Origin of the sequence: Streptomyces dioscori (assembly GCF_003024195.1) — a bacterium.
In the GTDB taxonomy this organism is placed as follows: Bacteria; Actinomycetota; Actinomycetes; order Streptomycetales; family Streptomycetaceae; genus Streptomyces; species Streptomyces dioscori.
Genome location: NZ_KZ679048.1, coordinates 173,015 through 286,876 on the forward strand (window position 1 = coordinate 173,015; position 113,862 = coordinate 286,876).

Below are 113,862 nucleotides of genomic sequence, written 5' to 3' on the forward strand. Positions count from 1 at the left end.
TGCACGATGGCCCCGCCCGCGTAGGCGACGGCGGAGACGAGGGAGAGGACCACAGACAGCACTAGTGCGCTCATGTGTCTCTCCTCTGCGTGTGGCGGACGCGCTCCGGCGGGTGCAGAGTCCGGTGCGGCGAACGGTCGGCTTCCATGGTGATGACGATCCCTTGCGAAAGGTCCCGTGTCGTCGTACCTGAGCAGTCATTGGGTCCTACTGCCGATGGAGTACGTCTTGGACCGAGTCCTCCCCAGGTCGGGTGACACGAAGTACAACCCGCACTCGGGCGCCGTTATGCCCCCTTGGTGTACTTGTTCTTCGTGAATCTCGATCCGGACCTCAAGCGGCTCGCCGCTCTCGAAGGTTTCTTCGCCCTGCGCACGGGACGGTCCCGCCCGCGCACGGGCCGGCCGCCGCTGCCGACGCTCGCCGAGGTCTACGCGACGCCGGGCGTCACCGAGGGGCGTCGAGGGGACGAGGCGGCGGATCCGCTCGGTTTCCGCGTCCGCAAGGTCGTCCGGCTGCTGGCCGCGCCCGAGGTGCGCGTCGGGGTGTCCGTGGCGCAGCAGGGGCTCGCCGCCCGGCTGTGGTCCGTGGCTCTCGGCGCGGCCGTGCTCTACGGGCGGGTGCCCGACCTCGACCCGCGCCTGCTGCACTGGGACGCCGACGGCAGCGCCCCCGACGACCTGTGGCTGTCGCGGGTGCGCGCCCTGCCCGGCGACGCGGCGACCATCCGACGCCTCGTGCACCACGGTCACCTGGAACCCCTCGCGGCGGCGCTGCGCGCCCGCCACCCGGTGGCCGAGGGGCTGCTGTGGGGCAACGCGGCCTCCGCCCTCGCGAGCACCGCCCGCCTGCTCGACGGCTGGGCCGCCGCCCACGGCCGTACGGACGTACGCGACCGCGTACGGGCCCTCGCCGCCGAGCTCCTCGGCCACCCCGACCTGCGGGACACCGGAACCCTGGACGGAATCGCCTTCCGCCGACGCAGTTGCTGCCTCTATTACCGGGTACCCGGTGGCGGGGTGTGCGGCGACTGCTGCTTCAGGCGGACGCCGCGCTCTTCCCTGACCGACCCATCTGGGTGACCATGTGGGAACCAGCCGCAGAGACAGGGGGTTCCGGGTGCGAGTGGGACTGCTGACCCGGGAATATCCGCCGGACGTGTACGGCGGGGCGGGAGTCCATGTCGAGTTCCTCGCCCGGGAGCTGAGGCCGCTCACCGACCTGGGCGTGCACTGCTGGGGGGAGGGCGCCGGCGGCGGGGTGGTCCGGCACCGGCCCTGGCCCGTGCTCGACGGTGCCAACGACGCGTTGCGCACCTTCTCCGTGGACCTGTCGATGGCCGCCGCGCTGGAGGACCGCGACCTCGTCCACTCGCACACCTGGTACGCGAACCTCGCCGGCCACCTCGCGAAGCTGCAGTACGGCATCCCGCACGTCATGACCGCCCACTCGCTGGAGCCGCTGCGCCCCTGGAAGGCCGAGCAACTGGGCGGCGGCTACGCCCTCTCCAGCTGGGCCGAGCGCACCGCGATCGAGTCGGCCGACGGCGTGATCGCCGTCTCCGGGGCCATGCGCGAGGACATCCTCGGCTGCTATCCGTCCCTGGACCCGGCCAGGGTGCACATCGTGCACAACGGCATCGACACGAGTCTCTACCGCCCGGACCACGGCACGGACGTCCTGGAACGGCTCGGCATCGACACCGCGCGGCCGTACGTGCTGTTCGTGGGCCGCATCACCCGGCAGAAGGGCGTGCCGCACCTCCTGCGCGCGGTGCGCGACATCGACCCCGCCGCACAGGTCGTGCTCTGCGCGGGCGCGCCGGACACCCCCGAGATCGACCAGGAGTTCCGTGTCCTCTTCGAGGAGCTGAGCCGGGTCCGCGAGGGAGTGCACTGGATCCCGCAGATGCTGCCCCGCCCCGAGGTCATCCAACTCCTCACCCACGCCGCGGTGTTCGTCTGCCCCTCGGTCTACGAGCCCCTCGGCATCGTCAACCTGGAGGCGATGGCCTGCGGAACCCCGGTGGTCGCCTCCCGGGTCGGCGGTATCCCGGAGGTCGTTGAGGACGGCGAAACCGGGGTACTGGTGTCCGTGGACGAGGACTTCGAGACAGGACTCGCGCAGGCGCTGGACTCGGTCCTCGGGGATGCCGGGGCCGCCCGGCGGATGGGCGAGGCCGGACGGCAGCGCGCGGTGGGGGAGTTCGGCTGGGACGCCGTCGCCCGGCGGACGGTCCGGCTCTACGAGGAGATCCTCAAACAGGCGTAGTCCGGTCTGCCGGAAGGCAGGCCCGGATCAATGAGGGTTAGGGGAGCGGCCATGCGTCGTGGTGGACCTTCGGTGCTCGGAATCGTGCTGGCGGGCGGGGAAGGCAAACGCCTGATGCCCCTCACCGCGGACCGTGCCAAACCAGCGGTCACGTTCGGAGGCACGTACCGCCTCGTCGACTTCGTACTGTCGAATCTCGTCAACGCGGACATTCTGCGCATCTGCGTGCTGACGCAGTACAAGTCGCACTCGCTCGACCGGCACGTCACCACGACCTGGCGGATGTCCAGCCTGCTGGGCAACTACGTGACGCCGGTCCCGGCCCAGCAACGCCTCGGCCCGCGCTGGTACCTGGGCAGCGCCGACGCGATCCTGCAGTCCCTGAACCTCGTGTACGACGAGCAGCCCGAGTACGTGGCGGTGTTCGGCGCCGACCACGTCTACCGCATGGATCCGCGCCAGATGCTCGCCCAGCACATCGACAGCGGGGCGGGGGTGACCGTGGCCGGTATCCGGGTCCCGCGGACGGAGTCGTCGTCCTTCGGCGTCATCACCCCGGGCACGGACGGGCAGACGGTGGAACGTTTCCTGGAGAAGCCCGCGAACCCGCCCGGACTGCACGACGACCCCGAGTGCGTCTTCGCCTCCATGGGCAACTACATCTTCACCACGAAGGCCCTGATAGAGGCGCTGCAGCGGGACGCCGAGGACGCGAACTCCGTGCACGACATGGGCGGTTCGATCCTCCCCCAGCTCACCGACCGCGGCGAGGCCGGGCTCTACGACTTCAGCGACAACCACGTGCCCGGCGAGACCACCCGCGACCAGGGCTACTGGCGTGACGTGGGCACCCTCGACGCGTACTACGACGCCCATATGGACCTGATCGCCGAGCGGCCCGCCTTCAACCTCTTCAACCGGAGCTGGCCCATCTACACCAGCTCGGGCCAGCTCTCCCCGGCCCGGTTCAACGCGGGCGGCATCGCGAGCGAGTCGATCATCAGCGCGGGCTGCCTCATCCGGGGGCAGGTCACGCGCTCGGTACTCTCCCCGGGTGTCCTCGTCGACCCGGGAGCGGTCGTCCAGGGGTCGATCCTCCACGACAACGTGCACATCGGACGGGGCGCGGTCGTGCGCGGCGCGGTCCTCGACAAGAACGTGCAGGTACCGCCGGGCGCGACCATAGGCGTCAATCCGGAACGGGACCGGGAGCTCTACACGGTCTCCAAGGACGGCGTGATAGCCCTCGGCAAGGGCCAGCAGGTGCCGTAGGGAGCCTTCGCCCGAGCCCGCCGAGAGGTGAGGTCGGCCACTCGGGAATGCCTCCTGGGTCACACAGGTCCCGCTCGTGTCGCTGGTAGCGGCGGGAGCGGGACTTAATCTGCTGTTAACTGAGCGTAGCTTGATCGTACTTGACCGTAATCGTCCGGCCGGGATTGACTGCTGGCTCACCCGTCGCCGACGAGAGAGTCAAGCCATTGCATACGAGGCCCTCTGACTCCGACCTTCTCGCACCACTCGACCTGGCGTTCTGGAACATCGAATCCCGCGAGCACCCCATGCACCTCGGAGCACTGGGGATCTTCGCGGCCACGTCGCCCGCCGCGGGCCGGCACGCGGCCGACCTGCTCGCGGCCCGCGCGGCCGGCGTACCCGGGCTGCGCATGCGGATCCGCGACATCTGGCAGCCGCTCGACATCCGGCAGGCGTCGGGGTTCGATCTGCGCCGGCCGCTCGCCTTCGGCGGCGCCGCCCGTGAGGCCGCCCCCGACTTCGAGCCGCTCGACCACGTCCGGCTGCACGCCCCCGCCGCCGACTTCCACGCCGTCGCCGGCGCGCTCATGCAGCGGCCCCTGGAGCGCGGCAGACCTCCGTGGGAGGCCCACGTCGTGCCCGGCGTGGACGGTACCTCCTTCGCCGTGCTGTTCAAGTTCCACCACGCGCTGGCCGACGGGCTGCGGGCCCTGGCACTCGCGGCAGCCGTCCTCGACCCCATGGACATGCCGGCGCCCCGCCCGCGCCCCGCGGAACCGGCGCGCGGCACCCTCGCCGGCCTTGTCCCCGATGTGACGAAGCTGCCCGGACTGGTCCGCGGCGCCCTCTCCGACGTGGGCCGGGCCCTCGACATCGGCGCCTCCGTCGCCCGCGCCACCTGGGACGTACGGTCCTCGCCCGCCCTGGTCTCGAAGCCCACCGGCACCCGCCGGGTCGCGGGCGTCGCGGTGGAACTCGACGAGATCCACACGATCCGCAAGAGCGTGGGCGGCACCGTCAACGACGTCCTCATCGCCGTCGTCGCGGGCGCCCTGCGCCGCTGGCTCGACGAGCGCGGTGACGGCAGCGAAGGGGTGTCGCCCCGGGCGCTGATCCCGGTCTCCCGACGGCGCCCGCGCACCGCGCACCCGCAGGGGAACCGGCTCTCCGGGTACCTGATACGGCTTCCCGTCGACGACCCCGACCCGCTCGCGCGGCTCGCCACCGTGCGGACGGCCATGAACCACAACAAGGACGCGGGGCCCCACCGGGGCGCGGGCGCCGTCGCCCTGCTCGCCGACCACGTCCCGGCCATCGGCCACCGGCTCGGCATGCCCGTCGTCGGCCAGGCGGCCCGGCTCCTCTTCGACATCCTGGTCACCAGCGTGCCGCTGCCCAGCCTCGGCATGACGCTCGGCGGCTGCCCGCTGACCGAGGTCTACCCGCTCGCCCCGCTGGCCCGCGGCCAGGCCCTCGCGGTCGCGGTGTCGACGTTCCGCGGACGCGTCCACTACGGGCTCGTCGCCGACGCGGAGGCCGTCCCGGACCTCGACCTGCTGGCCAAGTCGCTCACGGTGGAGGTGGCGGAACTGAACGCCGCCTGCGTGTCCTGAGACACATCGCGCGGGTCTGCGCGGGTCCGCTCGGCTCCGGTGGATATCCGGAGGGCCGTGTACGGGCTGTGTCCGGACTGCGTTCCACGGGCCCGCGAGAGGCCGGGCGCCGGTCCGCGAGAGGCCGGTGATCATCACGGGTTTGGTGCCTTTGCCCTGTGCTCCGTAAAATTCCGCCTTCGGAGGCGAGCGCGGTTCGAGCGCCGCGCGAGAAACCCTAGGAACGGCAACGGCGATGACGGTGACAGAGGACAGCCCGGCGGCACCCGCCGTGGACACGGCACAGGCCCCGGACGGTTCGTACGGACCCGGTATCGACCCGGAGCGGCTGGCCGTCTGCCTCGCCGTGCTCGACGAGCTGGAGAAGATCGACGTCGACCACCCCGACGCGATCCGCGTGCGCCGCGCCACCGCGGGGATCTACCGCTCGGTCAAGCAGCGCCGCCGCCAGGACCGCAGGGCCGCCAAGACCGCCCACGACAAGGCCGTCACCGAGGCCACCGCCACCGGCTCCGCCCAGCGCATCGACGACGAGACCGAGGGCGTCCTGCCGTCGTCCGTCACCGAGGCCGGCGCCATCGCGGGGATACTCCAGCGCCCGCGCTCCTGCTACACCTGCAAGGTCCGCTACACCGAGGTCGACTACTTCTACCACCAGCTCTGCCAGAAGTGCGCCGCGGAGAACCGTGCCCGCCGTGACGCCCGCACCGACCTCACCGGCAAGCGCGCGCTGCTCACCGGCGGACGCGCCAAGATCGGCATGTACATCGCGCTGCGGCTGCTGCGGGACGGCGCGCACACCACGATCACCACGCGCTTCCCGAACGACGCGATCCGCCGGTTCAAGGCCATGCCCGACAGCGACGAGTGGATCGGCCGACTGAAGATCGTCGGCATCGACCTGCGCGACCCCGCCCAGGTCGTCGCGCTCGCCGACTCGGTCGCCGCCGCCGGGCCGCTCGACATCCTGATCAACAACGCCGCGCAGACCGTACGGCGCTCGCCGGGCGCCTACAGCGAGCTGCTCGCCGCCGAGGCCGGGCCGCTGCCCGCCGGTGAACTGCCGCCCGCCGAGGTCATCGGCACGTTCGGCTCCGGGGCCGTGTCCGCGCTCCCCGTGGCCGGGGGCGGCGCCCTGACCGCCCAGGACGTGACCGACCTCGCGCTCATCTCCGGCTCCGCCTCGCTGGAGCGGATCGCCGCCGGTACGGCCATCGACGCGGGCGGGCTCGTGCCCGACCTGCACGACACCAACAGCTGGATCCAGGCGGTCGAGGAGGTCACGCCGATCGAGCTGCTGGAGGTCCAGCTCTGCAACTCCACCGCGCCGTTCATCCTCATCAGCCGGTTGCGGGGGGCGATGGCGGCGGCCGAGGCCGGGCGGACGTACATCGTGAACGTGTCCGCCATGGAAGGTGTCTTCAACCGCGGTTACAAGGGCGCCGGGCATCCGCACACCAATATGGCCAAGGCCGCGCTCAACATGCTCACGCGCACCAGTGCGCAGGAGATGTTCGAGAAGGACGGCATTCTGATGACCGCCGTCGACACGGGGTGGATCACGGACGAGCGGCCGCATCCGGACAAGATGCGGCTGGCCGACGCGGGGTTCCATGCGCCGCTCGATCTCATCGACGGGGCGGCGCGGGTGTACGACCCGATCGTGCGGGGGGAGCAGGGGGAGGACCTGTTCGGGGTCTTCTTGAAGGACTACGCGCCTGGTAAGTGGTAGGTCACTGCGCTCGCTTCGGCTGGGTCGGCGGGCCGTGCGGGGCCGGGTTGTGCTGGGAGCGGGGTTTGAGGTGGGGCTCGGGTGGCTCGGGCCGCTGTCGGGTGCGGGTCGGTGGGGGCTTGTCGCGCAGTTCCCCGCGCCCCTGAGGGGTGACGGTTGGATGTCGGCTGGCCGTCGGTGGGGGCTGATCGCGCAGTTCCCCGCGCCCCTGACGGGTGAAGGGCGCCTCTCAGGGGCGTGCCTAGAGGGTGCGGGCTCGGCGGACTCTTGTGCCGCCGTCCACCAGTAGGTCCGTGCCTGTGATCCAGTTTGCTGCGGTCGAGGTCAGCCACAGGACGGCCCGGGCTATGTCCTGGGGGTCGCCCATACGGCCCAGGGGGAGGTCGGTGGCCGGGTCCTGGTTCGGGCGGTCCCAGACGAAGCGGGCCATCTCGGTGCGGACGAGGCCGGGGGAGACCGAGTTGACGCGCACCCCCGGAGCCAGTTCGCCCGCCAGTTGCTGGGTCAGGCGGAGCAGGGCCGCCTTGCTGGTGCTGTAGGCGCCCAGGCCGGGGCCGACGTGGGTCGCTCCCTCCGTGCAGATGTTGACGACCGAGCCGCCGTGCGCGCGCATCCAGGCCCGCCACGCGTGCTGCGTCAGCCGCAGCGGGGCCTCGACGTTGACCGTGAACGCCTCGCGCCATCGGTCCGGGTCGGCGTCCATGAGCGGGCCGTAGGGCTGGTTGGTCGCCGCGTTGTTCACCACCACGTCGATACGGCCGTACTCGTCCATCGCCAGCTCGGTCAGCCGGTGCAGATGGGCCGGGTCGGCCACGGTGCCCGCCAGGCCCACGGCGTCGCCGAGCCGTGCGGTGGCCCGGGCCAGCCCGGGTGCGTCCCGTGCCGTGACGCACACCCGCGCGCCCGCCGCCACGAACGCCTCGGCGACGGCCAGCCCGATCCCGCGCGAGGCCCCGGTGACGATGGCGACCCTGCCCTCGAATCCGTGCGGCGACGGCGACATCATCCGCGTACCGTCTCATGACGGTCCGTCAGGTGACAGGGGGCGTCGCCGGTGAGCGTCGAGCAGGGCCTCGTGGCCTCGTGGTGGAAGGGCCGGTGGAGGGGTCAGTCGACCGCGCCCAGGCGGGTGTGCCGGGCCGAGACGAGTTCCAGGACGGTGCGCCAGTCCTCCAGCACTCCGGCGTCCAGGCCGGCCGTACGGGCGGACTCGTCGGCCTGGCGCAGGATCAGTACGTCCTCACTGATCCGGTTGTCCGGACTCTCCCGGTGGAGGCGTACCAGACCGGCGACCCGTTCGCCCAGCAGTGGCCGGACCGCGTCCGCCGTGAGGTCGGCGTGGCCCGTGGGGTCGCCCGGCCTCAGCAGGTGGCCGATGGGGTGGACCAGTCCCGCCACCTGGAGTTCCTTGTCGGCCGGGCGGCTCCGGCGCAGCAGCGCGGCGGTCTGCAGGGCGTGATCGTGCAGATCGACCGGGGCGCCGCCGAGGCAGGCGGTGCCCCGGGCTCCCCGGCAGGCGTGCAGCAGATCCATCAGCTCTTCGACTCTGCGCAGCTCCATGCGCCAGTCCTCCCTGCGGGCGAGAAAGGCCGTCGTCTCGCGCCAGCAGATCATGGCCAGATTTCAATCGGGCCAACGGGAACTGAACTGCACGCCTGTCCGAAAGCTAGCCGGCTCGCTCAGTGGCCCCTGTCGATCCACTCCTGGAGGTTCGGGGCCTCGGCGCCGACCGTCGTCGTGTCGCCGTGGCCAGTGCGGACCACTGTGTCGGCGGGCAGGTCGAGCAGGCGGGTCCTGATCGACTCGACGATGGTCGGGAAGTGGGAGAACGATCGGCCCGTCGCGCCGGGGCCGCCCTGGAAGAGCGTGTCGCCCGTGAAGACGGTGTCCAGCTCCGGGGCGTACAGGCACACGGCCCCCGGCGCGTGACCCGGCGTGTGCAGGACGGTCAGCTCCACGCCTGCCACGGTCAGCTTCTCGCCGTCGGACAGCTCGCCGTCCGGGAGGCGGTCCGGGTGCGTCTGCTTCCAGAGCGGGAGGTCGTCCGGGTGGAGCAGGATCGGGGCGCCGGTGCGGGCCGCCAGGGCCGGGGCCGCGTCGATGTGGTCGTTGTGCGCGTGGGTGCAGATGATCGCGCGCAGGGTGCGGGTGCCGAGCGCCTCCGCGATGGCGTCCGCGTCGTGCGCCGCGTCGATGACGACCGCCTCGGTGTCGTCGCCCACGATCCATACGTTGTTGTCGACGTCCCAGGTGCCGCCGTCCAGGCTGAACGTGCCCGAGGTGACCAGGTGCTCGATGCGTGCGGTCGTCACAGCTCCACCACCGATCGCAGGACGTCGCCCTCGTGCATGCGGTCGAAGGCCTGCTCGACGTCGTCGAGCGTGATGGTCTCCGTCACGAACGCGGCCAGGTCGAGCCGGCCCTGCTGATGGAGGTCGATCAGCATCGGGAAGTCCCGCGAGGGCAGGCAGTCTCCGTACCACGAGGACTTCAGGCTGCCGCCGCGGCCGAAGACGTCCAGCAGGGGCAGTTCGAGCTTCATCTCCGGGGTGGGGACGCCGACCAGGACCACCGTGCCCGCGAGGTCGCGGGCGTAGAACGCCTGCTTGTACGTCTCCGGGCGGCCGACCGCCTCGATGACGACGTCCGCTCCGAAGCCGCCGGTCAGCTCGCGGATCGCCTCGACCGCGTCCGTCTCCTTGGAGTTGACCGTGTGTGTGGCGCCCATCGTGCGGGCCTTCTCCAGCTTCCGGTCGTCGATGTCGACGGCGATGATCTTCGCGGCGCCCGCGAGGTTCGCCCCCGCGATCGCCGCGTCGCCGACGCCGCCGCAGCCGATGACGGCGACCGAGTCGCCGCGGCCCACGTTGCCGGTGTTGATGGCCGCTCCGATGCCGGCCATCACGCCGCAGCCGAGCAGGCCCGCGACCGCGGGGGACACGGACGGGTCGACCTTGGTGCACTGGCCGGCCGCGACGAGGGTCTTCTCGGCGAAGGCGCCGATGCCCAGGGCGGGGGAGAGCTCGGTGCCGTCCTCCAGGGTCATCTTCTGCTTGGCGTTGTGGGTGTCGAAGCAGTACCAGGGGCGGCCGCGGAGACAGGCGCGGCACTGGCCGCAGACCGCTCGCCAGTTGAGGACCACGAAGTCGCCGGGGGCCACGTCGGTGACGCCCTCGCCCACGGACTCGACGACGCCTGCCGCCTCGTGGCCGAGGAGGAAGGGGTACTCGTCGCTGATGCCGCCCTGCTTGTAGTGCAGGTCGGTGTGGCAGACCCCGCAGGCCTGGATCTTCACGACGGCCTCGCCGGGACCCGGGTCGGGGATGAGGATCGTCCGGATCTGCACCGGCTCGTTCTTTCCGGGGGCGATGACACCGCGTACCTGCTGGGCGGCCATGTCGGGCTCCTTCACATGGACAGTGGGGCGCTGATCATGTTGGCACAGGGCCGGACAAGTGCGTCATCGCCTGTGGATAACTGAGGACGACCAGGGATGACTCCAGATGGTTACACCTTGTTTTCAGCCCCATCGAGCGGCGGGCCGCTCATTTGGTTACTCTGTGCGGGACGGACAGCTCATTTGGGTCCCACCCACACCCACGGTCCGTCCCGGGACAAGCCAGTCACCACGGCCTGCTCTCTTGCGAGTTGACCGGCGCCACCGCGTCCGAAGTGCCCTTGTTCAGACCCGAGCGGACGCAGGCGACCGACAGCGGAGTGGTCCTGTGCGCCCCGAGGGTGACCCGACACATAAGGAGTGCGCGGTGACACCGGAGACGACGAATCCCGATCAAGGCCTCAAGGAATGGACAGAGGTCACGGACCGGGCGGAGAAGCTCGGCAGCCTGGACGTGTGGGCCAGGTCCGCGCCCATCCGGCTGGCGGGCTACGAGGACGATCTGGCCGAGCCTCACATCCTGCCCAGCGTGGACTGACCGCCGGGCGGCACCGTCAGATGTCCTTCCGGGGCGCCTGGCGGCGGTGGGGGGTCGGGGCCGTGCCGGTACGTCGAGCCCGTCGCCTTCCGGGTGTACTGCCCCAAGAATCGAAGAGCTCGGTCGATTGCAGGAGCCCTATGCGACGGGCTGCGACGTACCGGCACGGCCCGCTCCCGTGGTCTCGCGGGTGCCGGGTCGTGCCAGACTCGTATCCATGCTGATCAGAGACGCCGTGGCCGACGACTGGCCGCGGATCTGGCCTTTCTGGCACCGCATCGTGGCCGCCGGTGAGACCTACGCGTGGGACCCGGACACCTCCGAGGAGGATGCCCGCGCCCTGTGGATGGCGCCGGGGAAGCGGGTGTTCGTCGCCGAGGAGGAGACCTCGGGGGCCGTGCTGGGTTCCGCCTATGTCACCCCGAACTACGGCGGGCCCGCGGCCGATGTGGCCAACGCCGGGTTCATGGTCGACCCGGACCGGACGGGGCGGGGCGTCGGCCGGGCCCTGGCGGAGCACGTCCTGCGAACGGCCGAGTCCGACGGCTACCGGGCGATGGTCTTCAACGCCGTGGTGGAGACCAACCCGGCCGTGAAACTGTGGACATCGCTGGGCTTCGAGATCGTAGGCACGATCCCGGCAGCCTTCACCCACCCAGCCCACGGCAGAGTCGCCCTGCACGTCATGCACCGAGCACTCTGACCGACCCAGAAACCGACCCAGAAAAACCCCTCGACGGCTATCCACCGGGCCGCCCACCTGCTTTTAGGGGCGCGGGGAACTGCGCGGCCAGCCCCCACCGACCCGCACCCGGCGGGCAACCGGCGAGGCTCCCGCTTCGGCGGCGCAGCAACTGGGCTGCCAGTCTGCTTTTAGGGGCGCGGGGAACTGCGCGACCAGCCCCCGCCGGCCCGCACCCGGCATGCACCCGGCGGGCACCCGGCGAGGCTCCCGCTTCGGCGGCGCAGCAACTGGACTGCCAGTCTGCCTTTAGGGGCGCGGGGAACTGCGCGCTCAACCCCCACCGGCCCGCACCCGACCTGCAACCCCTACCCCCCCTACCCTCCTACCCCAAGCGGAGCAACCCGCGTCCAGGGCCGCAGCCCTTCCAACTCCCCGGCGACCCGCAGAAGAACCCCCTCACTCCCCGGCCGCCCCACCAACTGCACAGCCCCGGGCGCACCCGACGGCAACACCCCGAACGGCACCACCATCGCCGGCCACCCCGTCAGATTCCACGGCGGAGTCAAGGGGGAGTACGCGGTGTTGACCAGGACATTCCGCAACCACCCCCGCTTGTGCCATGCGGCCGCAGCCGGCCCCCGCCGCGCCAGCGCAGGCGTGAGCAGCACATCGTGCTCCGCGAAGAACGGCGCGAGCCGCTCCCGCAGCTGCTGCCGGCGCACACCGGTGCGTACCGAGTCCACGAACCGCCGCCCCACCCCCGCGTGCACCCGCGTCCGCGGCGCCAGCCGCCGCGGGTCGAGCCCCTCCGCGTCCACCGCCGTCCCGGCCGTCCAGTGCGCCAGCGAGGTCGTACCCAGCCACACCGGATACGGCGGGTCCGCGCGCCGCACCCGATGCCCCGCCCCGGCGAGCAACCGGGCCGCCGAACGCGCCGAGGCCGCGTAGGGCCGCGTGACGGCGACCCCGGCGAGCGGGCTGCGCACGGAGACGGCGACCGAGAGAGCGGCGTCCTCCTCGGTGCGTACGGCGTCCGTGGCGGCCAGCACCGAGAACATCAGCCGGGCGTCCCCGACCGTCGTCGCCAGCGGCCCGTTCTCGGACATGCCGAACCAGTCGCCGTGCCCGATGCCCGCCGGAATCACCCCGTGGCCCGGCTTCAGGCCGACCAGGCCGCAGTTGGCGGCCGGTATCCGCAGCGAGCCCATGCCGTCGTTGCCGAGGGCCAGGGGGACCATCCCCGCGGCCACCGCCGCCGCGCTGCCGCCGGAGGAGCCGCCCGCGGTGCGTGTGGTGTCCCACGGGTTGCGGGCCGTGCCGTACACGCCCTCCGTGGTGCCGAAGACACACAGTTCGGGGACGTTCGTCACACCCACCACGACGGCTCCCGCCGCCCGCAGCCTGGCCACCGTGACGTGGTCCTGTGCCGCCGGGGTGTCCGGGCTGGCCGCGCTGCCGTTGCGGGTGGACTCGCCGCGTACGGCCAGGTTGTCCTTGACCGCCACGGGTACGCCCGCCAGGGGGAGGTCGGCCAGGTCCGCCCGGGACCCCACCTCGTCCGCCTCGGCGAGCGAGGCCGCCGCGCGTACGTGGCGGAAGGCGCCCACGCGCGCGTCGAGCAGCTCGATCCGCGCGAGGTGCTCGGCCACCACCTCGCGAGGAGTGACCCGCTTCTCGCGGACGGCGGCGGCGATCTCGACGGCGGTCCGGCCGGCCCAGCTGGTCACGGTGGCTCCTCGGGGCAAGGTCATGGTTCCACTGGCAAGTACGGGAAGCACTGTGCCCCGGTGCGGGCCGTCCCGTCGAGGGTCGGCCGGTGCCGACTGCGCTTGGACATTCGGTCCGGTCCTCTTGGACTTTTGACGCCGTGTGTTCCCGGCCGTACGAGTGGAATGGCAGGTCATCCGACGACTGGTCGAACTCGGGCCGCTCGGCACCCCATTGACATGCTCTGTGGGCGGCTTAATCATCACACCTCCGATGAATGGGAGGTGCCCGTGAGTACGGACGTCAAAAGTGGTTGCCCGGGCGGGAACGCGCGTCCACGGCGGTCCCGGCTGGGCGGTCTCGTGACGGCGCTCCTGCTGCTCGGGGCACCGGTCTCGTCCGCGGGTGCGGCCGAGCAGGGCGGAGCGGCCGGTTCGCCACCTCCTGTCACCGTTCCCGCCCTGAGCGACTGGACGCCGGAGACTGGCCAATACGTGTACGAGCGCGGCGCACGCCTTGTCGCGGACGGCCGGGCGGAGCGCCATGTGGCCGACACCCTCGCCGACGACCTGCGCGCGGCGGGCCACGGCACCGTCCCGGTCGTGAGCGGGGGAGCGCGCAAGGGTGACATCGTTGTCGATGTCTCGCCCGGCAGGGCCGCGCTGGGCAAGGAGGGGTACGAACTCCGCGCGGGCGCACGCCTGTCGGTGACCGCCGCCACCGAGGCAGGTGCCTTCTACGGCACGCGGACCGTTCTGCAACTGCTGGCGCAGGGGCACCGGTTGCCCGCCGGACGTACCGTCGACGTGCCCCAGTACGAGGAGCGGGGCGTCGGTGTCTGTGCCTGTTACGTCCACATCACCACCGAGTGGCTGGAGAACCTCGTACGCGACATGGCGTACCACAAGCTCAACCAGCTGCTGCTCGAACTGAAGGTCAAGAGCGACGCGCACCCCGAGGCCAACACCTGGGGCTACTACACCAAGGACGAGATACGCCGGCTCGTCGCCCTCGGCGAGAAGTACCACGTCAGTATCGTTCCGGAGATCAACTCCCCGGGGCACATGGACCCCTGGATCGAGAACCGGCCCGACCTCCAGCTCACCGACTCCGACGGCAACAAGCAGCCTTCCCGGCTCGACATCACGCGCCCCGAGGCCTTCGCCTACTACACGAGCCTGATGGACGAGTACGCGCAGGTGTTCACCGCCGGGTCCTGGCACATGGGGGCCGACGAGTACATGCTCGGTTCCGACTTCGCCAAGTATCCGCAGGTCCTGGAGTACGCCCGGGCCAAGTACGGCGCGGACGCCACCCCGCAGGACGCCTTCATCGACTTCGTCAACCGGGTCCACTCCTACGCGGCGGACAAGGGGAAGAAGCTGCGCATCTGGAACGACGGTCTCACCGGCGCCAACACCGTGCCCGTCACGGCCGGTACGACGGTCGAGCACTGGCTGGACGTGGCGACGAAGCCCAGTCAACTGCGGGCGGATGGACACCCGTTGATGAACGCGGCCTACGCCCTGTATCTCGTGCGTGGTGGCTTCCACTCGGACACCAAGGGTCTGTACGACCAGAGTTGGGATCCGCGCAGCTTCGAGGGGGAGAAGCTCGCCTCCCGGGAGGGAATCACGGGGGCGAAGATCAGCCTCTGGCCCGACAACGGCCGTGGCGAGACCGAGAACGAGGTCGCTGAGGACACCGATCCGGCTCTGCGCCACCTCGCCCAGGCCACCTGGGGCCCACCCCACCCGGATGCCACGTACGCGCAGTTCACCGCTCGCGCGGCTGCCGTGGGCCACGCGCCCGGTTGGCGCGACCTCACGCGCGTACCGGTCGCCAACGGCACGTACACCTTCCGCTCGGGGGCCAGGAGCGTCACCGCCGAGGTCGAGCGCACCCCGGACGGGTACGTGACCTTGCGCGCTGCGAACGGCTGCCTGGAGGTGCGGGGCGGCAAGCTCACGCTCAACGTGCCGCTTCAGCCGGGAGTCGAGGTGTCCGAGCAGGCCTGTGATGACGCGAACACTTTGCAGCGCTGGCAGTTGGCGCCGGTGAAGGGTGGCTATCGGCTCGTCAACGCGATCACGCAGATGGCTGTGCATGTGAGTGACGGCGGACGGCTGGTGCAGTATCCGCCGGACCAGCGGGGTGCCGCCGTGTGGAAGGTGACGGCCGCGTGACCCGGAACCTCACTGTCCCCCACCTCTCCCCCTGACCTGAGGAGTGCGACCCCATGGCAGTCTCCAGACGTCTCTTCCTCACGGCCGCCACGGCACTCGTGGCGTCCAGCGGTACGTCGCCGGCCCTCGCGCCCGCCGCCTCCGCGGCCCCTCTTCCGCCGGACGAGCCCTGGTACCGGATCCCCGTCAGCCCCGACGACTCCCCGGACGAGCTGGTTCGCAAGGCGTCCCAAGTCCGGCCCACGGAGCGGCAGATCGCCTGGCAGGCCCTCGAACGCACCGCCTTCCTGCACTTCGGGGTGAACACCTTCACCGGCCTCGAATGGGGTACCGGGGACGAGGACCCCGACGTCTTCCAGCCGGTCGGCCTCGACACCGACCAGTGGGCCCGAGCCCTGCGTGACGGCGGATTCAAGCTGGCCATCCTCACCGTCAAGCACCACGACGGGTTCGTGCTCTACCCGTCCCGCTACACCAACCACTCGGTGGCAGCGAGCAGTTGGCAGGGCGGGCAGGGAGATGTCCTGCGGTCGTTCGCGGACTCCATGCGGCGGCACGGGCTCAAGGTCGGCGTCTACATCTCACCGGCCGACGAGAACCAGTACCTGCACGGCGTGTACGCCAACGGCAGCGCCCGCTCCGAGCGCGTCATCCCCACTCCGGTCCCCGGGGACGACCGCCCCGACGGCCCGACCTTCACCCTCCCGGCCACCGACTACGGCGCCCACATGCTCGACCAGCTCCACGAGGTCCTCACCGAGTACGGGCCGGTCGACGAGGTCTGGTTCGACGGCGCCCAGGGCCGTATCCCGCCGGACAAGGTCGAGACGTACGACTGGGACAGCTGGTACACGCTCATCCGGACCCTCGCGCCGGACGCCACGGTCGCCGTGTCCGGACCCGACGTGCGCTGGGTCGGCAACGAGGGCGGGCTGGCCCGCGAGAACGAGTGGAGCGTCGTACCCGTCCAGGAGAAGGCCAACGGGCGCATGGACTTCGCGCTCTCGTACGACGCGCCCGACATGGGCGGCCGGGACGCCCTGGTCGCCGCCCGGCCCGTGGCCGACTTCCTGCAGTGGTGGCCCGCGGAGGCCGACGTGTCGATCCGGGACGGCTGGTTCCACCACGCCGACCAACAGCCCAAGTCCGTCCAGCAGTTGACGGACATCTACTTCGGCTCGGTGGGCCGCAACGCGGTCCTGCTGCTCAACATCCCACCGGACGACCGGGGCCTCCTCCCGACCACGGACGTGACCCGCCTGCGGGAGTTCCGCGAGCGCATCGAACGCGAACTCCCGGGAGACCTGGCCCACGGGGCGCGCGTCACCCGGACCCCGGGCACGATCACGGTGGACCTGGGCCGCTCCCGCGAGGTGGACCGCATCCGCCTGGCGGAGGACACCCGGCACGGCCAGCAGGCGGAGTCGTTCGTGATCGAGACCCACACCGACGGAGCATGGAAACAGGTGACAGAGGCAGGCACGATCGGCGCCAGCCGCATCCTGCTCCTACCGACCCCGGTACGAGCACGCCACTGGCGAGCACGGGTGACGGCCTCCCGCCACACCCCCCACCTGGCCAGGTTCGAACTGCACCGCTCCCACCTCTGAGAACAAGGGCCCCGCCGCTTTTAGGGGCGCGGGGAACTGCGCGACCAGCCACGACGGACCCGCAGCCGACGACGAGCCCCGCCCCGAAGGGGCAAGGCCCCGCAGGGGCCGGTGGGGCTGGCCGCCGCACCGCGACAACCACCCCCGCTCACCCCCGCTCAAGCCCCGCAGGGCCCGCAGGGCCCCGTACTGGCCCGTTCGATCAGCCCCGGCACAGGCACCCCCACAGCCCGCGCAGGCCCCCCGTCCAGCAACGACGTCAATTCCGCGGCAGCGACCCGCCCGAACGCCACCGTGTCCCGCGACAGCGCCGACAACCACGGCTTCACCATGCGGCACAGCGCGGAGTCCTCCCAGGCCACGACCGACACGTCACCCGGTACCGAGAAGCCCAGCTCCGTCGCGGCGGCGACCCCGGCGACGGCCATCACGTCGTTGTCGTAGACCAGCGCGGTCGGCGGCGCCCCGCCCCCCAGCACGCCACCCTCCAGGACGCGGCGCGTCACAGCCGCCCCCTCCGCGTCGGAGTAGTCCGTGGTCACCGAACACACCTCGGCGAGCCCACGCCGCTCCGCCTCGGCCCGCAGCGTACGGATCCGCCGCTCCGTGTGCGCGAGACCGGGCAGCCCCGCGATGTGCACGATCCGCCGGTGGCCGAGTTCGTACAGCCGTCCCACCACGGACGCCATCGCCCCCGCGTCGTCCGCCCAGACCGTGGACAGACCCGGATGCCGCGCGTCCGGCGCCCCGCCGATGACCACCGCCGGCAGTCCCAGCTCGTCGAGCAGGTCGGGCCGCGCGTCGTCGGTACGCGGGTCGACGACCAGTACACCGTCCACGCGGTGCTCGGCCCACCAGCGCCGGTACACCGCGCACTCGTCGTCGACGTCCTCGACCACCTGGAAGAGCAGCCCGAGATGACGCTCGGCCAGCACCTCCTGTATGCCCGAGATGAGCTGCAGGAAGAACGAGTCCACGCCGAGCGTGTCCGCGGGCCTAGCCAGGACGAGCCCGACCGTCGCCGTGCCCTCGCCGGACAGCTGGCGCGCCGCCGTGCTGGGCCGCCAGCCCAGTTGTTCGGCGACCCTGCGCACCCGGTCCCGGGTGATCTCGGAGACCCCGGGCCGGTCGTTGAGCGCGAACGAGACCGCACTCTCGGAGACCCCGGCGCGCTGCGCGATGTCCTTCATCGTCGGCCGGCGCGCGGGAGACCGCTTGGCTGGCAACCTTGCTCCCCACTTCGTTGAAGCCCTGCTCAATGACGCTATGCACTAAAGCGCTTGAGTCGGATCACTCTAAAGCGCATTAGTGATCCGCTGCAAGAGGTGTCTTCTGGTGCCTCTGACCTGGTGTTATGTCGAACTAATGAATTTAGCGGGGCGGAATCCATTGACTTCCCCGCCGCGCAGGATGCAAGGTCTGCCCGTCACCCCTGACCCACACCGTCGCAAAGGAGCCCGGTCACCGTGCGCATGCCTCGCAGAGCACTCGCCGCCGCTGTCGTCGCCCTGGTACTGCCGCTCAGCGCCTGCGGTTCCGGGGGTGACGACAGCGGTTCCACGGACGCCTCCGGCAAGGTCGAGGGCGACATCACCTTCCAGACCTGGAACCTGCGGGCCAACTTCAAGCCGTACTTCGAGGGTCTGGTCGCCGACTTCGAGAAGAAGTACCCCGGTACGAACGTGAAGTGGGTCGACCAGCCCGCCGAGGGCTACGCCGACAAGATCAGCGCCGACGCGGCCGGCGGCACCCTGCCCGACGTCGTGAACGTCTCGCCCGACCTCGTCGCCCCGCTCGCCAAGGCGGGCCTCGCGCTCGACCTCGACAAGGCCGCCGCGAAGTACAAGGAGGAGTACCTGCCGGGCGCGTGGGCCAGCCACGAGATACCGGGCACGGAGGGCACGTACGCCTTCCCGTGGTACCTGAACACCGGCCCGCTCTTCTACAACAAGTCGCTGTTCAAGGAGGCCGGCCTGGACGCCTCGAAGCCTCCGAAGACGTACGACGAACTCTTCGACAACGCGCTGGAGCTGGCCGACAAGAGTGACGGCAAGGTCGCGACGCTGGCGAACGTGCCCACCATCGAGGACTTCGGCCGCTACGGCGTCGAGCTGATGAACAAGGAGGGCACGGCCTTCGCCTTCAACGACGCCAAGGGCGTGCAACTGCTGAGCAAGTACAAGGAGTTGTACGACGCCAAGGCGCTCGACTCGCAGGCGCTGACCGCCACCCCCGAGTCGTCCGGGAAGAAGTTCCTCACCGGGGCCGTCGCCATGAACCCGGGCAGCGCCCTGGACCTCGGCAACTTCAAGAAGCAGGCGCCGAACCTCTACAAGAACATCGGCATCACCGACCAGATCACCAGCACCGGCAAGGTGAACATGTATGTGATGGGCGTGATGGTGAACGCGCAGACGAAGCAGAAGCCCGCCGCCGTCGCCTTCGCGCACTTCGTCACCGACGCGCAGAACCAGATGTCGTTCGCCAAGAAGGTCGCGATCTTCCCGAGTACGGCCGGTTCGCTCGACGATCCGTACTTCACCGAGGAGGACGGCACCGATGAGACCCGGGTGCGGATCGCCGCCGCCAAGTCCCTGAAGAACGCCGTCAATTACACGCCGGTCCTGTTCAGCGAGCAGATGAAGACCGAGCTGCGCAACTCCGTCGCCAAGGCGCTCCAGGGCAAGGTGAGCCCGAAGGAAGCCCTCGACAACGCTGTCAAGGCGTGTGACCGCCTGCTCCAGCAGCAGGGCTGACCGACATGGCGAGTCCTTCCAGTACCACTGCCGCCCGCGTCCGGCGACAACTGCCGACCAGCCCTTGGCTGTTCGCCGCCCCGGGACTGCTCGTCGTGGGCATCTTCATCCTCTATCCGTTCGTCTCGACCGTGGTCAACGCCTTCACCGACCGCCGGACCCTGATCCCCGGCGAGTTCGTCGGCCTGGCCAACTTCCGGGAGCTGCTGCACGACGAGATGTTCTGGATCGGCCTGCGCAACAGCACGCTGTACGTCCTCGGGGTCGTCCCCGCGCTCGTCCTGCTGCCCCTGCTGCTCGCGCTCCTGGTCCAGAGGAACATCCCCGGCATCGCCTTCTTCCGGTCGGCCTTCTACACCCCGGTCGTCGCCTCCATCGTCGTGGTGGGCCTCATCTGGGTGTGGCTGCTCGACGAACGCGGCCTGGTGAACTCGCTGCTGGAGACGGTCGGGGTCGGCAGGATCGGCTTCCTGAGCGACCAGTGGCTGCTCCTGCTGAGCGCCATGACGGTCACGGTCTGGAAGGGCCTCGGCTACTACATGATCATTTACCTGGCCGCGCTCGCCAACGTGCCGCGCGAGCTGCACGAGGCCGCGGCCGTGGACGGCGCCGGCGCGGTCCGCCGCTTCCTCACGGTCACCGTGCCCGCCGTCCGTTCCACGATGGTGCTCGTCGGCGCGCTCTCCTCGGTCGCCGCCTTCAAGGTGTTCTCCGAGGTGTACCTGATGGCGGGGCCCGGCGGCGGCCCCGCGGGCGAGGACACCACGCTCGTGATGCTCGTCCAGCGCACCGGCACCGGCCTGACCGGCCGGGTCGGCTACGCCTCCGCCATCTCCGTCGTCGTCTTCGTCGTCACCGTCGCGCTGATGCTGCTCGTGCTGCGCGCCGACCGGAAGGAGGACACGTGAGTGTCACCGAGAAGGTGCGTGAGGTGCCGGCCGGTGCGGAGGCGCCCCGTCGTGCCGGCCGCCGGCGTACGCGCGTCACCGATGAGCACGGGAAGCGCGTACGGGTGTGGGAACTCGCCCTGCGGTACGTGCTGTTGCTCGCCGTGCTGGCGCTGACCGTCGGGCCGTTCCTGTGGCAGCTGTCCACCTCGCTGAAGGGACCGACCGAGGACATCTTCAGTTCGCCGCCCAAGTTCCTGCCCGGCGAACCGACCCTGCACAACTACGACCGGGTCGCCCAGACCATCCCCGTGTGGGACTACGCCTTCAACTCGCTGAAGGTCGCCACCGCCAACGTCGTCCTGAACTGCGTCGGCGCGGCGCTCGCGGGCTACGCGCTGGCCCGGCTGCGCTACCGCGGCCGCAAGGTGGCCACGCTCGTGTTCATCCTCGCGATGCTCGTGCCCGTGGAGGGGATCATCATCGCCCAGTTCACGACCATGCGTGAGCTGGGCCTGAACAACACGCTCATCGGCGTCGTCCTGCCCGGGTGCATCGGCGCGATGAACGTCCTGCTGATGCGCAACGCGTTCCTCAACCTCCCGTACGAGATCGAGGAGGCGGCCTTCGTCGACGGCGCGAACACGTGGCAGCGGTTTTTGCGGATCGCGTTGCCCTCGGTGAAGGGGACGCTCGCGGTGGTGGCGATCTTCGCGTTCATGGGGGCGTGGGACGACTTCCTGTGGCCGTTGATCGTGCTCAGCGACCCGGACAAGTTCACCTTGACCATCGGGCTCAACTATCTGCACGGCACCTTCGCCAACGACGAGCGGCTGGTCGCGGCGGGCACGATCATCGCGGTGGCGCCGTTGATCGCCCTCTTCGCCTGCCTTCAGCGGTACTTCTTCCGTGGGGTGGGGGAGGGGGCGGTGAAGGGGTGAGCTCTGCGGTGACCTCGCTTTTCTGGGGTGCCGACCCATCGTTGTCAGGTGCGGCCCAGTGGGGGCTTGTCGCGCAGTTCCCCGCGCCCCTGAAAAGCGACGGCCGGTTGTCGGGTGCCGGTGTCACAGCCCCGCGCTCCTGAAGGCACGAAAGCTGGGGCGCAGCCCCGCTTTCAGGGGCGCGGGGAACTGCGCGGCCAGCCCCCACGCACCCGCACCGTGTGCCCCTGAGGTGCGGCGCCGCCCTGCTCGCAAGGGGCGCCCCAGCCCGTGCAATCCCCCCAGGCACCCCCACATACGCACCACAGAAACAGGACTAGGAACCCCGGATGTCTTCTGCCGTGCGCTTCGGCGTCAACTACACACCGAGTGAAGGGTGGTTCCACAGCTGGCTCGACTTCGATCTCGACTCCGTGCGGGCCGATCTCGACTCGATCGCCGCACTCGGTCTCGACCACATACGGGTCTTCCCGATCTGGCCCTATTTCCAGCCGAACCGCTCACTGATCCGCCCGCGTGCCGTGGAACAGCTCGTGGCGCTCGCGGACGCGGCGGCCGAGCGGGGTATGGACGTCAACGTGGACGGACTGCAAGGTCACTTGTCGAGTTTCGACTTCCTGCCCGCCTGGACCCAGACCTGGCACCGGCGCAGTCTGTTCACCGACCCGGAGGTCGTCGAGGGGCAGGCCGAGTATCTGCGGACCCTCGCCGCCGCCCTCGCCGACCGGCCCAACTTCATCGGCATGACCGTGGGCAACGAGGTCAACCAGTTCTCGGCGGGGCCCCACCCGGACCCCGACCGGACGTCGGCCGACCTGGTCGACGCCTGGCTGGAGCGGATGCTCGCGGCGTGCGAGAAGGGCGCCCCCGGGAAGCTGCATCTGCACGCGGAGTACGACGCCGCCTGGTACCAGGACGACATGCCGTTCACCCCGGCGCAGGCCGCGCGGCGCGGAGCCGTCACCGCCGTGCACTCGTGGGTCTTCAACGGCACGGCCCAGCGGCACGGGCGTACCGGCGTCGCGACCGAGCACCACGCCGCCTACCTGATCGAGCTGAGCAAGGCCTGGGCCGACGATCCTGCGCGCCCGGTCTGGCTCCAGGAGGTGGGTGCCCCGGCGCCGTTGGTCCCCGCCGAGCACGCCGCCGCCTTCACCGAGGCGACCGTCGCGAACGCCCTGGACTGCCCGGACCTCTGGGGCATCACCTGGTGGTGCTCCCACGACGTGTCCCGCGAGCTGGTCGACTTCCCCGAACTGGAGTACGGGCTGGGGTTGTTGAGCAATGACCGCCGGCCCAAGGACAGCGCGCGGGTGCTGGCCCGCGCCGCCCGTTCGGCCCGCGAACACCCGGCCCCGCCCAAGGCCCGTACCACCGCACTCGTCGTCCCCGACGACCCCGCCGGCCGTTCCGTCTGCGCGCCGGGCGGCCCGGTGTTCGAGGCGTTCTTCCGGCTCACCGCCGACGGCGCCCGACCGACCACCGTCCTCGCGTCCCGCGCGAACGACGGGGAGCACCTCACGGCACGAGGCATCACCGAAGTCGTCACCCCGGATCAGACGCACTAGTCCCTCAGGTTCCGTGACCCCCACAGGAAACAAGAACTCCTCCAAGGAGGCACTTGCTCGTGAACCCCACCAGACGCACCGTCCTGCTCGTCGCCGGCACCGGGACGGCCGCCGCCCTGCTCCCGGCAGGACCGGCCGCCGCCGGTCAGGACGCCGCGGCCCGCCCCGCCGCCGAGGCCGCCGCCTCGGCGCTCCAGCCGTACGCGTCCTACTGGTACCCGGACTCGTTCCCCTCCGGCTCACCGGGCGCGGGCATCACCTGGCGCAGTCTGAAGGCGTGGAGCGCCGCCACCGACGCCGACCTGGCCTTCAACACGGCGTCCGTGCCGCTCGCCGAGCGCTTCACCCCGACGCCGGTGAACTCGACGGCCCGCGCCGGACAGGCCCGTATCCAGTCGCTGGTCTCCTTCGGCCCCACCGCGAGCAACCCCTCGCAAGGGGCGGCCACCGCCGACTACTACGCGCTCACCCACTGGAGCTACGTCGACGAGCTGGTCTTCTGGGGCGGTTCGTCCGGCGAAGGGCTGATCCTCGCGCCGAACGCGCCGATCGTGGACGCCGCCCACCGGCACGGCGTATCCGTCCTCGGCAATGTGTTCCTGCCGCCCGCCGCGTACGGCGGCCAGCTGCAGTGGACCCGCGACCTGGTGCAGAAGGACGCGGCGGGGCACTACCCGCTGGCGTCCCAGCTCGTCGCGGTCGCCGAGGCGTACGGCTTCGACGGCTGGTTCGTCAACGCCGAGACGAGCGGCGGGAACGCGGCGCTCGCCACCGACATGCTCGGCTTCCTCACCGAGCTGAAGGCGCTCAGCACGGCGAAGAGGCAGCGCGTCACCTGGTACGACTCGATGACCGTCAGCGGCTCGGTGAGCTGGCAGGGCGCCCTCAACAACCAGAACAGGGTGTTCTACCAGGCCGCCGACACGATGTTCATCGACTTCCGCTGGTCGGCGAGCAGCCTCGCCTCCTCCGGTACGAACGCCCAGCAGATCGGCCGTGACCGCTACGAGCTGTGGGCAGGCGTCGACGTCGAGGCCAACGGCTGGAACCGGTCCGTGAACTGGGACGCCATGGTCCCCAGCGGTTCGGCGCACGTCGTCTCGGTGGGCTTCTACCGGCCCGAGTGGACCCGCAACCACCTGCCCGCCACCCGCACGCCCGGCGACTTCCACGCCGCCGACGACCGCTTCTGGAGCGGCCGTGCACTCGATCCGGCCCGCCCCGACAGCACGGACACCTGGCGGGCGCCCGCCGTCGCCGTCGCCGACCGGTCGACGGTCTCCGGGCTGCCCTTCGCGACCACCTTCAACACCGGGCACGGACTGCGCTGGTACGAGGACGGCGAGGTGACGTCGACGGCTCAGTGGAACCATCTCGGTCTCCAGGACCGGCTGCCGTCCCGGCGCTGGGTCACGCGTACGACAGGGCAGCACCCGGCCGTCACCCTCGACTTCGCCGACGCCTGGCGGGGCGGCAGCAGCGTCCTGGTCGACGGCACCCTGGACGCGCCCACCACCCTCGATCTCTACGGGACCCGCCTGCCGCTCGGCCCGGACACGGTCGTCGAGCTGACCCACCGGGCCGACTCGGGGGACGTGAGCGTGGAACTGGCCGTCGCCACCGCTGAACCGTCCGGTCCGGGGCAGCCGTACTCGTACACGTACTTCCCGGTCGCCGCCGGTGACGGCTGGGAGACCTCGACCGTACGGCTGACCGGGCTGCCCGCGGGCGGCACGGTGCACGCGCTCGGGGTCCGGCTCACCGGGGCAGAGGGCGGTGGTGCCGTGAAGTGGCGGCTCGGCGGGCTCGCCGTACGGGACGGGGATGCCCAGGCGCCCGGCACGCCCGCCGACGCGAGCATCACCGGCGCCTCGGGAGGCGATCTGCGCCTCGCCTGGCGCGCGCCCACCGGCGCCGGCGTACGCCAGTACACGCTCCACCGGGTACTGCCCGACGGCACCCGGCGCTTCCTCGGCGGAACCGCTCAGCAGGCCTTCTTCGTTGGAGGACTGACGGCGGAAGGAGGCGAGAGCGCGGCGAGGTTCGAATTGCGGGCCGTTGGGGAGCTTTACACCGCGTCGGCCCCCGCGACCCTGACCCACACCTGGTGACCGCCGACCACCGGTACCACCGGTAACAGCAACAACCCGCACAACGGAGTTACGGAGCACCCCACATGCATGACGACCGCGGCCTGGTCGAAGCCCGCCTCAAGCGCGTGCTCGACGAGCGCATACGACCCGCCGTGTACCCCGAGTCCCTGCCGCTGGAAGTGGCGGTGTGGAACGCGCCCGGCGAGCCGGTGCCCGTCGAGGAGGGGCTGGCGGCCACGCCGTCCCCGGTGGCGGTCGGCGACAGGTGGGGTGCTCCCTGGGGCACCAGCTGGTTCCGGGTGACCGGGACCGTGCCCGAGGAGTGGGCGGGGAAGACCGTCGAGGCGATCCTCGACCTCGGCTTCGACGAGAACATGCCCGGCTTCCAGTGCGAAGGCCTCGTCTACCGGCCCGACGGGACCCCCGTGAAGGGCCTCAACCCGCGCAACCAGTGGGTACGGATCGGGGCGCCCGTCGCCGGTGGTGAGGAGGTCCGGCTGCACATCGAGGCGGCCTCCAACCCCGTCATCCTCGACTACCACCCCTTCCTGCCGACGCAGCTCGGCGACAAGGAGACAGCCGGCAGCGAACCGCAGTACAAACTGGCGCGGATGGACCTCGCCGTCCTCGACGAGACGGTGTGGCAGCTCGTCATCGACCTGGAGGTCCTCGGCGAACTGATGGCCGAACTGCCGGTCGAGTCCGCGCGCCGCTGGGACATCCTGCGCGCGGTCGAGAAGGCCCTCGACGCCGTCGACCTGCAGAACGTCGGCGCCACCGCCGCCGCGGCCCGCTCCCAGCTGGAAGCGGTGCTGGCGGCTCCGGCCGTGCCCTCCGCCCACCGCATCAGCGCGGTCGGCCACGCGCACATCGACTCGGCGTGGCTGTGGCCGCTGCGCGAGACCGTCCGCAAGGTCGCCAGGACCACGTCGAACATGACCGCCCTCCTGGAGGACGAGCCGGACTTCGTCTTCGCCATGTCGCAGGCCCAGCAGTGGGCCTGGGTGAAGGAGCACCGGCCCGAGGTGTGGACCCGGGTGAAGAAGGCCGTCGCCGACGGGCGGTTCGTGCCCACCGGCGGCATGTGGGTCGAGTCGGACACCAACATGCCCGGCTCGGAGGCCATGGCCCGCCAGTTCGTGCACGGCAAACGGTTCTTCATCGACGAGTTCGGCGTCGACAACGACGAGGCGTGGCTGCCCGACACGTTCGGCTTCGCCGCCGGACTGCCGCAGATCATCAAGGCGGCCGGCTCCAAGTGGCTGCTCACACAGAAGATCTCCTGGTCGCAGACCAACAAGTTCCCGCACCACACCTTCCAGTGGGAGGGCATCGACGGCACACGGATCTTCACGCACTTCCCGCCCGTCGACACGTACAACTGCTCGATGAAGGGCAGCGAGATCGCCCACGCGGCGAACAACTTCAAGGACAAGGGTGTCGCCCGGCACTCCCTCGCCCCGACCGGCTGGGGTGACGGAGGCGGCGGCACGACCCGCGAGATGGTCGCCAAGGCGGCCCGACTTCGCGACCTCGAAGGCTCGGCGACCGTGGTCTGGGAGGCCCCGGAGAAGTTCTTCGAGAAGGCGGAGGCCGAGTACCCGAACGCGCCGGTGTGGGTCGGTGAGCTGTACCTGGAACTGCACCGCGCGACCCTCACCAGCCAGGCCAAGACCAAGCAGGGCAACCGCCGCAGCGAGCACCTGCTGCGCGAGGCCGAGCTGTGGGCGGCGACCGCGGCCGTCCGGACGAAGTTCGCCTACCCGTACGAGGACCTGGACCGGCTCTGGAAGACGGTGCTGCTCCACCAGTTCCACGACATCCTGCCCGGCTCGTCCATCGCCTGGGTGCACCGCGAGGCCCGTAAGACCTACGAGGCGGTGGCCGAGGAACTGAACGGCATCATCGGCGCGGCCCAGCGTGCGCTGGTGGGCGAGGGGACGACCACCCTCGCCTTCAACTCCGCGCCGCACACCCGCGACGGAGTGCCCGCAGGTGGGGCACGGACCCCCGCCGTCGGCGGCGAATGCACGCTCGTGCCGCGCACGGACGGCGGCTTCGTCCTCGACAACGGATGTCTGCGCATCGAGATCGACGAGCGCGGACTGGTGGTCAGTGCCTTCGACCTCGCCGCGGACCGCGAGACCCTCGCGCCCGGCGAGACGGCCAACCTGCTGCAGATCCACCCCGACTTCCCCAACATGTGGGACGCCTGGGACGTCGACGAGTTCTACCGCAACACGGTCACCGACCTGGTCGAGGCCGACGAGGTCGTCCCCGGTGACGACGGGGTCTCGGTCCGGATCGTCCGCACCTTCGGGACGTCCAAGGTCACGCAGGTGCTGTCGCTGGCGCCGGGGGAGTGGCGGCTCGACATCGACACCGAGGTCGACTGGCACGAGACGGAGAAGTTCCTGAAGATGGCCTTCCCGCTCGACGTGCACGCCGAGCGGTACGCGTCCGAGACGCAGTTCGGGCACTTCTTCCGGCCGACGCACACCAACACGTCGTGGGAGGCCGCCAAGTTCGAGGCCTGCAACCACCGGTTCGTCCACATGGAGGAGCCCGGCTGGGGCGTCGCCGTCGTCAACGACTCGACGTACGGGCACGACGTGACGCGTACGGTCCGTGAGGACGGCGGTACGACCACCACGGTCCGGGTGTCGCTGCTGCGCGCCCCGCGCTTCCCCGACCCCGAGACCGACCAGGGCGTGCACCGCTTCCGGCACGCGCTGGTGCCCGGGGCGGCGATCGGTGACGCGGTGCGGGAGGGGTGGCGGATCAACCTGCCCTCGCGGAAGGTCGCCGGCGGGGCCTCCGAGGTCGCGCCGCTGGTGACCGTCGCGCAGGACGCGGTCGTGGTCACGGCGGTGAAGCTGGCGGACGACGGCAGTGGTGACGTGGTCGTCCGCTTCCACGAGTCGAGGGGTGGGCGCAGCCAGGCGACGCTCACGGCGGGCTTCGACGTCTCGTCGGTGACGGTGACGGACCTCTTGGAGCGCCCGCTCCCGGACGCGACGGCCCCCGACCAGGACGGAAGCCGCCTCACCCTGAAACTCCGCCCGTTCGAACTGGTGACGTTGCGCCTCACGCGGGCGTAAGTCTTTCCGGGCCCACGTGAACCTGCGGCCCGGTGGGGGTTGCCCGCGCAGTTCCCCGCGCCCCTGAAGGGCGCGGGCCTGCGGCCCGGTGCGTACCTGCGGCCCGGTGGGGGCTGATCGCGCAGTTCCCCGCGCCCCTGAGGGGCGTGGGCCTGGGGCTGGGTGTGTGCCTGCGGGGCGGTGGGGGTTGCCCGCGCAGTTCCCCGCGCCCCTAAAAGCATGAAAGCTGGAGCGCAGCCCCGCTTTCAGGGGCGCGGGGAACGGCGCGGCAAGCCCCCACCGGGCCCGCAGTGTGCCCACCGGCCCCGGGCTTGCGCCCTTCAGGGGCGCGGGGAACTGTGCGGGCAACCCCCACCGGCCCGCGGGCGAACCGCCACCCCGGCTCGGGCGCAGCTCCAGCCTCCTAAGGCTGGAGCTGGGCCCGGAGCCATTCCTCCACCTCGCCCACGTGCGCCGCCGCAGCCGCCCGAGCCGCCTCCGGATCATGGGCGACCAGCGCCCGGTGGATCGCGGCATGCTCCCGCCGCGTCCGCTCGAACGCCCCCTCCTCCTGATACCCCCGCCACACCCGCGCCCGGAAGGTCCGCGACGACAACCCGTCCAGGATCGCCGCCATCGTCTCGTTGCCCGCGGCTCCCGCGATGACCCGGTGGAACGCCAGGTCGTGGGAGAGGATCTCCTCCGGATCGTCCGTGGCGTTCATGGCCGTCAGATGCTTCTCCACCTCGGCCAGCTGGTCCGCCGTGATCCGCGCGGCGGCCAGCGCCGTCGCCGTCGACTCCAGGATCCGGCGGACTTCGAGCAGTTCGACCAGGCGCGGGCCGCGGGAGAGGTCCGCGACCACCCCGAAGGTCTCCAGCAGATCCCCGGCCTCCAGCTGCGTGACGTAGATCCCGGACCCGTGCCGGGCTTCCAGGACGCCCAGCACGGTGAGCGCCCGGATCGCCTCGCGCATGGAACTGCGCGAGATGCCGAGCTGCGAGGCCAGATCGCGCTCGGTCGGCAGCCGTGCGCCCGGTTCCAGTCGGCCCTCGCCGATCATCGCCTTGATCTGGTCGATGGCGCGCTGTGTCACGGTCCCCTTCGGGGGGGCCGGAGAGGGGGCCGCAGCCGGGGCCGCCGTCGCCGCCTCGGGCAGGCTCTCGTCCACGCCATGTCCTCCTGTCGCCGGATGCGCCGCAGTCTAACCATTCAGGTGGTCCGACCACTACGCGCAGAAACGGCAAAAATCACGGCCCAGGGGTGTTGTGGGAGCGAAGTGGTCTGATAAATATTCCTGGCACCTGCTCGATCGCACTCGATCACGTTCGATCACGCTCAATGAGGAGCCGATAGATGGCCGGCAGAACTGTGCGGTACAGGAACGGGCGAAACGCCTCGCGAGCGATCTGTGTGACGGCCGCGGCCGTCTGCGCCGCCCTCGCGCTCACGGCATGCGGCAGCACCAAGGACACCGTCGACTCCGGCGGCGGCAAGGGCGACGGCAAGGGCAAGGTCGGGGTGATCCTGCCCCTGCTGACCTCGCCGTTCTGGCAGTCGTACAACGACTACGTGCCCAAGATGGCGAAGTCCGAGGACGTCGACGCCCTCAAGACCGTCAACTCCAACAGCGACCCCTCGCAGCAGATCACGGACATCAACAACCAGCTCAACCAGGGCGTGAAGGGCCTCGTCGTGGCCCCCCTGGACAGTGCCGCGATCTCTGCGGGCCTCGACCAGGCCGAACGCAAGGGCGTGCCCGTGGTCGCCGTCGACGTGGCGCCCGAGAAGGGCAAGGTCGCGATGGTCGTCCGTGCCAACAACGTGGCGTACGGGGAGAAGGCCTGCGAGTACCTCGGCAAGCAGATCCCCTCGGGCAAGGTCGTGCAGATCATGGGCGACCTGGCCTCGGTCAATGGCCGCGACCGCTCGGAGGCATTCCGCACCTGCGTCAAGGAGAAGTTCCCGAAGCTGAAGGTTCTGGAGATCCCCGCCAAGTGGGAGTCCGACACGGCCGCCTCGAAGCTGGACACCCTCCTCAACGCCAACCCCGACCTCAAGGGCATCTACATGCAGGCGGGCGGCGTCTACCTCGCGCCCACGCTGCAGACCCTCAAGTCCAAGGGGCTGCTGAAGAAGGCCGGCGAGAAGGGCCACATCTCGATCGTCTCGAACGACGGCATCCCGCAGGAGTTCGACGCGATCCGCAAGGGCCAGATCGACGCCACCGTCTCGCAGCCGGCCGACCTCTACGCCAAGTACGGCATGTACTACATCAAGGCGGCGATGGCGGGGAAGACCTTCGAGCCGGGTCCCACCGACCACGACTCGGAGATCGTCAAGCTGCCCAGCGGCATCCTTGAGGACCAGCTGCCCGCGCCGCTGGTGACCAAGGACAACGTCGACGACCCCGAGCTGTGGGGCAACACGGTCGAATGAGCACACCACTCGTTGAGGCGCGGGGCATCGCCAAGCGGTACGGCCCCACGGTCGCCCTCGCCGACGGACAACTGACCGTGTACGCGGGCGAGTCCCACGCACTCGTCGGCCGCAACGGCGCGGGCAAGTCCACCCTCGTCACCGTCCTCACCGGCCTCCAGGCACCGGACGAGGGCACGGTCCGCTTCGACGGCGAACCCGCGCCCGCGCTCACCGACCGGGACGCCTGGCGGCGCAAGGTGGCCTGCGTCTACCAGAAGCCCACCGTCGTACCGGAGTTGACGGTCGCCGAGAACCTCTTCATCAACCGGCAGCCCCGGAGCCGCGGCGGCTTCATCAGCTGGCGCCGGCTGCGGAGCGAGGCCGCCGAGGTGCTCGACACCTGGGACGTACGTGTCGACCCCGAGGCGCGGACCGCGGACCTCAAGGTCGAGGACCGCCAAATGGTGGAGATCGCACGGGCGTTGAGCTTCGGCGCGCGGTTCATCGTCCTCGACGAACCGACCGCCCAGCTCGACAACCGCGAGATCGAACGCCTCTTCACCCGGATGCGCGCCCTTCAGGAGTCCGGCGTCACCTTCCTGTTCATCTCGCACCACCTCCAGGAGGTGTACGAGGTCTGCCAGACCGTGACGGTCCTGCGGGACGCCCGCTGGATCACCACCGCGCCGGTCGCGGACCTGCCGAGGGCCGCCCTGGTCGAGGCCATGGCCGGGGAGTCCATCGCCGCCGTGGAGGAGAAGGCCGCCCGCGGGGACGTGAACGCCCACGCACCCGTCGTCCTCGAAGCGCACGGGCTGACGTCGGACGCGTACGAGAGTGTCGATCTGAGCGTGCGCGGCGGTGAGGTCGTCGGTCTCGCCGGGTCCAGCGGCAGCGGCAAGATCGAGCTGGCCGAGTCCTTCACGGGGCTGCACACGCCGACCGCGGGCACCGCCCGACTGGACGGACAACGGCTGCCGTTCGGCGATGTGACGGCCGCCCTGCGGGCCGGTGTCGGCTGCGTGCCGCGCGACCGGCACGGCCAGGGACTCGTCTTCGGCATGACCGTCGGCGACAACGCCACCCTGACCGTCCTGGACCGGCTCGGGCGGTACGGATTCGTCGGCACCGAGCGCCGGCGCGGCTTCGCCGGAGAGCTGATCGAACGCCTCGACATCCACACCGAGGGCCCCGACCAGCCCGTGTCCGACCTCTCCGGCGGCAACGCCCAGAAGGTCGTCATGGCCCGCGCCCTCGCCTCCGACCCCCGGCTGCTGGTCCTCATCAACCCCACCGCGGGTGTCGACGTGAAGTCCAAGGAGTCCCTGCTCTCCCGCATGGACTCGGCGCGTGACGACGGCACCGCCGTCCTCGTCGTCTCCGACGAACTCGACGACCTGCGCCGCTGCGACCGCGTCCTCGTCCTCTTCCACGGCCGTGTCGTCGCCGAGCACCCGGCGGGCTGGCGCGACCACGAGCTGATCGCCTCCATCGAAGGAGTGGACCACCATGGCTGACACGAAGGCCCCGTCGGCCTCGGCCCCCACCTCCCTGCGGCCCCTGCGGAGCAAGGCCGACGCCAAGGCCGTACTGCTGCGCAGGGCCCGTGAACTCGCCCTCGTACCAGCCCTGTTGCTGCTGCTGGTGCTCGGCGCGTTCGTCAACGACGCCTTCCTCACCGAGCAGAACATCATCTCCATCCTGGGCGCCTCGGCGGCCCTCGCGATGGTGGTCCTCGCCGAGTCGCTCGTCCTCATCACCGGCAAGTTCGACCTGTCCCTGGAGTCGGTCGTCGGCATCGCGCCCGCCGTCGGCGCGCTGTTGCTGCTGCCCGCCTCGCAGTCCGGCTGGGGCACGGAGCTGCCCGCGGGCATCGCCCTGCTCGCGATCCTCGTCGTGGGCGCGGTCATCGGCGGGTTCAACGGCTTCCTCGTCGTGAAGCTCAAGCTCAACGCGTTCATCGTGACCCTCGCGATGCTGATCATCCTGCGCGGTCTGCTCGTCGGCGCGACCGAGGGCAAGACGCTCTTCGGGATGCCCGACGCGTTCTACACCCTGGCCACCACCACCTTCCTGACCGTGCCGATCTCGGTGTGGCTGGCGGCGGCGGCGTTCGGAGTGGCCGGATTCGTCCTCAAGTACCACCGCTGGGGACGGGCCCTGTACGCGATCGGCGGCAACCCGGACGCGGCGCGCGCCGCCGGTATCCGGGTCGAGCGGGTCATGCTCGGCGTGTTCGTCGTCGCGGGGACGCTGGCCGCGGTCGGTGGTCTGATGCAGACCGGCTATGTCGGCGCGATCAACGCCAATCAGGGGCAGAACATGATCTTCACGGTGTTCGCCGCGGCGGTGATCGGGGGGATCAGCCTCGATGGGGGCAAGGGCACGATGTTCGGCGCCCTTACGGGCGTCCTCCTCCTTGGGGTGGTGCAGAACCTGTTGACCCTTGCGCAGGTGCCGTCCTTCTGGATCCAGGCCATTTACGGGGGGATCATCCTGGTCGCCCTCATGATCGCCCGAGTGACGACCGGCCGGGCGCAGGACTGAGCGTGGTGGGCACCTGCGGGTGCGTTGTGGCCGGCCGCGCAGTTCCCCGCGCCCCTCACGGGGCTCGACCGAAAGGTTTTCCTGTGTCCTCATCCGCCGCTCGCGTCACCGCGGTCGACACCTATGACATCCGTTTCCCCACCTCGCGTGAGCTCGACGGGTCCGACGCGATGAACCCGGATCCCGACTACTCGGCCGCGTACGTCGTCCTGCGGACCGGTGGTGACGACACCGCCGACGGGCCGGAGGGGCACGGGTTCACCTTCACCATCGGGCGGGGCAACGATGTCCAGGTCGCCGCGATCGAGGCGCTGCGTCCGCACGTCGTCGGGCGGTCGGTCGACGAGTTGTGCGCGGACCCGGGATCACTCGCACGCGACCTCACGGGCGACAGCCAACTGCGCTGGCTCGGGCCCGAGAAGGGCGTGATGCACATGGCGATCGGCGCCGTCGTCAACGCCGTCTGGGACCTCGCAGCCAAGCGCGCCCACAAGCCCCTGTGGCAGCTCCTCGCCGACGCCACCCCCGAATGGCTCGTCGCCCAGGTGGACTTCCGGTACATCGCGGACGTCCTCACCCCCGAGGACGCGATCGGCCTGCTGCGCCGGGGCAGGGAGGGCTCGGCGGAACGTACCGCGCTGCTGAAGGAGCGCGGCTTCCCCGGTTACACCACCTCACCCGGCTGGCTCGGCTACTCCGACGAGAAGCTCACCCGGCTGGCCCGCCAGGCCGTCGCCGACGGCTTCACCCAGATCAAGCTGAAGGTCGGCGCGGACCTCGCGGACGACGTACGCCGCTGCCGGGTGGCCCGTGCCGTCGTCGGGCCCGACATCCGGATCGCCATCGACGCCAACCAGCGGTGGAACGTCGACGACGCCATCGAGTGGACCAGGGCACTGGCCGAGTTCGACCCGTACTGGATCGAGGAGCCCACCAGCCCCGACGACATCCTCGGCCATGCCGCCGTCCGCAAGGCCGTCGCACCGGTCAAGGTCGCCACCGGCGAGCACGTACAGAACCGGATCGTCTTCAAGCAACTGCTCCAGGCGGGCGCGATCGACGTCCTGCAGATCGACGCGGCCCGGGTCGGCGGTGTCAACGAGAACCTCGCGATCCTGCTCCTCGCGGCCAAGTTCGGTGTCCCCGTCTGCCCGCACGCCGGCGGTGTCGGACTGTGCGAACTCGTCCAGCACCTCTCGATGTTCGACTACGTGGCGCTCGCGGGGACGACCGAGAACCGGGTGATCGAGTACGTCGACCATCTGCACGACCACTTCCTCGACCCGGTGGTGATCGGGGAGGGTCGCTACATGGCACCCACCCTGCCGGGCTTCTCGGCGACCATGCGGCCGGAGTCCATCGCCGAGTTCACCTTTCCCGGCGGCACATTCTGGGCCGCCGACCTCGAACGGCAGCGGACCGAGCAGCAGGAACAGCAGACGCAGAAGCTGCAGAAGCAGCAGAAGGAGCAGGCGGCATGAGTGACTTCGAGGGACTCAAGGCGCTGGTGACGGGCGGCGCCTCCGGTATCGGCCGGGCCACCGCGGAACTCCTCGCCGCCCGCGGCGCCCAGGTCGCCGTGCTCGACCTGGATCCGGAGGGAGTGGAGAAACCGCTACTCGGGTACCGGGCCGACGTCACCGACGACGAGTCCGTACGCCGGGCCGTCGCCGCCGCGGTCGCCGACCTCGGCGGACTGGACGTGCTGATCAACAACGCGGGCATCGGCGCCCAGGGCACCGTCGAGGACAACGACGACGAGGCCTGGCACCGGGTCATGGACGTCAACGTCGTCGGTATGGTCCGCACGGCCCGCGCCGCCCTGCCGCACCTGCGGAAGTCGTCGCACGCGGCGATCGTCAACACCTGCTCCATCGCCGCCACCGCGGGTCTCCCGCAGCGCGCCCTGTACTCCGCGTCCAAGGGCGCCGTCCTGTCGCTGACCCTCGCCATGGCCGCCGACCACGTCCGCGAGGGCATCCGCGTGAACTGCGTGAACCCCGGCACGGTCGACACCCCCTGGGTCGGCCGCCTCCTGGACGCCGCGCCCGACCCCGCCGCCGAGCGGACCGCGCTGGAGGCCCGCCAGCCCACCGGACGCCTCGTCTCGGCCGGCGAAGTGGCGGGCGCCATCGCCTACTTGGCGAGCCCGCTGTCGGGCGCCACCACCGGCACGGCCCTCGCGGTCGACGGCGGCATGCAGGGGCTGCGGCTGCGCCCGGCGGGCCGGTGACCGGCATGGGGACGCGGATACGTACCGGCACGCTCGGCCGTGGCTCTGTAGAGGTCACCATGCTGGGTCTGGGTGCCGCCGGTATCGCCGGCCTCTACAGCGAGGTCCCCGAGGAGCAGGCGCACGCGACCGTGGACGCCGCCTGGGAGGCGGGCATCCGCTACTTCGACACCGCGCCCCACTACGGCATCGGCCACTCCGAACGACGCCTCGGCGCGGCCCTGCGCGGGCGCCCCCGGGCGGCGTACACCCTCTCGACCAAGGTGGGCCGCCGTCTGGAGCCCACCGACGCGGGCGGCGACGACCTGGCCAACGGGTTCGCGGTGCCCGCCACGCACCGCCGGGTGTGGGACTTCAGCGCGGACGGCGTACGCCGTACCCTCGACGCCAGTCTGGAGCGGCTGGGCCTCGACCGGGTGGACGTCGTCTACCTCCACGACCCGGACGACCACGGCGAGGAGGCCTTCCGCGAGGGGTATCCGGCGCTGGAGCAGCTGCGTTCGGAGGGGGTGGTGGGCGCGATAGGCGCGGGCATGAACCAGGCCGAGATGCTCACCCGCTTCGTCCGCGACACGGATGTCGACGTGGTGCTCTGCGCGGGCCGCTACACGCTGCTCGACCAGGGTGCGCTCACCGACCTGCTGCCCGCCGCCCAGGAACGCGGCACGTCCGTCGTCATCGGCGGCGCCTTCAACTCCGGCCTGCTGGCCGACCCGAAACCGGGGGCGAGGTACAACTACCGTGCTGCGCCACCGGAGTTGCTGGACCGGGCACTGGCCCTCAAAGCGGCGGCGGACCGGCACGGCACGACGCTGCGGGCCGCCGCCCTCGCCTTCTGCGCCGCCCACCCGGCGGTCGCGGCCGTCCTCGTCGGCGCCCGCTCGCCCCGCGAAGTACGCGACTGCGCGCAGCAGTTCACAGCCGATGTACCCGCGAGCCTCTGGCAGGAGCTGCGGGAGACGGGCCTCCTGCCCGCCGAAGCGCCCGTCCCGTCCGAGGAGCCCGCATGAGAGTCGCCCTGCACACCAAGGTCCGCACCGACCGCATCGACGCGTACGAGGCCGCGCACCGCGAGGTGCCCACGCACCTCACGGACGCGATCCGGGCCGCGGGCGCCACCTCCTGGACCATCTGGCGCAGTGGCCCCGACCTCTTCCACCTCCTGGAGTGCGAGGACTACGCGCGGCTGCTCGCCGAACTGGAGAAGCTGCCGATCAACATCGCCTGGCAGGCCCGGATGGCGCAGCTGCTCGACGTGGTGCACGACTACTCGGCCGAGGGCTCGGAGGCCGGCCTGCCGGTCGTCTGGGAGCTGCCGTGACGGGCCGCACGGGCATCGTCGACGCCCACCATCACGTGTGGGACCTGTCCGTACGGGACCAGGACTGGATCGTGGGCCCCGAACTCGCCCCGCTGAGGCGGAACTTCACGGCCGAGGAGCTGGCTCCGGAAGCCCGCGCCGCAGGAGTTGCCCGAGCCGTTCTCGTGCAGACGGTCACGGTGGCGGAGGAGACCCCCGAGTTCCTGGTCCTCGCGGAGAGCAGCGAACTGATCGGTGCGGTCGTCGGCTGGACCGACCTCACCCGTCCCGACGTCGCGGACGAACTGGCCCGTCTGCGGGAGTCGCCGGGCGGTCGTCATCTCAAGGGCATCCGCCACCAGGTGCAGGGCGAACCGGACCCGGAATGGCTGCTGCGCGAGGACGTACGCCGGGGCCTGACGGCGGTCGCCGAAGCGGGCCTCGCCTACGACCTCGTCGTCCTGCCGCATCAACTGCCCGCCTGCGCGCGGGCGGCGGAGCGGCATCCCGGCCTCACGTTCGTGCTCGACCACCTGGGCAAGCCGCCCATCGACACGGGTGAACCGGAGCCCTGGGCCACCGATGTCCGGGCCCTCGCCGCCTTGCCGAACACCGTCTGCAAGCTCTCCGGAATGGTCACCGAGGCGGATCGGCGAAGCTGGTCGGTGAGCGACCTGGCTCCCTACGCGGACACGGTTCTCGAAGCCTTCGGCCCCGGCCGGCTCATGTTCGGCTCCGACTGGCCGGTGTGCACGCTCGTGGCCTCGTACGCCGAAGTGCTGGACATCGCGGATCAGTTGACCGGGAAGCTCGACGAGAGCGAGCGGGAAGAGTTCTTCTCGGGCACAGCCACCCGCGTCTACCGCCTCTGAGCCCGGAAGGGCTACGCGTCCAGCCGCGTCGGTGGAAAGAACTCCCGCACATACGTCCGCTCCCAGCACGCGCCCGTCCGCCGGAGCTCCTCCCAGGTCGTGTAGCGGTAGCGGTAGAGGCGGGCCCGGACGTACCGGGGCGGGGCATCCGGGGGGAACGGGGAGCGGCGCAGGAGGCGGAGCGTGTCGCGGTCGTTCGCCAGGAGGCGTTCCACGAAGCCGCCGAACCAGGGCTCGGCGTAGGCGGGGGAGAGCGCGGCGAACCACATCAGCCAGTCGAGCCGCAGATGGTGGGGCGCGAACTGGCGTGGCCAGCGCCGCGGATCACCCGGCTTGCCCCGGAACTCGTACTCCAGCCAGCCCGCGTCCTCCCTGGGTACGGAGTCGGCCGTGCCCTCGACCACCACCTCGTACCGGATGCGGCTGACGCTGCCGAACGCCCCGTAGGTGTTCACCAGGTGGAGCGGGTCGAAGGAGCGGTTCATGGTCTGGCGGCGGGAGATCATGTTGCGGACCGGGCCATGGCTGAGGAACACGATCAGCGCCGCGGCGGACAGGATCACGATCACGTACCAGAGCGGGGTGTCGGGGACCTCTGGGGCCTTGCCGGGCAAGGTTAGGGCCGGCAAGGCGAGGACGATCGTGATCCAGTTCAGCCAGGAGAAGTTGCCGGACAGGACCAGCCACAGCTGGGTGACGATCATCAGGGCGGCCGCCGCCGTGGCGACCGGCTGTGGGGCGAACAGCAGGAACGGCACGACGAGTTGGGTGACGTGGTTGGCGGCCACCTCGGCCCGGTGCAGCGGTTTGGGGAGGTGGTGGAAGAACCAGCTCAGCGGGCCCGGCATCGGCTGGGTCTCATGGTGGAAGTCGAGGCAGGTCAGCTTCCGCCAGCACGCGTCGCCGCGCATCTTGATCAGTCCGGCCCCGAACTCCACCCGGAACAGGATCCAGCGCAGCAGGAAGAGCACCACCACGGGCGGCGCGATCTCGTCGTTGCCGAGGAACACCGCGACGAAGCCGGTCTCCAGGAGCAGGGACTCCCAGCCGAAGCCGTACCAGGTCTGGCCGACGTTCACGATCGACAGGTACAGCACCCAGGGGACGAGCCACAGCAGCATGGCGCCCCACAGCGGGAGGAGACCGTCGAGCCCCGCGACGAGTGCCAGCGACACCGCGCAGCCCGTCCAGGCCCAGGCCGCGAAGAAGCGGTCCGAGAAGTGGAGGTGGAACACGCTCGGTGCCCGCCGGAACGGCACCCGGGCCACGAACCGGGACACCGGCAACATGCCGCGCTCGCCGATCAGCGCACGGAACTGGAGAGCCGCGCCCAGGAACGCGACGAGATACACCACCGCCAGCGCCCGCTGGAAGACCAGCCGGCCGGTCCAGTACTCGGGGGCGGTGAACCACTCCACGCCGACCGCTCCCTTCCCTCTCAGGTGGCGCTGCTCGCGGAGCGCCCAGATTACGTCCTGCGCCGAGTCGAGAATTCGGGTAAACCCTGACAAGGTGAACTCATGGTTGATCGGGGTGAGAGCGCTCTGTCACTCCCGGACGACTGGCCCGCCCAACCGGATCCGATCCTGGCGCTCAACCGCATGGGCAGCTTCGACTGGGACCTGGACACCGGTCTCATGCGGATGGACCCCCTGGCCCACGAGATCTTCGACGTGCTTCCCGAGGAGTACGCCGGCCGTCCGGAGAACCTGGCGCCGCGCGTGCCGCCGGACGAGGCCCACCGCCTGGACACACACGTCTCCCAGTCCCTCAAGGACGGCAGCGAGAACTACGGGGCGTACTTCCGCATCCGCCGCCGGGACGGCACCCTGTGCTGGACCCACACCCAGGGCTACATCCAGCGCGACGCGACCGGCCGGCCGCGCCGCATCATCGGCATCATCCGCGACGCCACCCGGGAACTGAGCGAGGCCCAGGACCGCCGGGAGAAGGCCGCCCTGGACATCGAGGCCCGCCGCAGGCAGACGAACGTCGTGCAGATCACCACGGCGGCACTCGCCCACGCCCGCACGGTCCAGGACGTCATCGACGTCCTGAAGAACAACCAGGGCGTCACCCACCTGGGCGCGACCAGCCTGGTCATGGGCCTCGTCGAGGCAGGCCGCATCCGGCTGGTCGCGGAGGGCCCCAAGGGCAGCTTCGTGCCCGGCACCCTGGTCACCGGCATCGACGAGCAGTACCCGATGAGCGAGGCCGTGCGCACCCTCACCCCGCGTTTCATCGAGTCGCCCGAGGAGTTCGCCCGGCACTATCCGCTGCTGTGGCCGCACATCACCGAACTCGACATCACCTCGGCGGCCTATCTGCCCCTCATCGCGCAGGCGAGACCCATCGGCGCCATGGGACTGCTCTACAACGACCGGCGCGGCTTCTCCGCCCAGGACCGCAACGTCCTCGTCGCCCTCGGCAGCAGCATCGCGCAGAGCCTCCAGCGCGCCATGTTCTACGAGCAGGAGAAGGACCTCGCCCAGGGCCTCCAGCAGGCCATGCTGCCGCGCACGATCCCACGCGTCCCCGGCGCCGACGTCGCCGTGCGCTACCGCTCGGGCTCCCTCGGCCGCGAGATCGGCGGCGACTGGTACGACGTGATCCCGCTTCCCGGCGGCCGGGTCGGCGCCGTCATCGGCGACGTCCAGGGACACGACACGCACGCGGCGGCCGTCATGGGCCAGCTGCGGATCGTCCTGCGCGCCTACGCGGCCGAGGGCCACACCCCCGCGACCGTCATGGCCCGCGCCTCCGTCTTCCTGCACGAACTCGACACCGAACGCTTCGCGACCTGCCTGTACGCGGAGGCCGACCTGGACACCGGAGTGGTCCAGGTCGTCCGGGCGGGACACATCGACCCGCTGGTCCGCGACACGGACGGCGGCTGCCACCGGCTCGCCGTGGCGGGAGGCCTGCCGCTCGGGCTGTCCGCCGAGTTCGGACGCCTCGAATACCCGGTCGACACCCTGGAACTCGACCCCGGCCAGACACTGCTCCTGTGCACCGACGGCCTGGTCGAACAGCCGGGCATCGACCTCGACGACGGCATGCGGACCCTGCGCGCACTCGTCGCCAGGGGACCCGACGACGTCCGCGACCTCGCCGACCGGCTCATCGACGTCGCGGAGGAACGCGGCGGCGAGGACGACGTGGCGCTGCTCCTGCTCCGCCGGGTGGAAAAGGACGCGCAGCGTTCCGGCGGGCGGGTCCAGCAGCACGTGGGGCCCGGGGACCCGGAGGCGCTCACCGAGGCCCGGCACATGGTCCGCGCGGCCGTACGGGCCTGGGGCGCCGGTGAGCGCGCCGACGAGATCGAGCTGATCGCGGACGAGCTGATCACCAACGCCCTCATGCACACCGAGGGCGCCGCCGTCGTGACCTTGCGCGCCCTCACCGGTCCGGACCGCCGGATCCGCGTCGAGGTCGAGGACGCGTCCAGCGCGCTTCCCCGGCGCCGGGAGGCGGGCGAGTCCGGTGTCTCCGGCCGGGGCCTCCTGCTGGTGGACCGGCTGGCGGACGTGTGGGGCGTGGAGGCGCGGGGTGGCGGCAAGTGCGTCTGGTGCGAGTTCCTTGTGCCGGAAGGGGAGTGAACGGGACGGGTTCGCGTGGATGTGACGTGCGGCTCTGTGGGGGTTGAGCGCGCAGTTCCCCGCGCCCCTGTCGGGGCGCGAGTGGCACCCTGGGACTTATGCCGGAGCTGCCCGAGGTCGAAGCGTTGAAGGACTTTCTGGTCGAGCATCTGGTCGGCCGCGAGATCGTCCGCGTGTTGCCCGTCGCGATCAGTGTGCTCAAGACGTACGATCCGCCGCCCGGCGCGCTGGAGGGCCGCGAGGTCACGGCCGTGCACCGGCACGGCAAGTTCCTGGACCTGGAGACCGCGGGCGGCCCGCACCTCGTCACGCATCTGGCCCGCGCGGGCTGGCTCCACTGGAAGGACCGGCTGCCCGACGGGCCGCCCCGCCCCGGCAAGGGCCCCCTGGCCCTGCGCGTCGCCCTGGAGACCGGCGAGGGCTTCGACCTCACCGAGGCCGGCACCCAGAAACGGCTGGCGGTGTACGTCGTAAAGGACCCCGGGGAGGTACCCGGTGTGGCCCGCCTCGGCCCGGACCCGCTGGCCGACGACTTCGACGAACCCCGATTCGCCGCGCTCCTGGAGGGCGAGCGCAGACAGCTGAAGGGCGCCCTGCGCGACCAGAGCCTGATCGCGGGGGTGGGCAACGCCTACAGCGACGAGATCCTGCACGCCGCGAAGATGTCGCCCTTCAAGCTGGCTTCCGCGCTGACCCCGCAGGAGACCGGACGGCTGTACGAGGCGCTGCGGGCCACCCTCATGGAGGCCGCCGAGCGGTCCCGCGGAGTCGCCGCGGGCCGTCTCAAGGCCGAGAAGAAGAGCGGCCTGCGCGTCCACGGGCGGACGGGTGAGCCCTGTCCGGTCTGCGGGGACACCGTCCGCGAGGTCTCCTTCAGCGACTCGTCGCTCCAGTACTGCCCGACCTGCCAGACGGGCGGCAAGCCCCTCGCGGACCGCAGGACGAGCAAGTTCCTCAAATGACGATGACCGGCCGGCGCGCGCTCAGGGCACTTCGATCGTCACCAGACGTTCGCCGTCCGCCGTGCGCACGACGTACTCGGCGATGTCCGAGGGATGCATCGCGGCAGCCCCCTGCATGCCGTCGGAGGGCGCCGAAGCTCCCTTGGGCACGGTCCAGCTCAGGATGACCTGTTCCGAGTGGTCGCGGCCGATGGCGACGAGTTCGCAGGACTGCTCGGCGGGCGCGTTCTTGACCTTGGCGTCCACCTCGGTGCCGTAGGCCCGGTCGTGGGTGGTCACCTCGGCCCACACACCGGTTCCCTGATCGGTCGCGGCGACCGTGTCGGCGTCCGTGCTCCCGTCGCCGGAGAAGACCGCGACCGCGGGCCCGCCGACGGCGAAGACCACGGCGGCGGCGACCGCGAACAGCCAGCGCCTGCGCCCGCTCCTGCGGGCCGTGACGACATCGTCCAGGAGCCGGTCCAGCAGGCCCGGTCCTGCCTGGGTCATGGGGTTCACCGAGCGTGGCGTCGCTTCCGCGTACGCCCGCAACGACCGTGTCGTCGCGGACAGTTCATGTATCTGAACCGCACACTGGGGACACTCCATGAGGTGGTCCTCGAAGCGGAAGGCATCCGCCTCGTCCAGCACGCCTAGCGCGTATGCGCCGACGTCGCGGTGGCGTTCCAGCGACCTCATACCAAATCCTCATGCCGTGCCGATGGGTGGGGGTGTGCGGGGAGTAGCTACTTGCCCACCGGTACGCAGGGGACCGCCGAATCACTCAAGCCTCGTCCGGAATGCAACCTGGAGATTCGGAGCGGTCGGGCCCGCGGATTGGTCGAGGTTGGAAAAAAACTGGTCAGGGGAGCCGGCCGGGGGCTCCGTCGGGGGATCGGTCGGGGGAGGGGTCGGAAAAATCAGAAAAGATGGATCGCCAGATGCCCGAGCGGCAGCCCCAGCTGCCAGGCCGGGGTCCACACCTTGGGGCCGTCGTCCTCGCCGATGACGGGGCCGCCGCCCGGGACCGCGTCGAGGTCGGGCGCGAGCAGTTCGGTCTCCTCCAGCCAGCGCCAGGCCGCCGTCGCCAGATCCAGATCGGGGGACGGACCGCCCGCATCGGCGGCCTCGGCCGCGAGCCCCGCCATACGCTCGCCCACCCAGTCCTGCCACGGCTGGTCGTACGCCGTCAGCGACAGCCAGGTCTCCAACTGCGTGACCACCCGGATGCCGGAAAGCTCGCCGCTGGTGTCGGACAGGAAGATGGTGAGAGCCAGCGCGTCGCGCCCGGCTCTGAACTCGAAGGACGTGGGCGGCATCAGGTCGCCGGTCCGCAGCAGTTCGTCCGCGATGTACTCCGCGTACAACCACGCCATGGGGACGGTGAGTTCACCGCCGCCGGTGCCGTCCGTGCTCTCTTGACCTCTGTGCAGCATCCCTTCCTGCCTTCCTCCGGTGCGTGCGCGTCGCCCGAACCCGGGCCCCATCGGGGAACACGGATGAGGACAGCTGATTGCTCAACCATGATCCTCAGCAAGGCGCTTTACGGAGGCTTGACCTAACCCGCGGTTTCACCGCAGGTCGGCCGCATATCCCGGAAGAACCCGGCGCAGGGCGCGCAGCGCGTAGTACGCGCGGGACTTCACCGTACCGGCCGGAATACCCAGGGCGGCGGCGGCCTCCGCCACGCTGGCCCCGCGGAAATACACCTGCACCAGGACTTCACGGTGTTCGGGAGTGAGAGTCTTCACAGCCTCCCGCACATCGAGGGTCGCGACCGAGCGTTCCGCGTGATCCGCCGCGACCCGCGCGCTCTCCAGCACGGCGTCCCCGACCTCCGCGGGCCGTGCCTGCCGGGCCCGCCGCGCGTCGATGGCCAGGCGCCGCCCCACGGTCAGCAGCCAGGGCCGTACGGAATCGAAGTCGTCGGCGCGCAGTGCCTCGGGATGCTGCCAGGCACGTACGAATGTCTCCTGCACCAGATCCTCGGCGCGCTGGCGGTCCCCGTCGGAGAGCCTCAGCATCAGGGCGAAGAGCAGTGCTCCGTGCTCCCGCTGCAATTCGGCCAGCTCGTGCTCGGCGGTCGTCCTGCTGGTCATGGTGATGGCGGCCGTCATGGCCGTATGCCAGCGCAGGGCGTCCCGCCGGGACAGGGCCAGGACACGGCTCGTCGGCAGACGGTCGAACCCGTCGACGAACGGTACGACGAACGGTCAACCGGGACGGAAGGCTCCGCCTCCGCATGTGTCCCGTCCTCGCCGGTCCCGCCCCCGGGACCTCGCCTCGCCGCCGGGCTACGGCACCACCGTCACCGGCCAGCGGCCCGCCTTCACCAGCCGGATCGCGACGGAACCGACGATCCGGTGTCCCGCCTGCTCCGACGCGCCCACCACGACGGCGTCCGCCTTCAGCTGCTCGGCCGCCTGGACGAGCCCGTTGTACGGGTCGCCGCGGAACGTGTGGAACTCCCAGCGCACATCGAATATGCCCTTGACCTGCTCGGCCGCCTCCTGGATGTCCCGGACCAGCTCCTCGGCGATCTGGTCGGTCGTGTCGGCGACCGGTACCCCGAGCGCCGCACCCGCCGCCATCACCGGCTGTACGTACACCAGCGTGAGCAGCGCCCGCTGCCGCCGGGCCAGCCCCGCGGCATAGGAGGCCGCCCGCAGCGAGGACTCGGAGCCGTCCACGCCGGCCAGGATGACCTTGGGCCCGTCGGTGCCACGTTCGAACTGGTGGGAGTGCTGTTCCGTCACGGCCCGAGGCTATCGGAACAGGCGGAGCCGACCGCGGTCCGGGACCCCGCCGACCGCCGTTCGAGACCCCGTCGGCCGTCCGCCGGTAGTCCGCGGGCCGGCGCCGGACCGCCCGGCAGATGCTCCCAACGGGTGTTTTCATACGACCGCACCGGTGGCGAGGTGCTGGAGCGCGCCACCGCCGGGCGACTGATTAGTCATGAATAAGGATCAGTTCCTCTCGCGGCGCCGGGCCTTGCTCGCCGGTGCCGCCGCCCTGGGAGCGGCGGGTGCGGCCGGCGCGGTACAGCTGCTCGGCGCAGACCCGGACCCTCCTGCCCGGTCCGCCGCCGCGCCCGCCGCGGGCGCCCAGGCGAACCGAGCGGTCCGCAGGCCGTCCGCCTACCGGCTGCAGCCCATCGCCGGATACGGTCCGGCCCGCGGCACGCCCGCCCGCACCCTCGTACGGCACGAGCCGTTCCTGCGGATGTCGGACCGGGAGCACAGCATGGTGCTGAGCTTCGACGACGGCCCCGACCCCCGCTACACCCCCGCCATCCTGCGGACCCTCAAGGCCCACGACGTGCGCGCCATGTTCTTCGTGTGCGGCGAGATGGCCGCCGACCACAAGGACATGCTGCGCCGGATGTCCGACGAGGGGCACGTCGTCGGCAACCACACCTGGTCCCACCCGCTCCTGACCAAGCTGAGCAGGTCAGCGATCCGCTCCCAGATGGAACGCACCTGCGAGATCATCGAGGAGACGTACGGCGAGCCGCCCGGCTGGTTCCGTGCGCCGTACGGGGCCTGGAACCGGGCCGTCTTCGAGATCGGCGCCGACCTCGGCATGGAGCCGCTCGCCTGGACCGTCGACACCCTGGACTGGACCACACCGGGTACCCGGACCATCGAGCGCCGGGTCATGAAGGGGGCCGGGCCCGGCGTCGTGGTCCTCTCGCACGACGCGGGCGGCAACCGCTCACAGAGCGTGCGGGCCCTGCGCGACTATCTCCCGCGGCTGCTGGACTCGGGCTACCACCTCACCGTGCCCCGGCGGCAGCTCACCTAGGACCGGGACGGACTCCGGCCGGGCGGGCTTCTCGCCCACCCGGCCGGGCAGTGCTCAGCGGACCTCGACCAGGCGGGCGAACGCGACGACATTACCGTCGTAGCCGTTCTGCTTGGAGAAACCGCCTCCGCAGGTGATGACACGCAATTCCGGATTACCGGTGTTCCCGTAGACGCGGTCGCCGGGAAAATTGTTCTTCTCGAAGACCTCGATGCCGTAGATCTCGAACACGGCGGTCTTTCCGTCCCGGCGCCTGACTTCCACGCGGTTTCCCTTTTTGAGGGCACCGAGACCATAGAAGACGGCGGGCCCCTGCCGGTTGTCGACATGGCCCACGACGACGGCCGTGCCCTTCTCGCCGGGGGACACCGCGCCCGAGAACCACCCCGCGAGATTGGGGTCCTCCGGCGGCGGCGCGTCCACCCAGCCCTCCATGTCGAGACCCACCGGCACAGCGGGCGCGTCGACCTGGATCGCCGGGATCTTGACGCGATCCACCACGGAGAACGACAGGGGAGCCGGAGCGCCCGGCCGCGACCCGTCCGAGCCTGCACTGTCCGCGGCGGCGGCCGTCGCGGGCTGCGGAGGCCCCACGTCGAACTCGCCCGAGCCATTGCGAATCAGAGCGAGTCCGGTCAGCAGAACAAGCGCTATGACACCCCAGGGAGCGCGCTTCTTCGGGCGCTCCTCCTCTTCGGCCAGCTCGGACACGGACATTCGCAAACCCCTCTCGACGCGGCCGTCGCCAACGTCCGTCGCGCATACGAGAACGCTAAGCGCAGCCCGCGAGCGGGGCGACGGGAGAAAGGCGAACGGGTGGTGACGAGGGCCGCCGTGCGCCATCCGAGTCGCGGCCCCGAGGAAATTTCTGACGGTCCGTGACCTGCGGCAATATCCGATTGTGTTCCTTTTCGTCGGCGTGTCCTCTCACCAGGACGGACCATTCTCGAAATGCGGCCCTGTGCACGACAACTGAGTGTCTGTCTGGGAGGCGTTCTCTCGCCGATCGACCCGGGGACGTTCCCCGGGGCGCCTTCCGCGGAGGAACACATGCGTAGCACTCGTGCCCTGGCGGTCTCTGCGACAGCGATCGCCGCCCTCGGACTCACCGCCTCCCAGGCCGTCGCCTGGGACACCTCCAGCAACATCGTCGCCATGCCCAGCGCCATCGCCCGCGGCGGACAGCTCACCGTGACCGTCGACGGGTGCCCGAAGGGCGGCACCATGACGTCCCGGGCGTTCTCGCGGACGGATCTCTCGCCGATCAACAACCACAGCGAGACGTCGAAGGGCATGGCCACCATCGACCGCTCGGCCACTCCGGGTGCGTACGACATCAGGGTGCACTGCCGGGACAAGCCCGCACTGACGAAGTCCGCCGCCTTCACCGTCATCGGCGGTGTCCGCGGCGGTCTCGGCGGCAGCAGCTCCGACGGCGCCACACCGACCGACATGGCGATCGGCGGCTCCCTGGTCGGCCTCGCCCTCGTCGGCGGCGGGGTGTTCTGGATGCGCCGCCGCGCCGAGAGCAGGATCTGAGCCCCACCCCCTCGTGGGACGGACTCCTCCCCTCGGAGACCGGCACGCACGTGAACGGCCCTTCGCCCCGGACCTTCAAGGGTCCCGGGGCGAAGGGCCGTCCGGTGCGTCAGCGGTCCGTCCGGTCCGTCAGCCGCCCTGTTCGCCGGAGCGCCTGCGCGACCAGTGGTACGCCGCGCCGACCGAGCCGGCGATGAGCGCCGCCCCGAGGCCGATCTGACCGAGGTCGAAGCCGCCCGCGGTACCGCCGACACCCGCCTTGACGCCCCGGTGGACAGGGGGATGCGTCGGGTCGTCGGGGCGGCCGCCCGCGATGGTGAGGTCCGTGTGGCCGGATTCGTGCCCGCACTGGAACGTCACCTCGTACACGGCGCCCGGTTTGGCGTCCCAGTCGACGGTGGCCGAGGCGTTCGACTGGCCCTTGTGGATCGTCACCGTGTCGAAGACGCCGGAACTGACCTTCGTCTCCTTCTTGCAGCCGTTGACGGACAGCGAGACGCGGCCGCCCGCGGCGATCGTCGTCGGCGAGACGTTGAAGCCGAACGAGGTGATGTCGCGGTCCGGCTCGTGCTCCCCGTCGCCCTCGGCGACGGCGACGGGCATGGCGAGGGTCAGTGCGGTCATGCTGCCCAGCAGTGCGGCCGAGGCGACGCGTATCGCACGCATGGTGAGTCCTCCGGGTCCCCGAGGAGCAGCCCGCGGACCGTTTCCGCTGCGCCGTACATGCACCTCGATGACCGAAACGCTAGGAAGGTGCGGGCGCGGGCGCGATCGCAGTCGCGCGAATGGGGCAATCGTGTGGGCCGAACCGGCTAACCCGTACCCGCGCCCGGGGGACGGACCCGGCGTGGCGCCCGCCCCCGGGCGAGGTCATTTGCCGGCGTCGGGGAAGTGCGTCAGGAACGGGTCGGCGGTCGCCGTGATCCCTCGGCTGTAGGGCGCGTCGAAGTCCCAGATCAGGAAGAGCAGGAAGGCGATCAGCGCGGCGAACAGGCCCGCCAGGATCACCTCGCGTGCGGTACGGCGGATCTGCAGGGCGAAGATCAGCCCGACGGTCACCACGGCCCCGGTGATCAGACCGAACCACACGACGCCCGGCATGGTCGGCGCCGTCGAGTCGGCGCGGGCGGTGCGCGCGGTGTCCGCCGCGGTCACCTGGTCGAGGAGCGGCTGGTAGGCCTGCGCCTCGTAGTCCGTCCTCGGCTCGTAGTCGGTGACGTCCTGGCGGACCCGGTTCAGCAGTTCCGTCCCCCGCCCGGTGACGTGGCCGTGGTCGGCCATGGTCTTCCACTCGGTGGTGACGACGTGATCGACATAGGCGGCGACGTCGTTACGGATCCGGTCGCGGACGTCCGGCGGATAGACGCGTACCCGCTCGTTGATCTCGTGCAGCGCCTGCGCCTCCGTCCGGACGTGGTCCTCGGCGACGCCCCGCGCCTCCCAGACGCCGGCGATGGCGAGGCCGAGCACGATCGCGTACACCACACCGATCATCATCGTCATGTACTCGATGACGTCCGGGGTGTCGGACGGATCGTCGTCCTCGGAGACGGTGCGGTGCCTTACGAAGGTGACGACGAGGACGACGACGGCCGCGGCGGCCATCGCGAGGGCGAGAACAAGCCATTCCGACAAGGATTCCTCCAGGGGTCAGTGCGGGCGCCGGGTCAGCGCGGGCGCAGCGCGGCGGCGGCGAGCACGGCGGGCGCGGTGATGAGCAGGGTGAGCGACACGAGGGAGGGGCCGCCGCGGGGCGGGGCCTTGCGTGCCCTGATGCGGTACGGCGGATAGCTCACCGGGGTCGGCGACGGACCGGGCCGCGCGCTGGGGGGCGGTGCCGGGCGTGGCGAGGGAGGCGTCGGGCGTGGCGTGGCGGGGGCCGTCCGCGGCGGCAGGGGAGCGGGCGGTACGACGACCGGAGCGGCGGGCGCGGGTCGCTGCGGGGGCGACGGCTTCGGCGGAGGCGTCGGGGTCGGGGTGGGAGCCGGCTTCGGTGGTGGTTTCGGCGGAGGAGGGGGCTTCGGCGGTGGGCTGGGCGGCGGGGTCGTCGGACACGGAGTCGAGGGCGGTGGCGGGGGCGGAGTGGGTGTCGGGGTGGGGCAGGTGCCCGCGACCGACACCGCCGAGACTCCGCCGGGGCCCGAGGAGGCGTAGGCACACGCGTCGGCGGTCGCGGGGGCCGGTGCGCCGCCCGCGATCCAGGTCAGGGTGAGCAGCGCCAGCAGCCGTATGCCGAGAGCGAGTCGGAGCGGCCGCTTAATTCTTTTTGATCCAGGCACGATCGCGATCATCGGTCCCCGTGCGCCCACATATGGGGGAGTGGCGGTGTAATTGCCCCGAAGGAGGGACAAGGGGGCCTCAGGCCGTTGCCGAACGGCGCCGCGAGCGTTCCGGGGCGGGAACCGCGCCGGGAACCGCGCGGGGCGCCGGGGTTCCCGGGCGATCCATCCCCGGCCCTCTCCGCCGCTTCGCCGCGCCTTCCCCGAGCCCTGCCCGGTCGCTCTCCGGCTCCTCTCCGGCTCCTCTCCGACCCCTCCCTGAGCAGGCCTCCCGGGCGTTACCAGAAAGAAATGTGTGCTCACTTTGAACACTCACCGCACCCCCGCCCGTACCTAGGGCCATACGCGGTGCTGAGCAGTGCCGCAACACCTATGCAAACAGCGGGAGTTACCAATGAAGACCTCCTGGCGGAGCGCCTCACTCGTAGCGTCAGCTGCGGCAGTGCTGGTGCTGACGACGGCGTGCGGTCAGGAAAAGGCGGACACTTCGACCGGTAGCCAGAACGTGGGCGCGGCGCCCGCGGCGGGTGGCTACGGTTCGGCGGGAGCGACGACCGAGACGGGCGCCGCCGCCGCGGACGGCCAGGGCGCGGTCGCCCAGAGCGCCGGTCAGCTTGCCGTTTCGGACACCGACAAGCTCGGTGAGGTGGTCACGGACAGCGCGGGCATGACGCTGTACCGCTTCGACAAGGACACGGCGGAGCCCCCGAAGTCGACCTGTGACGGCGACTGCGCCACCGCCTGGCCCCCGGTCCCGTCCTCGGGTGCCGCGGCCCCGGTCGGCATCGACAAGGCCCTGCTGGGCGAGGTCACCCGTACCGACGGTACGAAGCAGCTGACCATCGACGGCTGGCCGCAGTACCGGTTCGCCAAGGACACCAAGGCCGGTGACGTCAAGGGCCAGGGTGTGGGCGGCACTTGGTACGCCTCGGCCCCCACGGGCAAGAAGGCGTCCGCCGGTGGCGGGGGCGGCACGGCGGAAGCCGCCGACCTGCCCGGCCTGTCGACCCGCAACGACCCGGAGCTCGGCGAGGTCGTCGTCGACAAGAACGGCATGACGGTCTACCGGTTCGAGAAGGACGTCCCGTGGCCGATGAAGTCGAACTGCATCGGCGCGTGCCTGGAGAAGTGGCCGGTCGTCGAGCCGGTGGACGCCGCCGACACCAAGGGCATCGACAACAAGAACGACGGCAAGCGCGGCTACGTCGTCAACAACCGCCCGGACGGCCTCAAGCAGCAGAGCATCGACTGCTGGCCGCTCTACACCTTCGCGGGTGACAAGAAGCCCGGCGACACCAACGGGCAGGGCGTCGGCGGTACCTGGTACGCCATCTCCCCCGAGGGCAAGCCCCTCGGCAAGCCGAAGTAGCCGTATCGGAACAAGTGCGCACAATCACCGCTTCGCCCCTTCCGCACCGCACGGAGGGGGCGAAGCGGCTTTTTCACATCCGGACGCGCCCCGGCAGGGTTCTTTGTGACTCTGCGCAGTTTCCCCCGGATCTCTTTGGAATGCTTCGGGGCGATTTCGCTGGGCCTTCCATTCGGCACGTGCCCGAGGCAGTGGCGTTGAACGGACGGTCAATTTCCGTTTCCACTCGCTCCATTGGCGGGCGATCAGTAGCCTCAGCTCGAACACCGGATCGTCTACGCCTTGGAGACATAGATGGAGCGTCCCGCCTGGGCCCCACGCGGCATCGACATCTCGGTGCCCAGTGTGAGCCGCATCTACGACTACTACCTGGGCGGATCGCACAACTTCGAGGTCGACAGGGAAGCCGCGCGCAGGGCCATGGAGTTCATGCCGGGGCTCCCCAAGGTCATGCAGGCGAACCGGGCGTTCCTGCGGCGCGCGGTGCGCTTCGCGGCCGCCGAGGGCATCGACCAGTTCCTCGACATCGGCTCGGGCATCCCCACCTTCGGCAACGTCCACGAAGTGGCCCAGAGCGCCCGTCCCGGCGCCCGTGTCGTCTACGTGGACCACGACCCGGTGGCCGTCGCCCACAGCGAGTCCGTCCTGGCCGGCAACGAGAACGCGGACGTCGTCACCGCCGACCTCCGCAAGCCCCGGGAGATCCTGGCGAGTCCGCGTCTGCAGCGCCTGATAGACCTGAATCGGCCAGTCGCTCTTCTTCTCGTTGCCATACTGCACTTCGTGGAGGACCAGGACGACCCGTACGATGCCGTGGCCGAGCTGAGGGACGCCCTCGCGCCCGGCAGTCTGCTCGTCCTCACGCACGCCTCGTACGAGGGGATCCCGCTCCCCCCGGAGCGGGCCGGGGGCGCCGTGGACGTCTACAAAGACATCCGAAACCCGCTGATCATGCGCTCGCGCGAGGACATCGCGCGGTTCTTCGAGGGGTACGACATGGTGGAACCCGGACTGGTGCCGATGCCGAACTGGCGGCCCGACCCGGCGTCCGAGGACGAGGATCCTTATTCCTACTCGGGTTTCGCGGGCGTGGGGCGCACGGCGTGACCGCGGAGCCGGACGGGCCGGAGGACAGACTGCGCAGGTTCGCGACGATCTGGAGCCGGGCCGTCTTTCCGGTGACCGCCACGTCGCTGACCCGCCCGGAGTTCGAGCAGCGCCTCGTGCCGCTCGCCAGGCGGCTCAGCGAGGCGCTGCGGGCCAGGACGTTCGAGGCGGCCGAGGGGCAGGCCGTCGGGGCCGCGCTCATCGGGGCGCACTGCACGGAGCCCGAAGCACTCAGCGCCACACTCGACTGCGTCGACGCCTACCTGGTGCTCTACTGCGGCGGCGACGGCGCGCAGGACGCCCTGCGCGCCCGCTCCGCGCGGCTGCAGCACGCCATGGCCGCCGGGTTCGCGCGGGCCCTGCGGGAGCGGACGCTGGCCGAGCAGGAGACCATCGCGCGCGCAGCCCTCCAGGCCCAGGGCATCGTCGCGGACGCGCTCCACGCGACCGAGGCACGCTTCCGCGCGGTCTTCGAGGGCGCGGCCATAGGCATCGGCGTCGCGGACCTCGACGGCAACATCCTCCAGGTGAACAACGCCCTGCTGCGGATGTTCGGCGGCACCGAACAGCTGATGCGCGGGCGGAACGTCACCGAGTGGACCCACCCCGAGGACGGCGCGCAGGTCTGGCGGCTCTACGAGGAGCTGGTGCGCGGCGACCGCGAGCACTACCACGTCGAGAAGGCCTTCTACCGGCCCGACGGAACGGTTCTGTGGACCAACCTCACCGTCTCGCTGCTCCGTGACGCGGACGGCCGGCCGCAGTACCAGCTCGCCCTCATGGAGGACACCACCGAGCGCAGGCTGCTCAACCTCCGGCTCCGGTACGAGGCCACGCACGACGCGCTCACCGGGCTGCCCAACCGCACGCTGTTCTTCGAGCGGCTCGACAAGGCGCTCGCGGCGGGCGACGGCCAGCGCTTCGGACTCTGCTACCTCGACCTCGACGGCTTCAAGACCATCAACGACAGCCTCGGGCACGCGGCGGGCGACCGGCTGCTCGTCGAGGTCGCCGACCGGCTGCAGTCCTGCGCGACCGCGCCCGGCGAGATGGTGGCCCGGCTCGGCGGCGACGAGTTCGTGGCCCTGACCACCGGGCCCGACACCGAGAGCGAGGTCGACGCGCTCGCCGACCGCATCATGAACGCCCTGGTCACGCCGGTGCGCATCGACGGCCGCGAACTCACCGTCCGCGGCAGCATCGGCATCGTCGAGGGTCCCGCGGGCGAGCGCGGTCCGGCGGAGGTGCTGCGCAGCGCCGACATCACGATGTACCGGGCCAAGTCGGCGGGCGGCAACCGGTACGAGCTGGCCGACGCCGAGGCCGATGCCCGCGCGATCACCCGGCACGGGCTCACCACGGCGTTGCCCGCGGCGCTGGACCGGGGCGAGTTCTTCATCGAGTACCAGCCGCTCGTGCATCTCGGCGACGGCAGTGTGCACGGGGCCGAGGCCCTGGTGCGGTGGCTGCATCCGCAGCACGGCGTGCTCGGCCCGGACCGGTTCATTCCGCTCGCCGAGCACACGGGTCTCATCGTGCCGCTGGGCCGCTGGGTCCTGGAGCAGTCGGTCCGGCAGGCGCGCGAGTGGCAGGAACGTCACTCCGACGCGGGCCCGCTGCGGATCAACGTAAATCTCTCCCCCTGCCAGCTGACCCACCCCGGGCTCGTCTCCGACACGGTGGACATCCTGGAGCGGATCGGTCTCGAACCCAACTCGCTCTGCCTGGAGGTCACCGAGTCGGCGCTGATCGGCGCGGACGACGATCTGTTGAAGCCGTTGCGTCGACTCGCCGAGATGGGGGTGGACATCGCGCTGGACGACTTCGGTACGGGGTACTCGAACCTGGCCAATCTGCGGCGGCTGCCGGTGAGCATCCTGAAGCTCGACCGGTCCTTCACGCAGGGCATGCAGCAGTTTCCCGCCGATCCCGTGGACCTGAAGATCGTCGAGGGGATCGTCTCGCTGGCCCACAGCCTGGACCTCGCGGTCACGGTGGAGGGGGTGGAGACGGGGGCGCAGGCTGAGCAGCTCCGTCTCCTGGGCTGCGACACGGCGCAGGGCTGGTACTACGCCCGCCCCGGCCCGCCGGACCGCCTGCACGACCTGGCACTGGTGGACGCGACGGGCTGAACTTGTCGCGCAGTTCCCCGCGCCCCTGAGGGGGGAGGGGGTGACGCGTTGTTTGGACGTGCGGGCGCATCGTGGCTGGCCGCGCAGTTCCCCGCGCCCCTAGGGGGAGGGGGTGGGGGCTGTTTGGACGTGCGGGTGCGTTGTGGTCGGCCGCGCCGTTCCCCGCGCCCCTTCGGGGCGCTGGGGCCCCTTTAGGGGCGCGGGGAACTGCGCGAGCAACCACGACGCACCCGCACGTCAGAGACGCACCGCAGCCCCGGAAGGGGCGCGGGGAACTGCGCGCTCAGCCACGACGCATCCGCACGTCAGACGCGCACCCCAGCCCCCCAGGGGCGCGGGGAACGGCGCAACAAGTGCGGGTCAGCTAAGCACCGCTCAACGCTCCAGCAGCATGCGCTGCAGCTCGCGCGCCGCCCGTGACGGTGCCACATCACTGCGGTGGGCCAGCGCGATGGCCCGGCTCAACCCGGGACGGGCCAGCGGCGTCACCCGCAACCCCGCCCCCGCCCGCACCGCCACCATCCGCGGCACCACAGCCACCCCCAACCCCGCCCGCACAAACCCCAGCACCGCATCCATCTCCCCGCCCTCCACCGCGAAATCCGGCTCGAACCCCGCGGAGCGGCACGCGGCGACGGTCAGTTCCCGCAGGTCGTACCCGTGCCGGAACATCACCAGCCGTTCCCCCTCCAGGTCGGGGACCCCGACGGTCCGCCGCCCACCTCCCGGTGCCGGCGCCTCCGGTGAGGACACCACCACCAGGTCCTCCCGCAGCACCTCCACCGTCGTCAGCGCGGGCGACGGCGTCGGCAGAGGGAGTACGACCAACGCGAGATCCAGCGCCCCCCGCGCCAGCTCCCGTACCAGGTCGTGCGAGCCGCCCTCCTCGATCAGCAGCCTGATTCCGGGGTAGCGGTCGTGGAAGGCGCGCAGCACATCCGGCAGCAGCCCCGTGCACAGGCTCGGCGTCGCCCCCAGCCGCACCCGTCCGCTGCGCAGCTGAGCCAGCTCCTGCACCTCCTGCCGGGCCGTCTCCGCGTCCGCCAGGATGCGCCGCGCGAGCGGCAGCAGCGCCTCCCCGGCATCCGTGAGCGTGATGTTCCCCCGCGCCCGGAGGAAGAGGTCGGCCCCCAACTCCCGTTCCAGCGCCTTGATCTGCTGGGAGAGCGACGGCTGCGCCACATGGACCACGTCGGCGGCCCGGGTGAAATGCCGGGTCTCGGCGACCGCCACGAAGTATTGGAGCTGCTGGAACTGCATGACCCCATCGTACGTCCATGATAGGTATCGCCTATGGAAACGAGCCGGACCATGTCTTGGACCGATCAACCCTGTCGGCCGTAGCGTCGATCACATGGCTCTGGCAACGCGGACGGAACGAAAACCGTCCATGACGCGCACCATGTGGGACTCGCCCCTCGGCAAGAAGACCGTGATGGCCGTCAGCGGCCTGATCATGCTGGGGTACCTGGCCGTCCACATGCTGGGCAACCTGAAGATCTTCTTCGGTGAGGGCGAGTTCGACCACTACGCCCACTGGCTACGCACCCTCGGCGAGCCCTTCCTGCACTACGAGTGGGCCCTGTGGATCGTCCGCGTGGTCCTGGTCGTCGCCGTCGTCGCGCACGCCGTCTCCGCGTACCAGCTCAGCCGCCGTGACATCAGGGCGCGACCCACCAAGTACGTGCACAAGAAGCCGCGCGCCAGCTACGCCACGCGGACCATGCGCTGGGGCGGGATCATCCTCGGCCTGTTCATCGTCTGGCACATCCTGGACCTCACCACCGGCACCGTCCACGCGAACGGCTTCCAGCACGGACACCCGTACCAGAACGTGATCGACACCTTCTCCACCTGGTACGGCAACGTCATCTACATCGTCGCGATGCTCGCGCTCGGCCTGCACGTCCAGCACGGCTTCTGGAGCGCCGCACAGACCCTCGGCGTGGGCAGCCGCACCCGCGACCGGGCCTTCAAGACCGTCGCCAACGTGCTCGCCGTGGTGCTCACGGCGGGCTTCGTCGCCGTACCCGTGGGCGTGATGACCGGAGTGGTGAGCTGACATGACTGCTGAATTCGCCGGAACCACCGGAACCAACGCATTCACCGGAACCAACGCATTCCTCGGAACCAACGCATTCGCCGAACACGGCACCTTCGCCGAGTACGTGACCGGGGAGCCCGTCGTCGACGCCAAGGCCCCAAAAGGGCCGGTGAACGAGCGCTGGGACACCCGCCGCTTCGAGGCCAAACTGGTGAACCCCGCCAACCGCCGCAAGCACACCGTGATCGTCGTCGGTACGGGGCTCGCGGGCGGCGCGGCCGGCGCCACGCTCGCCGAACAGGGCTACCACGTCGTGCAGTTCTGCTACCAGGACTCCCCGCGCCGGGCCCACTCCATCGCCGCACAGGGCGGGATCAACGCCGCCAAGAACTACCGCAACGACGGCGACTCGGTGCACCGGCTGTTCTACGACACCGTCAAGGGCGGCGACTTCCGCGCCCGGGAGTCGAACGTGCACCGCCTCGCACAGATCTCCGTGGAGATCATCGACCAGTGCGTCGCGCAGGGCGTGCCGTTCGCGCGGGAGTACGGCGGTCTGCTGGACACCCGGTCGTTCGGCGGGGTGCAGGTGTCCCGGACGTTCTACGCCCGCGGGCAGACCGGGCAGCAGCTCCTGCTCGGCGCCTACCAGGCACTCAGCAGGCAGATCGCGGCCGGCACGGTGGAGATGCATCCCCGGACCGAGATGCTCGACCTCATCGTGGTCGACGGGCGGGCGCGGGGGATCGTCGCCCGCGACCTGATCACCGGGAAGATCGACACCTACTTCGCGGACGCCGTGGTCCTGGCGAGCGGCGGGTACGGGAACGTCTTCTACCTGTCGACCAACGCCATGAACTCCAACGCCACCGCGATCTGGCGGGCGCACCGGCGGGGCGCGTACTTCGCCAACCCGTGTTTCACGCAGATCCATCCCACCTGCATCCCGCGCACCGGTGAACACCAGTCGAAGCTGACGCTGATGAGCGAGTCGCTGCGCAACGACGGGCGGATCTGGGTGCCCAAGGCCAAGGGCGACGACCGTCCGGCCGACCGGATCCCGGAGGACGAGCGGGACTACTACCTGGAGCGCATCTACCCGGCGTTCGGCAACCTCGTACCGCGGGACATCGCCTCGCGGGCCGCGAAGAACGTGTGCGACGAGGGGCGCGGGGTCGGGCCCGGCGGGCAGGGCGTCTACCTCGACTTCGCCGACGCCATCGCGCGGATGGGCCGCGAGGCCGTGGAGGCCAAGTACGGCAACCTCTTCGACATGTACGCGCGGATCACCGCCGAGGACCCGTACAGCGTGCCGATGCGGATCTATCCGGCCGTGCACTACACGATGGGCGGCCTGTGGGTGGACTACGACCTGCAGACCACCGTGCCGGGGCTGTTCGCCATCGGCGAGGCCAACTTCTCCGACCACGGGGCGAACCGGCTGGGCGCGTCCGCGCTCATGCAGGGCCTCGCCGACGGCTACTTCGTCCTGCCGTCGACCATCAACGACTACCTCGCCCGCAACCCCCACTACGAGACGGTCGACGACGAACACCCCGTCGTGCAGGAGGTGCTGGCCGACACCGAGGACCGGCTGCGGCTGCTGCTCGCCGTCGACGGCGACCGCACCCCCGACTCCTTCCACCGCGAACTCGGCGAGCTGATGTGGGAGTTCTGCGGCATGGCCCGTACGGAATCGGGGCTGCGCAAGGCGTTGGAGCGCATCCCGCAGATCCGGGAGGAGTTCTGGCGGCGGATCAAGGTGCCCGGCACCGGCGAGGAGTTCAACCAGTCGCTGGAGAAGGCCAACCGGATCGTCGACTACCTGGAGCTCGCCGAGCTGATGTGCCTGGACGCGCTGCACCGCGAGGAGTCCTGCGGCGGGCACTTCCGCGAGGAGTCCCAGACCCCCGACGGCGAGGCGGCCCGCCGTGACGAGGAGTTCTCCTACGCCGCCGCCTGGGAGTTCACCGACACCGGTGACGCACCCGTCCTGCACAAGGAAGAACTCGTCTTCGAGTACGTCCACCCCACCCAGCGGAGCTACGCATGAAGCTCACCCTGCGCGTCTGGCGGCAGCAGAACGCCGACGCCGACGGAGCGATGTCCACCTACGAAGTGGACGGCATCTCGGCCGACATGTCCTTCCTGGAGATGCTCGACACCCTCAACGAGGAACTCATCCTCGCCGGTGACGATCCCGTCGCCTTCGACCACGACTGCCGCGAGGGCATCTGCGGCGCGTGCTCGCTCGTCATCAACGGTGGTGCGCACGGGCCCGAGCGCACCACCACCTGCCAGCTGCACATGCGGTCCTTCCACGACGGGGACACGATCGACATCGAGCCGTGGCGGGCCTCCGCGTTCCCCGTCGTCAAGGACCTCGTGGTCGACCGGTCCGCGTTCGACCGGATCATCCAGGCCGGCGGGTACGTCAGCGTGCCGACCGGGGCGGCGCCGGAGGCGCATGCCACGCCGGTGCCGAAGGCTGACGCGGACTTCGCGTTCGAGCACGCGGAGTGCATCGGGTGCGGGGCGTGTGTGGCCGCCTGTCCCAATGGGGCCGCGATGCTGTTCACCTCGGCGAAGGTGAATCATCTGAATGTGCTGCCTCAGGGGGCTCCTGAGCGGGAGACGCGGGTGCTGGACATGGTCGCGCAGATGGATGAGGAGGGGTTCGGGGGGTGCACGCTGGTGGGGGAGTGTGCGACTGCCTGTCCCAAGGGGATTCCCTTGTTCTCCATCACCGGGATGAACAAGGAATGGCTTCGGGCCGGTCGGAAGGCTGCCAAGCGGTAGGGCTGGCCGCCCTTTTGCGAACTGGCTTCGGTTGTGGGGCGGGTGCGGGTGCGGGTGCGTGGGGGCTGGTCGCGCAGTTCCCCGCGCCCCTGAAGGGCGAAAGACTGCGCCGTTCCTCGCGCCCCCAAAGACCCCGCGTCCCTGAGGGGTGAAAGATTGCGCCGTTCCCCGCGCCCCCAAAAAAACCCGCGCCCCCGGCGCGGGGCGTCACCCCTGGGATTCAGCAAGCTCACACCCGCGCTCTCTCCGTGGGTTACTCGGCGGTCAGCCGGGGTCGGAAGAACAGGAGCGCACGGACCGGTACACCACGGTCCGCCGCGCCGCTCCGCCGCATCCGGCCTGTGACCAGGAGAGAGCCATGACCGGCGTTTCCACGCTCGACAGCCCCCCACTGTCGACGGCACCCACCCGCTACACCGTCACCCTCGCCCGCGACGAGTCCGACGTCCGGGACGCACAGCGACTGCGCCACGACGTCTTCGCCGGGGAGATGGGCGCCCTGCTGGCCACTTCGCAGCCGGGCCTGGACGTCGACGCCTTCGACGCGTACTGCGACCACCTGCTCGTGCGCGACACCACGACCGGCCAGGTCGTCGGCACCTACCGGCTGCTGCCGCCCGAGCGCGCCGCGGTAGCCGGACAGCTCTACTCGGAGAGCGAGTTCGACCTCGGACCCCTCGCCGCGATCCGCCCCGGCCTCGTCGAGGTCGGCCGCTCCTGCGTCCACCCCGACCACCGCGACGGCGCCGTCATCGGCCTGATCTGGGCCGGTATCGCCCGCTACATGATCGACGGCGGACACGAGTGGCTGGCGGGCTGCTGCTCCATCCCGCTCGCCGACGGCGGCACCCTCGCCGCGGGCACCTGGGACCGGGTGCGGGACAAGCACCTCGCCCCCGAGGAGTACCGCGTACGGCCGCTGCTGCCCTGGAACCCCGAGGGCGTCACCCGGGCCGGCCGCGCCGAACTTCCCCCGCTCCTGCGCGGCTATCTGCGGCTCGGTGCCTGGGTCTGTGCCGAACCGGCCCACGACCCGGACTTCGGCGTCGCCGACCTGTACGTGCTGCTGTCGATGCGCCGGGTCAACCCGCGCTATCTGCGGCACTTCCTCTCCCTCGTGCCCGCGTGATGAGCGCGTCCCGCATGGGGGTGCTCCTGCGTCCCCGCCGGGGCCCGGCGACCTGCGCCGGACCGGACGGGCCGCCTTTCCCGGGCCCGCCGCGCCCGGGTACCGGAAAGGTGCCCGGCCCGCGCCGCGGCGGCTCAGGCCCACCGGTCGCCACCCGTCCCGCCGGGACACGCCCGTCCGGGGCGCGTCCGGTCACCCCCGCGGCGGCGAGTGCCTGGCTGCCCGGCGCCCCCTGCACCCCGGGGGCCTGCGTGGAGTCCGTACGGGCGGTCGCCGCCGTGCCGCGTGCCGTGCTGCGGCTGGTCTCGCTGCTCGTCGTGGTCGCCACCGGGATCGCGCTGATCCCGGCCGTCGCGCGGATTCCCGCGGGCCTGCGCGACCGGCTCATCAGACTGTGGTGCCGGACGATCGTGCGCGCCGCGGGCGTGGAACTGCGGACCACCGGCGCGGCCCCGCCCACCGGCGGTCTGCTGCTGGTGGCCAACCACATCTCCTGGCTGGACATCCCGCTGCTCGCGGCCGTCCGGCCCGCCCGGATGCTCGCCAAGGCGGAGATCCGGCAGTGGCCCGTGGCCGGGGCGCTCACCGCGAGCAGCGGCGCGCTGTTCATCGAGCGCGACCGGCTGCGCGCGCTGCCCGAGACGGTCGGGCGGATCGCGGAGTCCCTGCGTGACGGCGGGGCGGTCGTGGTCTTTCCCGAGGGGAGCACCTGGTGCGGCCGGGCCCAGGGCCGGTTCCGCCGGGCCGCGTTCCAGGCCGCCCTCGACGCGGACGCGGCCGTCCAGCCGGTGCGCCTGCAGTACCGGCACGACGGGGGCGCGATGAGCACCGCACCCGCGTTCGTGGGCAGCGACTCCCTGCTCACCTCCGTGTGGCGGGTCGTGTCGGCCCGCGACCTCGTCGCCGAGGTGCGGGTCGGGCCGGTGCTCCCGCCGGGCTCCGCCCCCGACCGGCGGACCCTCGCGCGGGCTGCCGAAACGGTCGCCGTGCACCCCGCCTGTGACGTCCACCCCGTCTGTGACGTCCACCCCGGCTGTGACGTACATCCGGTCTCCCGCGCTCGCGTGCACACGGAAGCGCCCGCACACCTCTGACGGTCCGTCACCTGACCGGGGTACCGTCCCCGCATGTATCCCGGAGCGTACGACCCCGCCAGGACGGCCGTCGTCACCGCAGACGGCGGCCGTGCCCTCACCTACGGCCAGTTGGAGGACCGCTCCCTGCGGCTCGCCGACCATCTGCGGTCCGCCGGACTGCGCGTGGGCGACCATCTGGCGCTCCTCGCCGACAACGACCCGCGCGTCCTGGAGGTCTACTGGGCGGCACTGCGCTCCGGCTTCTACCTGACCGTGGTCAACCACCACCTGACCGCCGACGAGGCCGCCTACATCGTCCGCGACTGCGGGGCGAGAGCCCTCATCGTCTCGGCGCCCCTCGCCGAACTCGGCCGCGCCGTGGGCCGGTCGGCCCCGGCGGCCGAACTGCGCCTCAACTTCGACGACGGCTCGTACGAGCGCGCCCTCGCCGGTGCCTCACCCGAACCCCCGGCCCACCAGCCCCGCGGCGTCGACATGCTCTATTCCTCCGGCACCACGGGCCTGCCCAAAGGCATCGCGCCGACGCTCCCCGAGGGGGACGTCCGCGAGGAGATGAGCATGTACCAACTGCTCTTCCAGCCCATGTACGGCTTCGGTGAGGACACCGTCTACCTCTGCCCGGCCCCGCTGTACCACGCGGCGCCCCTGCGCTTCAGTTTCGTGGTGACCGCGACCGGCGGCACGGTCGTCCTCATGAACTCCCTCAACTCCTTCGACCCGCGCGGCGCGCTGGCGGCGATCGAACAGCACCGGGTCACGCACAGCCAGTGGGTGCCCACCATGTTCGTACGGATGCTGAAGCTGCCGGACGAGGTGCGCGACGCGTACGACGTGTCGTCGATGAGGGTCGCCGTGCACGCCGCCGCACCCTGCCCCGTCGAGGTCAAACGCCGGATGATGGACTGGTGGGGACCCGTCCTGTACGAGTACTACTCGGCGACCGAGGCCAACGGGATCACCTTCGTCGGCCCCGAGGAGTGGCTGCGCAAGCCAGGGACGGTGGGGCGCGGCGGATTCCTCGGCGAGCTGCGGATCTGCGACGACGACGGCAAGGTACTGCCCGTCGGCGAGACCGGGACCGTGTACTTCGAGCGCGACGAACTCCCGTTCCGCTACCACAACGACGAGGCCCGCACCCGGCAGGCCCAGCACCCCGAACACCCCACCTGGACGACCACCGGGGACATCGGGCACGTCGACGAGGACGGTTATCTCTTCCTCACCGACCGCCGGGCGTTCACCATCATCTCCGGCGGCGTGAACATCTACCCGCAGGAGATCGAGGACTGTCTCACCCTGCACCCCCAGGTCGCCGACGTGGCGGTCGTCGGCGTACCGGACCCGGAGATGGGCGAGGCGGTCAAGGCTGTCGTCCAGCCGGCCCCCGACGCGACCCCAGGCCCGCGACTCGCCCGCGAACTCCTCGACTTCGTCCGCGACCGCATCGCCCACTACAAGGCGCCCCGCAGCGTGGACTTCACGGACGCGCTGCCGCGTACACCCACGGGCAAGCTGGCCAAGTCCAAGCTGCGGCAGGCCTATTGGGACTGAGAGCTGTCCGGCTCCAGCGGGCCGCTCCGGGACAGCGCACGCGCGAGGTACGGGGCCGTCGCGCTCCCCGCCGCCCGTGCGACCTCCGCCGGAGGTCCCGCCGCCACGATGCGTCCGCCCGCGTCGCCGCCGCCCGGCCCCAGGTCGATCACCCAGTCGGCCCCCGCCACCACCGCCATGTCGTGCTCCACGACCACGACGCTGTGACCGCCGTCGACCAGACCGTGCAACTGCCGCATCAGCACCTCGACATCGGCCGGATGCAGACCGGTCGTCGGCTCGTCGAGGAGATAGAGGGTGTGGCCCCGGCGTACGCGCTGGAGTTCGCTCGCCAGCTTGATGCGCTGCGCCTCGCCGCCGGACAGCTCGGTCGCGGGCTGGCCGAGCCGCAGATAGTCGAGGCCGACGTCGAGGAGCGTGGCGAGGCTGCGGGCCACGGCCGGGGTGTCCGCGAAGAAGTCCGCGGCGGCCTCGACCGTCAGGTCCAGCACCTGCGCGATGTTCTTCGCCCGGTACGTCACTTCGAGGGTCTCAGGGTTGTAGCGCGCCCCGCCGCAGGCCGGGCACGGGGCGTAGGTGCTCGGCAGGAAGAGCAGCTCGACGCTGACGAACCCCTCGCCCTGGCAGGTCTCGCAGCGCCCGCCCGGAACGTTGAACGAGAACCGGCCGACCCCGTACCCGCGACCGGCCGCCTCCGCCGTCCCGGCGAAGACCTTGCGCACGACGTCGAAGAGGCCCGTGTACGTGGCCAGATTCGAGCGGGGCGTACGGCCGATGGGCTTCTGGTCGACGCTCACCAGCCGCCCGACGCCCGGCAGTTGCTCCGTGATCTCCCCGATGAGCGTGGACTTACCCGAACCGGAGACCCCGGTGACCGCGGTGAGGACACCGGTCGGGAACTCGGCGGTCACACCGCGCAGATTGTGGCGAGTGATCGGCCCGACCTTCAACCAGCCCCGCGCCGGACGGACTTCACGCACCGGAGCGGTGGAGCGGTCGAAGAGGAACCGGCCCGTCGCGGACCCGGCGACGTGCTCCAGTTCCGCCACCGGACCGCTGTGCAGCACCCGCCCGCCGTGCTCGCCCGCCTTCGGGCCCACCTCCACCAGCCAGTCGGCGCCGCGCACGACGTCGAGGCTGTGCTCCACGACGAACACCGAGTTGCCGGCCGACTTCAGCCGCTCCAGGACCGTGAGCAGGGCCTTGGTGTCCGCCGGGTGCAGTCCGGCGGAGGGTTCGTCCAGGACGTACACGACTCCGAAGAGGCCGGAGCGCAACTGCGTTGCCAGGCGCAGCCGTTGCAGCTCGCCCGCCGACAGGGTCGGGGTCGACCGGGCGAGACTGAGATAGCCGAGACCCAGTTCGGTGACGGGGGAGATGCGGGCGAGCAGATCCTCGGTGAGGACCCGGGCCGTCTCCGAACCACCGTGATTCGCCAGGGAGTCGGCCAGTTCGACGAGCGGCATCGCGGCCAGTTCCGCGATGGTCCGGCCCGTGAAGGTCACCGCGAGGGCCTCGGGCCGCAGCCGGCCGCCGCCGCACACCGGACAGGGTGTCGCGGCGAGGAACCGCTCCGCCTTCGCCCGCAGGGTCTGACTCCTGGAGTCCGAGAACGTCTTCAGGACATAGCGGCGCGCGCTCATGTACGTGCCCTGGTACGGGCGTTGGATGCGCCCCGCGTCCCGTACCGGATGGACCGTCACGACCGGCTGCTCGTCCGTGAAGAGGATCCACTCGCGCTGCCCGGCGGGCAGCTCGCGCCACGGCCGGTCGACGTCGTACCCCAGCGCGTCGAGGACGTCGCGCAGGTTCTTGCCCTGCCAGGCGCCCGGCCACGCGGCGATCGCGCCCTCCCGGATCGACAGCGCCGGATCGGGGACCAGCAGTTCCTCGGTCGTGCGGTGCACCTGGCCGAGCCCGTGGCACTCGGGGCAGGCCCCGGCGGCCGTGTTCGGCGAGAAGGAGTCCGAGTCGAGCCGTTCGGCGCCCGGCGGGTACCGGCCCGCGCGGGAGAACAGCATCCGCAGGGAGTTCAAGAGGTTGGTGACCGTACCCACCGAGGAGCGTGAGGTGGGCGTCGACCGCCGCTGCTGGAGCGACACCGCGGGCGGCAGCCCGCTGATGTCCCCGACCTTCGGCGCCCCCACCTGATGGATCAGCCGCCGCGCGTACGGGGCCACCGACTCGAAGTACCGCCGCTGGGCCTCCGCGTAGATCGTCCCGAAGGCCAGCGACGACTTCCCGGACCCGGACACCCCCGTGAACACCACCAGCACATCCCGCGGGATGTCGACATCGACCCCCCGCAGATTGTGCTCACGGGCACCCCGCACACGGACGTACGGGTCATGGGGGCTGTGCATGGGGTGACTCCAGAGGTACGGCGAGCGGGGCAGAAGCGATGATGCACCGTGAGGCCCGGTACGCCCCCTAGGGGCGCGGGGAACTGCGCGACCAGCCACGGACTGCCCGCAGACACCCCACAACCCCGGCCGCCCCGATACAACACTCACACGGGCTGCAGCCCCACAACCCGCGCCAACCGCCGGAACGAGTCCACCAGCCCCGCCCGGTCATACGTACTGGTCGTGACCAGCACCTCATCCGCCGAGGTCTCCTTGATCACCGTCGACAGCTCGTGCGCGACCTGATCCTCCGTCCCGGCGATCTGCCCCGAGAGCCCGGCCTCGTAGAAGCCCCGTTCCTTCTCCGTCATCGCCGGCGTCAGCGACTCGACCCGCTCGGCGGACGGCAACGGCGGAAACGTACCGTGCGTGCGTGAGTACGCCATCGACCACGCCTCCGGCAGCAGCAGCCGCCGCGCCTCCTCCGGCGTCCCCGCGACCGCGACCGTGCCCGAGATGACGACGTACGGCTCCGAGGCCCACACGGAGGGCCGGAACGTCTCGCGGTAGTGGTCGATGCCGCGGCGCATCTTCTCGCGGTTCCTGAGGTCGCCGATCACCATGGGCAGCCCGGCGCGGGCGGCGATCGTCGCGCCCTCGCCCATGGCCAGCACGAACGGCGGCACGGTCAGGCCCTCTGCGGGGCGTGCGCGCACCCCGGTGGGGGACGTGCCGCGGAACCAGCCCAGCAGCTCGTCGAGCTGCGCCGCGAAGTCGTCGGCCACGTCCTTGTCCCGGCCCAGTGCCCTGCGTACGCCGTCCGTGAACCCCACGGACCGGCCGAGACCCATGTCGATACGGCCGGGGAAGAGGGATTCCAGGACGCCGAACTGTTCCGCCACCACCAGGGGCTGGTGATTGGGGAGCATCACCCCGCCCGTGCCCACCCGGATCGAGCGGGTCGCGGCGGCGACCGCGGCGGCCAGGACGGTCGGCGCGGAACCGGCGACACCCGGCACTCCGTGATGCTCCGAGACCCAGATCCGGTGGTAGCCGAGCCCTTCCAGCTCCCGCGCCAGCCCGACGGTGTCGCGCAGCGCCTCGGGGGCGCCGTGGCCCTCCCGGGTGCGCGAGCGGTCGAGGACGGAGAAGCGGGTCCGGTGCTCCTGCTGGTGCGACATGGCTTCTCCGTCGGCCTCTCCGCTGGAAGGAATGGGGTGGAAGGACTGTGCTCCCTCGTCTGTCTCAACAGTCGTCGCGCCGATTTCTTCCGGGTGGGTTTCGGCAGGGCGGTGAATGACGGGAAAAAGATGGACACGATGAGGCCCCGCTGAGGGATCGACCCCTTCATTTTTGGGCCGGGATGCACTTAACGTTGCGCCATGGACACTCGATCACCGCGGATCGCCGGTGCGCCCATCTCGTGGGGCGTATGCGAAGTACCCGACTGGGGTTACCAGTTGACGCCCGAGCGTGTGCTGAAGGAGATGCGCGAGGTCGGCCTCGCCGCCACCGAGTTCGGGCCCGAGGGCTTTCTGCCCGGCGAGCCGGCGGCCATGGCGCAGGTCCTCGCCCACCACGACCTGCAGGCGGTCGGCGGCTTCACCCCGCTGCTGCTGCACGTACCCGGGCACGATCCGCTGCCCGAGGTCGACACGCTCCTGGAGAGCTACGCCGCGTCCGGCGCCGACGTCCTCGTCCTGTCGGCCGTCACAGGTCAGGAAGGGTACGACTCCCGGCCCGAGCTGGACGCCGACGGCTGGAAGCTGCTGCTGTCCAACCTGGACCGCCTGACCGCGCTGGCCGCCGAACGGGGCGTACAGGCGGTACTGCACCCGCACGTCGGCACGATGGTCGAGAACGGCGAGGAGGTCCAGCGGGTGCTGGAGCACTCCGCGATCTCGCTCTGCCTCGACACGGGCCACCTGCTCATCGGCGGTACCGACCCCGCGGAGCTGACCCGGCAGGCGCCCGAGCGGATCGCCCACACCCATATGAAGGACGTGGACGCCGCCCTCGCCGCCAAGGTCCAGTCGGGCCGCCTCAGCTACACGGACGCCGTCCGGGACGGCATGTACCGACCGCTCGGCGCCGGTGACGTGGACGTCCGGGCCATCGTGAGCCACCTCGGGGCACGCGGCTACGACGGCTGGTACGTCCTTGAGCAGGACACCATCCTCACCGACGAGCCCGCCGGAAAGGGGCCCGTCGACGACGTGTGGAGCAGCGCGGAGTTCCTGCGCTCGGTACTCCGCGACACACACCGCTGATGCGCTGAACCAGCCAGGGAGTGGAGAGCCCGCTCAGGGCGTGGACGGAAGAGCCGTCCGCGGCCTGGGCGGGAAGCCCGCGGCCCGGTAGCAGTCGTCGATGAGGCGCATCGTGGCGAGCGCGTCCTCGGCGTCCAAGGGCAGCGGCGCGCCCCGGCGCAGATGCGCCGCGAACGCTTCGAGCTGATAGGTGTACGAGGATCGGCGGCCGAGCATCTCGACGCGCTCGCCCGACGCCGTACGCACCCGGACCCGGTCGTCCAGATGCGGCTGGACGAAGTTCACCGCCGTGGCCTCCCCGAGCGAGCCCACGATCCGGCAGCTCATCTCCCACCCGTCGTGCGCCATGTGGCAGCGGGCACTGCCGGTGGCGCCGCCCGGGAACTCCAGCTCCGCGTCCAGCCATTCGTCGACCCCGGGCGCGCCAGCCCTCCCCCGGACTCCGTCCGGGGTCACCCCCAACTCGCTTCGCTCGCCGCCGCTCGCCGCGACGAGCCGAGGGACGCCGCCCGCCCAGGGCGCGAGCACCCGCTGGGCGTGCAGGCTGTAGCAGCCCAGGTCCATCAGCGCGCCGCCCGCGAGCGGGAAGGACCAGCGCGGGTCGGTGTCCGGCGGGGCCGGCATGACCATCGTGGTCTCCACATGCCGCAGTTCGCCCAGCTCCCCGCTCTCCAGCAGCTCGTGCAGACGCCGGGTGACCGGGTGGAACAGATAGTGGAAGCCCTCCATGAAGACCGTGCCTGCCTTCGCGACGGCGTCGCGGACCTCGGCGGCCTCCTCGGTGTTGCTCGCGGAGGGCTTCTCGGTGAGCACGTGCTTGCCCGCGGCGAGCGCGGCGAGGTTCCAGGGCGCGTGCAGGCCGTTGGCGAGGGGGTTGTAGACGACCTCGACAGCCGGGTCGTCGACGACGTCGGCGTACGAGTCCAGGACCCGTTCGACGTCGTGCTCGGCGGCGAAGGCCTCGGCGCGGGACCGGTCGCGGGCGGCCACCGCCACCAGGCGGTGGCCGGTCACCCGGGCAGGTCCCGCGATCGACAGCTCGGCGATACGGGCCGCGCCCAGCACGCCGATCCGCAGGGGTTCCTCCGTCATACCGTCCGCACCTCTTCCAGTCGTACGGGCCGGTGCTCGCGCAGCGACAGCGTGCAGGCCTCGGCGATCCAGCTCGCTTCGAGGGCGTCGGCCACCGTGCAAGGGGACGGCCGGGAGCCCGCCACGACCTCGGTGAACGCGGTGAGTTCGGCGCGGTAGGCGGCGGCGAAGCGGTCCATGAAGAAGTGGTGCGGGGGACCGGCGGGGAAGGTGGCACCCGGCTCGACGGACCGCAGCGGCAGCTTGTCCTCCAGGCCGGCCGCGATGCTGTCCAGCATGCCGTGCACCTCCAGGCGGACATCGTAACCGCGGGCGTTGTGCCGGGAGTTGGAGATGACGCCGATCGTGCCGTCGTCGAAGGTGAGCAGCGCCGAGGCGGTGTCGACGTCGCCCGCCGCCGCGATGAAGTCCGCGCCCCGGTTGCCGCCGGTCGCGTACACCTCGACGACCTCGCGGCCGGTGACCCAGCGCACGATGTCGAAGTCGTGCACGCTGCAGTCGCGGAAGATGCCGCCGGAGACGGCCACGTACGCGGCGGGCGGCGGCGCGGGGTCCAGGGTGGTGGACCGCACGGTGTGCAGCAGGCCGAGTTCACCGCTCACCACGGCCTGGCGGGCGGCGACACAGCCCGCGTCGAAGCGCCGGTTGTAGCCGATGTGCACCTCGACCCCGCCGGCCTCCACCGCGCGCAGCACTTCGAGGCTCTCCTCGACGCCGCGGGCCACGGGCTTCTCGCAGAAGACCGGGATGCCCGCCTTGACGGCGGCGAGGAGGAGTTCGGGGTGGGCGTCGGTCGCGGCGGCGATCACGACTCCGTCGACCCCGGCGGCGAACACCGCGTCGGGGGAGTCCACGGCCGTGGCCCCGAACCGCTCGGCGGCCGACGAGGCCGCCGCGGCGACCGGGTCGGTGACCACGAGCGAGTCGACCGCTTCCAGCCCGGCCAGGGTCTCCGCGTGGAACGCGCCGATCCGGCCCAGCCCCATGATGCCAATACGCATGCGAATCTTGCTCCTTCAACCCAGGGGTTCAACCCGGAGGGTGGTTCAGTCGAGCCCGCCGAAGACGGTCTGGTCCCAGTCGATGACCGAGCCGGTCACCACACCGCTGCGATCGGAGAGCAGCAGGACGACGAAGTCGGCGATCTCGTCGACCTGCCCGAGCCTGCCCATCGGCAGGGCCGCCGCGGCCTTCTCCCGCCAGTCGTCGCCCGCGTCGTGGAAGGCGCGCTGGGTGGCGTCCTCGCCCTCGGTGTCCGTCCAGCCGATGTTCAGGCCGTTGATCCGGACACGGTCCCAGCGGTGCGCGTGTGCCGCGTTGCGGGTGAGCCCCGCGAGACCGGCCTTCGCCGTGGAGTACGGCGCCAGATGGGGCGGCCCGCCGTGCGCGCAGTTCGAGATGATGTTCACGACCGTGCCCGGCGCCTCGCGGTTCGTCATGTCGGCGACCGCGGCCTGCATCGCGAAGAACGGCGCGCGCAGATTGATCGCCATGTGCGCGTCGAACAGTTCCGGCGTGGTGTCCAGGAGCGAACCGCGTGACGTGAGCCCCGCCGCGTTGACCAGGCAGTCGATACGCCCGTACGCCTCCACGGTCCGCACCACGCTGCCGCGCGCCTGCGCCGCGTCCGCCAGGTCCGCCCGGACGAAACGGGCGCCGGTGTCCGCGGCGAGCTTCTCGCCGACCTCCGCCCGGCGTCCGGTGAAGACGACGGTCGCGCCCTCGCGCAGGGCCGCGCGGACGATGCCCGCGCCCACCCCCTGGCTGCCGCCGTTGACGAGGACGACCTTGTCCTCAAGAAGTCCCATGAGTGCGTAGTTCTCCTTCGGCTCAGGCTTCGGCTCCGGCGGCGCTGCTGTCAGTCTTGTGAACGAAAGGCCGTCATACAATCCGCAGAGACCCATCAAAAGTCCGTCATTCGCAAGTCCGTCATTCGCAGCGGGGGCCGCCGTGCGCCATCCATATCCGATCAGGGAGATCGCCCGTCAGGCCGGTCTGAGCGAGGCCACGGTCGACCGCGTCCTCAACGACCGCGGCGGCGTTCGGGAAAGCACCGTCATGGAAGTGCGCCAAGCCATCAAGGACCTTGACCGCCAGCGGACCCAGGTACGCATCGGCGGCCGTACGTTCATGATCGATATCGTGATGCAGACGCCGGAGCGGTTCTCCACCGCCGTCCGGGACGCCCTGGAGGCCGAACTGCCCTCCCTGCACCCCGCCGTGGTGCGCTCGCGCTTCCACTTCCGGGAGACCTGCCCCGCCTCCGAGCTGGTCGCGACCCTGGACAAGATCGCCAAGCGCGGCTCGCAGGGCGTGATCCTCAAGGCGCCGGACCTGCCGGAGATCGTCGCCGCCGTCAGCCGGCTGGTCGCGGCGGGCATCCCCGTCGTCACGCTGGTCAGCGACCTGCCCAGCAGCGCGCGCATGGCGTACGTGGGGATCGACAACCGGGCGGCGGGCGCCACCGCCGCCTATCTCATCGGCCAGTGGCTCGGCGACCGGCCCGGCAACGTGCTCGCCACGATCAGCCGGGGCTCCTTCCGCGGCGAGGAGGAGCGGGAGATGGGTTTCCGCAGCGCGATGCGGAGCGCCCAGCCGGGACGTTCCCTGGTGGAGGTCACCGACAGCGACGGGCTGGACGCCACCCAGCGGGACCTCGTGCTGGACGCCCTCAAGCGGGACGAGGACGTCATCGCCGTCTACTCGGCCGGGGGTGGCAACGCGGCGACCCTCGACGCGTTCGGGCTCCTCGGGCGGGAGTGCGCGGTGTTCATCGCCCACGACCTGGATCACGACAACACCGGCTTCCTGAGCGAGGGCCGGCTGTCCGCCGTGCTCCACCACGACCTGCGCCAGGACATGCGGCGCGCCTGCCAGACCATCATGCGCGCGCACAAGGCCCTGCCGGACGAGGGCCCCTTCCTGCCCTCGGCGATCCAGGTGGTCACGCCGTACAACATGCCGCCGGGAGCCCCGCTCACGCCGTCCGCACCCGTCGGTCCGTCCGGGGGCGCCGCTCAGCGGTAGAAGACCCGGACGACCCCGCCGTCTGCATATGTAGACGCTGTCTCTAATATGGAACATCGACGTGTGGCGGGCACAGGACACCACCGCACCCGTGGAGACAAGAGGGTCACGTGCAAGCGCTCATCGCCGGGGTCGACTCCGGTCGCGTCCTGCTGCTCCTGGCCGCCGGTGTCGCCTCCGGGCTCGCCGGTTCCATCGCCGGTCTGGCCTCGCTGTTCAGCTACCCCGCACTCCTCGCCGCGGGCCTGCCGCCCGTGGCGGCCAATGTCACCAACACCGTGGCGCTCTTCTCCAACACCGTGGGAAGCGCGGTGGGAGCCCGGGTGGAACTGCGCGGACAGCGCGCCCGGCTGATCCGGCTGGCCCTCGCGGCGGCACTGGGCGGGGCGATCGGCGCGGCCCTGCTCCTCGGCACACCGTCCTCGACGTTCGAACTGGTCGTGCCGTGGCTCGTGGCCCTGGGCTCGGTACTGATCCTGATCCGTGAGCCCCTGCGACGGGTCACCGCGCGATTCAGCACCGGGCCGGACTCTTCCGTACCCAGGCTCCCGCTGGCCTGTGCCGTGCTGCTGGTCGGTCTGTACGGCGGCTACTTCGGCGCGGCGGCGGGCGTCCTGATGCTCGCCGTGCTCTCCCTGTCCGCGACGGAACCACTGCCCGTGACCAACGCGGTCAAGAACATCGCCACCGGCGCGGCCAACGTCACCGCGGCCGTCGCCTACGCCTTCCTCGCCCCGGTCGACTGGGGCGCGGCCCTCACGCTCGGCGTGGGCTGCTTCGTGGGCGCCTGGATGGGACCCGCGGTCGTACGACGGCTGCCCGAGGCGCCGCTGCGCATCGCGATCGCGCTGGCCGGCTTCGGACTCGCGTGGACGCTGTGGCGGGACGCGACGGCGTCCTGACCGCAGGGGAGCGGCGTCCCGGGGTGGCCGAAGTGGGGCCCGAGTAGACCGGAGCGTCGTTCTAGGGTGGCCGCTGTGACGAACAACAGCACCCCCCTCGCCGTCTTCGACCTCGACGGGACGCTCGCCGACACCGCGCACCGGCAGCGTTTCCTGGAGCAGAAGCCCCGGAACTGGGACGCCTTCTTCGCCGCGGCGCCGCACGACCCACCGCTCGCCGAGGGCGTGGCGCTGGCCCTGGAGCACGCCGAGGAGTGCGAGGTCCTCTATCTGACGGGCCGGCCCGAGCGCTGCCGCAAGGACACGGTGGCCTGGATCGCCGCGCAGGGCCTGCCCGAGGGCCGCGTCCGGATGCGGCGCAACGACGACCGCAGGCCCGCCCGGCGCACCAAGCTGCAGATCCTGCGCGAGCTGGCCCGCGACCGCGAGATCAGGGTGTTCGTGGACGACGACGAGCTGGTGTGCGAGGACGCGGCACGGGCCGGGTTCACCGTCGTACGCGCCCGCTGGGCCGCTGCCTCGGCGGCGCTGAAGGAGGCGCAGGAGCGGGAGGGGCGGACGTGACGGGGCGGACGTGACGTGCGCCGGCCCCTCTCCTTCCGAACGTGTCGGCAGGAGAGGGGCCGGGCGGTGTCACACGCCTGTGCTCGTGCTCGGGCTCGTGCTTGTCGGGTACGGGCAGCCGTCAGGCCGAGTCCTCCAGGCGGAAGCCGACCTTCAGGCCTACCTGGTAATGCTTGACCTGGCCGTTCTCGATCTGCCCGCGCACCTGCGTGACCTCGAACCAGTCGAGGTTGCGCAGGGTCTGCGAGGCCCGGGAGACGCCGTTGCGGATCGCCTGGTCGATGCCCTCGTGCGAGGTTCCGACGATCTCGGTGACCCGGTAGGTGTGGTCGGACATACGGGTGCTCCTCTCCGCCGTGGCCCGTGTGCCACGTGTCGTTCCACGGTGCCCCAGGAGGCGGGGGACCGCGAGATGGGGGCCCGGGGGACGCGGGTTCCGGCGGGCTCAGGTCCGGTGCGGTTCACCGGGCCGTGCTCAGCGAGAGCGCGAACCTCCCCTCGGTGTCCGTCCACCAGTGGGTGAGTTCGAGTCCGGTCGCGGCCAGTTCCGCGCGTACGCCCGCCTCGCGGAACTTCGCCGACACCTCGGTGCGCATCTCCTCGCCCTCGGCGAACTCCACGGCGATGTCGAGCGCCGGGATCTTCACGGTCACGGCCGACAGGGCCCGCAGCCGCATCTCGATCCACTCCTCCTCGGCGTTCCAGCGGGCGACATGACTGAACCCGTCGGGGTCGAAGTCCGCGCCGAGTTCGCGGTTGACGACGCTCAGCACGTTCTTGTTGAACGCGGCCGTCACTCCGGCCGCGTCGTCGTAGGCGGCGACGAGCACCGACTCGTCCTTCACCAGGTCGGTGCCGAGGAGCAGGGCGTCGCCGGGCGACAGCAGGGAACGTACCGACGCCAGGAACGCGGCACGTTCGGCGGGCAGCAGATTGCCGAGCGTGCCGCCCAGGAACGCGACGAGCCGCGGGCCGGGCGTGCCGGGCAGCGTGAGACCCGCGGTGAAGTCGGCGATCAGCGCGTGCACATCGAGCGAGGGCCGCTCGACGGCCAGCGCCTCACCGGCCTGCCTGAGCGCGCTCTCGCTCACGTCCACCGGCACATAGGTGTGCAGGGCAGGCAGTGCGTCGAGCAGGTGCTTCGTCTTCTCGGACGAGCCCGAGCCCAGCTCGACGAGCGTGCGCGCGCCGGTCGCCGCGGCGATCTCCGGCGCCCGCGCGACGAGGATCTCGCGCTCGGCACGGGTCGGGTAGTACTCGGGCAGTGCGGTGATCTTCTCGAAGAGCTCGCTGCCGAGCGCGTCGTAGAACCACTTGGGCGGGAGCGTCTTCGGAGCGCGGGTCAGGCCGTGCAGGACGTCGGCCCGCAGGGCGGCGTCCGTGGCGTCCTCGGGCAGCGTGCGGGTGACCAGGAACGGACTCACGTACGGGGCTCCTTGCTCGGAACGGATGCGCTCGGTACGGACGTGCTCGATGCGGGAGTGCCCGGGACGGAAGCGCCCGGGGCGGAGGCGTTCGCCATGGATGCCATGGACGCCACGGGTGCGTCGATGTCCTTCAGCGGGGTGAGCAGGACGTCCGTGCGGCTCGCGGCGAGCAGCGTGCGGTCCGGCACCTCCTGCCAGTGCGGATCGTCGTCGTACGGCTCGGACGCCACGACGGTGCGCCGGCCGGGCTCGGTCAGGTACCAGAGCGTGTCGCCCCAGGCGGTGGCGGCGATCACCTCGCCGTTGGTGAGCAGCAGGTTGAGGCGTGAGCCGGGAGCCGCCGCCGCCACGTCGAGAACCGTGTCGGCGAGGGCCTGCCCCTCCTCGTCACCGCCCCGCAGCCGGTTCAGGACCAGCGCCCAGACGAGCGCCGAGTCGCAGCGCGCCTCCATCGACAGCAGCTCCGCGGCGGGCAGCGTCCCGGCCAGCGGCGCCAGTGAGCGCGGCCAGCCCGCGATCGCGCCGTTGTGGCTGAACAGCCAGGTGCCCGCGGTGAACGGCGCCGCCGCGGCCTCCCCGTCCGCCCCCGCCAGGGTCGCGTCCCGCACCGCGGCGAGCAGCGCGCCCGAGCGCACCACCCGCGCGAGGTCGGCGAAGGACTGGTCGCCCCAGATCGGCCCGGTACGCCGGTAGCGTCCGGGCACCGGGTCGCCCTGCGCGTACCAGCCGACGCCGAAACCGTCGGCGTTGACGGTCCCGTGCCGCTGGCGCCGGGGTGCCCACGACTGGCGGTACAGGCTGTGGGCCGGGTCCACGAGGAGCCGCCCCAGCGGCTCCTCGGGCCCCAGGTATGCCAGATGACGGCACATCAGACACTGTCCGGACGGGCGTCCCGGGCGGTACGGAACCCGGAGAAGATCTGCCGCCGGACCGGGTAGTCCCAGTTGCGGAACGTCCCCCGGCACGCCACCGCGTCCACGGCGAACGAGCCGCCGCGCAGCACCTTGTGCTCGGACCCGAAGAACACCTCCGAGTACTCCTTGTACGGGAAGGCGTGGAAGCCCGGATAGGGGAGCAGCTCGCTGGACGTCCACTCCCACACGTCACCGATCAACTGCCTTACGCCGAGCGGCGACTGGCCCGCCGGATAGCTGCCGGCCGGGGCGGGGCGCAGATGGCGCTGGCCGAGGTTGGCGTGCTCGGGCGTGGGGTCGGCGTCGCCCCACGGATAGCGGGTCGAGCGGCCCGTCTCCGGGTCGTGCCGCGCGGCCTTCTCCCACTCGGCCTCGCTGGGCAGGCGCCGCCCCGCCCAGCGCGCGTACGCGTCGGCCTCGTACCAGCTGACGTGCAGGACGGGCTCGTCAGCTGGTACGACCTCGGTGGCGCCGAAGCGCCGCCGCAGCCACTGCCCGCCGTCGCGGCGCCAGAACAGCGGCGCATCGATGGAGTGTTCCCGGATGTGGGCCCAGCCCTCCGGCGCCCACCAGCGCCGGTCGGTGTAGCCGCCGTCGGCGATGAACGCCTGGTACGCCTCGTTCGTCACCGGAGTGGTGTCGATGAAGAACGGCGGCACCAGCCGTGCGTGCGCCGGCCGTTCGTTGTCCAGCGCCCACGGCTCGGTGGACGTGCCCATGGTGAACGGGCCGCCCGGGACGAGCACTTCGGCCGGTCCGGTGAACGCGGGTACGGGCATCGGGTCCGGAGCCGTCAGGGCCACCGGGCCCCGGCGGAGCTGATGGGTGATCAGCATGGTCTCGTCGTGCTGCTGTTCGTGCTGGGCGATCATGCCGAAGGCGAACCCGGCCTCGGTGAGCCGGGCGCCGGTTCCTTCGAACGCGGTGCTCTCCAGGATGTCGAGCGCCCGCCCGCGTACCTCGGCCGCGTAGTTACGGGCCTCCGCGGGCGGCAGCAGCGGAAGCGAGGGCCGCTCGGCGCGCGGGTGCTCGAACGCGTCGTACAGGCCGTCGATGTCGGGCCGCAGCGCGTCACGGCCGGCGACCGTCCGCAGCAGCCACAGCTCTTCCTGGTTGCCGATGTGCGCGAGATCCCACACCAGCGGGGACATCAACGGCGAGTGCTGCGCGGTCAGTTCGGGGTCCTCGACGCAGGAGGTCAGCAGTGCCGTGCGCTCGCGGGCCGTGAGCAGCGCCGCCAGCGCACGTTTCCTGAGCGCCTCCGGGTCGTCGAACGTGGTGCCGGTACCGGGGTCGGTCATGGGCGGAAGTCCTTCCCGCTGAGCAGGTGTTCTGTGCCGTGATCTGTGTCGGGTTCCATGCCTTGTTCCGTGCCGTCTTCCGGGCCGCGGCCGGTGATGCGTCCTGCGACCTGTTCGGCGCCCCGTCCTGCGCCCTGTCCTGCGCCGAGGAGCGTGCCGTGGTCCGGATGACCGGAGTCGGCGGCACGGTCGAGCAGGTCGTCGGCGGGGCACCGGCCCCGGGCGACATAGCGGTCGGTGAACTCCGCGACCGCCCGCTGCACCTCTGTGCTCGCGCCGATCCTGGGCAGTGCGTCGGCGGCTGCCGCGAAGCAGGCCAGCGCCGCCTCCCGCAATTCGGGATCGGCCAGGCCCGAGCGGGCGGCGGTCGTCCACAGCGCGTTGAGCGGTGCGGGCAGCGAGCCGGCCCGTTCGGCGAGCGGTTTCACCGTCCGGTAGGCGGTCTCGGCGGCCTCCGGATCGTCGAACAGCGCCGTCGTCACGGCAAGCGGCACGATCCAGCCGTCGTCGCCCGGCTGCGCGTCGATCATGCGCAGCTCCAGATGCCCGCGCGGCCGCACCGGCGGGAACAGGGTCGTCTGGTGGTAGTCGAGATCCTCCCGGCCGGGCGGTGCGTCCGATCGGGTCCACTCCCGGAAACTCAGCCCCTCCGGTACGTCCCAGGGGCCGCTGGGCGCGCGCACGCACATCACCGGCGCGTCCAGGACGTGCTGTGCCCAGGCGGCCCGCGGGTCGCCGTCGAGGGGCGGGGCGCTGGTGCGGCCCGGATCCATCGCGGCCCACAGGGACTGCCGGGTGGAGCGCCAGCCCGTGGGCCGGCCCCGGGCCATCGGGGAATTGGCGAAGGCGCCCACCAGCAGCGCGCCCAGCTGATGGGCCAGCCACCAGCGCCGCCCGAGACCGAGCGGCCCCGGCTCCTCGTACCCGGCGTCCAGGCAGACCTGGACGGAGGCGGAGGAGCACATCATGGCGCGGCCCTCGGGGCCCGCACGGTCGAGACAGGTCTCCATGGCGTCGTAACGCGGCTCATGGAGGAAGCGGGTGGGTTCGTTCCAGGGGTCCTGGCCCAGTCCGTACAGGGCGAGACCCGCCTCACGCAGTACACCGCGTACGGCGTCGAGGTCGGCGGAGACAGAGGCGATGCACTCCATCAGGGAGGCGGCGGGTGCGGAGCTGAGCTCCAGCTGTCCGCCCGGTTCGACGGTGACCGCCGAACTCAGGGGCAGGGCCCGCACTGCGGCGTAGGCCGCTTCGCGACGTTCAGGTGGTACGGGGAGCCGCGGGGAGCGCGGCTCGTGGACGAGCCATTCGAGTTCCACACCGAGGAAGCGAGGCGGTCCGGTCTTGAAGCATATGCCTCGGACCAGTGCCTCCACTTCGGCCTCGGTGACGGCGGAGCGGCGTGGCTCCGTACAGTCACTCACCGAATCGGACATGTCGGGATCCTCCTGAGATTCCATCCATGCCGTCGGGTCCGGCTTCGGATGGGCCGGCCCGACAGACGCTCGTCCCACCCAAGACCCTTGAGTCGGTTCGCACAAGGGTGCGTATCGCCGCTTATGGGTGCGCGAAACTCTGTTGCGACTCCAGACCAGGATCGCTCACCATGCGTTCATGAGCACGACGGGGGATGCGACAGGGGTACCGGGGGAGATCGCGCGGGGCGCGAGCACGGCGCCTACAGGGGTGGCGCCATGAGCGCACGGCTGCGTGCGATCGCACGGCGGACGGAGGAGATCGTCGCGGCGGGTTCGTACCGCGCGTCCGACGGGCGCGAGGTGTCGATCGCCGCGGCGGTGGCCGCCGCCCGGGAAGGCACCCGGATGTACGGCCCGGAGCCGCTGGGGACACCGCGCTCCCTCGGTTCCGTCGGCTCCACGCCCACGTTCTTCGAGGTCACGGGCGAGAGCAGCCTGGAAGCGGCCCGTCGGCTGACCGGTCGGGTCGCGGTGCTGAACTTCTCCTCGGCACGCAATCCCGGCGGGGGCTATCTGAACGGCGCGCAGGCCCAGGAGGAGGCTCTGTGCCGGGCCTCGGCGCTCTACACGTGTGTGGTGGGGGTCCGTGCGTTCTACGACCACCACCGGACGCACCGGGACACCTTCTACACCGATCGGGTGATCCACTCACCGGCGGTCCCGGTCTTCCGTGACGACCGGGGAGCGCTCCTCGACGAGCCGTACACCGCCGGCTTCCTCACGGCCGCCGCACCCAACGCCGGTGTGATCAAGCGCACCATGCCGGAGCGTGTGTCCGAGCTGCCGCGCGCCCTCGCCTCCCGCGCCGAGCGCGTCCTGGAGACGGCCGAGGCGCACGGCTACCGCAGGCTGGTGCTGGGCGCCTGGGGCTGCGGAGTGTTCCAGAACGACCCGGCGCAGGTGGCGAACACCTTCGCCACGCTCCTCGGGGACGGCGGACGCTTCTCCGGCACCTTCGAGCAGGTCGTCTTCGGGGTCCTGGACCGGACGAGGGGAGCGATGGTCAGGACGGCCTTCGAGCAGGCCTTCAGGCCCGTTCAGCGCCAGCCGTAGCGCTCCCGCAGCCGGTGCACCACCAGGTTGAACCGCATCCGGTCCAGCGCGCACGCCTCCCGGCGCATCCCCTTCTCGTGCAGTCGCAGGACCCGGTCCACGTCGACCCACGAGTCGCGTCCGGACCGGTCCCAGGGCCCGCTGCCGATCGGCACCCAGTCCCGGTCGCCGCTGTGCCCCTTGCTGGACAACTGCACGGCGAGGAACGTGTCGGCACCCTCACGGGCGACCACCAGGACCGGCCGGTCCTTGCCCCGCCCGTCGTTCTCCTCGTAGGGCACCCAAGTCCACACGATCTCGCCCGGGTCCGGGTCGCCGTCGTGCGCGGGGGAGTACTCGGTCCGCACGACCCCGACGCGCCGTGGATCGGCCTCGACGGTGGCGGAGGGCCCGAACCGCCCAGGAACATCTTGCTCGGCAGAAGCAGTCACACCACACGTTAACCCGCGCCTCCTCTGACCAGGGACACGGGCAACGGCCTGCCTTCTGCTTCTGCCTGTTGCTTTCAAGGGGCGCGGGGAACTGCGCGCCCAGCCACGACGGACCCGCACCCGTCAACGATGACTCCCCCAACGCCGCCGCTACGACTCCCCGTCCACCACCACCTTCTGCGAACCCGGCGAAGCGCCCGGAGAAGTGAACCCGTTCACAGGAGAACCCTCCGACCCCACCCGCCCGTTCGCGTTCATGGACGCAAGCAACTGCCGGGCAAGCCCGAGCCCCGTCCCACCCATGGTCAGCGCCTTCGTGAACATGTCCGACATCCCCTCGGCCCCGTTCAGCAGCACCATGTGCTCCACGTTCCCGAACGCCCCCGCACCGGCCTTGACGATCTCCGGCCAGTTCTCCGCGAGTTGCTGCGCGACCACGGCCTCCTGGTTCTCGGCCAGGGCGGCGGCCCGCGCCGCGATGGCCTCCGCCTCCGCGAGCCCCTTCGCCCGCGTGGACTCGGCGATCGCCAGCCCCTTGGCCTGCGCGGCGGCGGCCTCCGCCTCACCCGTGGCCCGGGTCGCCGTCGCGGCGGCGGCGCCCCGCGCCTTCGTGGCCTCGGCCTCGGCGCCCGCGGCCGTCTTGACCCGGGTGGCCTCCGCCGCGGCGGCCAGCTCCGTCTCCTTCGCCTTGGCCTGCGCCGCGGAGATCCGCACATCGCGCTCCGCCTCGGCCAGCGTGCGCTTCTCGTACGCCTTCGCGTCCGCGGGCTTGCGGACGTCCGCCTGGAGCTGCTGTTCGCGCCGGTGCGCCTCCAGTTCGGCGACGCGCGTCTCCTGCACCACGACCTCCTGGCGGGCCCCCGCGTCGGCGAGCGGCCCTGCCTGTCGCGACTTGGCCGCCGCGTTGTCGCGCTCCGCCTGGTACCCGGCCTGGAGGATCTCGCTGTCCCGGGTCGCCTCCGCCATCCGCGCGGAGGCCTGCTGTTCGGCCTCGGTGGCCAGCCGGTTGGCCTCGGCCTGCGCGATCCTGGCGTCCCGCTGGACGGCCGCCGCGTGCGGCATGGCCAGGTTCTTGATGTACCCCGTCGGATCCTCGATCTCGTGGATCTGCAGCGAGTCGACGATCAGCCCCAGCTTCTCCATCTCCGTACCGCAAGCGGCACGGGTCTGCCCGGTCAGTTTGCCGCGGTCACGGATCATGTCCTCGACGGTCAACCCGCCGACGATGGACCGCAGATGACCGGCGAACACGTTGTGCACCCGCTCCGACATCAGCTTCTGCTGGTCGAGGAAGCGGCGCCCCGCGTTGGCGATCGACACGAAGTCGTCGCCCACCTTGAAGATGACCACGCCCCGCACCTTGAGCGGAATGCCCTGGTGGGTCACGCAGTCGACGGACAGCTCGGTCTCGTTGAGGTCGAGCGAGAGTTTGCGCACCGCCTGGACGCCCGGCAGCACGAGCGTGCCGCGTCCGGTGACGATACGGAAGCCCATGCCCTCCTCAAGGCCCTCCGTACGGTGCTTCGAACCGGAGATGATCAGCGCTTCGTTGGGCTCCGCGACCCGCCACATGAGCTTGAAGACCACCACGATGAAAACGAGCGCGAGGACCGCTGCCCCCGCCACGACGCCGACGATCATCGGCATTCGCCCCCTGTTGCCTGGTGCCCTGTCGGCACCGAACGAAGGGAGTGTGCGCCCGCGCGGACCTACGGGTACAGAGCCCGACGCGTCCTTGGGACATCCTTGATACGTACTACACGCTCACATGGTCGAAGCGCCCGCGCCGGCTTCAACTGTCGTACGCGGGCGACACGTAGACCGTGCGCGGCGGCAGGTACTCCACCACCATGACGACCGTGCCCGACTCGATGCGGTCCTTCGAGGAGGCGGCGTACGCGAGGAAGTGCTCGGCACCGCCCCGCACCCGGACGATCACCTCGCCGACGAGCCCGGGCCCCACCGTGCCGGTGACCCGTCCCATGAGCCCCACCATCGACGCGTCGTCCATGACGCCAAGCCTACGGGCCCGTGGCCTGCGGGCCGGTGTGCGGACCGAACTCCGTCGCGCCGCCGCCCGTTTCGCGGTCCGTCGCGCGGCCCGGCCACCGCTCGAACCACCGCTGGTCCGCCTCCAGTTGCGCGGCGAGCGAGACGAGGAGCGGCTCGCTGTGCGCGGGACCGAGGAGCTGGGCGCCCACGGGCAGGGTGTCGTCGACGAACCCGGCGGGGACGTTCACCCCGGGCCAGCCCAGCACGTTCCACGGCCAGGCGTACGGACACGCGGCGATCATGGCCCGGTCGGTGCCGAAGCCGCTCAGCCCGTGCAGCGCGCCGATCCGCGGCGCGGGAGCGGCCGTCGTCGGCGCCAGGACCACGTCGTACGTCGTGAAGAGCGCGCCGATCCGCCGGTGCAGCCGTGCCTCGGCGCGCCGGGCGGCCCGCAGCGGGGCCCCGCCGAGCAGCCGGCCGAGCCGGGCCGCCTCACGGGTACGCCGGTCGAGCAGGGCGGGGTCGGGCACGTCCCGCACGCGCTCGGCGAGCCCTGCGGTGGCACGCGGCACGAACGCGAGACCGATCTGCCCGTACGCCGGATCGGCCTCCTCGACCTCGTGCCCGAGCGCGGTCAGCCGCTCCGCGAGGGCGACGACCCGGGCCCGTACGTCGGGGCGCAGGCGCGCGGGCACCGCCGTGAACGGAGGCTTCAGCGACAGCGCGATCCGCAGCCGCCCCGGATCCCGGCCCACCGCGTCCGTCGTACGCAGCGCGGGCGGGCGGTGCAGATCGTGTGCGTGGCTGCCGCTCGCCGCGTCCAGGAGCAGCGCCGCGTCCTCGACGGTACGGGCCAGCGTGCCGTTGACCGTGATGCCGTGGAAGGACTCGGGGCGCGGCCAGGTCGAGATCCGGCCGCGCTGCGGTTTGATGCCGACCAGATGGGTCCAGGACGCGGGGATACGTACTGAGCCGGCCCCGTCCGAGCCCAGCGCGGCGGGAACGAGACCCGCCGCGACGGCGGCGGCAGAACCGCCGGACGAACCGCCCGGGGTGTGACCGGTGTGCCACGGGTTGCGGGTGTCTCCGAAGGCCGGGCCCTCGGTGAAGGGCCACTGTCCCAGCTCGCAGGTGTTGGTCTTGCCGACGATCACGGCCCCGGCCGCGCGCAGCCGGCGTACCGCCTCGCCGTCCTCGGGGACCGGCGGGAACGCGCCGCGGCAGCCGAAGGCCGTCGGCTCGCCCGCCACGTCCATGTCGTCCTTGACCGCCACCGGCACTCCGAGCAGGGGCCGGTGACCGCCGGCCGCCAGTTCCGCGTCGGCGGCGTCGGCCTCGGCGAGCGCGGCCTCGGCGCGCACCAGCCGGAAGGCGTTCAGCGTGCCCTGGGTCGCCGCGACCTTGGCGAGGGCCTCCTCGACGAGCGCCCGCGAGGACACCGAGCCCTCGGCCAGGGCACGGGCGCGCTCCACGAGCCCCGCGGGACGGCCGGACGTCAGGGGAGTCATAGGGGGCTGCCACCTCCGGGAGCTTCCGGGAGCACGATGTCTACCGAACGGTAACCTCCGGATGGCGTAGGCGGTACAAGGCGTGCAACTTCACCCGCGGGCAAGGCGGTTCGCGCAGGCGCCAAGCCTTTCCCGCCACGCCCCGGCTACTCGCGAGGCGTTTCGAACCGTCGCGTACGGCTGTGACGCGCGGCGAGGGCCGCGCGTCACCGGGAGAACTGCAGGTTGTGAGGGTCAGGCGGCGACGGGCGCGGTGGCCTCGCCGTGGATCCGGCCGATGACCTCGGTCAGCTGCGCGGCGACCTCGGCGTCGTCGGAGGGGTGCGTCTCGGCGAAGCGGACGACCGAGCCGGCGATGGAGAGCTTGATGTCCTCAAGAACCTTGGCACCGGCGATACCGGCGGCCTTGCGGGCCTCGTCCTGCGCCCAGACGCCGCCGTACTGGCCGTAGGCGGTGCCGACCACGGCGAGGGGCTTGTCCTTGAGGCCGCTCGCACCGAACGGGCGGGACAGCCAGTCGATGGCGTTCTTCAGGACGGCCGGGATGGTGCCGTTGTACTCGGGCGAGAAGAGCAGGATGGCGTCGGCGCTGCCCGCGGCCTCACGCAGCCGGGCGGCGGCGGCCGGGACGTCGCCCTCGACGTCGATGTCCTCGTTGTAGAAGGGGATGTCGGCCAGGCCCTCGAACAGGTCGACCTCCGCGCCCTCGGGCGCGAGCTTGACGGCGGCCTCGGCGAGCTGGCGGTTGTGCGAGCCGGCGCGAAGGCTGCCGACGAGCGCGAGGATACGAACAGTCATGGGGGGCTCCAAGGAGGATGAAACATTGCCGTTACGATCCGGACCGGGGTCCGTTTAAAGTTCTACCAGTCAAACGGACCACGGTCCAGTTTTCTTCCCCCGGCGTTACGCTGTCTTCATGTCCGCCTCCCTGCCGCCCTTTCCCAAGCCTCAGGAGCCGACCGGCGAGCCTGTTCTCCTGGAACTCACCACCGGTGAGGACGAGCCGTGCCTGCGCGCCGACGCGGCCCGCAACCGCGCCCGGCTGCTGGAGGCGGCCACCCGCCTGGTCGCGGAGCACGGTGCGGCCGGCGTCACGATGGAGGCGGTCGCCGTGGCCGCCGCGGTCGGCAAAGGAACCGTCTTCCGCCGCTTCGGCGACCGCACCGGCCTGCTCATGGCGCTCCTGGACCACTCCGCCAAGCAGCTCCAGGCGGCCTTCCTCAGCGGACCGCCGCCCCTGGGCCCCGGCGCACCGCCGGTCGAGCGGCTGGGGGCGTTCGGACGTGCCGTCCTGCGGCAGACGGTCGAGCAGCTGGATCTGCAACTGGCCGCCCAGCCGGAGCCGGCCCGCCGCCACTCGTTCCCGCCCCAGCGTTTCCTGACCGGCCATGTCACCCTGCTGCTGCGCCAGGCGGCGCCGGACGCGGACTGCGTGCTCCTCGCCCAGACGCTGATGGGGTATCTCGACCCCGCCCTGGTCCACCACCTGACCAAGGAGTGCGGGATGCCGCTGGAGCGGCTGGAGGCGGGCTGGACCGACCTGGTCGCACGCCTGACCCGTACGGAGCCCAACGTCTGACGCGTGCGGAGCCGACCGCCTGACGCGCACGGAGACGATCGCCTGATCCGTACGGAGTCGCACGCCTGATCCGTACGGAACTGCCGTGGCAGGGAAGCGACTTGGGGCGCCCCCCGGCCCCGGGCCCGCGCGGGGCTTCTGCAAGGATGCCGTACCTCATGGTGCAGATACCGAAGACATCCGCCCCTCCGCCGCCCGCGCAGCGCTCCGTGCCCACGAGTGCCGATGTGGCCCGTCTGGCCGGTGTGTCCCGCGCGACCGTCTCCTACGTCCTCAACAACACCAGCGCCGTACGGATCAGCGAGCCCACCCGCCGCCGTGTCCACCAGGCCGCCGAAGAACTCGGGTACGTGCCGCACGCCGCGGCCCGCAGTCTGCGCGCAGGGCACAGCCGCATGGTCCTGATGCCCGCGCCGGACGTGCCCGTGGGCCCGCTCTACAGCCAGTTCCTCAACGAACTCCAGTGGGCGCTCAGCCGCCTCGAATACACCGTCGTGCAGTACGGGGGACTGGGCCTGCGGGGCGACGAGGCGGCCCGCGCCTGGGCCGAGCTGCGGCCGGTCGCCGTACTGGCGCCCGGCGGTGGCCTCGGACCGCGCGGCGTGTCCGTGCTCAAACGCTCCGGTGCCCGGGCCGTGGTCACCCTCGGTCCCGAACGCATCGAGGGCGCGCACGCGCTCCTCATGGACCACCAGGAGGTCGGCCGCAGCGTCGGCGCACACCTGCTCGCCCGTGGCTACCGGCGCGTCGGGGTACTGGTCCCCGAGGATCCCGGTCTGGAGATCTTCTCCAGGCCCCGGCTCGAAGGTGTACGGCAGGCCCTGGCCGGTACGGACGCCACACTGACCGAGGTGCCGCTCGCCTACGACGAAAAGGCCGCGGCCGATCTCGCGGGACGCTGGCGGTCGCTCGGCCTGGACGCCGTCTTCGCGTACAACGACGAGTTCGCGATGCTGATCATGCGTGCGCTGCTGGACGAGGGGATCGGCATCCCGGACGAGACGGCCGTCGTCGGCGCGGACGATCTGATGCTCGGACGGCTGCTGCGGCCGCGGCTGAGCACGGTCCACATCGAGCTGCCGTCCGGGCGGGAACTGGCCGAGCTGGTGGACCGTGCGGTGCGGGAGCCTTCGGCGGAGCCGGAGGCTCGTGTGGTGCTGGGGGCCGAGGTCGTCCACCGGGAATCGAGCTGACGGTTCCCCGGCCGGCCGGGGGCAGCGCCCTGCGGGCTGCTGCCGCCGTACCGCCCGGATGTTCGTCCGCGGCGCGTGGGGGTTGCTCGCGCAGTTCCCCGCGCCCCTGACGGGGCGCTACTCGGCCTGCTTGGCCTGCTGTTCCGCCACCGACTTGCGGACCTCGTCCATGTCCAGCTTGCGGGCCTGGCCGATGACGTCCTCCAGGGCGGCCTCGGGCAGCGCGCCCGGCTGCGAGAAGATCGCGACCTGGTCGCGGATGATCATCAGGGTCGGGATCGACTGGATCTCGAAGGCCGCGGCCAGCTCCGGCTGGGCCTCCGTGTCCACCTTGGCGAACACCAGGTCGGAATTGGCCTCCGCCGCCTTCTCGTAGACCGGGGCGAACTGCCGGCACGGGCCGCACCAGGACGCCCAGAAGTCGATCAGGACGAATTCGTTGTCCGTGACCGTCTGGTCGAAGTTCTCCTTGGTGAGCTCCACGGTGCTGCTCATGGCGTTGATTCCCTCTTCTCGGGGTCGGTGCGTGGCCGTTGTGCACAACGGCACCGACCGGCGCCGTATTCCGCGCGCATACCCGTGTGGCCACGACCCACACCAACGACCAGACTGACCCCATGACGGAAACGGAAACCAACGTGTACGACGTCGTGGTGCTAGGGGCCGGGCCCGTGGGGGAGAACGTCGCCGACCGCGCCCGCGCGGCGGGCCTCTCCGCCGCGATCGTGGAGAGCGAACTGGTCGGCGGCGAGTGCTCGTACTGGGCCTGTATGCCCAGCAAGGCCCTGCTGCGCCCGGTGATCGCCCGCGCGGACGCCCGCAAGGTGCCAGGACTGCGCCAGGCCGTACAGGGCCCCCTCGACGCGGCGGAGGTCCTCGCCCACCGCAACTACTACACCTCGGACTGGAAGGACGACGGCCAGGTCCAGTGGCTCGAAGGCGTCGGCGTCGACCTCTACCGGGGACACGGCAGGCTCGACGGACCGCGCCGGGTCACCGTCGAGGGCCCCGACGGGGAACGGCACGTACTGACCGCCCGGCACGCCGTGGCGGTCAGCACCGGCACCCGGGCCGTCCTGCCGGACCTGCCGGGCATCGACGAGGTCAAGCCCTGGACCAGCCGTGAGGCCACGAGCGCCCAGGCCGTCCCGGGCCGCCTCGTCGTCGTCGGCGGCGGAGTCGTGGGCGTCGAGATGGCCACCGCCTGGCAGGCACTCGGCTCCCAGGTCACGATCCTCGTCCGCGGCAAGGGCCTGCTGCCCCGCATGGAGCCCTTCGCCGGCGAACTGGTCGCCGAGGCGCTCACCGAGGCGGGTGCGGACGTGCGCACCGGCGCCTCGGTCGAGTCGGTGACACGGGAGGGCGGCACGGTCGTCGTCACCACCTCCACGGGCGACCGCATCGAGGCCGACGAGATCCTCTTCGCCACCGGACGTGCCCCGCGCACCGACGACGTCGGCCTGGAGACGGTCGGCCTCACCCCCGGTTCGTGGCTGGAGGTCGACGACAGCCTCCGCGTCACGGGCACCGACTGGCTGTACGGGGTCGGCGACGTCAACCACCGTGCCCTGCTCACCCACCAGGGCAAGTACCAGGCCCGGATCGCGGGCGCGGCCATCGCCGCCCGCGCCGCCGGTGTGCCGCTCCTGGAGACCGACCCCTGGGGCGCGCACTCCGCGACCGCCGACAACGCCGCCGTTCCCCAGGTCGTCTTCACCGACCCGGAGGCCGGCTCCGTGGGCCTCTCCCTCGCCGAGGCCGAGCAGGCCGGCCACCACGTCAGGGCGGTCGACGTCGACCTCTCCACGGTCGCCGGCGCCGGTCTGTACGCCGACGGCTACCGCGGCCGGGCCCGGATGATCGTCGACCTGGACACCGAGACCCTGCGCGGCGTCACCTTCGTCGGCCCCGGCGTCGGCGAACTGATCCACTCCGCCACGGTCGCGGTCGTCGGAGAGGTCCCGGTGAACCGGCTGTGGCACGCGGTCCCGTCCTACCCGACGGTCAGCGAGGTGTGGCTGAGGCTGCTGGAGGCGTACCGCGACAGCAAGTAGCCCAGCCGGGCAGGGGAGTAGCCCGGCCCGGCGGGCAAGTGGTCGGGCCCGGCAGGGAAGTGGTCGGGCCCGGCGGAGAAGCAGCCGGGCCCGACCGTGCGGAAGTGCGCGCTACAGCTCGAAGCCCAGCCCCTTCGCCGCCTCCGCGGGGGTCGGCTGGGCCCACCACCGCCCCATCGCCTCGTTGGAGGACAGCGAGCGCAGTTCGGCCCGGTCGAGATAGAGCGTGCCGTCCAGGTGGTCGGTCTCGTGCTGGACGATCCGGGCCGGCCAGCCCGTGAAGACCTCGTCCACCGGGTTCCCGTGCTCGTCCCGCGCCAGGAGCCGTACCTCCGCGGGCCGCGCCACCACCGCCTGCCAGCCCGGCACGCTCAGACAGCCCTCGAAGAACGCGGCACGCGCGGAGCCCACGGGCTCGTACACCGGGTTGACCAGGACCCGGAAGGGCAGCGGTACCCGGCCGCGAACCTCGCGGATCTCGTCCGGGACGGGTGCCGGGTCCTCGATCACCGCGATCCGCAGCGGGATGCCCACCTGGGGCGCGGCCAGCCCTACCCCCGGCGCCGCGTGCATGGTGTCGCGCAGGGCCGCTACGAAGCGCGCCAGGAGCGAAGGGTCCAGCTGGCCGTCGAACGGCTCGGCCGCGCCGCGCAGCACGGGGTCCCCGGCGGCGACGATCGGCAACGGGCCCGTACGGGAGAGGAGTTCCTCCACTCGGTCGCTGAGGGGCGTGAGGTCATTGGATGATGCCATCGCGCCAGCATGCCAAGCGGAACCCGGGCGTGCGAGGCGGCTCCCTGACGTACGAACAGGCGTGTGACCCACACCACAGGAATCTCCGGGAACTCGACGGGCCCGCCCACCGACTACTGCACCGCACGGCCGAGTACGGCCCCGTCGTCCCCTGCCCGACCGGAGAAGCCAGCCGATGTCCACCGCTCCCACGACCGAGACGGACGAGTCCCCGCAGTCCGCCACCCCCGTCACGCCCAAACGCGGCGGCTGGGCGCCGCTGCGCCCGCTGGTGCTGCGGCTGCACTTCTACGCCGGAGTGCTCGTCGCCCCGTTCCTGCTGGTCGCCGCCACGACCGGGTTCCTCTACGCGGCGTCGTTCCAGGCCGAGAAGATCCTCTACTCGCACGAGATGACCGTCCCGGTCGGCGACGAGAAGCTGCCGATCTCCGAGCAGGTCGCCGCCGCGCGCAAGGCCCACCCGGAGGGGACGGTCGCCGCGGTACGCCCCTCGCCCGAGGACGACGCGACGACCAGGGTGATGCTGTCCGGCGTCTCCGGCATCGGCGAGACCCACACCCTCGCGGTGTTCGTCGACCCGTACACCGCGAAGGTGCGCGGCGCGCTCGAACAGTACGGATCCACCGGAGCGTTGCCGCTGCGCACCTGGATCGACGAGTTCCACGCCAATCTGAAGCTCGGTGACGACGGCCGCCTCTACAGCGAACTCGCCGCCAGCTGGCTGTGGGTGATCGCCGGCGGCGGTCTGGTCCTCTGGTTCGGCCGACGTCGTACGCAGCGCAAGATACGCGGCACCAGCGGGCGCCGGCGCACCCTCGGGCTGCACGGTTCGGTCGGCGTCTGGGCCGCGGTCGGCTTCATCTTCCTCTCGGCGACGGGCCTGACCTGGTCGACGTACGCCGGAGCGAACATCGACGAACTGCGCACCTCGCTGCGCCAGGCGACCCCGTCGGTGTCGGCCGCCGCGGGAGGCGAACACGAGGGCCACGGCTCGGGGTCGGCCGAGGGCGGTGTCGAGCACGGTGTCGGCCTCGACAAGGTGCTGGCCGCAGCGCGGGCCGAGGGACTGGGCGACCCGGTGGAGATCGTGCCGCCCGCGGACGCCGAGTCTGCGTACAAGGTCAGCCAGGTCCAGCGCAGCTGGCCCACCAAGCAGGACGCGGTCGCGGTCGACCCGGCGACCGGCGAGGTGACCGACACCGTGCGGTTCGCCGACTACCCGGTCCTGGCGAAACTCACCCGCTGGGGCATCGACGCGCACACCGGTGTCCTCTTCGGCATCGTCAACCAACTGGTGCTGATGGCGCTGGCCCTCAGCCTCATCCTGCTGATCCTGTGGGGCTACCGCATGTGGTGGCAGCGGGGCCGCGCCTCGGCCTTCGGCCGCCCCATCCCGCGCGGCGCCTGGCAGCAGGTGCCCGCGCACATCCTCGTCCCACTGATGGCGGGCATCGCCGTCCTCGGGTACTTCGTACCCCTGCTCGGCATCTCGCTGGCCGCCTTCATCGCGGTGGACGTGATCCTCGGCGAGATCGCCTACCGGCGGGGCAAACGCACGTACGGCCCCTCGAAGGAAGCCGTCAAGGGGACGCAGCGGGAGACCGAGAAGGAGTCGGCCAAGTAGGGGACCGGGGCCCCGGGCGGCCAAGGGCCACCCGGGGTGCTCCGCTCAGAGGGAGTCGAAATCTCCCGCGAGCGCGGAGGCGAGCCGCAGGTGCGACTCGGCCTCGTCGTCGCGGCCCTGACGCTGGAGCGTCCGGCCGAGCATGAGACGGGCGTAGTGCTCGACGGGGTCGTTCTCGACGAGGACGCGCAGTTCGGCCTCCGCCCGGCTCAGCTGCGCCGAGTGGTAGTACGCGCGGGCCAGCAGCAGGCGGAGGCCCGACTCCTGCGGCACCTCCTCGACCAGGGCGTCGAGGACGCGCGCCGAGGCGGCGTACTCCTTGGCGTCGAAGAACATCCGGGCGCGTTCCCAGCGCTCCGCGGCCGTCCCGTGGTCGTAATAGGTCGTGTCCACGTCTGTGACCTCCTCTGTTTCTTTCGACGGCCAGAACCGCACGGTGTTGTTGAATATTCCACGACCTGTCCGGTGGTGACTCCGGTGGTGACTCCGGAGGTGAATCAGGTGGCGAACCGGCGGCCTCCCCGGCGCGTGCGCCGGTTCTCGGTCAAGCGGCTGCCGGCCGGCGGGGGGACGGCATGACGGAGGGTCCTCCACGGGGCTAGGTTGTGGGCCATGAGCAATCTTGATCGCGAAGCCGTTCCCGCTCTGTGCGGCGGCCGGGGTTTTGTGGTGGCGGAGCCGGTACGTGAACTCCTCAGCCCCCGCCGGGTCAAGCTCGGCGAGTCCAGCGAAGTCCGGCGCCTGCTGCCCAATCTGGGCCGGCGCATGGTGGGCGCCTGGTGCTTCGTCGATCACTACGGCCCCGACGACATCGCCGAAGAGCCCGGCATGCAGGTACCGCCGCATCCGCACATGGGCCTGCAGACCGTCAGCTGGCTGCACGAGGGTGAGGTGCTGCACCGCGACTCCACGGGCAGCCTGCAGACGATCCGCCCGCGCGAACTGGGCCTCATGACCTCCGGCCGGGCCATCAGCCACTCCGAGGAGAGCCCCAGGTCGCACGCCCGCTTCCTGCACGGCGCGCAGTTGTGGGTGGCCCTGCCCGACAGCGACCGCCACACCGACCCGCGCTTCGAACACCACAGCGAGCTGCCCGTCGTGACGGCGCCCGGCCTCAGGGCCACGATCGTCCTGGGCGGTGTCGACGGCGCCGCCTCGCCCGGCACGACGTACACGCCGATCGTCGGCGCCGATCTGGCCCTAGTCCAGGGCGCGGACGTACGCCTGCCGCTGGAGCCGGACTTCGAGTACGCCGTGCTGTCCATGTCCGGCGAGGCCCACGTGGACGGCGTACCGCTGCTCCCCGGCTCCATGCTCTACCTCGGCTGCGGCCGCACCGAACTGCCCCTGCGGGCCGAGTCGGACGCGGGCCTGATGCTCCTCGGCGGCGAGCCGTTCGACGAGGAGCTGGTCATGTGGTGGAACTTCATCGGACGGTCCAACGAGGATATCGCGCAGGCCCGTTCGGACTGGATGGAGAGTTCGCGCTTCGGTGAGGTGAAGGGCTATGACGGGAACCGGCTCGACGCCCCGAACTTGCCGCCTGGGCCGCTGAAAGCGCGGGGACGGGTGCGCTGAGCAGTGCAGATGCTGCGACTGTTGTCGGCGTATGACGCGTAATCAGATGAGTCTGCTGATGATTGCCGTGATGTGCTGAGGGCGATCTCGGCTCGGTCCGGTAGGTGCTGCTGATGTTGGACTGTGCAAGGCTCGTGTAACGAGGCCTGGCCATGTGATGTCGCCCTTCTGCTGCGCGTCAGCATCGCAGTCGTTTGTCGGGAGCGGACAGTTGTGGCAACGAGGTTGTGACCGGCGATTTAGTGGTGTACGTCGCCGGCAAGATCCCATCGTCCAAAGGCAATGCCGTTGCAATAGCTCGTGGGCGTACGCTGCTGTGCATTGCTCCCGGGGGAGGTGCGGGTGTCTGCAGACGTCGGTGAGTTATCGGGCTTGGGCCTGCTGACCTGGGCGTATCCGTCCGGGTTGGTAGATCGTGTGGTGGCCGCGTGCGGTCGTGAGGACCAGCGCAGACGCTTGCTGCCGGCCCGGCGAACGAGGCTGCCTTCGGCCGCCCCGGCAACAGCCGCGGCCACGACAAGTCCGGCTTTCCCCAGGTGCGGATGGCCTGTCTGATCGAGGTGGGCACTCACCTCGTCCTGGACGCCGAGCCGGCCGGCTGCCGCACCGGTGAAGTCACCCTGGTCGGCCGCCTGCCCCGCTCCTGCGGCCCGGGCCAGCTCCTCCTGGCCGACCGGGAATTCCTCGGCGTGCAGTTGTGGCGGGCCTTCACCACCAGCGGCGCCGATCTGCTGTGGCGGGTGCCCGCCAACCGCGTCCTGCCCGTCGAGCGGCAGTTGAGGGACGGCTCCTGGATCTCCCGCATCCACGCTCAGACCGATCGCGCTCACACCGATCCCGTCGTGGTGCGGGTGGTGGCCTACCAGCTCAACGGCACTGGCCGTGAGGGTGAGGACTACCGGCTGGCCACCAGCCTGCTCGACGCCCGCCGCTATCCCGCCCGCCAGTTGGCCGCGCTCTACCAAGAGCGCTGGGAGGCGAAAGCCGTCTTCACCGAGCTCAAGAACCATCAACGCGGGACCCGCGTCGTCCTCAGCAGGAAAACCCCCGATGGCGTCCTGCAACAGATCCGGGCACATCTGCTGGTCCACCACGCGCTGCGCGAGCTGATGGTGAGAACCGCCGCCACCCGCGGCCTGCTTGCCGACCGGATCTCCTTCACCGAGACCCTGTGCTCCGCCCGGCGCAGCGTGACCCTCACGCCTAGCAGTTTTCCCCCCTGACCTGCTGGTCCGAACACTCGTCGTGCTCCAGCAGGACCTGCTCGAACGTCTCCTGCCACGCGGACGCCTGCGCAGCCAGCCCCGCGTTGTCAAACGCAAGATGTCCAACTACTGGCTCAAACGGGCCGACCACCACACCTGGCCCCAGCCCACCCGCACCGGCACCCGAGCCATCCACATCAAACACACCCGTAAAGCAACGGCATTGCGCTCAAAGGCTCACCTGGCGGGCGCAGGGCCGTACAGCTGTGCCGGGTCGCCGGCCAGGGCCGCCTTGACGAAGCGGCTGGGGTCGTCGACCAGCACTTCGAGGGAGTCGCTCTGCACACCGTCAAGGCTGGCACGTGCGACGTCGACGGGATCGATCTTGGGGGCGTTGCTGCCCGCCATCATGTCGGTGTCCGCTGCCCCCAGGTGGACACCCTGGACAAGGGTCTTCTGTCCGGCGAGCTCGACGCGTACGCCGTTGGTCATGTTCCACTCGGCGGCTTTGGCGACGGAGTAGGAGCCCGAACCGTGGGGGGTGGCGACCCATGACAGTACGGAGAGGACGTTCACGATCGCTCCGCCGCCGTGGGTGGCCAGGACCGGAGCGAAGGCGCGGATGACGCGGAGCGTGCCGAAAAGATGCGTCTCCAGTTCCCGCCGGACGCCGTCCAGGTCGTCGGTCAGCAGGCTGGCTCCCGTGGCAATGCCAGCGTTGTTGACCAGCAGTGTCACATCCTGTGCGATGGCGGCCGCATCCGTGATCGACTTCTCGTCGAGGAGGTCCAGGTACAGCGGGCTGACGCGGGAGTCGGATGCGGTGATCGTCTCCGGGCTGCGGGCAGCCGCGTAGACCCTCTCGGCTCCGCGGGCCAGCAATTCGTCAACGAAGCGCCGGCCGATGCCCCGGTTGGCTCCGGTCACGAGCGCGGTGGAACCAGCGATGTCCATGATCATCCTTTCGTCGGGCGGAGGGCAGCGATTACTCCCGCCCTCCGCGCCTACGCTAGAACTTGACGCCAACGTCAAAGGCAAATCGGGCACCGCAGAGCAAGGAACGAGTCACAGTGCGTATCGGAGAGCTGGCCGACCGGGCCTGTGTCAGTACGCGCGCATTGCGCTACTACGAGGAGCAGGGTCTGCTGCATTCCTCGCGCACGGCAGGAGGACAGCGTGTCTACCCGCAGACGGCGGAGGACCGTGTACGGCTGATCCGCGAGCTCTACGCAGCCGGGCTCACCAGCCGCATGATCGCCACACTCCTGCCGGCCATCGATGCACGCCACGTCGGTCCCGAGTTGCTGGGGCGCTTGCTCGAAGAACGTGCCCGCACGACGGCGAAGGTCGCCGAGTTGCAGGCGGCGGGCCAACGCCTCGACGTCTTGATCGCCCTCGCCACGCACCCGGACTCCGACTCGTGTCCAGCCACACTCGACCAGGCAGCCGCAACAAGTCCCGCCCCGTAGACGTCCTTCTCATGCCAGGAAGCCATGCGGTCGACGGCGCGGGAGCCTCGTGCGTCGCGAGAGCCGATCCCGTCACCCGATCAGTGGCCACGCTGAGAACGCTCAGCGCCTGGTTCTATCCTCCGCTGAACGTCACGGATGAACTGGGAGTCAGGCTGTGCAGATCGCAGGGGTAGACCTGTATGTGAATCACCCGGTGATGGCGCTCGGTTCGACCGAGTGGATCCCCACCACACTGGCCCTCGATGGTGCTCCTGCCGCTGCGTGCGACACGCACCTCATCGTTCGGGTGCAGGCCCAGGTTGCGCTGGTCAAGGTTCGAGTCTTTCAAGATCATGGTGACGCGGATGACCACGGAAGTGACAGAGAGCCTCTGACCACCGTGTTCGACGGGCATCTTCTGCTGAGTGACGGTCGGCTCGTAGTGGGGGATGTCGTGGGCGAGAGCCGATTCACCACTTCCCTGCTCGGGAAGCCAGGTAGGCGGCGGGTTCGGGTCTCGGTCGACGATCCGCATGGATGGGCTCGCGCGGTGGACGTCGTCATCAGCGCCGAGACAGCGTGACAGCGCCGTGTATCGGCTCGAATGATCTTCGAACCAGGTGGCTCACGGGTGGATTCGCCGGACGTGGGGGCGGCTTTCGTCTTGGTCATGTGCACCGACCAAGGTGCACATGACCAAGACGAAGGCCGTGAGGGTGAGTTTTCTGCCAGACACCGGTCCCGGGGAAGCGTTCGCGAGAGCGTCACGCTTCCGGGAGGACCTATTCGACTGCCTGACCGCGCGCGGGGACGAACTGTTCGACCTCGCCGACGCGTTGCTGCGCGGACGGTCCGGTGACGGCACCGGTGGACCTGACGCTGGTGGCCGAGCACCGGCGCGGGCACGGCGCGATGTACGACGCGCTGAACAGCGGGAACATCGACGTGCCCCGGTTGCGGCAGGTACTGGCCGGCCTGCCGATGCCGCAGGCCGCCGACTGGCGCCTGGTCCCCGCGGTCGACGTGAGCAACTGGCTGCGCCCGGACGCCCCGACCAGCGCGGAGCGTCTGTTCTGCCATGTCTACGGCCGCAGCGGACGTCCTCTGACCAGTTCGTCCCCGGCTGGCCGTACTCCTTCGTCGCCGCGCTGGAGTCGGGCCGCACGTCCTGGTGCCAGCTCCTGGACGCCGTCCGTCTCGGGCCCGAGGACGACGTCGCCGAGGTCGCCGCCGCGCGGGTCCGCCGGGTGGTCACCGACCTGATCGAGATGGGCCGATGGCACGCGGCTGACCGCGACATCCTGGTCGTCTTCGACGCCGGATACGACGCCCCGCGCATGGCCCACTTCCTGGCCGGTCTCCGGTCGAGATCCTGGGGCGGATGCGCACGGACCGGGTCATGCGTCGCCCGGCACCCTCCCGCAAGGAGTACTACCTGGCCCATCCCCGCGGCGGCCACCCGCCCAAGCGCGGCGGGGAGTTCCGCTTCCCCAAGCCCGAGACCTGGGGCGAGCCCGACGCCGCGGCCACGCAGGTCACCGACCGGTACGGCACCGCCCGCGCGACGGCCTGGGACCGCATCCACCCCCGCCTGACCACCCGCTCCGTATGGATCGACCACACCGGCGAGCTCTCCGTCATCGAGGGCACACTGATCCGCCTCCAGGTCGACCGCCTGCCCGGCGGAGGCGACCCGCTGCCCCTGTGACTGGGGTCGTCGGCCACCGCCCTGAGCGGCAAGGACGTCGATGTCCGCTGACAGGCGTTCCTGCGGCGCTTCGACCTGGAGCAGCACACCTTCCGGCTGATGAAGCAAACCCTGGGCTGGACTCGGCGGAAACTCCGTACCCCCGAGGCCGGTGAATGCTGGACCTGGATCGTCACCGCCGACCACACCCAGCTCCGCCTCCTCCGCCATGCCGCCGTCGACTTGCGGGGACCGTGGGAGAAGCCGGCGAGCCCGGACGGCTCACCCCGGTCCGGGTCCGCCGGGGGTTCAGAAACCTCCGCCCGCACCTGCTCTGTCCGGCCTGTGCGCCGAAACCCGCAACTCCCGTCCCTGGAGGGCCACTTGGCTCGAAGAACCGGCGACCCGACACCCACTACGACGTGGGCAAAACCGTGGAACGACCAGAAAGCATCACGGAACGAAACAGACCTGGATAAACGCCAAGCTCAAGGGCTGTCCGCAGGCACTCGCCGTACAGGTGTGACCAGAGTCACACCCTCGGCGGCTAATTGTGTTGTCTCTTCAGGGGGTGTGGCGCCGCCGATAGGTGAAACCGTTTTTTGTCCATCGGGAGGAAAGTGCACCATGTCCGGCAAGATCACTGCTCAAGTGCCACATCTGCCGTCTCGAAGCCGCACGCGCAGGCGGGACAACGTGCCAGCCCTCGCGGAGCCAAGGCGGACTCCGCGGGCACTCCGCTCCACCAGCCCCGACGTGCTGGAAAGCCTGACAAAGGCGCTCAAAAACCTTGCCGCTGGCAGAACCGTGCTCGTCGATCTATCAGAAGAGCAGGTTGTCAGGTACTCCGAAAGTCTGCTCGCCGACATGCTTTCGACCGCGTTCCCCGGCGTGGAGGCATCGGAAGCGGTAGAAGGCCTCTCCTTCAAGAAGGTGCAGGTCGGGGTCTACGCCGTACGTGCCCGAGGCACTGTAACGATCCACCCCTTCATGGACCTGCCAAACCTCCGGTCGGCGATGGCATCACATCTCAAGCACGTCGCCTTGAAGGTCGAGTTCGTCGCTCAGATGCGACTGACGTCAGATGGCCGATCCCATGGGAACCTCTCGGTGGCCTGTATCCACTTCGACACCATCACAGCACTGAAAGCTCGTGAAGCGGCCATCCAAGGCAAGGTCGAGCCTGTAGCCGATCTTGCCTCTCTCGTGCTGGGGCTGCACCATTCAAAGCAGTGGACTGAAGCGCTGTCCACCGCCTTGCTGGGTAGCTGGACAGAGCCACTGCTGAGCGACACCGGCAACAGTCGTTCGGCCATGAAGCGTCTAAAGACAGAAGCCCGCATCATTCACTCGCAGCTCACTCCCTTATGGCGGCATGAAACGAGCGGCTCGCGTCTTCTGCTGCTCGACGCACCCATGGGGAAATACACGTCTCTCTACGACCTGGTGGCCGTCGGCTCGGACGGGGAGCCCACCTCGTTCTACGACGGGCCTGATGACGCCCGGCTAGGCGCCCTCCTACGCGCCTTGCAGCCCGAGGAACGCGTCGTGATGCTGGCCCGCGCCTGCCCAGGGGTGGCTTCCTGGGAAGAGGCCGCTCTCCTGGCGGGCGCCACTGACCCAGTCGCCATGGGAAAGCGGGTACGTCGCAAGGTCGACCGCCTCAGAACCCGCCAAAAGGCCCGCGCCGCGGCGGCAGCTCGGCAACAGTCAGCAAGGGCCGCACACGACTCGCCTCGCCTGGCAAGTGGCCCTGAGTCGGGAGGACGAGGTGAATAGCGACCGACAGATCGGCGTGCGTACGGCCGTCCTGCTGCTGGCGGGTGCGATCACTGTCATTGTGGCTGTGCGAAAACCTGAGCTGGGCATGGCCATCGGGATAGGTATCGCCGTGGTCACCCTGCTGGACCTGCTGATGGAGTAGCCAGGAAACGAGGCTGTGCCTGGCGTTTATGCAGCTCTGCTGCTCGCGATGGCTTCCGCGAGGTTCGGTTGGTCCTGTCTCCCGACGGGGTGCTCGCGTGCGCGGTGCTTGTTCTGCATCCCAATTGGCCGGCCGGGGCCCGCGGCGCTGGATTTCGGTGCGCTGGTCGGCTGAGGTGCTTTCGCGTGTGGGCGGCGAAATCCTCGACGGACACGCGCGGGTGCGAGGCACTCTTGGCGGGCGGGCCGTTCCCATGGGTCGCGGAGGTCTTCTGCGACGGGTCGGGCAAGGCGGAGCTGAGTGTGGGCTGCGATGACGACCCAGGTCCAGTGGTCGGCGCCGGCCGGCTCACGGAGTTTGGGAGCGGTCCACCCCAACGTCTGCTTGAGCATTCTGAAGGTGTGCTTCGAGGTCGAATCTGCGCAGGAATGCCCGCCAGAGCCTGTCCACGTCGTCGGCCGTGGCGGCGGTGCCTGACCACCACAGCCAGACCCGTCTGGGGCTGCGGTCTCCACGGAGGTGGTCGACCTGAAGATGCACGACGGTGCCTTCGATGGCCGGCAGCTCTCCTTCGGGGTGGTCGGCCCAGGCCGAGCGCCGAACCAGTAGCGGGTGCAGGCGATCCCAGGCACTGGCAACCGCCCATAGTGGGTGGTGTCGGACACGGTGGTGGCCGACGGGGTCGGCTCAATGGCTGCGGCCTCCTGTGGCAGAACAGCCGGTTCGGGCTGGTATTCGCGTCCGGCCGCAGCCAGTTGCTCACGTCGACGGCCAGGACCAGCCGCCCCTCCGATGTGCGGGGAAGTGGCAACCCTGCCAGCGTTCTGCGCAGCCGTGCCACATCCGGATCGCCGCGGTTCAGGCCGCCGTACAAGGCGCCGTGCCCGCGCCGATGCTCGGGCTCCAACGACAACTCGGCCACCGTCCTCACCGGACCATCCGCGGAAAGCAGGGCGTCACTCAGACGGAGCACAGGATCAAGCGAAGGCCGCTCCTACGTCCGGAACTTAGGCAAAACCATCATCAAGTTCGAGGCCGTGTTCGACGGCAGACCATAAACGTCAAGCCTAGGGCTCGCAGAGAATCAGCATGCTGATTTGGTCTGCGTGGGGCTGCTGTTCGCGAGGAACGCGGGGACGAGAGGACTTGGGCGAGCAGGTCTCGGGTGCCGAGTTCGCGCAGGTAGAGCACGGGGGCCAGGACTCTGTCAGCGGTGGTCAGCTTGTCCTTGGCCCCAGCGCCGCGAGCACAGATGCGCTCACCTCCTCGATGCTGGTGTCGCCCTTGCTCGCGTAACTCATCGTGTCTAGTGGTGAGTTTGTCGACAAGCTCCTCCCATGCCGGGCTGCGGGGCGGGGGCGGCTGATCGCGGGTTCTTGGCCGCATCCCATCGGCTGTGGTGTCGAGAAGTCGAGGGTGAAGGGTGTAGTTCCAAGGACGTCGATGCGTCGATCTTGTCGCGGTGGTTCGGCGAGCCTGGCCCGGTGAGCCGCGAAGTCGTATCCGTCCGCGTAGCGCTTGACAAGTTCGCGCAGGTAACCGAACCCGATGCGGAGGGGCCACCCGGCGTTCTCGTGGTCATCCGGGCTAGCGAGTCGCGCGGGCCCGAGCGCGCAGGCCTTCCACCGATGCCGGATCGTTCTGCGGAACGAAGTCGGTCACAGCCGTCGTGTGTTTGCTCATGAGAGGAGCCTTCAGACGCCATCGCATCGATCTGAATTTTCCTCTCGGCGGTGTCTTCGGAGACGAGGAAACGCGCTGACCGGGACAGCCCTCAGGCGCGCGAGACCCGGCCTGACCTCGCGCGCCAGTCGGGCGCCGACGACAGGTTCAGGAATCGCTGAACTTGTCCGCCAGGCCCTTCTCCAGGTAGTCGTCCGGCAGGTCATGGATGACCAACTCGGCGTCGGTGCGCTCGGCGTGCAGCCGCCAGTACGCGTCGGCCATCGTCTCGGGCTGGGAGTCGTGGCCGCCCTGGCCGATGAAGGCGGCGATCGCCACATGCGCGGCGTAGACGCCGGTACCGGAGAGCGCAGCATGCAGATTGAGGATCCAGTTACGCATCCCACCGGTGGCGATCTGAACGTTTGCCACGTGTGGCGCGATCATCGGTCCCGAACCCGCGCCACTGCTGACCAGGACCGTTCCGGTGCCGCGTTCGAGCATGCCGGGCAGGACGTGCTGCACCGCTGCCACGCCACCGAGCAGGTAGAGATCCAGCTGGGCCAGAACCGCGTCGACGGTGACCTTCGTGGCTTCGACGAGCGGCGCCCGACGCAGGTCAGCCGGGGCCGGCGCGGGGGAGTACTCAAGCACGTCGATCGGCCCCAGGCGTTCCTCTGCGGCGGCCAGCGCCGCATGCAGGGCAGGCCGATCGGTTACGTCGGCCGGGAAGACCCCGACCCGGGTGCCCGTATCGGCCAGATCGTCGGCCACCTTCTGCAGCGTCGTACGGTTGCGGGCGATCAGCGCCACGTCGAACCCCTCGGCGGCGAACCGCCGACTGATCGCCTGACCCAGTTGTGGGCCCGCTCCAACGACCGCGATCGTGCTCAATTCGCCACCTCGTTACCATCGTTCTTGTTCTGCTTCGCATGGCAACCATAGAAAGGGCTCCGTCCCGGCGGCTTGGACCGGCGCGACAGCCCGAACGGAAGATTCGCGACACCAATGAACGGCAATTTGTCGGTGATCCTTAGCGGTGCGAACGCATTCAGCGACTTCGCACGTGAGTGGCAGACCCGGATGGGCGAGACCTTTGCTCTGGCATCCTTCGACAGGAGTACCGTCGCCGGCTTCGCGGTCAGATCGCGCGGTTTTCGAGTACGGGACGTGCTGTTCAACCGCTTCGAGAACGCGGCCGTACTGCGGACGGCGGGCCAGCGTGTCGGAACCGAAGATCACGTACGACTGTGGATTGTCCACCGGGGTGCCTGGCGGTTCGGAGAACCGGGAGGGATCGAGCACACGACACCGGCCGGCCGCTTACTGCTCCAGACGGGAGAGCTGTCCCACTTCTCTGCGGCGCCAGGCACCACGGGCCAGGTGCTCGTACTGCCTGCCGCGGAGATTCGGCGCGGCCGGGGCCGGCCGGTCACTGGTTTGGCCGACACGGCCGAGGTACGGTTACTGACCGCACACGCCACCCTGGTGAGCCGCATGTTGGACGGTCTCGGCCCCGCCGGGATCAATGCCACCCGCGACACCCTGGCCGAGTTGGCCCGGGCTGCTGCCGGAGGCGGCCTGGATGACGTGGAGCCCCTGCTGTCGCCGGCACTGGCCCAGGCCGCTCGGGACCTAGCCGACCGGCGGCTCACCGACCCCGCTCTCTCCGCTGCGGCTCTCGCGCGGAAACTGAACGTCTCCGCGCGTACCCTCCAGCGGGCCTTCGCCAATGAGGGCCAGTCACTGAGCGCCTACATCCGGGAGCGGCGACTCGACGAGGCGCGCCGCGCGCTCATCACACCGCACCGGCGTATGTCCATCACAGAGATCGCCGCCCGCTGGCAGTTTGCCGACAGTGGCCACTTTGCCCGTGCCTTCCGTAAGCGCTACGACCAGACTCCAACCGACTACGCCGCGACCGTCACTTGTGAATCGGACGTCCCCGGTTTGAGGACTCGCGACCGCTCTGTGATGGAAAGGGCGACCAGAGCCTCGACCCCGTAGAGACGGGGCCGAGGTCTTCCGTGGGAGAAGCAAGTCAGTCCTTTCCGCGACCAGTTCGTAGGAGCGGGCCCGAGTCTTCGCATCCGTGATCGGCCTGCACGCCATGAGTACGCCGGAATCGAAGGAGTTGACCAGGTCTTTCAGCTGTGCCTGGATGGATTCCTGATTGCCCTGGATGCGGTACTTACGTATTTCGCTCACGGCTGCTTCTTCCTCAGCTGTGAACACGTGGCCGGCTGCGGAGCGGACGTCGTGCCACGGCCCCTCACGCCTAACCTGTTCCCGAAATGCCCTGCTGGATCTGTAGGGGCCGTACCAGCGTCCCAGCGTCGGCATCGGTCTTCGCGCAGATGACTGCGCTGAACACCACATCGGGTGCCTGACTCCATACGGCAGGACGGGAACACTCGCGGTAGAGGTCCACTGTCTCGAATCGCCCTGCGGCCAGATGCGGTAGGCGAATGCCGAGGTGAGTCCTAGAACGGCAGGCAGCGTTGCGCCCGCGATGCTGGAGGCAAGGAGCTACGGTTCAATGACAACATCCGAAGCACACGATGACTCCGAGGTCCAAGGCGAGGTCGTTCCCGAGACGACGTCGCCGACCGGAGGGATTGCATCGTGCAACAACTATCGAGGACGCTTCGTACGCGGATCGGACTGCGGGGGTTTTGGCTCGCCTCTCCGCCGCCGGCCTGACGACCAGCCCGATGAGGACCGGGCAGGCCAACGCTGGGTACGGTTCGTGCAACACGACCTTCTCGTCAACGCAACGTCTGTCGACGCCGACCTCCGCGGCCGAGATCGGCGTCGACTGCCTTGCTGACGAATACCCCGGTATCGCACGAGCCCCACGAGCTTGCGGAGCGGTTACGGGGCGCGCTCGTTGGTGGAGGAGGATGCGTCATGTCGTCCCGTCGTGTCGGCTCGCCAGGCCACGAATAAGGGAAACAAAATGGCGTGACGTGCGAGCTGTAGCTCATACCGTCGAAGCTGTTGATCAGTGACGACCCGTCAGTCATGGCTCGGCCCAGGACAGCCAGTTCCTCAGTGGAGAGCCCATCGTTCGCTCCGAGCACCGGTGTCAGGACGTCGACCCATGACGCGTGGGCGAATTCGCGGATGCGGCACACGGCAGTGCTCACGGCCTCGGCGTCCTTCTGCGGTCCCACGCTGATCGCCAGCAGAAGGCGAAGGTAGCCGTGCCGCTCGTCGAGAGAGGCACATGCGGGCCCCCTGAGTCGGTGACATGGACGCAGTGTGCGCCGTAGGACGCCATCAGCTTGGCCTGGCGGGAGAGTACGGCCGGTTCGCCATGAGAGACATCAAGAGGAAACCGGCGACATCCATGCCGAGCTGCCGTGCGGCCGTGATGTGCTGGGCGGCGATGTCGGCCTCGGTGCAGTGGGTGGCCACCCGGACCGAACGGATGCCAGGTGTGTGGGCCTGTTGAGATGGTGGATGGTGCCAATGCCGGGCAGCAGGAGAGCGGTGGGGATCGCCCTGAGGGTGCCGTCCACGACTGCCTCGATCCACTCCCAGTCGGTGTGGGCCACGACACCGTAGTTGACACTTGACCCGGCGAGACCATCGCCGTGGGCAATCTCGATGTCCGCAACGCCAGAGGCATCCAGCGCGGCGGCCATGGATCGGGCCTGGGCGATGGTGTAACGGCGGCGGACCGCATGCATGCCGTCTCGCAGGGTCACGTCCCGTATGTACAGGGGAGGGGAGACGGTGGTGGTCATCGCGCGGCCCCTTCCAACAGGGGGTGTGCTGCCATGCGCTCTGCGGTGCGCAACGCGGCCGAGGTCATGATGTCGAGGTTTCCGGCGTAGGCCGGAAGATAGTTGGCGGCGCCTTCGACCTCCAGGAACACGGATACCTTCAGTGCTTCGCCGGTGCAGTCCGGAGCCAGGGTGTGCAACGGTTCACCGGGCCTCTCGTCGATGTTGGCTCGGGTACCGGGACCCGCGGAGCGGGAAGAGACGGACGCGACGATCTCTCCGTAGTGGACCGGGGAGACCTGGTTGATCGCTCCGACCACAGGAATGGTGGCCCGCCCGCCGCAAGTGACCATGTTGACGTTCGGAACGTCGAGGTGACTGTCCCCGTTGACGGGGGAAACGACGTACGGACCGACCGCCGCAGGAGTCAGGTCGATCAGTGTGCGACCCAGCGGACGCAGTTCCTCGTCGTGGTGGCGCTGGGCGCCGGCCGACGTCGCAGCGAATACGTACTGGACGTCCGCGAACTCGTCCATCGCCATCAGCCCTTCGACACCCCGGTGTGTGGTGGCCACGTTCAGGCGGCGGGCCCTGGCCAGGCCGTCGGAGTCCGGGTCGACCCCGGCCATCGCGGCGATCTCCAGCGTCTCGGAGAGTCGAAGGATTTTGATCACGAGGTCGGTGCCGATGTTCCCGGACCCGATGACGGCGACCTTGGTACGGCGTTTAGGGACGTCGGTCGCTGCTCGTTGCTTCGGTCGCATCCGGAGCGAAGCGGACGAGGACGCCGCCCAGGCCCGAAATGTCCGCCTCGAACGTGTCACCTGCCTGAGCGGGCACCATGGGGCCGAGCGCCCCGGTCAGTACGACGTCACCTGCCCGCAACGGATCGCCGAGCCCGGCGAGCACCGAGGCCAGCCAGACAGTAGCGTTGAGCGGGCTGCCGAGACAGGCGGCGCCAGTGCCCTCGGACACCACTGCGCCGTCCCGGGACATCGACATCTCCACAGCCCGTAGGTCCACCTGGGTCAGAGGTACGGGGGTGCCGCCCAGGACGTACAGACCGCATGAGGCGTTGTCCGCGACAGTGTCGACGATCGAGATGTCCCAGTCGGCAATCCTGCTGTCCACGATCTCCAGGGCGGGCAGCGCGAAGTCGACCGCACGCAGCACGTCGACGAGCGTGCACACGCGCTGCGGCAGGTCACGCCCAAGCACCAACGCGACCTCAGCTTCCACTTTCGGTTGAAGCAGCGCTCCGCTCGGTACCGTACCGCCCTGCGGCACTTCCATGTCGGCGAACAGTGCCCCGAAGTCCGGTTGATCCACGCCGAGTTGAGACTGCACCGCCGCCGAGGTCAGACCGATCTTGCGGCCGACAATCCGGCGGCCCGTGGCCTGGCCACGCTGGATGTTCAGGCGCTGGACGGCATACGCGCTCTCGATGTCGGTGTCACCGAGGAGCGAGCGCACCGGCGGGCAGGCGGCACCCGAGCGGGCGGCGTCGAGCAGCGCGTCTGCAGCCTTGACGATTTCTGCTGTAACGGCCTCGGCTGGTGCGGTTGATGACACGGGTGTCCTCCACGGGGCTGCGAACGAGGGTCTCCCCGCGTTCTGCTACGTAACAGATAGTGAGCCAGGTATAGACACGAGACACCTGCGAGACAATCTTTGTTCCATGACGCGGAACAGTGCGGGCGGGAATATGCTGGAAAAATCAGCTCTTATTCTGAATAGTTTTTTGCCCGATGGTGGTCCGTACCGCCTCTCGGAACTAGTGGCGAGAACGGGCCTGTCCAAACCGACCGCACACCGGCTCACCGCGGACCTCACACGCCTCGGCTGGCTTGAGCGCACCGGTGCTCATTACCGGCTCGGTGCGAAACTCTTCGAACTGGGGGCGCTGGTGCCACGGCGCCGCGACCTGCGAGAGACTGCACTGCCCTTTCTGCAGGATCTCTTCGAAGCCACCCATGAGATTGTCCACCTGGGCGTTCGCGAGGGGCTCGACGTGGTCTACCTGGAACGCATCCACGGCCATAACGCCATATGGCTGCCCTCCCGCATCGGTGGCAGCCTCCCGCTGACTTGCACCGGTGTGGGCAAAGCCTTGCTCGCTTTTTCCGATGCCGAACTGACCGAGCGGGTGCTCTCCCAGCCACTGCCAAGGCTCACCCCGTACACGATCACTGATCCGGAACAGCTGCGTACCTCCTTGGAGCAGACTCAGGTCTCCGGCCTCGCGTACGAGGAACAGGAGGCTGCCAAAGGCGTTAGCTGCATCGCCGCTCCGGTCTTCGTGGCTGGTACCGCGGTTGCTGCCCTGTCCGTGGCGGTCCCCAGGGCGAGGTTCCGCCCCGCCCAGCTGGCCCCGGCGGTACGAACGGCTGCACTGGGGCTCTCGCGCGCATTGCGTGGCGGGACGAGGTGATTCGCCTGGTCGACCTGCTGCGGCTTCTGTGGCAACCCGGCGCCCTGTGATGCACCGCATCTGACGCCGCGCGCTGTTCCGTCGGGAACTACGGGGGAGCCCTTAGTCTTCTGAGCCCAAGAGCTCCGTAGGCAGATGCCGGTCCCGGCAAGCACGTGATGTCGGCGGAGGGCCTCGCCGCACGTGGGGGAACGACGCACAACTGCGTCGGCCGAACAGTCGCGGGCGAAGCGGGCGAGGCCATCGCCGATGTGGCAGCAGAGTTCCTGCACGCGCCGGGAACGAGTCGTTCGCCTGCGCGCTCAGCGGCATTCGGTTCGGCGGCGTTTTCCGTATAGTGGCGAATTGCCCCGGACTTGTTCCAGGAGTACGAGCATCTGGACGTTCCCCGGGTGCTCTTGTCGGATAGGGGCGATGATGCCGGCCGAGCCGTCGTCGCTCCAGACCGCGTCCCCCCTCTACGGGTGACTTGACCTGCTGTGACTTGGGCACCGGACGTAGCCCACGCCGGTCTCTTCCAGCATCCGCCGGAAGTGCCACCCCCGTCTGTAAGCGGCATCGGCGGTCACCCAGGCGATCGGCAGTGCAGAGTTCAGTGCCCGCCGGACCATGGCACGGGCAAGTTTCGGCTTGAACGCGAAAGACTTGCCCTCCGGGATCCGGGCGGCGCGACACCGATCGGCATCCTCTGTCCAGGACTTGGGCAGGTAGAGCTCGCGGTCCACCAGGGCCCGGCCCTTGGCAGAGGTGTAGGCGGCGAACACTGGCAGTTCTCCGTGCGGCCGGCGGTGCCGGAATACTGCCTCTGCACCCCGGCGGAAACGGTGCCTTTCTTGCGGAAGCCGGTGTCGTCCACGATCAGGACACCGTCCGGCTGCCCGAGCCGCTCCGTCACGTAGTCCCCCCAGCTGATCCGGGTCCTGCCGGCACCACGACAGCAGTCGCTGCAGCCCATACAGGGTGTCATTGCCTACGCGCTCGGCTATCTGCCAGCTGTTCTTGCGGCCCACAGGGCCCAGCAGGCCACGCACGTAGTCCCGCATCCGCCACCGCGGCTCGACGCGGCCGAACCGCTCGTCCACCCGCAGCAGCAACGATTCCAACTCGGCTTCCCACGAACCGACTTCGTTGTCGCTTTCCATGTCCACAACTGGTTCAACACGCCCCGATCGAGCGAGTCACGAACCACCACCACCGAGCTCGGCTACGGGAAGCAACAGCTTGTTCATGTGAGCCCTTAGCGAGCCGTGGTGGGACCGTGGACATCACTGGCGTTGTCGAGGCCGGCCTTGCGGTTGAAGTTGCCGCTGAGGTGTGCCACTCGCTTGCGGGTCAAGACCCGTGACACGTAAGTGGTCGCGCGATCGGAGAAGCCTCCGGGGAAGGAGACCGTGCGTTAGCGTGTGAAGTCATCAAGCGACTTGGCAGCAATGCGCTCGGGGGTGACGGCCTTGGGGTTCATACCCGCCGTGGTGCCGTCGAAGAAGCCTGTCTTGACCGGGCCCGGGTGGACGGCCATCACACGCAGGTCGGTGTCGCGGAGTTCTTCGGCGAGGGCCTCGGTGAATGAGAGTACGAACGCCTTTGTCGCACCGTAACTGGCCTGGAAAGGCATCGGCTGGAAGCCGGCCACCGAGGAGATGTTGATGATCCCGCCGCGGCCCCGCTCAAGCATGCCGACGCCGATGCTGTGCACCAGGCCCATCAGCGTGGTGATGTTCAGGTCGACGGAGTCGACATTGGGTCCGAGCGGTCGCGTGAGGAACGGGCCCACAGCACTCATGCCGGCATTGTTGATCAGCAGATCCACCTCGATGCCTCGTTTGGTCAGGGTGTCCGCTACAGCCTGCGGCGCACCGCGGTCGAGCAGGTCAGCGGCAACCACCTCTACACGGACGTTGTGGGCGGACCTCAGCTGCGACGCGAGCGCCTCAAGGACGCTCGCGGAGCGGGCGACCAGGACGAGGTCGGCGCCGCGCGATGCCAGCTGCTGGGCGTAGGAGGCTCCGATCCCTTTCGAAGCGCCGGTGACCAGAGCAGTAGTTCCGGTATAGGAGGTCATGGGATTTCGGGTCCTTTCATGCAGTCATGTACTTCTGCACTGTTTCCAGATCGAAAACAGGCCGGTCTTCGGAGCGGCCCGGTGAATCATGGGGAGCTGGCAGGAGAGCGCGATGAGCAGGTCGTGCCCTCGGGCGAACGCGGCGTTGAGCGGGTCGTGTGTGCCGCCGTCCATGTAGCGCCGACCGCAGATCCAGATGACCGGCAGTACGAGAGGGAGAGCGCAACTCGCCGCGACTGCGCGGGGCAGGGAAATTTCCGAGCCGCTGTCGAAGATGTGGATGTCACCCGAGTCGGCATGCGTGGCTGTACACGCGAAGGTGTCCGGCCAGTCGCTGCCCACTAAGCAGTGGAGGAGCGTGACCGTCTCCTCGGCGAACGTATTGTCGCCTTGGCCGCGAGAGCACCCAGGGCGCGGCTGGGCCTCTACCAGCGCGTCGAGGACCTTCGGTGTTACTCCCGAGCCTGGCGGCTGCATGAGCATGCAACGTCCTGACCACGTCCTCCGCTCCTCAGGCGGCGCACCACGCACCGGCGACCGAGCCTGAGATGGTGCCGATCACCAGTTCGCAAGGGAGAAGATCCGGACCGGACGAGAGGCCGGTCAGGCAGCACGCGCGCCGGACGGGTAAGCATGACGGCGTCGCGGCCGGGGGGTGTAGCGGGTTCAAAGTTTCGCGTGGTCACAGCTTTCGCAGTGACTTCAGCGGGCATGCCATTCGTCGTGAACGGGGCCGAGTTGGCGATGACCATCCGTGTGAGGGGCACAGCGCCGGTCCTTGCCGGCGGTCATAGTGGTGACAATTCGATCCGCAGTGACAGTTCCGTCCACCGCCATGTCACTTTTGAGGCAGCCCGGAGCGACCACGATCACCTCGACGCCCTGTAGTGCCAGTTCTCTCACGCCGCACCGGAGATCGCGGATGGGCGCCAGTTTGCGCGGCGGCCCGGCCCATCTCTCTGGAGGCAAAAAACGACCATAACGCCCCTCGTTCCATCGGACTCACGTGACAACGTCATATGGCCGAGGCTAGAGATCTCATGTGACGATGTCAACCTAGTGGCGTGACGCTGTCACCTGTAACATGGAGGCATGGTCAGTCGCGCAGAGTCCGCCGCCGCTACCCGCCGCGCCCTTCTGGACTCGGCCGCCGAACTGCTCGACGAGGGCGGCCCTGAGGCGGTGACCCTGCGGGACGTCGCCGCACGGGCGGGTGTGAGCCGGGGCGCCCCCTACGGGCACTTCGCCGACAAGGAGAGCTTGCTCGCCGCCGTCGCTGCAGAAGGCTGGGAGCGTCTCAGTAACGAGATCGCAGCACAGTCCGGCACCCCTTCCGAAAGAGTAAGGGGTGCCCTTGCTGCACTGGTCACGATCGGCCGTCGCCACCCCCATCACTACCGACGGATGCTTGGCCCACCGGCCGGCGAAGAACCCGGGAAGCTGATCAGCGCCTCTTGCCGCACCCAAGAGGAATTTCTGGCGATCGTTTCCGAACTCGTCGACGAATGCGACGTCCACCGATACGGGGGCCTGCTCTTCACCGGCGTCAGCGGAATCATCGCCGCGGAACTGAGCGGCCACTTTGAGACTGGGACTTGGCGTACCTCCGCCGACGAACTGGTCGACACCCTTGTGACAATCATCGCCGACGGACGGCTCCAGGCTGAGGGCTGAACGGTGCCGGTACAAGGCAACTGAACTGCTGGCGGTGGTGGATATGCCAAGTCGCCGTCCGCTCCATCCTCGCCGGTTTCGCAACGGCCACTGCCGGAGTGCCGACGGTGCAGCCGAGATGATCGCCGCGTTCCGCTGACCGTTCCGTGTCAGCGGAGTTCGTCTTCATGGGGATGGATCCAGAGGGGGAGGCGGTGGCCCGGTTGGACTCACGTGTCGCGTGGCGGGGCTTCGCCATTTTTGAGGCGGCCGACGCATCTCTCGACGATGTCGCGGTGGTCGGGGTCCGGTCAAAGCTGTGTGACCTGTCGCCGTACGGGACTCAGCTCGGGGCCTCGGTGAAGGCCGGACCGTCGTTCGCCACTTTCCAGCTGTGCCACCGCTCGACCTCGATCCAGGCGCTGATGCGGAGGCGGACCCTGTCGGGGTAGGGGCTGCCCGTAATGTGAAGAGCCATACGGTCGATGTCGCGCAAGCCATCGTCCTCGTACATCTCGGTGACACGGCCGATGAGGGTGAGATGTGTGTACCAGTCGTCACCGTCGAAAACGGTGAGTGTTACGCGGGGGTCGCGACGCAGGTGTTTTATGCGGACCCGGCTCTCGTCGAGGCTGATCAGGATGCGGCCGCCCTCCCACATGTACCCAGTGGCGGTCGAGACGGGTGTGCCGTCCGGACGCAGAGTGGCCATGACCGCTGGGTTCGCATGGCGCAGCATGTCCTGGGCTTCGGGCGGCAGGGGCGTCGTGGGCATACGGATAGCTCCTTCTGCGGCCTCTCAGGGATCGCGCACCTTCCTCGCGACTCCTCGCCCCACCGGCTCAGGGGGTTGTGGCTGACTACCTGATCCGACGGAGACTCTAATGAGACCAAACGTTCTGTCTCGTTAATCATCAGCTCTTTACGCAGCTCCTGTCAACGCGGTCGTTCCGCCCGTCTCGGATGACAGGGCAAGCTAGAACGTTCGGCCTTTATGCATGCCGGTGGCGTGACTACCGTTAACTCGGTGTAGTGAATATTCCGCTTGTGGGAGGTCTGTCGGGCTAGCTCACGAGAGACGGGCTTCCCAGTCGGCAAGGGTGTGAGTGAAGAAGCTGACCAGCAGCAAAGAGCGTTGCCGGCGCAGGGGTTCGGGCAACTGCTACAGGTTGCGCAGGGTGCACCGCTCCACTTCGAACGCGCCGCTGGTCCAGGGGCTGGCCGATTGGTAGCCGACCGCCTCGGCCAGTTGCGGACCAGTGGCCGTCCGGGTGGGGGAGCGGGCGTGCCGGCGCGGCCGGCCCGGTTCGCCGAGAAGCGCGGCCAGCGGAAGCATCAGCGCCTCCACCGGCGTGCGTGGGTCCGTGTCGTGTCCGACCGCGTCCGCTTCTGTAATCGTCCCCTAGCGGAGCGTGTTGGCGTGGCGCATCCGGTGTTCGAAGACCGCCGACGGTAGACCGGCCTTGGAGCCGAAGTGATAGCGCACGGCGCCGGTGTTCCGCTGCCCCGCGACAACGCTGATCTCCCGCAGCGAGGCGCCGTTCACCCCGCGCTCGGCATGCAGCCGTTCGGCGCACTTGACGACGGCCAGGCGAGTTCTGTCGGCACGGGGAGGTGAAGTCGGCCGGGTGCGCTGCTCCAGAGCGGACGACGTCATGTGCGAATCATGGCAGTCGCCCGGGGTCGTCCGGAAGTCGCGCCGAGCCCGAGGTCGCATGAGGACACAGAGCTGCAACATTGCATACATGGACCGCATCTGACCCAAGTGGGTTAATCGAGGGACGGGGTGGCCGCCGTCCCGACCGTCGACGAAATCAGGAGTTCTGCAGATGACCACTTCCGACGAGTCCCGGCTCCGGCAGCTGGGCATCCTCGCCGTGCTTGTCCTGCTCACCGAGACGGCTCCGCTGGAACTGAGTCTGGTGTATCCGGCGGCTCGCTCTCTCGCCGAGTCTTTCGGCAGCGCGGGCGCCGACGCTGTCACGGGCGCGGTGAGCCTGGCGGCGGTGGCGTGCATTCCCCTGTTGGGAAGAGTCGCTGATGTGGTGGGCAAGAAGAGAGTGCTCTTGTGGTCGGGGGCGGTCTTCGCGGTCGGGTCGCTGCTGTGTGCGACGGCCGGATCGCTGCCGTTGGTTTTGCTCGGCCGGGTCCTGCAGGGTGCCGTCGGCGGAGCTCTGGCGGTGGCTTATGCGATCGTCCGGGACACCTTCCCTCGGCACAGGGTGCCGGTTGCTTTGGGCGTGGTGTCCAGCGGGATCGGGATCAGCGGGATCACGGCGCCCTTCCTGGGCGGCGTACTGGTCGACCGCTACGGCTACCGCGGTGTCTTCTGGTTCCTGTTCGCACTGAGCGTGCTGGTGCTGCCGCTCGCGGCGGCGGCACTGCCTGAAGATCGGCATCCGAGCTGCGGAACGGCTGCTCGACGTCGACAGCTAGATGTCCCCGGGGGACTCCTGCTGGGCATGGCCGCCGCATCATTGGTCTGGGGCCTCAGCGCCGGGGTGCGGTCGGGTTGGGCGGCGCCGGGCGCGCTAGCAGCGTTGCCGACGGCACTACTTCTGGCCGTCGGCTTCTGGCGACGTGAGCGCGGCAGATCCGACCCGGCGATCGATCTCGGTCTGCTCGCCACTCCGGCGGTACGGGCCACCCTGCTTACCGCCGCACTCACCACGGCAGGCACCTCAACCGTGGCCTACCTGCTGCCCCAGCTGCTGCAGACCCCGCGCCAGGAAGGACTCGGCTACGCTTTCGGGCTGACCGCGCTGGCCGCGGCGGGCTGGACCTTCACCCAGGGGATCGGGTCGCTCGCAGGAGGCCCCATCGGCGGACTTCTGGCCCGGCGGCGAGGCCCGCGCCGTACGGCACTGGCGGCACAGGCGCTGGTCGCAATCGGGGCGCTCGGCTTCACGGCACTGCCTGGGCAACGCGGTGTCGTCCTGCTCCTCGGGTTGGTCTTCGGCTTCGGTACCGGGCTTGCCTACGTCGCCTTCGCCAACCTCATCACAGAGGCCGTACCCGACGAACGCGCCGCTACAGGTACCGCGTTGATCGCGGTCACCAACCAACTCGGTGCGGCCGCCGGGGCCTCGGTTCTGGCCTCGGTGCGCACTTCCTACCCGGTGGGCCCGAACGGAACGGTCTTCGCCGGTACCGGCTACCAACTGGCTTTCGCTTGCGCCGCGGTCGCCGCGGTGCTGGCCTTGCTGACCACGCTGCGCATGCGGCACGGTCGCACCCCCGCAACCGGCGGCGCTGCCACCCGTCACGCCAGCTCATCCGCGACCGCACACGCGGAAAGCGGAACCACCAAGGAGATGATCTGATTTGACCACCCAGACTGAGCAGCTCGGAGCGGCCTCTTCCGTTCCGTCCTCGCGGTTGATCCGTCCGACCTTGCTCACACGGCAGTTCCGAGCCGACCACGCCGGCGGGCCGTACCAGCACCTTGAGCTAATTCCGCGCTCCCGCTTGATCGGCGCCGAGGTTCGGGGCGTCGACCTAGCCCGGGAACCGGCTCCGGAAGTGCTCGCCGAACTCAAGCGTGCGCTGCTGGAGTGGAAGGTGTTGTTCTTCCACGGTCAGCAGCTCACAGCTCGTGAACATGCCAGCTTGGCCCGGCACTGGGGTGAACTGGAGGACCACCCTTTCCTGCCCAAGGCCGAGATCCCCGAGGTGGTCCGGCTCGAACACGACGCGTCACGCCCCGGAACCGAGAACATCTGGCACAGTGACGTCAGCTTCAGTGTGACCCCACCCATGGGCTCCGTACTGCGCGCTATCAAGGTTCCCGAACTCGGCGGTGACACGTTGTGGGCTGACATGTCCGCGGCCTACGAGGGGCTTCCTGTGGAAGTCAGGGATCGTATCGACGGGTTGACCGCGATCCACGA

At 70.3% G+C, this 113,862-nt stretch carries 103 protein-coding genes and 5 pseudogenes (2 of these 108 only partly in view); 59 read left to right on the forward strand and 49 right to left on the reverse strand.

Annotation, left to right across the window (positions count from 1 at the left end; translation table 11 throughout):
* A protein-coding gene (locus C6Y14_RS45200; RefSeq protein ID WP_225891292.1) for a DMT family transporter crosses the window boundary here: on the reverse strand, positions 1–74 show its beginning. The gene continues 1,357 nt to the left of window position 1, outside the view; 74 of the gene's 1,431 nt are visible here — the first part of the coding sequence; it begins with the start codon at positions 72–74; its stop codon lies beyond the left edge, outside the window.
* 240 nt (positions 75–314) lie between these two features.
* Between C6Y14_RS45200 and C6Y14_RS26640 the strand changes: the two genes are divergently transcribed.
* From C6Y14_RS26640 to C6Y14_RS26660, 5 genes are all read left to right on the forward strand, one after another.
* Positions 315–1,082, forward strand: coding sequence for a (2Fe-2S)-binding protein (locus C6Y14_RS26640; protein ID WP_107019556.1), 768 nt, complete (start codon positions 315–317; stop codon positions 1,080–1,082).
* A 37-nt stretch (positions 1,083–1,119) separates the two neighbouring features.
* Entirely contained in the window at positions 1,120–2,271 is a 1,152-nt protein-coding gene (gene glgA / locus C6Y14_RS26645; RefSeq protein WP_107019364.1) for a glycogen synthase, read from the forward strand.
* A gap of 51 nt (positions 2,272–2,322) precedes the next feature.
* Positions 2,323–3,543: a glucose-1-phosphate adenylyltransferase gene (glgC, locus tag C6Y14_RS26650; RefSeq protein WP_107019365.1), complete on the forward strand. Its 1,221-nt coding sequence runs from the start codon at positions 2,323–2,325 to the stop codon at positions 3,541–3,543.
* Between the two features lie 206 nt (positions 3,544–3,749).
* A complete protein-coding gene (locus C6Y14_RS26655; protein ID WP_107019366.1) occupies positions 3,750–5,138 on the forward strand; it encodes a wax ester/triacylglycerol synthase family O-acyltransferase in 1,389 nt (462 codons plus the stop codon).
* A 235-nt stretch (positions 5,139–5,373) separates the two neighbouring features.
* Entirely contained in the window at positions 5,374–6,870 is a 1,497-nt protein-coding gene (locus C6Y14_RS26660; protein ID WP_107019367.1) for an SDR family oxidoreductase, read from the forward strand.
* A 241-nt stretch (positions 6,871–7,111) separates the two neighbouring features.
* On the opposite strand, the gene C6Y14_RS26665 is transcribed toward C6Y14_RS26660, so the two are convergent.
* The 4 genes from C6Y14_RS26665 to C6Y14_RS26680 all read right to left on the reverse strand — a co-directional run bounded on the left by C6Y14_RS26665 (position 7,112) and on the right by C6Y14_RS26680 (position 10,267).
* Complete coding sequence (locus C6Y14_RS26665) at positions 7,112–7,873, reverse strand: SDR family oxidoreductase (protein ID WP_107019557.1); 762 nt, start codon at positions 7,871–7,873, stop codon at positions 7,112–7,114.
* 104 nt (positions 7,874–7,977) lie between these two features.
* On the reverse strand, positions 7,978–8,430 hold the full coding sequence (locus C6Y14_RS26670; protein ID WP_107019558.1) for an HD domain-containing protein: 453 nt from the start codon (positions 8,428–8,430) through the stop codon (positions 7,978–7,980).
* A gap of 119 nt (positions 8,431–8,549) precedes the next feature.
* Positions 8,550–9,182 (reverse strand): MBL fold metallo-hydrolase, encoded by a 633-nt coding sequence (locus C6Y14_RS26675; protein WP_107019368.1) that lies wholly within the window; start codon positions 9,180–9,182, stop codon positions 8,550–8,552.
* Positions 9,179–10,267: an S-(hydroxymethyl)mycothiol dehydrogenase gene (locus C6Y14_RS26680; protein WP_107019369.1), complete on the reverse strand. Its 1,089-nt coding sequence runs from the start codon at positions 10,265–10,267 to the stop codon at positions 9,179–9,181. The genes C6Y14_RS26675 and C6Y14_RS26680 overlap by 4 nt, the downstream gene beginning before the upstream one ends.
* A gap of 367 nt (positions 10,268–10,634) precedes the next feature.
* On the opposite strand from C6Y14_RS26680, the gene C6Y14_RS44615 reads away from it, so the two are divergent.
* Both C6Y14_RS44615 and C6Y14_RS26685 read left to right on the forward strand, forming a co-directional pair.
* Positions 10,635–10,805, forward strand: coding sequence for a hypothetical protein (locus C6Y14_RS44615; RefSeq protein ID WP_199854864.1), 171 nt, complete (start codon positions 10,635–10,637; stop codon positions 10,803–10,805).
* Between the two features lie 217 nt (positions 10,806–11,022).
* Positions 11,023–11,508: a GNAT family N-acetyltransferase gene (locus C6Y14_RS26685; protein WP_107019370.1), complete on the forward strand. Its 486-nt coding sequence runs from the start codon at positions 11,023–11,025 to the stop codon at positions 11,506–11,508.
* Positions 11,509–11,864: 356 nt separating this feature from the next.
* Here C6Y14_RS26685 and C6Y14_RS26690 read toward each other — a convergent pair whose 3' ends face one another.
* Positions 11,865–13,217, reverse strand: coding sequence for an amidase (locus C6Y14_RS26690; protein ID WP_107019371.1), 1,353 nt, complete (start codon positions 13,215–13,217; stop codon positions 11,865–11,867).
* A gap of 342 nt (positions 13,218–13,559) precedes the next feature.
* Here C6Y14_RS26690 and C6Y14_RS26695 point away from each other — a divergent pair, with 342 nt between their 5' ends.
* Positions 13,560–15,383, forward strand: a complete 1,824-nt coding sequence (locus C6Y14_RS26695; RefSeq protein WP_225891294.1) for a family 20 glycosylhydrolase — start codon at positions 13,560–13,562, stop codon at positions 15,381–15,383.
* 53 nt (positions 15,384–15,436) lie between these two features.
* Positions 15,437–16,993 carry an alpha-L-fucosidase gene (locus C6Y14_RS26700; protein WP_107019373.1) on the forward strand — a complete coding sequence of 519 codons (1,557 nt, stop codon included), beginning with the start codon at positions 15,437–15,439 and terminating at the stop codon, positions 16,991–16,993.
* A 158-nt stretch (positions 16,994–17,151) separates the two neighbouring features.
* Here the strand turns inward: C6Y14_RS26700 and C6Y14_RS26705 are convergent, their stop codons facing one another.
* Positions 17,152–18,219 carry a LacI family DNA-binding transcriptional regulator gene (locus tag C6Y14_RS26705; RefSeq protein WP_107019374.1) on the reverse strand — a complete coding sequence of 356 codons (1,068 nt, stop codon included), beginning with the start codon at positions 18,217–18,219 and terminating at the stop codon, positions 17,152–17,154.
* Positions 18,220–18,465: 246 nt separating this feature from the next.
* On the opposite strand from C6Y14_RS26705, the gene C6Y14_RS26710 reads away from it, so the two are divergent.
* The 6 genes from C6Y14_RS26710 (at position 18,466) to C6Y14_RS26735 (ending at position 28,339) form a co-directional block, all read left to right on the forward strand.
* Positions 18,466–19,749, forward strand: a complete 1,284-nt coding sequence (locus tag C6Y14_RS26710; RefSeq protein WP_107019375.1) for an ABC transporter substrate-binding protein — start codon at positions 18,466–18,468, stop codon at positions 19,747–19,749.
* A 5-nt stretch (positions 19,750–19,754) separates the two neighbouring features.
* Complete coding sequence (locus tag C6Y14_RS26715; protein ID WP_107019376.1) at positions 19,755–20,657, forward strand: carbohydrate ABC transporter permease; 903 nt, start codon at positions 19,755–19,757, stop codon at positions 20,655–20,657.
* Entirely contained in the window at positions 20,654–21,577 is a 924-nt protein-coding gene (locus C6Y14_RS26720; RefSeq protein WP_404828835.1) for a carbohydrate ABC transporter permease, read from the forward strand. The genes C6Y14_RS26715 and C6Y14_RS26720 overlap by 4 nt, the downstream gene beginning before the upstream one ends.
* 329 nt (positions 21,578–21,906) lie before the next feature.
* A complete protein-coding gene (locus C6Y14_RS26725; protein ID WP_107019377.1) occupies positions 21,907–23,145 on the forward strand; it encodes a glycoside hydrolase 5 family protein in 1,239 nt (412 codons plus the stop codon).
* 59 nt (positions 23,146–23,204) lie between these two features.
* Positions 23,205–25,256, forward strand: coding sequence for an endo-beta-N-acetylglucosaminidase (locus C6Y14_RS26730; protein ID WP_107019560.1), 2,052 nt, complete (start codon positions 23,205–23,207; stop codon positions 25,254–25,256).
* A 65-nt stretch (positions 25,257–25,321) separates the two neighbouring features.
* Positions 25,322–28,339 carry an alpha-mannosidase gene (locus tag C6Y14_RS26735; protein WP_107019378.1) on the forward strand — a complete coding sequence of 1,006 codons (3,018 nt, stop codon included), beginning with the start codon at positions 25,322–25,324 and terminating at the stop codon, positions 28,337–28,339.
* 403 nt (positions 28,340–28,742) lie between these two features.
* On the opposite strand, the gene C6Y14_RS26740 is transcribed toward C6Y14_RS26735, so the two are convergent.
* A complete protein-coding gene (locus C6Y14_RS26740) occupies positions 28,743–29,489 on the reverse strand; it encodes a FadR/GntR family transcriptional regulator (RefSeq protein ID WP_225891295.1) in 747 nt (248 codons plus the stop codon).
* Between the two features lie 185 nt (positions 29,490–29,674).
* Between C6Y14_RS26740 and C6Y14_RS26745 the strand changes: the two genes are divergently transcribed.
* The 8 genes from C6Y14_RS26745 to C6Y14_RS26780 all read left to right on the forward strand — a co-directional run bounded on the left by C6Y14_RS26745 (position 29,675) and on the right by C6Y14_RS26780 (position 37,691).
* Complete coding sequence (locus tag C6Y14_RS26745; protein WP_107019379.1) at positions 29,675–30,757, forward strand: sugar ABC transporter substrate-binding protein; 1,083 nt, start codon at positions 29,675–29,677, stop codon at positions 30,755–30,757.
* Positions 30,754–32,256, forward strand: a complete 1,503-nt coding sequence (locus C6Y14_RS26750; RefSeq protein WP_107019380.1) for a sugar ABC transporter ATP-binding protein — start codon at positions 30,754–30,756, stop codon at positions 32,254–32,256. Before C6Y14_RS26745 ends, C6Y14_RS26750 begins: the two co-directional genes overlap by 4 nt.
* On the forward strand, positions 32,249–33,286 hold the full coding sequence (locus C6Y14_RS26755; protein WP_107019381.1) for an ABC transporter permease: 1,038 nt from the start codon (positions 32,249–32,251) through the stop codon (positions 33,284–33,286). The genes C6Y14_RS26750 and C6Y14_RS26755 overlap by 8 nt, the downstream gene beginning before the upstream one ends.
* An 83-nt stretch (positions 33,287–33,369) precedes the next feature.
* Entirely contained in the window at positions 33,370–34,767 is a 1,398-nt protein-coding gene (locus C6Y14_RS26760) for an L-fuconate dehydratase (RefSeq protein WP_107019382.1), read from the forward strand.
* On the forward strand, positions 34,764–35,519 hold the full coding sequence (locus C6Y14_RS26765) for an SDR family NAD(P)-dependent oxidoreductase (RefSeq protein WP_107019383.1): 756 nt from the start codon (positions 34,764–34,766) through the stop codon (positions 35,517–35,519). Before C6Y14_RS26760 ends, C6Y14_RS26765 begins: the two co-directional genes overlap by 4 nt.
* Before the next feature lie 5 nt (positions 35,520–35,524).
* Positions 35,525–36,529 (forward strand): aldo/keto reductase, encoded by a 1,005-nt coding sequence (locus tag C6Y14_RS26770; protein ID WP_107019384.1) that lies wholly within the window; start codon positions 35,525–35,527, stop codon positions 36,527–36,529.
* The gene (locus C6Y14_RS26775; protein ID WP_107019385.1) at positions 36,526–36,840 is read left to right on the forward strand and encodes an L-rhamnose mutarotase; all 315 of its coding nucleotides are present in this window, start codon (positions 36,526–36,528) and stop codon (positions 36,838–36,840) included. Before C6Y14_RS26770 ends, C6Y14_RS26775 begins: the two co-directional genes overlap by 4 nt.
* Positions 36,837–37,691 (forward strand): amidohydrolase family protein, encoded by an 855-nt coding sequence (locus tag C6Y14_RS26780; RefSeq protein ID WP_225891296.1) that lies wholly within the window; start codon positions 36,837–36,839, stop codon positions 37,689–37,691. Before C6Y14_RS26775 ends, C6Y14_RS26780 begins: the two co-directional genes overlap by 4 nt.
* 11 nt (positions 37,692–37,702) lie before the next feature.
* On the opposite strand, the gene C6Y14_RS26785 is transcribed toward C6Y14_RS26780, so the two are convergent.
* Positions 37,703–39,109 carry a lipase maturation factor family protein gene (locus C6Y14_RS26785; RefSeq protein WP_107019386.1) on the reverse strand — a complete coding sequence of 469 codons (1,407 nt, stop codon included), beginning with the start codon at positions 39,107–39,109 and terminating at the stop codon, positions 37,703–37,705.
* A gap of 102 nt (positions 39,110–39,211) precedes the next feature.
* Between C6Y14_RS26785 and C6Y14_RS26790 the strand changes: the two genes are divergently transcribed.
* Together C6Y14_RS26790 and C6Y14_RS26795 are read left to right on the forward strand one after the other, a co-directional pair.
* Positions 39,212–41,290, forward strand: a complete 2,079-nt coding sequence (locus tag C6Y14_RS26790; protein ID WP_107019387.1) for a SpoIIE family protein phosphatase — start codon at positions 39,212–39,214, stop codon at positions 41,288–41,290.
* Between the two features lie 98 nt (positions 41,291–41,388).
* Positions 41,389–42,252: an Fpg/Nei family DNA glycosylase gene (locus C6Y14_RS26795; RefSeq protein ID WP_107019388.1), complete on the forward strand. Its 864-nt coding sequence runs from the start codon at positions 41,389–41,391 to the stop codon at positions 42,250–42,252.
* A gap of 21 nt (positions 42,253–42,273) precedes the next feature.
* On the opposite strand, the gene C6Y14_RS26800 is transcribed toward C6Y14_RS26795, so the two are convergent.
* The 4 genes from C6Y14_RS26800 to C6Y14_RS26815 form a co-directional block, all read right to left on the reverse strand.
* Positions 42,274–42,930, reverse strand: coding sequence for an anti-sigma factor family protein (locus C6Y14_RS26800; RefSeq protein WP_107019389.1), 657 nt, complete (start codon positions 42,928–42,930; stop codon positions 42,274–42,276).
* A 221-nt stretch (positions 42,931–43,151) separates the two neighbouring features.
* Entirely contained in the window at positions 43,152–43,667 is a 516-nt protein-coding gene (locus C6Y14_RS26805; protein ID WP_107019390.1) for a hypothetical protein, read from the reverse strand.
* Between the two features lie 135 nt (positions 43,668–43,802).
* The gene (locus C6Y14_RS26810; protein WP_107019391.1) at positions 43,803–44,348 is read right to left on the reverse strand and encodes a sigma-70 family RNA polymerase sigma factor; all 546 of its coding nucleotides are present in this window, start codon (positions 44,346–44,348) and stop codon (positions 43,803–43,805) included.
* Between the two features lie 177 nt (positions 44,349–44,525).
* Entirely contained in the window at positions 44,526–44,987 is a 462-nt protein-coding gene (locus C6Y14_RS26815; protein ID WP_107019392.1) for a universal stress protein, read from the reverse strand.
* A gap of 199 nt (positions 44,988–45,186) precedes the next feature.
* Between C6Y14_RS26815 and C6Y14_RS26820 the strand changes: the two genes are divergently transcribed.
* Positions 45,187–46,035 carry a polysaccharide deacetylase family protein gene (locus tag C6Y14_RS26820; protein WP_107019393.1) on the forward strand — a complete coding sequence of 283 codons (849 nt, stop codon included), beginning with the start codon at positions 45,187–45,189 and terminating at the stop codon, positions 46,033–46,035.
* Positions 46,036–46,089: 54 nt separating this feature from the next.
* Here C6Y14_RS26820 and C6Y14_RS26825 read toward each other — a convergent pair whose 3' ends face one another.
* Positions 46,090–46,752, reverse strand: a complete 663-nt coding sequence (locus C6Y14_RS26825) for a class F sortase (protein WP_107019394.1) — start codon at positions 46,750–46,752, stop codon at positions 46,090–46,092.
* A gap of 333 nt (positions 46,753–47,085) precedes the next feature.
* Here C6Y14_RS26825 and C6Y14_RS26830 point away from each other — a divergent pair, with 333 nt between their 5' ends.
* Positions 47,086–47,574, forward strand: a complete 489-nt coding sequence (locus tag C6Y14_RS26830; protein WP_107019395.1) for a hypothetical protein — start codon at positions 47,086–47,088, stop codon at positions 47,572–47,574.
* Between the two features lie 129 nt (positions 47,575–47,703).
* Here C6Y14_RS26830 and C6Y14_RS26835 read toward each other — a convergent pair whose 3' ends face one another.
* The 3 genes from C6Y14_RS26835 to C6Y14_RS45575 all read right to left on the reverse strand — a co-directional run bounded on the left by C6Y14_RS26835 (position 47,704) and on the right by C6Y14_RS45575 (position 49,370).
* On the reverse strand, positions 47,704–48,240 hold the full coding sequence (locus C6Y14_RS26835; RefSeq protein WP_107019396.1) for a hypothetical protein: 537 nt from the start codon (positions 48,238–48,240) through the stop codon (positions 47,704–47,706).
* A 204-nt stretch (positions 48,241–48,444) separates the two neighbouring features.
* On the reverse strand, positions 48,445–49,209 hold the full coding sequence (locus tag C6Y14_RS26840; protein WP_107019397.1) for a bestrophin-like domain: 765 nt from the start codon (positions 49,207–49,209) through the stop codon (positions 48,445–48,447).
* Between the two features lie 32 nt (positions 49,210–49,241).
* Entirely contained in the window at positions 49,242–49,370 is a 129-nt protein-coding gene (locus tag C6Y14_RS45575; protein WP_263973096.1) for a hypothetical protein, read from the reverse strand.
* 73 nt (positions 49,371–49,443) lie between these two features.
* Here C6Y14_RS45575 and C6Y14_RS44620 point away from each other — a divergent pair, with 73 nt between their 5' ends.
* The 4 genes from C6Y14_RS44620 (at position 49,444) to C6Y14_RS26860 (ending at position 54,461) form a co-directional block, all read left to right on the forward strand.
* Entirely contained in the window at positions 49,444–49,728 is a 285-nt protein-coding gene (locus C6Y14_RS44620; protein ID WP_199854865.1) for a hypothetical protein, read from the forward strand.
* A gap of 519 nt (positions 49,729–50,247) precedes the next feature.
* A complete protein-coding gene (locus C6Y14_RS26850; RefSeq protein WP_107019399.1) occupies positions 50,248–51,222 on the forward strand; it encodes an SCO0930 family lipoprotein in 975 nt (324 codons plus the stop codon).
* Between the two features lie 294 nt (positions 51,223–51,516).
* Positions 51,517–52,329 (forward strand): SAM-dependent methyltransferase, encoded by an 813-nt coding sequence (locus tag C6Y14_RS26855; protein WP_107019400.1) that lies wholly within the window; start codon positions 51,517–51,519, stop codon positions 52,327–52,329.
* Positions 52,326–54,461: a putative bifunctional diguanylate cyclase/phosphodiesterase gene (locus C6Y14_RS26860; protein WP_107019401.1), complete on the forward strand. Its 2,136-nt coding sequence runs from the start codon at positions 52,326–52,328 to the stop codon at positions 54,459–54,461. Before C6Y14_RS26855 ends, C6Y14_RS26860 begins: the two co-directional genes overlap by 4 nt.
* Before the next feature lie 375 nt (positions 54,462–54,836).
* On the opposite strand, the gene C6Y14_RS26865 is transcribed toward C6Y14_RS26860, so the two are convergent.
* Positions 54,837–55,721, reverse strand: a complete 885-nt coding sequence (locus C6Y14_RS26865) for a LysR family transcriptional regulator (protein ID WP_107019402.1) — start codon at positions 55,719–55,721, stop codon at positions 54,837–54,839.
* A 94-nt stretch (positions 55,722–55,815) separates the two neighbouring features.
* Between C6Y14_RS26865 and C6Y14_RS26870 the strand changes: the two genes are divergently transcribed.
* From C6Y14_RS26870 to C6Y14_RS26895, 6 genes are all read left to right on the forward strand, one after another.
* Positions 55,816–56,523: a succinate dehydrogenase gene (locus C6Y14_RS26870; RefSeq protein ID WP_107019403.1), complete on the forward strand. Its 708-nt coding sequence runs from the start codon at positions 55,816–55,818 to the stop codon at positions 56,521–56,523.
* A 1-nt stretch (position 56,524) separates the two neighbouring features.
* Positions 56,525–58,558, forward strand: coding sequence for a fumarate reductase/succinate dehydrogenase flavoprotein subunit (locus C6Y14_RS26875; RefSeq protein ID WP_225891297.1), 2,034 nt, complete (start codon positions 56,525–56,527; stop codon positions 58,556–58,558).
* The gene (locus tag C6Y14_RS26880; RefSeq protein WP_107019404.1) at positions 58,555–59,304 is read left to right on the forward strand and encodes a succinate dehydrogenase/fumarate reductase iron-sulfur subunit; all 750 of its coding nucleotides are present in this window, start codon (positions 58,555–58,557) and stop codon (positions 59,302–59,304) included. The genes C6Y14_RS26875 and C6Y14_RS26880 overlap by 4 nt, the downstream gene beginning before the upstream one ends.
* A 358-nt stretch (positions 59,305–59,662) precedes the next feature.
* Complete coding sequence (locus C6Y14_RS26885; RefSeq protein WP_107019405.1) at positions 59,663–60,433, forward strand: GNAT family N-acetyltransferase; 771 nt, start codon at positions 59,663–59,665, stop codon at positions 60,431–60,433.
* A gap of 251 nt (positions 60,434–60,684) precedes the next feature.
* Positions 60,685–61,527 carry a lysophospholipid acyltransferase family protein gene (locus tag C6Y14_RS26890; protein WP_225891298.1) on the forward strand — a complete coding sequence of 281 codons (843 nt, stop codon included), beginning with the start codon at positions 60,685–60,687 and terminating at the stop codon, positions 61,525–61,527.
* Positions 61,528–61,560: 33 nt separating this feature from the next.
* Positions 61,561–63,081 carry an acyl-CoA synthetase gene (locus C6Y14_RS26895; RefSeq protein WP_107019407.1) on the forward strand — a complete coding sequence of 507 codons (1,521 nt, stop codon included), beginning with the start codon at positions 61,561–61,563 and terminating at the stop codon, positions 63,079–63,081.
* Here the strand turns inward: C6Y14_RS26895 and C6Y14_RS26900 are convergent.
* The gene (locus C6Y14_RS26900; protein WP_107019408.1) at positions 63,069–65,444 is read right to left on the reverse strand and encodes an ATP-binding cassette domain-containing protein; all 2,376 of its coding nucleotides are present in this window, start codon (positions 65,442–65,444) and stop codon (positions 63,069–63,071) included. The two genes, C6Y14_RS26895 and C6Y14_RS26900, sit on opposite strands and share 13 nt — an antisense overlap.
* 146 nt (positions 65,445–65,590) lie before the next feature.
* Positions 65,591–66,607: an LLM class flavin-dependent oxidoreductase gene (locus C6Y14_RS26905; protein WP_107019409.1), complete on the reverse strand. Its 1,017-nt coding sequence runs from the start codon at positions 66,605–66,607 to the stop codon at positions 65,591–65,593.
* 201 nt (positions 66,608–66,808) lie between these two features.
* Between C6Y14_RS26905 and C6Y14_RS26910 the strand changes: the two genes are divergently transcribed.
* Positions 66,809–67,696 (forward strand): sugar phosphate isomerase/epimerase family protein, encoded by an 888-nt coding sequence (locus C6Y14_RS26910; RefSeq protein ID WP_107019410.1) that lies wholly within the window; start codon positions 66,809–66,811, stop codon positions 67,694–67,696.
* Between the two features lie 33 nt (positions 67,697–67,729).
* Here the strand turns inward: C6Y14_RS26910 and C6Y14_RS26915 are convergent, their stop codons facing one another.
* Genes C6Y14_RS26915 through C6Y14_RS26925 form a run of 3 tightly spaced genes read right to left on the reverse strand, consistent with a single transcriptional unit; the run spans position 67,730 to position 70,596 of the window.
* Positions 67,730–68,788 (reverse strand): Gfo/Idh/MocA family protein, encoded by a 1,059-nt coding sequence (locus tag C6Y14_RS26915; RefSeq protein ID WP_107019411.1) that lies wholly within the window; start codon positions 68,786–68,788, stop codon positions 67,730–67,732.
* Positions 68,785–69,789 (reverse strand): Gfo/Idh/MocA family protein, encoded by a 1,005-nt coding sequence (locus C6Y14_RS26920; RefSeq protein ID WP_107019412.1) that lies wholly within the window; start codon positions 69,787–69,789, stop codon positions 68,785–68,787. Before C6Y14_RS26920 ends, C6Y14_RS26915 begins: the two co-directional genes overlap by 4 nt.
* Positions 69,790–69,834: 45 nt before the next feature.
* Positions 69,835–70,596 carry an SDR family oxidoreductase gene (locus C6Y14_RS26925; RefSeq protein WP_107019413.1) on the reverse strand — a complete coding sequence of 254 codons (762 nt, stop codon included), beginning with the start codon at positions 70,594–70,596 and terminating at the stop codon, positions 69,835–69,837.
* A 142-nt stretch (positions 70,597–70,738) separates the two neighbouring features.
* On the opposite strand from C6Y14_RS26925, the gene C6Y14_RS26930 reads away from it, so the two are divergent.
* The 3 genes from C6Y14_RS26930 to C6Y14_RS26940 all read left to right on the forward strand — a co-directional run bounded on the left by C6Y14_RS26930 (position 70,739) and on the right by C6Y14_RS26940 (position 73,281).
* Positions 70,739–71,815, forward strand: a complete 1,077-nt coding sequence (locus C6Y14_RS26930) for a LacI family DNA-binding transcriptional regulator (protein WP_107019414.1) — start codon at positions 70,739–70,741, stop codon at positions 71,813–71,815.
* Positions 71,816–71,925: 110 nt separating this feature from the next.
* The gene (locus C6Y14_RS26935) at positions 71,926–72,717 is read left to right on the forward strand and encodes a sulfite exporter TauE/SafE family protein (RefSeq protein ID WP_225891299.1); all 792 of its coding nucleotides are present in this window, start codon (positions 71,926–71,928) and stop codon (positions 72,715–72,717) included.
* Between the two features lie 75 nt (positions 72,718–72,792).
* On the forward strand, positions 72,793–73,281 hold the full coding sequence (locus C6Y14_RS26940) for a phosphatase domain-containing protein (protein WP_107019415.1): 489 nt from the start codon (positions 72,793–72,795) through the stop codon (positions 73,279–73,281).
* 121 nt (positions 73,282–73,402) lie between these two features.
* Here the strand turns inward: C6Y14_RS26940 and C6Y14_RS26945 are convergent, their stop codons facing one another.
* The 5 genes from C6Y14_RS26945 to egtA all read right to left on the reverse strand — a co-directional run bounded on the left by C6Y14_RS26945 (position 73,403) and on the right by egtA (position 78,359).
* Entirely contained in the window at positions 73,403–73,618 is a 216-nt protein-coding gene (locus C6Y14_RS26945) for a dodecin (protein ID WP_107019416.1), read from the reverse strand.
* 124 nt (positions 73,619–73,742) lie between these two features.
* Complete coding sequence (egtD, locus tag C6Y14_RS26950) at positions 73,743–74,705, reverse strand: L-histidine N(alpha)-methyltransferase (protein WP_107019417.1); 963 nt, start codon at positions 74,703–74,705, stop codon at positions 73,743–73,745.
* Positions 74,702–75,577 carry an ergothioneine biosynthesis protein EgtC gene (egtC, locus tag C6Y14_RS26955; RefSeq protein WP_107019418.1) on the reverse strand — a complete coding sequence of 292 codons (876 nt, stop codon included), beginning with the start codon at positions 75,575–75,577 and terminating at the stop codon, positions 74,702–74,704. The genes egtD and egtC overlap by 4 nt, the downstream gene beginning before the upstream one ends.
* The gene (gene egtB, locus C6Y14_RS26960; RefSeq protein WP_107019419.1) at positions 75,577–76,923 is read right to left on the reverse strand and encodes an ergothioneine biosynthesis protein EgtB; all 1,347 of its coding nucleotides are present in this window, start codon (positions 76,921–76,923) and stop codon (positions 75,577–75,579) included. Before egtB ends, egtC begins: the two co-directional genes overlap by 1 nt.
* Positions 76,920–78,359 carry an ergothioneine biosynthesis glutamate--cysteine ligase EgtA gene (gene egtA / locus C6Y14_RS26965; RefSeq protein ID WP_107019420.1) on the reverse strand — a complete coding sequence of 480 codons (1,440 nt, stop codon included), beginning with the start codon at positions 78,357–78,359 and terminating at the stop codon, positions 76,920–76,922. Before egtA ends, egtB begins: the two co-directional genes overlap by 4 nt.
* A 258-nt stretch (positions 78,360–78,617) precedes the next feature.
* Here egtA and C6Y14_RS26970 point away from each other — a divergent pair, with 258 nt between their 5' ends.
* On the forward strand, positions 78,618–79,454 hold the full coding sequence (locus C6Y14_RS26970; RefSeq protein ID WP_107019421.1) for a TIGR02452 family protein: 837 nt from the start codon (positions 78,618–78,620) through the stop codon (positions 79,452–79,454).
* Here the strand turns inward: C6Y14_RS26970 and C6Y14_RS26975 are convergent.
* The 5 genes from C6Y14_RS26975 to C6Y14_RS26995 all read right to left on the reverse strand — a co-directional run bounded on the left by C6Y14_RS26975 (position 79,439) and on the right by C6Y14_RS26995 (position 84,183).
* A complete protein-coding gene (locus tag C6Y14_RS26975; protein ID WP_107019422.1) occupies positions 79,439–79,885 on the reverse strand; it encodes a type II toxin-antitoxin system PemK/MazF family toxin in 447 nt (148 codons plus the stop codon). The two genes, C6Y14_RS26970 and C6Y14_RS26975, sit on opposite strands and share 16 nt — an antisense overlap.
* Positions 79,886–80,035: 150 nt before the next feature.
* Positions 80,036–81,532 carry a flotillin family protein gene (locus C6Y14_RS26980; RefSeq protein WP_107019423.1) on the reverse strand — a complete coding sequence of 499 codons (1,497 nt, stop codon included), beginning with the start codon at positions 81,530–81,532 and terminating at the stop codon, positions 80,036–80,038.
* Between the two features lie 145 nt (positions 81,533–81,677).
* Positions 81,678–81,896 (reverse strand): hypothetical protein, encoded by a 219-nt coding sequence (locus C6Y14_RS26985; protein WP_199854866.1) that lies wholly within the window; start codon positions 81,894–81,896, stop codon positions 81,678–81,680.
* A gap of 10 nt (positions 81,897–81,906) precedes the next feature.
* Entirely contained in the window at positions 81,907–83,385 is a 1,479-nt protein-coding gene (locus C6Y14_RS26990) for an amidase (RefSeq protein WP_225891300.1), read from the reverse strand.
* A gap of 234 nt (positions 83,386–83,619) precedes the next feature.
* Positions 83,620–84,183, reverse strand: a complete 564-nt coding sequence (locus C6Y14_RS26995) for an NAD(P)H-dependent oxidoreductase (protein WP_107019425.1) — start codon at positions 84,181–84,183, stop codon at positions 83,620–83,622.
* A gap of 118 nt (positions 84,184–84,301) precedes the next feature.
* Here C6Y14_RS26995 and C6Y14_RS27000 point away from each other — a divergent pair, with 118 nt between their 5' ends.
* The gene (locus C6Y14_RS27000; protein ID WP_107019426.1) at positions 84,302–84,964 is read left to right on the forward strand and encodes a TetR/AcrR family transcriptional regulator; all 663 of its coding nucleotides are present in this window, start codon (positions 84,302–84,304) and stop codon (positions 84,962–84,964) included.
* A 158-nt stretch (positions 84,965–85,122) separates the two neighbouring features.
* Positions 85,123–86,157, forward strand: coding sequence for a LacI family DNA-binding transcriptional regulator (locus tag C6Y14_RS27005; RefSeq protein WP_107019427.1), 1,035 nt, complete (start codon positions 85,123–85,125; stop codon positions 86,155–86,157).
* A 117-nt stretch (positions 86,158–86,274) separates the two neighbouring features.
* On the opposite strand, the gene trxA is transcribed toward C6Y14_RS27005, so the two are convergent.
* Positions 86,275–86,661: a thioredoxin gene (gene trxA, locus C6Y14_RS27010; protein WP_263973099.1), complete on the reverse strand. Its 387-nt coding sequence runs from the start codon at positions 86,659–86,661 to the stop codon at positions 86,275–86,277.
* Between the two features lie 113 nt (positions 86,662–86,774).
* Here trxA and C6Y14_RS27015 point away from each other — a divergent pair, with 113 nt between their 5' ends.
* Positions 86,775–88,211: a dihydrolipoyl dehydrogenase family protein gene (locus C6Y14_RS27015; protein ID WP_107019429.1), complete on the forward strand. Its 1,437-nt coding sequence runs from the start codon at positions 86,775–86,777 to the stop codon at positions 88,209–88,211.
* A gap of 111 nt (positions 88,212–88,322) precedes the next feature.
* On the opposite strand, the gene C6Y14_RS27020 is transcribed toward C6Y14_RS27015, so the two are convergent.
* Positions 88,323–88,964, reverse strand: coding sequence for a peptide deformylase (locus tag C6Y14_RS27020; protein ID WP_107019430.1), 642 nt, complete (start codon positions 88,962–88,964; stop codon positions 88,323–88,325).
* Positions 88,965–89,139: 175 nt separating this feature from the next.
* Between C6Y14_RS27020 and C6Y14_RS27025 the strand changes: the two genes are divergently transcribed.
* Complete coding sequence (locus C6Y14_RS27025) at positions 89,140–90,588, forward strand: PepSY-associated TM helix domain-containing protein (protein ID WP_107019431.1); 1,449 nt, start codon at positions 89,140–89,142, stop codon at positions 90,586–90,588.
* Positions 90,589–90,633: 45 nt separating this feature from the next.
* Here C6Y14_RS27025 and C6Y14_RS27030 read toward each other — a convergent pair whose 3' ends face one another.
* Complete coding sequence (locus C6Y14_RS27030; protein ID WP_107019432.1) at positions 90,634–90,981, reverse strand: tetratricopeptide repeat protein; 348 nt, start codon at positions 90,979–90,981, stop codon at positions 90,634–90,636.
* A 219-nt stretch (positions 90,982–91,200) separates the two neighbouring features.
* On the opposite strand from C6Y14_RS27030, the gene C6Y14_RS27035 reads away from it, so the two are divergent.
* Together C6Y14_RS27035 and C6Y14_RS27045 are read left to right on the forward strand one after the other, a co-directional pair.
* Positions 91,201–92,166 carry a pirin family protein gene (locus C6Y14_RS27035; RefSeq protein WP_107019433.1) on the forward strand — a complete coding sequence of 322 codons (966 nt, stop codon included), beginning with the start codon at positions 91,201–91,203 and terminating at the stop codon, positions 92,164–92,166.
* Between the two features lie 473 nt (positions 92,167–92,639).
* Positions 92,640–93,389 (forward strand): annotated as a pseudogene (locus tag C6Y14_RS27045) (IS4 family transposase); the annotation flags it as partial.
* Positions 93,390–93,608: 219 nt separating this feature from the next.
* Here C6Y14_RS27045 and C6Y14_RS27050 read toward each other — a convergent pair.
* Positions 93,609–94,325 carry an SDR family oxidoreductase gene (locus C6Y14_RS27050; protein WP_107019436.1) on the reverse strand — a complete coding sequence of 239 codons (717 nt, stop codon included), beginning with the start codon at positions 94,323–94,325 and terminating at the stop codon, positions 93,609–93,611.
* Between the two features lie 116 nt (positions 94,326–94,441).
* On the opposite strand from C6Y14_RS27050, the gene C6Y14_RS27055 reads away from it, so the two are divergent.
* The 6 genes from C6Y14_RS27055 (at position 94,442) to C6Y14_RS44625 (ending at position 98,433) form a co-directional block, all read left to right on the forward strand.
* Entirely contained in the window at positions 94,442–94,840 is a 399-nt protein-coding gene (locus C6Y14_RS27055; RefSeq protein WP_107019437.1) for a MerR family transcriptional regulator, read from the forward strand.
* A gap of 157 nt (positions 94,841–94,997) precedes the next feature.
* Positions 94,998–95,405 (forward strand): hypothetical protein, encoded by a 408-nt coding sequence (locus C6Y14_RS27060; RefSeq protein ID WP_107019438.1) that lies wholly within the window; start codon positions 94,998–95,000, stop codon positions 95,403–95,405.
* Between the two features lie 272 nt (positions 95,406–95,677).
* Positions 95,678–96,085: a transposase gene (locus C6Y14_RS45205; RefSeq protein ID WP_225891301.1), complete on the forward strand. Its 408-nt coding sequence runs from the start codon at positions 95,678–95,680 to the stop codon at positions 96,083–96,085.
* A 136-nt stretch (positions 96,086–96,221) separates the two neighbouring features.
* Complete coding sequence (locus C6Y14_RS45210) at positions 96,222–96,530, forward strand: hypothetical protein (RefSeq protein WP_263973097.1); 309 nt, start codon at positions 96,222–96,224, stop codon at positions 96,528–96,530.
* Positions 96,531–97,136: 606 nt separating this feature from the next.
* Positions 97,137–98,288 (forward strand): hypothetical protein, encoded by a 1,152-nt coding sequence (locus tag C6Y14_RS44205; protein ID WP_159074318.1) that lies wholly within the window; start codon positions 97,137–97,139, stop codon positions 98,286–98,288.
* A complete protein-coding gene (locus tag C6Y14_RS44625) occupies positions 98,281–98,433 on the forward strand; it encodes a hypothetical protein (protein WP_199854868.1) in 153 nt (50 codons plus the stop codon). Before C6Y14_RS44205 ends, C6Y14_RS44625 begins: the two co-directional genes overlap by 8 nt.
* Positions 98,434–98,459: 26 nt before the next feature.
* Here C6Y14_RS44625 and C6Y14_RS45215 read toward each other — a convergent pair.
* The 3 genes and pseudogenes from C6Y14_RS45215 to C6Y14_RS27085 all read right to left on the reverse strand — a co-directional run.
* Positions 98,460–99,412, reverse strand: a pseudogene (locus C6Y14_RS45215) (transposase); the annotation flags it as partial.
* A gap of 131 nt (positions 99,413–99,543) precedes the next feature.
* Positions 99,544–99,867: pseudogene (locus C6Y14_RS27080) on the reverse strand (ISAzo13 family transposase); the annotation flags it as partial.
* 396 nt (positions 99,868–100,263) lie between these two features.
* Entirely contained in the window at positions 100,264–100,989 is a 726-nt protein-coding gene (locus C6Y14_RS27085; protein WP_107019439.1) for an SDR family NAD(P)-dependent oxidoreductase, read from the reverse strand.
* A 114-nt stretch (positions 100,990–101,103) separates the two neighbouring features.
* Between C6Y14_RS27085 and C6Y14_RS27090 the strand changes: the two genes are divergently transcribed.
* Positions 101,104–102,102, forward strand: coding sequence for a helix-turn-helix domain-containing protein (locus C6Y14_RS27090; protein ID WP_107019440.1), 999 nt, complete (start codon positions 101,104–101,106; stop codon positions 102,100–102,102).
* 1,228 nt (positions 102,103–103,330) lie between these two features.
* Here C6Y14_RS27090 and C6Y14_RS27100 read toward each other — a convergent pair.
* The 3 genes and pseudogenes from C6Y14_RS27100 to mhpD all read right to left on the reverse strand — a co-directional run.
* Positions 103,331–103,847: pseudogene (locus C6Y14_RS27100) on the reverse strand (4-hydroxy-2-oxovalerate aldolase); the annotation flags it as partial.
* Positions 103,844–104,590 (reverse strand): acetylating acetaldehyde dehydrogenase, encoded by a 747-nt coding sequence (locus C6Y14_RS27105; protein ID WP_107019441.1) that lies wholly within the window; start codon positions 104,588–104,590, stop codon positions 103,844–103,846. The gene C6Y14_RS27105 and the pseudogene C6Y14_RS27100, both read right to left, overlap by 4 nt.
* A complete protein-coding gene (gene mhpD / locus C6Y14_RS27110; protein ID WP_199854869.1) occupies positions 104,553–105,398 on the reverse strand; it encodes a 2-keto-4-pentenoate hydratase in 846 nt (281 codons plus the stop codon). Before mhpD ends, C6Y14_RS27105 begins: the two co-directional genes overlap by 38 nt.
* Positions 105,399–105,531: 133 nt before the next feature.
* Here mhpD and C6Y14_RS27115 point away from each other — a divergent pair, with 133 nt between their 5' ends.
* On the forward strand, positions 105,532–106,257 hold the full coding sequence (locus C6Y14_RS27115) for an IclR family transcriptional regulator (protein ID WP_107019442.1): 726 nt from the start codon (positions 105,532–105,534) through the stop codon (positions 106,255–106,257).
* 465 nt (positions 106,258–106,722) lie between these two features.
* Here the strand turns inward: C6Y14_RS27115 and C6Y14_RS27120 are convergent.
* The 3 genes and pseudogenes from C6Y14_RS27120 to C6Y14_RS27130 form a co-directional block, all read right to left on the reverse strand.
* Positions 106,723–107,399, reverse strand: a pseudogene (locus tag C6Y14_RS27120) (IS701 family transposase); the annotation flags it as partial.
* A gap of 254 nt (positions 107,400–107,653) precedes the next feature.
* Positions 107,654–108,319 (reverse strand): SDR family NAD(P)-dependent oxidoreductase, encoded by a 666-nt coding sequence (locus C6Y14_RS27125; RefSeq protein ID WP_225891303.1) that lies wholly within the window; start codon positions 108,317–108,319, stop codon positions 107,654–107,656.
* Between the two features lie 24 nt (positions 108,320–108,343).
* Positions 108,344–108,802, reverse strand: a complete 459-nt coding sequence (locus C6Y14_RS27130; protein WP_107019443.1) for a patatin-like phospholipase family protein — start codon at positions 108,800–108,802, stop codon at positions 108,344–108,346.
* A 609-nt stretch (positions 108,803–109,411) separates the two neighbouring features.
* Between C6Y14_RS27130 and C6Y14_RS27135 the strand changes: the two genes are divergently transcribed.
* Positions 109,412–109,993 carry a TetR/AcrR family transcriptional regulator gene (locus C6Y14_RS27135; protein WP_107019444.1) on the forward strand — a complete coding sequence of 194 codons (582 nt, stop codon included), beginning with the start codon at positions 109,412–109,414 and terminating at the stop codon, positions 109,991–109,993.
* Positions 109,994–110,315: 322 nt separating this feature from the next.
* On the opposite strand, the gene C6Y14_RS27140 is transcribed toward C6Y14_RS27135, so the two are convergent.
* The 3 genes from C6Y14_RS27140 to C6Y14_RS27150 all read right to left on the reverse strand — a co-directional run bounded on the left by C6Y14_RS27140 (position 110,316) and on the right by C6Y14_RS27150 (position 111,629).
* Positions 110,316–110,747: a PPOX class F420-dependent oxidoreductase gene (locus C6Y14_RS27140; RefSeq protein ID WP_107019445.1), complete on the reverse strand. Its 432-nt coding sequence runs from the start codon at positions 110,745–110,747 to the stop codon at positions 110,316–110,318.
* A 387-nt stretch (positions 110,748–111,134) separates the two neighbouring features.
* Positions 111,135–111,308 carry a hypothetical protein gene (locus C6Y14_RS27145; RefSeq protein ID WP_159074319.1) on the reverse strand — a complete coding sequence of 58 codons (174 nt, stop codon included), beginning with the start codon at positions 111,306–111,308 and terminating at the stop codon, positions 111,135–111,137.
* A 66-nt stretch (positions 111,309–111,374) separates the two neighbouring features.
* Complete coding sequence (locus C6Y14_RS27150) at positions 111,375–111,629, reverse strand: TetR/AcrR family transcriptional regulator (protein WP_107019447.1); 255 nt, start codon at positions 111,627–111,629, stop codon at positions 111,375–111,377.
* A gap of 172 nt (positions 111,630–111,801) precedes the next feature.
* Here C6Y14_RS27150 and C6Y14_RS27155 point away from each other — a divergent pair, with 172 nt between their 5' ends.
* The gene (locus C6Y14_RS27155) at positions 111,802–113,295 is read left to right on the forward strand and encodes an MFS transporter (protein WP_107019448.1); all 1,494 of its coding nucleotides are present in this window, start codon (positions 111,802–111,804) and stop codon (positions 113,293–113,295) included.
* Between the two features lies 1 nt (position 113,296).
* On the forward strand, positions 113,297–113,862 hold the 5' portion of the coding sequence (locus C6Y14_RS27160) for a TauD/TfdA dioxygenase family protein (protein WP_107019449.1). Its footprint extends 367 nt past the window's final position; the window shows 566 of its 933 coding nt (coding positions 1–566); its start codon is at positions 113,297–113,299; the stop codon falls past the right edge of the window.

Coding starts and splice junctions, on each gene's coding strand:
- C6Y14_RS26910 (WP_107019410.1), top strand. CDS start 66,809: ATGGACACTCGATCACCGCGGATCGCCGGTGCGCCCATCTCGTGGGGC.
- C6Y14_RS26765 (WP_107019383.1), top strand. CDS start 34,764: ATGAGTGACTTCGAGGGACTCAAGGCGCTGGTGACGGGCGGCGCCTCC.
- C6Y14_RS26985 (WP_199854866.1), bottom strand. CDS start 81,896: ATGGACGACGCGTCGATGGTGGGGCTCATGGGACGGGTCACCGGCACG.
- C6Y14_RS26895 (WP_107019407.1), top strand. CDS start 61,561: ATGTATCCCGGAGCGTACGACCCCGCCAGGACGGCCGTCGTCACCGCA.
- C6Y14_RS26660 (WP_107019367.1), top strand. CDS start 5,374: ATGACGGTGACAGAGGACAGCCCGGCGGCACCCGCCGTGGACACGGCA.
- C6Y14_RS27150 (WP_107019447.1), bottom strand. CDS start 111,629: ATGACGTCGTCCGCTCTGGAGCAGCGCACCCGGCCGACTTCACCTCCC.
- C6Y14_RS26970 (WP_107019421.1), top strand. CDS start 78,618: ATGAGCGCACGGCTGCGTGCGATCGCACGGCGGACGGAGGAGATCGTC.
- egtA (WP_107019420.1), bottom strand. CDS start 78,359: ATGTCCGATTCGGTGAGTGACTGTACGGAGCCACGCCGCTCCGCCGTC.
- C6Y14_RS26795 (WP_107019388.1), top strand. CDS start 41,389: ATGCCGGAGCTGCCCGAGGTCGAAGCGTTGAAGGACTTTCTGGTCGAG.
- C6Y14_RS26805 (WP_107019390.1), bottom strand. CDS start 43,667: ATGCTGCACAGAGGTCAAGAGAGCACGGACGGCACCGGCGGCGGTGAA.
- C6Y14_RS26790 (WP_107019387.1), top strand. CDS start 39,212: ATGGTTGATCGGGGTGAGAGCGCTCTGTCACTCCCGGACGACTGGCCC.
- C6Y14_RS26855 (WP_107019400.1), top strand. CDS start 51,517: ATGGAGCGTCCCGCCTGGGCCCCACGCGGCATCGACATCTCGGTGCCC.
- C6Y14_RS26865 (WP_107019402.1), bottom strand. CDS start 55,721: ATGCAGTTCCAGCAGCTCCAATACTTCGTGGCGGTCGCCGAGACCCGG.
- C6Y14_RS26700 (WP_107019373.1), top strand. CDS start 15,437: ATGGCAGTCTCCAGACGTCTCTTCCTCACGGCCGCCACGGCACTCGTG.
- C6Y14_RS27000 (WP_107019426.1), top strand. CDS start 84,302: ATGTCCGCCTCCCTGCCGCCCTTTCCCAAGCCTCAGGAGCCGACCGGC.
- C6Y14_RS26800 (WP_107019389.1), bottom strand. CDS start 42,930: ATGAGGTCGCTGGAACGCCACCGCGACGTCGGCGCATACGCGCTAGGC.
- C6Y14_RS26830 (WP_107019395.1), top strand. CDS start 47,086: ATGCGTAGCACTCGTGCCCTGGCGGTCTCTGCGACAGCGATCGCCGCC.
- C6Y14_RS27125 (WP_225891303.1), bottom strand. CDS start 108,319: ATGACCTCCTATACCGGAACTACTGCTCTGGTCACCGGCGCTTCGAAA.
- C6Y14_RS27020 (WP_107019430.1), bottom strand. CDS start 88,964: ATGGCATCATCCAATGACCTCACGCCCCTCAGCGACCGAGTGGAGGAA.
- C6Y14_RS26820 (WP_107019393.1), top strand. CDS start 45,187: ATGAATAAGGATCAGTTCCTCTCGCGGCGCCGGGCCTTGCTCGCCGGT.
- C6Y14_RS27155 (WP_107019448.1), top strand. CDS start 111,802: ATGACCACTTCCGACGAGTCCCGGCTCCGGCAGCTGGGCATCCTCGCC.
- C6Y14_RS27050 (WP_107019436.1), bottom strand. CDS start 94,325: ATGGACATCGCTGGTTCCACCGCGCTCGTGACCGGAGCCAACCGGGGC.
- C6Y14_RS26670 (WP_107019558.1), bottom strand. CDS start 8,430: ATGGAGCTGCGCAGAGTCGAAGAGCTGATGGATCTGCTGCACGCCTGC.
- glgC (WP_107019365.1), top strand. CDS start 2,323: ATGCGTCGTGGTGGACCTTCGGTGCTCGGAATCGTGCTGGCGGGCGGG.
- C6Y14_RS26990 (WP_225891300.1), bottom strand. CDS start 83,385: ATGACTCCCCTGACGTCCGGCCGTCCCGCGGGGCTCGTGGAGCGCGCC.
- C6Y14_RS26725 (WP_107019377.1), top strand. CDS start 21,907: ATGTCTTCTGCCGTGCGCTTCGGCGTCAACTACACACCGAGTGAAGGG.
- C6Y14_RS26880 (WP_107019404.1), top strand. CDS start 58,555: ATGAAGCTCACCCTGCGCGTCTGGCGGCAGCAGAACGCCGACGCCGAC.
- C6Y14_RS26715 (WP_107019376.1), top strand. CDS start 19,755: ATGGCGAGTCCTTCCAGTACCACTGCCGCCCGCGTCCGGCGACAACTG.
- C6Y14_RS26920 (WP_107019412.1), bottom strand. CDS start 69,789: ATGCGTATTGGCATCATGGGGCTGGGCCGGATCGGCGCGTTCCACGCG.
- C6Y14_RS27025 (WP_107019431.1), top strand. CDS start 89,140: ATGTCCACCGCTCCCACGACCGAGACGGACGAGTCCCCGCAGTCCGCC.
- C6Y14_RS27090 (WP_107019440.1), top strand. CDS start 101,104: ATGAACGGCAATTTGTCGGTGATCCTTAGCGGTGCGAACGCATTCAGC.
- C6Y14_RS27015 (WP_107019429.1), top strand. CDS start 86,775: ATGACGGAAACGGAAACCAACGTGTACGACGTCGTGGTGCTAGGGGCC.
- C6Y14_RS26825 (WP_107019394.1), bottom strand. CDS start 46,752: ATGTCCGTGTCCGAGCTGGCCGAAGAGGAGGAGCGCCCGAAGAAGCGC.
- C6Y14_RS26850 (WP_107019399.1), top strand. CDS start 50,248: ATGAAGACCTCCTGGCGGAGCGCCTCACTCGTAGCGTCAGCTGCGGCA.
- C6Y14_RS26875 (WP_225891297.1), top strand. CDS start 56,525: ATGACTGCTGAATTCGCCGGAACCACCGGAACCAACGCATTCACCGGA.
- C6Y14_RS26770 (WP_107019384.1), top strand. CDS start 35,525: ATGGGGACGCGGATACGTACCGGCACGCTCGGCCGTGGCTCTGTAGAG.
- C6Y14_RS26735 (WP_107019378.1), top strand. CDS start 25,322: ATGCATGACGACCGCGGCCTGGTCGAAGCCCGCCTCAAGCGCGTGCTC.
- C6Y14_RS27145 (WP_159074319.1), bottom strand. CDS start 111,308: ATGCTTCCGCTGGCCGCGCTTCTCGGCGAACCGGGCCGGCCGCGCCGG.
- egtB (WP_107019419.1), bottom strand. CDS start 76,923: ATGACCGACCCCGGTACCGGCACCACGTTCGACGACCCGGAGGCGCTC.
- C6Y14_RS26925 (WP_107019413.1), bottom strand. CDS start 70,596: ATGGGACTTCTTGAGGACAAGGTCGTCCTCGTCAACGGCGGCAGCCAG.
- C6Y14_RS26710 (WP_107019375.1), top strand. CDS start 18,466: ATGCCTCGCAGAGCACTCGCCGCCGCTGTCGTCGCCCTGGTACTGCCG.
- C6Y14_RS27105 (WP_107019441.1), bottom strand. CDS start 104,590: ATGCGACCGAAGCAACGAGCAGCGACCGACGTCCCTAAACGCCGTACC.
- C6Y14_RS26665 (WP_107019557.1), bottom strand. CDS start 7,873: ATGTCGCCGTCGCCGCACGGATTCGAGGGCAGGGTCGCCATCGTCACC.
- C6Y14_RS27140 (WP_107019445.1), bottom strand. CDS start 110,747: ATGCCCACGACGCCCCTGCCGCCCGAAGCCCAGGACATGCTGCGCCAT.
- C6Y14_RS26685 (WP_107019370.1), top strand. CDS start 11,023: ATGCTGATCAGAGACGCCGTGGCCGACGACTGGCCGCGGATCTGGCCT.
- C6Y14_RS44205 (WP_159074318.1), top strand. CDS start 97,137: ATGTCCGGCAAGATCACTGCTCAAGTGCCACATCTGCCGTCTCGAAGC.
- C6Y14_RS27115 (WP_107019442.1), top strand. CDS start 105,532: ATGCTGGAAAAATCAGCTCTTATTCTGAATAGTTTTTTGCCCGATGGT.
- egtC (WP_107019418.1), bottom strand. CDS start 75,577: ATGTGCCGTCATCTGGCATACCTGGGGCCCGAGGAGCCGCTGGGGCGG.
- C6Y14_RS27035 (WP_107019433.1), top strand. CDS start 91,201: ATGAGCAATCTTGATCGCGAAGCCGTTCCCGCTCTGTGCGGCGGCCGG.
- C6Y14_RS26995 (WP_107019425.1), bottom strand. CDS start 84,183: ATGACTGTTCGTATCCTCGCGCTCGTCGGCAGCCTTCGCGCCGGCTCG.
- C6Y14_RS26680 (WP_107019369.1), bottom strand. CDS start 10,267: ATGGCCGCCCAGCAGGTACGCGGTGTCATCGCCCCCGGAAAGAACGAG.
- C6Y14_RS27005 (WP_107019427.1), top strand. CDS start 85,123: ATGGTGCAGATACCGAAGACATCCGCCCCTCCGCCGCCCGCGCAGCGC.
- C6Y14_RS26900 (WP_107019408.1), bottom strand. CDS start 65,444: ATGCACAGCCCCCATGACCCGTACGTCCGTGTGCGGGGTGCCCGTGAG.
- C6Y14_RS27135 (WP_107019444.1), top strand. CDS start 109,412: ATGGTCAGTCGCGCAGAGTCCGCCGCCGCTACCCGCCGCGCCCTTCTG.
- C6Y14_RS26980 (WP_107019423.1), bottom strand. CDS start 81,532: ATGCCGATGATCGTCGGCGTCGTGGCGGGGGCAGCGGTCCTCGCGCTC.
- C6Y14_RS26915 (WP_107019411.1), bottom strand. CDS start 68,788: ATGACGGAGGAACCCCTGCGGATCGGCGTGCTGGGCGCGGCCCGTATC.
- C6Y14_RS45210 (WP_263973097.1), top strand. CDS start 96,222: ATGCGTCGCCCGGCACCCTCCCGCAAGGAGTACTACCTGGCCCATCCC.
- C6Y14_RS26745 (WP_107019379.1), top strand. CDS start 29,675: ATGGCCGGCAGAACTGTGCGGTACAGGAACGGGCGAAACGCCTCGCGA.
- C6Y14_RS27130 (WP_107019443.1), bottom strand. CDS start 108,802: ATGCTCATGCAGCCGCCAGGCTCGGGAGTAACACCGAAGGTCCTCGAC.
- C6Y14_RS26750 (WP_107019380.1), top strand. CDS start 30,754: ATGAGCACACCACTCGTTGAGGCGCGGGGCATCGCCAAGCGGTACGGC.
- C6Y14_RS26945 (WP_107019416.1), bottom strand. CDS start 73,618: ATGTCCGACCACACCTACCGGGTCACCGAGATCGTCGGAACCTCGCAC.
- C6Y14_RS26885 (WP_107019405.1), top strand. CDS start 59,663: ATGACCGGCGTTTCCACGCTCGACAGCCCCCCACTGTCGACGGCACCC.
- C6Y14_RS26775 (WP_107019385.1), top strand. CDS start 36,526: ATGAGAGTCGCCCTGCACACCAAGGTCCGCACCGACCGCATCGACGCG.
- C6Y14_RS26810 (WP_107019391.1), bottom strand. CDS start 44,348: ATGACGGCCGCCATCACCATGACCAGCAGGACGACCGCCGAGCACGAG.
- C6Y14_RS26905 (WP_107019409.1), bottom strand. CDS start 66,607: ATGTCGCACCAGCAGGAGCACCGGACCCGCTTCTCCGTCCTCGACCGC.
- C6Y14_RS26755 (WP_107019381.1), top strand. CDS start 32,249: ATGGCTGACACGAAGGCCCCGTCGGCCTCGGCCCCCACCTCCCTGCGG.
- C6Y14_RS26835 (WP_107019396.1), bottom strand. CDS start 48,240: ATGCGTGCGATACGCGTCGCCTCGGCCGCACTGCTGGGCAGCATGACC.
- C6Y14_RS26870 (WP_107019403.1), top strand. CDS start 55,816: ATGGCTCTGGCAACGCGGACGGAACGAAAACCGTCCATGACGCGCACC.